This window comes from Anaerobacillus sp. 63XJN7_4_ISO-PGPR-S23-413, from assembly GCF_056173725.1.
The window spans coordinates 2415583-2529515 of the sequence record NZ_CM149688.1; the positions used below are offsets into that span (position 1 = coordinate 2415583).

At 39.5% G+C, this 113933-nt stretch carries 128 protein-coding genes, 7 tRNA genes and 2 riboswitches; of the genes, 19 read left to right on the plus strand and 116 right to left on the minus strand.

The genetic code is table 11. The features are described 5' to 3' along the window. Positions 1 to 66: 66 nt before the first annotated feature. The 9 genes from AC0VYO_RS12725 to AC0VYO_RS12765 all read right to left on the minus strand — a co-directional run bounded on the left by AC0VYO_RS12725 (position 67) and on the right by AC0VYO_RS12765 (position 3360). Complete coding sequence (locus tag AC0VYO_RS12725; protein ID WP_194221872.1) at positions 67 to 912, minus strand: bifunctional 5,10-methylenetetrahydrofolate dehydrogenase/5,10-methenyltetrahydrofolate cyclohydrolase; 846 nt, start codon at positions 910 to 912, stop codon at positions 67 to 69. 41 nt (positions 913 to 953) lie between these two features. Further along, positions 954 to 1036, minus strand: a riboswitch (ZMP/ZTP riboswitch). A gap of 191 nt (positions 1037 to 1227) precedes the next feature. Beyond that, positions 1228 to 2538: an ATP-binding protein gene (locus AC0VYO_RS12730; RefSeq protein WP_475365352.1), complete on the minus strand. Its 1311-nt coding sequence runs from the start codon at positions 2536 to 2538 to the stop codon at positions 1228 to 1230. A gap of 134 nt (positions 2539 to 2672) precedes the next feature. Then, a tRNA-Arg gene (locus AC0VYO_RS12735) sits at positions 2673 to 2746 on the minus strand. A 91-nt stretch (positions 2747 to 2837) separates the two neighbouring features. Beyond that, positions 2838 to 2911: transfer RNA gene (locus tag AC0VYO_RS12740), tRNA-Gly, on the minus strand. Positions 2912 to 2916: 5 nt separating this feature from the next. Next, a tRNA-Gln gene (locus AC0VYO_RS12745) sits at positions 2917 to 2991 on the minus strand. A 4-nt stretch (positions 2992 to 2995) separates the two neighbouring features. Next, positions 2996 to 3080, minus strand: a tRNA-Tyr gene (locus AC0VYO_RS12750). A 17-nt stretch (positions 3081 to 3097) separates the two neighbouring features. After that, a tRNA-Met gene (locus tag AC0VYO_RS12755) sits at positions 3098 to 3174 on the minus strand. A 14-nt stretch (positions 3175 to 3188) separates the two neighbouring features. Beyond that, a tRNA-Arg gene (locus tag AC0VYO_RS12760) sits at positions 3189 to 3265 on the minus strand. 10 nt (positions 3266 to 3275) lie between these two features. After that, positions 3276 to 3360 (minus strand) — tRNA-Leu (locus AC0VYO_RS12765). 162 nt (positions 3361 to 3522) lie between these two features. Here AC0VYO_RS12765 and kynU point away from each other — a divergent pair. The 7 genes from kynU to AC0VYO_RS12800 all read left to right on the plus strand — a co-directional run bounded on the left by kynU (position 3523) and on the right by AC0VYO_RS12800 (position 8779). Beyond that, on the plus strand, positions 3523 to 4800 hold the full coding sequence (kynU, locus tag AC0VYO_RS12770) for a kynureninase (RefSeq protein WP_475365353.1): 1278 nt from the start codon (positions 3523 to 3525) through the stop codon (positions 4798 to 4800). A gap of 58 nt (positions 4801 to 4858) precedes the next feature. After that, on the plus strand, positions 4859 to 5044 hold the full coding sequence (locus AC0VYO_RS12775; RefSeq protein ID WP_475365354.1) for a hypothetical protein: 186 nt from the start codon (positions 4859 to 4861) through the stop codon (positions 5042 to 5044). An 11-nt stretch (positions 5045 to 5055) separates the two neighbouring features. Then, the gene (locus tag AC0VYO_RS12780) at positions 5056 to 5340 is read left to right on the plus strand and encodes a spore coat protein (RefSeq protein WP_475365355.1); all 285 of its coding nucleotides are present in this window, start codon (positions 5056 to 5058) and stop codon (positions 5338 to 5340) included. Between the two features lie 123 nt (positions 5341 to 5463). Further along, positions 5464 to 6846 carry an alanine/glycine:cation symporter family protein gene (locus AC0VYO_RS12785; RefSeq protein ID WP_475365356.1) on the plus strand — a complete coding sequence of 461 codons (1383 nt, stop codon included), beginning with the start codon at positions 5464 to 5466 and terminating at the stop codon, positions 6844 to 6846. A gap of 112 nt (positions 6847 to 6958) precedes the next feature. Continuing rightward, entirely contained in the window at positions 6959 to 7123 is a 165-nt protein-coding gene (locus AC0VYO_RS12790; RefSeq protein ID WP_370314233.1) for a YjcZ family sporulation protein, read from the plus strand. Between the two features lie 197 nt (positions 7124 to 7320). Continuing rightward, positions 7321 to 7854: a 5' nucleotidase, NT5C type gene (locus AC0VYO_RS12795; protein WP_475365357.1), complete on the plus strand. Its 534-nt coding sequence runs from the start codon at positions 7321 to 7323 to the stop codon at positions 7852 to 7854. A gap of 10 nt (positions 7855 to 7864) precedes the next feature. Further along, positions 7865 to 8779: an NAD(P)/FAD-dependent oxidoreductase gene (locus AC0VYO_RS12800; RefSeq protein WP_475365358.1), complete on the plus strand. Its 915-nt coding sequence runs from the start codon at positions 7865 to 7867 to the stop codon at positions 8777 to 8779. Positions 8780 to 8833: 54 nt separating this feature from the next. On the opposite strand, the gene AC0VYO_RS12805 is transcribed toward AC0VYO_RS12800, so the two are convergent. Both AC0VYO_RS12805 and AC0VYO_RS12810 read right to left on the minus strand, forming a co-directional pair. Next, positions 8834 to 10042: a D-alanyl-D-alanine carboxypeptidase family protein gene (locus tag AC0VYO_RS12805; RefSeq protein ID WP_430243027.1), complete on the minus strand. Its 1209-nt coding sequence runs from the start codon at positions 10040 to 10042 to the stop codon at positions 8834 to 8836. A gap of 268 nt (positions 10043 to 10310) precedes the next feature. Continuing rightward, entirely contained in the window at positions 10311 to 10475 is a 165-nt protein-coding gene (locus tag AC0VYO_RS12810; protein WP_194221881.1) for a hypothetical protein, read from the minus strand. Between the two features lie 175 nt (positions 10476 to 10650). Between AC0VYO_RS12810 and AC0VYO_RS12815 the strand changes: the two genes are divergently transcribed. Then, positions 10651 to 10854 carry an alpha/beta-type small acid-soluble spore protein gene (locus AC0VYO_RS12815; RefSeq protein WP_098443926.1) on the plus strand — a complete coding sequence of 68 codons (204 nt, stop codon included), beginning with the start codon at positions 10651 to 10653 and terminating at the stop codon, positions 10852 to 10854. 51 nt (positions 10855 to 10905) lie between these two features. Here the strand turns inward: AC0VYO_RS12815 and AC0VYO_RS12820 are convergent, their stop codons facing one another. The 5 genes from AC0VYO_RS12820 to AC0VYO_RS12840 all read right to left on the minus strand — a co-directional run bounded on the left by AC0VYO_RS12820 (position 10906) and on the right by AC0VYO_RS12840 (position 14075). Beyond that, a complete protein-coding gene (locus AC0VYO_RS12820) occupies positions 10906 to 11403 on the minus strand; it encodes a hypothetical protein (protein WP_475365359.1) in 498 nt (165 codons plus the stop codon). A 54-nt stretch (positions 11404 to 11457) separates the two neighbouring features. Continuing rightward, positions 11458 to 11712, minus strand: coding sequence for a DNA alkylation repair protein (locus AC0VYO_RS12825; protein ID WP_194221883.1), 255 nt, complete (start codon positions 11710 to 11712; stop codon positions 11458 to 11460). 102 nt (positions 11713 to 11814) lie between these two features. After that, positions 11815 to 12177 (minus strand): YppE family protein, encoded by a 363-nt coding sequence (locus AC0VYO_RS12830; protein ID WP_194221884.1) that lies wholly within the window; start codon positions 12175 to 12177, stop codon positions 11815 to 11817. Between the two features lie 107 nt (positions 12178 to 12284). Continuing rightward, the gene (locus AC0VYO_RS12835) at positions 12285 to 12779 is read right to left on the minus strand and encodes a MerR family transcriptional regulator (RefSeq protein ID WP_283154077.1); all 495 of its coding nucleotides are present in this window, start codon (positions 12777 to 12779) and stop codon (positions 12285 to 12287) included. A gap of 333 nt (positions 12780 to 13112) precedes the next feature. Next, complete coding sequence (locus AC0VYO_RS12840; RefSeq protein WP_475367669.1) at positions 13113 to 14075, minus strand: DUF2515 family protein; 963 nt, start codon at positions 14073 to 14075, stop codon at positions 13113 to 13115. Between the two features lie 86 nt (positions 14076 to 14161). Here AC0VYO_RS12840 and recU point away from each other — a divergent pair, with 86 nt between their 5' ends. Both recU and AC0VYO_RS12850 read left to right on the plus strand, forming a co-directional pair. Then, the gene (recU, locus tag AC0VYO_RS12845; RefSeq protein WP_430243033.1) at positions 14162 to 14767 is read left to right on the plus strand and encodes a Holliday junction resolvase RecU; all 606 of its coding nucleotides are present in this window, start codon (positions 14162 to 14164) and stop codon (positions 14765 to 14767) included. 78 nt (positions 14768 to 14845) lie between these two features. Continuing rightward, complete coding sequence (locus AC0VYO_RS12850) at positions 14846 to 17554, plus strand: PBP1A family penicillin-binding protein (protein WP_475367670.1); 2709 nt, start codon at positions 14846 to 14848, stop codon at positions 17552 to 17554. Between the two features lie 103 nt (positions 17555 to 17657). Here AC0VYO_RS12850 and nth read toward each other — a convergent pair whose 3' ends face one another. The 18 genes from nth to AC0VYO_RS12940 form a co-directional block, all read right to left on the minus strand. Then, complete coding sequence (nth, locus tag AC0VYO_RS12855; RefSeq protein WP_475365362.1) at positions 17658 to 18320, minus strand: endonuclease III; 663 nt, start codon at positions 18318 to 18320, stop codon at positions 17658 to 17660. Positions 18321 to 18408: 88 nt separating this feature from the next. After that, entirely contained in the window at positions 18409 to 19125 is a 717-nt protein-coding gene (locus AC0VYO_RS12860; RefSeq protein WP_475365363.1) for a DnaD domain-containing protein, read from the minus strand. A 210-nt stretch (positions 19126 to 19335) separates the two neighbouring features. Continuing rightward, a complete protein-coding gene (gene asnS, locus AC0VYO_RS12865) occupies positions 19336 to 20628 on the minus strand; it encodes an asparagine--tRNA ligase (RefSeq protein WP_194221890.1) in 1293 nt (430 codons plus the stop codon). Positions 20629 to 20774: 146 nt separating this feature from the next. After that, a complete protein-coding gene (locus AC0VYO_RS12870; protein WP_475367671.1) occupies positions 20775 to 21962 on the minus strand; it encodes a pyridoxal phosphate-dependent aminotransferase in 1188 nt (395 codons plus the stop codon). 22 nt (positions 21963 to 21984) lie between these two features. Further along, positions 21985 to 22482 carry a cell wall elongation regulator TseB-like domain-containing protein gene (locus tag AC0VYO_RS12875; RefSeq protein WP_283154073.1) on the minus strand — a complete coding sequence of 166 codons (498 nt, stop codon included), beginning with the start codon at positions 22480 to 22482 and terminating at the stop codon, positions 21985 to 21987. 12 nt (positions 22483 to 22494) lie between these two features. Next, a complete protein-coding gene (locus tag AC0VYO_RS12880) occupies positions 22495 to 22665 on the minus strand; it encodes a YpmA family protein (protein ID WP_098443938.1) in 171 nt (56 codons plus the stop codon). A 324-nt stretch (positions 22666 to 22989) separates the two neighbouring features. Then, positions 22990 to 23814 carry a ComEC/Rec2 family competence protein gene (locus AC0VYO_RS12885; RefSeq protein ID WP_475367672.1) on the minus strand — a complete coding sequence of 275 codons (825 nt, stop codon included), beginning with the start codon at positions 23812 to 23814 and terminating at the stop codon, positions 22990 to 22992. Positions 23815 to 23857: 43 nt separating this feature from the next. After that, positions 23858 to 26653 carry an ATP-dependent DNA helicase DinG gene (dinG, locus tag AC0VYO_RS12890; protein WP_430243044.1) on the minus strand — a complete coding sequence of 932 codons (2796 nt, stop codon included), beginning with the start codon at positions 26651 to 26653 and terminating at the stop codon, positions 23858 to 23860. 210 nt (positions 26654 to 26863) lie between these two features. Further along, entirely contained in the window at positions 26864 to 27247 is a 384-nt protein-coding gene (gene panD, locus AC0VYO_RS12895; RefSeq protein WP_430243045.1) for an aspartate 1-decarboxylase, read from the minus strand. 3 nt (positions 27248 to 27250) lie between these two features. Then, a complete protein-coding gene (panC, locus tag AC0VYO_RS12900) occupies positions 27251 to 28114 on the minus strand; it encodes a pantoate--beta-alanine ligase (protein ID WP_475367673.1) in 864 nt (287 codons plus the stop codon). Further along, positions 28111 to 28950 (minus strand): 3-methyl-2-oxobutanoate hydroxymethyltransferase, encoded by an 840-nt coding sequence (gene panB / locus AC0VYO_RS12905; RefSeq protein ID WP_430243048.1) that lies wholly within the window; start codon positions 28948 to 28950, stop codon positions 28111 to 28113. The genes panC and panB overlap by 4 nt, the downstream gene beginning before the upstream one ends. A 262-nt stretch (positions 28951 to 29212) precedes the next feature. Continuing rightward, entirely contained in the window at positions 29213 to 30190 is a 978-nt protein-coding gene (locus AC0VYO_RS12910) for a biotin--[acetyl-CoA-carboxylase] ligase (RefSeq protein WP_283154068.1), read from the minus strand. After that, on the minus strand, positions 30175 to 31362 hold the full coding sequence (locus AC0VYO_RS12915) for a CCA tRNA nucleotidyltransferase (RefSeq protein ID WP_430243049.1): 1188 nt from the start codon (positions 31360 to 31362) through the stop codon (positions 30175 to 30177). The genes AC0VYO_RS12910 and AC0VYO_RS12915 overlap by 16 nt, the downstream gene beginning before the upstream one ends. Continuing rightward, positions 31359 to 32495, minus strand: coding sequence for an N-acetyl-alpha-D-glucosaminyl L-malate synthase BshA (bshA, locus tag AC0VYO_RS12920; protein WP_475367674.1), 1137 nt, complete (start codon positions 32493 to 32495; stop codon positions 31359 to 31361). Before bshA ends, AC0VYO_RS12915 begins: the two co-directional genes overlap by 4 nt. After that, positions 32492 to 33205, minus strand: coding sequence for a bacillithiol biosynthesis deacetylase BshB1 (gene bshB1, locus AC0VYO_RS12925; RefSeq protein ID WP_430243052.1), 714 nt, complete (start codon positions 33203 to 33205; stop codon positions 32492 to 32494). The genes bshA and bshB1 overlap by 4 nt, the downstream gene beginning before the upstream one ends. After that, the gene (mgsA, locus tag AC0VYO_RS12930) at positions 33186 to 33596 is read right to left on the minus strand and encodes a methylglyoxal synthase (protein WP_194221901.1); all 411 of its coding nucleotides are present in this window, start codon (positions 33594 to 33596) and stop codon (positions 33186 to 33188) included. The genes bshB1 and mgsA overlap by 20 nt, the downstream gene beginning before the upstream one ends. A gap of 11 nt (positions 33597 to 33607) precedes the next feature. Next, a complete protein-coding gene (gene dapB / locus AC0VYO_RS12935; RefSeq protein ID WP_475365370.1) occupies positions 33608 to 34408 on the minus strand; it encodes a 4-hydroxy-tetrahydrodipicolinate reductase in 801 nt (266 codons plus the stop codon). Between the two features lie 2 nt (positions 34409 to 34410). Then, a complete protein-coding gene (locus AC0VYO_RS12940) occupies positions 34411 to 34749 on the minus strand; it encodes a nucleotide pyrophosphohydrolase (protein ID WP_194221903.1) in 339 nt (112 codons plus the stop codon). Positions 34750 to 34992: 243 nt separating this feature from the next. On the opposite strand from AC0VYO_RS12940, the gene AC0VYO_RS12945 reads away from it, so the two are divergent. After that, entirely contained in the window at positions 34993 to 35862 is an 870-nt protein-coding gene (locus tag AC0VYO_RS12945) for a YitT family protein (RefSeq protein WP_475367490.1), read from the plus strand. Between the two features lie 36 nt (positions 35863 to 35898). Here the strand turns inward: AC0VYO_RS12945 and AC0VYO_RS12950 are convergent, their stop codons facing one another. The 23 genes from AC0VYO_RS12950 to aroC all read right to left on the minus strand — a co-directional run bounded on the left by AC0VYO_RS12950 (position 35899) and on the right by aroC (position 57400). Then, a complete protein-coding gene (locus AC0VYO_RS12950) occupies positions 35899 to 36576 on the minus strand; it encodes a zinc metallopeptidase (protein WP_194221905.1) in 678 nt (225 codons plus the stop codon). Between the two features lie 114 nt (positions 36577 to 36690). Further along, positions 36691 to 37452, minus strand: a complete 762-nt coding sequence (locus tag AC0VYO_RS12955) for a sporulation protein YpjB (protein ID WP_430243055.1) — start codon at positions 37450 to 37452, stop codon at positions 36691 to 36693. 59 nt (positions 37453 to 37511) lie between these two features. Continuing rightward, entirely contained in the window at positions 37512 to 38105 is a 594-nt protein-coding gene (lhaT, locus tag AC0VYO_RS12960; protein WP_475365373.1) for a lipoprotein heptaprenylglyceryl N-acetyltransferase LhaT, read from the minus strand. An 89-nt stretch (positions 38106 to 38194) separates the two neighbouring features. Next, positions 38195 to 38962: a menaquinol-cytochrome c reductase cytochrome b/c subunit gene (locus AC0VYO_RS12965; RefSeq protein WP_194221908.1), complete on the minus strand. Its 768-nt coding sequence runs from the start codon at positions 38960 to 38962 to the stop codon at positions 38195 to 38197. 64 nt (positions 38963 to 39026) lie between these two features. Then, the gene (qcrB, locus tag AC0VYO_RS12970; RefSeq protein ID WP_194221909.1) at positions 39027 to 39698 is read right to left on the minus strand and encodes a menaquinol-cytochrome c reductase cytochrome b subunit; all 672 of its coding nucleotides are present in this window, start codon (positions 39696 to 39698) and stop codon (positions 39027 to 39029) included. Positions 39699 to 39710: 12 nt separating this feature from the next. Beyond that, positions 39711 to 40208: a ubiquinol-cytochrome c reductase iron-sulfur subunit gene (locus tag AC0VYO_RS12975; protein ID WP_194221910.1), complete on the minus strand. Its 498-nt coding sequence runs from the start codon at positions 40206 to 40208 to the stop codon at positions 39711 to 39713. A 133-nt stretch (positions 40209 to 40341) separates the two neighbouring features. Further along, positions 40342 to 40812, minus strand: a complete 471-nt coding sequence (locus tag AC0VYO_RS12980) for a YpiF family protein (protein WP_430243061.1) — start codon at positions 40810 to 40812, stop codon at positions 40342 to 40344. Beyond that, positions 40793 to 41629 carry a GNAT family N-acetyltransferase gene (locus AC0VYO_RS12985; RefSeq protein WP_475365374.1) on the minus strand — a complete coding sequence of 279 codons (837 nt, stop codon included), beginning with the start codon at positions 41627 to 41629 and terminating at the stop codon, positions 40793 to 40795. Before AC0VYO_RS12985 ends, AC0VYO_RS12980 begins: the two co-directional genes overlap by 20 nt. 184 nt (positions 41630 to 41813) lie before the next feature. Then, positions 41814 to 42350 (minus strand): ReoY family proteolytic degradation factor, encoded by a 537-nt coding sequence (locus tag AC0VYO_RS12990; RefSeq protein ID WP_194221913.1) that lies wholly within the window; start codon positions 42348 to 42350, stop codon positions 41814 to 41816. A gap of 67 nt (positions 42351 to 42417) precedes the next feature. Further along, positions 42418 to 43692, minus strand: coding sequence for a tetratricopeptide repeat protein (locus tag AC0VYO_RS12995; protein ID WP_303530994.1), 1275 nt, complete (start codon positions 43690 to 43692; stop codon positions 42418 to 42420). Next, positions 43662 to 44621 carry a hypothetical protein gene (locus AC0VYO_RS13000; RefSeq protein ID WP_475365375.1) on the minus strand — a complete coding sequence of 320 codons (960 nt, stop codon included), beginning with the start codon at positions 44619 to 44621 and terminating at the stop codon, positions 43662 to 43664. Before AC0VYO_RS13000 ends, AC0VYO_RS12995 begins: the two co-directional genes overlap by 31 nt. Positions 44622 to 45065: 444 nt before the next feature. Further along, the gene (gene aroA / locus AC0VYO_RS13005; protein ID WP_475367675.1) at positions 45066 to 46352 is read right to left on the minus strand and encodes a 3-phosphoshikimate 1-carboxyvinyltransferase; all 1287 of its coding nucleotides are present in this window, start codon (positions 46350 to 46352) and stop codon (positions 45066 to 45068) included. 13 nt (positions 46353 to 46365) lie between these two features. After that, entirely contained in the window at positions 46366 to 47472 is a 1107-nt protein-coding gene (locus tag AC0VYO_RS13010; protein ID WP_430243068.1) for a prephenate dehydrogenase, read from the minus strand. Continuing rightward, a complete protein-coding gene (gene hisC, locus AC0VYO_RS13015) occupies positions 47469 to 48572 on the minus strand; it encodes a histidinol-phosphate transaminase (RefSeq protein ID WP_430243070.1) in 1104 nt (367 codons plus the stop codon). Before hisC ends, AC0VYO_RS13010 begins: the two co-directional genes overlap by 4 nt. 9 nt (positions 48573 to 48581) lie before the next feature. Further along, complete coding sequence (gene trpA / locus AC0VYO_RS13020) at positions 48582 to 49409, minus strand: tryptophan synthase subunit alpha (protein ID WP_194221919.1); 828 nt, start codon at positions 49407 to 49409, stop codon at positions 48582 to 48584. Next, complete coding sequence (trpB, locus tag AC0VYO_RS13025) at positions 49402 to 50589, minus strand: tryptophan synthase subunit beta (protein WP_194221920.1); 1188 nt, start codon at positions 50587 to 50589, stop codon at positions 49402 to 49404. The genes trpA and trpB overlap by 8 nt, the downstream gene beginning before the upstream one ends. Positions 50590 to 50591: 2 nt before the next feature. Continuing rightward, positions 50592 to 51242, minus strand: coding sequence for a phosphoribosylanthranilate isomerase (locus AC0VYO_RS13030; RefSeq protein ID WP_475369062.1), 651 nt, complete (start codon positions 51240 to 51242; stop codon positions 50592 to 50594). Beyond that, positions 51217 to 51987 carry an indole-3-glycerol phosphate synthase TrpC gene (gene trpC, locus AC0VYO_RS13035; RefSeq protein ID WP_430243074.1) on the minus strand — a complete coding sequence of 257 codons (771 nt, stop codon included), beginning with the start codon at positions 51985 to 51987 and terminating at the stop codon, positions 51217 to 51219. Before trpC ends, AC0VYO_RS13030 begins: the two co-directional genes overlap by 26 nt. Then, the gene (gene trpD / locus AC0VYO_RS13040; protein ID WP_430243076.1) at positions 51980 to 53005 is read right to left on the minus strand and encodes an anthranilate phosphoribosyltransferase; all 1026 of its coding nucleotides are present in this window, start codon (positions 53003 to 53005) and stop codon (positions 51980 to 51982) included. Before trpD ends, trpC begins: the two co-directional genes overlap by 8 nt. Continuing rightward, positions 52998 to 54449: an anthranilate synthase component I gene (trpE, locus tag AC0VYO_RS13045; RefSeq protein WP_242057404.1), complete on the minus strand. Its 1452-nt coding sequence runs from the start codon at positions 54447 to 54449 to the stop codon at positions 52998 to 53000. The genes trpD and trpE overlap by 8 nt, the downstream gene beginning before the upstream one ends. Before the next feature lie 340 nt (positions 54450 to 54789). Continuing rightward, on the minus strand, positions 54790 to 55152 hold the full coding sequence (gene aroH, locus AC0VYO_RS13050) for a chorismate mutase (protein WP_430246211.1): 363 nt from the start codon (positions 55150 to 55152) through the stop codon (positions 54790 to 54792). Further along, positions 55149 to 56225: a 3-dehydroquinate synthase gene (aroB, locus tag AC0VYO_RS13055; RefSeq protein ID WP_475367676.1), complete on the minus strand. Its 1077-nt coding sequence runs from the start codon at positions 56223 to 56225 to the stop codon at positions 55149 to 55151. The genes aroH and aroB overlap by 4 nt, the downstream gene beginning before the upstream one ends. 2 nt (positions 56226 to 56227) lie before the next feature. Continuing rightward, entirely contained in the window at positions 56228 to 57400 is a 1173-nt protein-coding gene (gene aroC / locus AC0VYO_RS13060; protein ID WP_194221926.1) for a chorismate synthase, read from the minus strand. Positions 57401 to 57680: 280 nt separating this feature from the next. Here aroC and AC0VYO_RS13065 point away from each other — a divergent pair, with 280 nt between their 5' ends. Beyond that, positions 57681 to 59099, plus strand: coding sequence for an amidase (locus AC0VYO_RS13065; protein WP_430246207.1), 1419 nt, complete (start codon positions 57681 to 57683; stop codon positions 59097 to 59099). Between the two features lie 80 nt (positions 59100 to 59179). Here AC0VYO_RS13065 and ndk read toward each other — a convergent pair whose 3' ends face one another. The 17 genes from ndk to AC0VYO_RS13150 form a co-directional block, all read right to left on the minus strand. Then, the gene (gene ndk / locus AC0VYO_RS13070) at positions 59180 to 59623 is read right to left on the minus strand and encodes a nucleoside-diphosphate kinase (protein ID WP_194221928.1); all 444 of its coding nucleotides are present in this window, start codon (positions 59621 to 59623) and stop codon (positions 59180 to 59182) included. A 103-nt stretch (positions 59624 to 59726) separates the two neighbouring features. Next, entirely contained in the window at positions 59727 to 60695 is a 969-nt protein-coding gene (gene hepT, locus AC0VYO_RS13075; protein ID WP_430246204.1) for a heptaprenyl diphosphate synthase component II, read from the minus strand. Between the two features lie 41 nt (positions 60696 to 60736). After that, entirely contained in the window at positions 60737 to 61450 is a 714-nt protein-coding gene (locus tag AC0VYO_RS13080; RefSeq protein ID WP_475365380.1) for a demethylmenaquinone methyltransferase, read from the minus strand. A 3-nt stretch (positions 61451 to 61453) separates the two neighbouring features. Further along, on the minus strand, positions 61454 to 62281 hold the full coding sequence (locus AC0VYO_RS13085) for a heptaprenyl diphosphate synthase component 1 (protein ID WP_475367677.1): 828 nt from the start codon (positions 62279 to 62281) through the stop codon (positions 61454 to 61456). A 213-nt stretch (positions 62282 to 62494) separates the two neighbouring features. After that, positions 62495 to 62716, minus strand: a complete 222-nt coding sequence (gene mtrB, locus AC0VYO_RS13090; RefSeq protein WP_098443979.1) for a trp RNA-binding attenuation protein MtrB — start codon at positions 62714 to 62716, stop codon at positions 62495 to 62497. Between the two features lie 23 nt (positions 62717 to 62739). Beyond that, on the minus strand, positions 62740 to 63306 hold the full coding sequence (folE, locus tag AC0VYO_RS13095; RefSeq protein ID WP_194221932.1) for a GTP cyclohydrolase I FolE: 567 nt from the start codon (positions 63304 to 63306) through the stop codon (positions 62740 to 62742). A gap of 118 nt (positions 63307 to 63424) precedes the next feature. Beyond that, entirely contained in the window at positions 63425 to 63697 is a 273-nt protein-coding gene (locus AC0VYO_RS13100; protein ID WP_048309232.1) for an HU family DNA-binding protein, read from the minus strand. A 390-nt stretch (positions 63698 to 64087) separates the two neighbouring features. Continuing rightward, the gene (spoIVA, locus tag AC0VYO_RS13105; protein WP_194221933.1) at positions 64088 to 65566 is read right to left on the minus strand and encodes a stage IV sporulation protein A; all 1479 of its coding nucleotides are present in this window, start codon (positions 65564 to 65566) and stop codon (positions 64088 to 64090) included. Positions 65567 to 65786: 220 nt separating this feature from the next. Then, positions 65787 to 66506: a hypothetical protein gene (locus tag AC0VYO_RS13110; protein ID WP_194221934.1), complete on the minus strand. Its 720-nt coding sequence runs from the start codon at positions 66504 to 66506 to the stop codon at positions 65787 to 65789. 32 nt (positions 66507 to 66538) lie between these two features. Further along, positions 66539 to 66736: a DUF2768 domain-containing protein gene (locus tag AC0VYO_RS13115; protein WP_194221935.1), complete on the minus strand. Its 198-nt coding sequence runs from the start codon at positions 66734 to 66736 to the stop codon at positions 66539 to 66541. Between the two features lie 319 nt (positions 66737 to 67055). Further along, positions 67056 to 67307: a stage VI sporulation protein F gene (locus tag AC0VYO_RS13120; protein WP_194221936.1), complete on the minus strand. Its 252-nt coding sequence runs from the start codon at positions 67305 to 67307 to the stop codon at positions 67056 to 67058. 69 nt (positions 67308 to 67376) lie between these two features. Further along, positions 67377 to 68432, minus strand: a complete 1056-nt coding sequence (locus AC0VYO_RS13125; RefSeq protein WP_475365381.1) for an NAD(P)H-dependent glycerol-3-phosphate dehydrogenase — start codon at positions 68430 to 68432, stop codon at positions 67377 to 67379. A gap of 12 nt (positions 68433 to 68444) precedes the next feature. Then, positions 68445 to 69044: a glycerol-3-phosphate 1-O-acyltransferase PlsY gene (gene plsY / locus AC0VYO_RS13130; RefSeq protein WP_283154049.1), complete on the minus strand. Its 600-nt coding sequence runs from the start codon at positions 69042 to 69044 to the stop codon at positions 68445 to 68447. Between the two features lie 51 nt (positions 69045 to 69095). Further along, positions 69096 to 70409, minus strand: coding sequence for a ribosome biogenesis GTPase Der (der, locus tag AC0VYO_RS13135; RefSeq protein ID WP_430246194.1), 1314 nt, complete (start codon positions 70407 to 70409; stop codon positions 69096 to 69098). 197 nt (positions 70410 to 70606) lie between these two features. Then, positions 70607 to 70792, minus strand: a complete 186-nt coding sequence (locus AC0VYO_RS13140; RefSeq protein WP_226613787.1) for a capping complex subunit for YIEGIA — start codon at positions 70790 to 70792, stop codon at positions 70607 to 70609. Further along, on the minus strand, positions 70789 to 71679 hold the full coding sequence (locus AC0VYO_RS13145; RefSeq protein WP_475365382.1) for a YIEGIA family protein: 891 nt from the start codon (positions 71677 to 71679) through the stop codon (positions 70789 to 70791). Before AC0VYO_RS13145 ends, AC0VYO_RS13140 begins: the two co-directional genes overlap by 4 nt. Next, a complete protein-coding gene (locus AC0VYO_RS13150; RefSeq protein ID WP_430246190.1) occupies positions 71676 to 72275 on the minus strand; it encodes a YphA family membrane protein in 600 nt (199 codons plus the stop codon). Before AC0VYO_RS13150 ends, AC0VYO_RS13145 begins: the two co-directional genes overlap by 4 nt. 130 nt (positions 72276 to 72405) lie before the next feature. On the opposite strand from AC0VYO_RS13150, the gene AC0VYO_RS13155 reads away from it, so the two are divergent. Then, the gene (locus AC0VYO_RS13155; RefSeq protein ID WP_475367678.1) at positions 72406 to 72543 is read left to right on the plus strand and encodes a YpzI family protein; all 138 of its coding nucleotides are present in this window, start codon (positions 72406 to 72408) and stop codon (positions 72541 to 72543) included. 69 nt (positions 72544 to 72612) lie between these two features. Here the strand turns inward: AC0VYO_RS13155 and rpsA are convergent, their stop codons facing one another. From rpsA to prsW, 7 genes are all read right to left on the minus strand, one after another. Further along, entirely contained in the window at positions 72613 to 73758 is a 1146-nt protein-coding gene (gene rpsA, locus AC0VYO_RS13160; RefSeq protein WP_226613796.1) for a 30S ribosomal protein S1, read from the minus strand. Positions 73759 to 73940: 182 nt separating this feature from the next. Next, the gene (locus tag AC0VYO_RS13165; protein ID WP_430246185.1) at positions 73941 to 74525 is read right to left on the minus strand and encodes a lysophospholipid acyltransferase family protein; all 585 of its coding nucleotides are present in this window, start codon (positions 74523 to 74525) and stop codon (positions 73941 to 73943) included. Between the two features lie 4 nt (positions 74526 to 74529). Beyond that, positions 74530 to 75201 (minus strand): (d)CMP kinase, encoded by a 672-nt coding sequence (cmk, locus tag AC0VYO_RS13170; protein WP_194221946.1) that lies wholly within the window; start codon positions 75199 to 75201, stop codon positions 74530 to 74532. Positions 75202 to 75352: 151 nt separating this feature from the next. Beyond that, complete coding sequence (locus AC0VYO_RS13175; protein WP_194221947.1) at positions 75353 to 75520, minus strand: DUF5359 family protein; 168 nt, start codon at positions 75518 to 75520, stop codon at positions 75353 to 75355. A gap of 13 nt (positions 75521 to 75533) precedes the next feature. After that, positions 75534 to 76883, minus strand: coding sequence for a germination protein YpeB (gene ypeB, locus AC0VYO_RS13180; protein WP_475365383.1), 1350 nt, complete (start codon positions 76881 to 76883; stop codon positions 75534 to 75536). Between the two features lie 14 nt (positions 76884 to 76897). Then, positions 76898 to 77629: a spore cortex-lytic enzyme gene (gene sleB, locus AC0VYO_RS13185; RefSeq protein WP_475367491.1), complete on the minus strand. Its 732-nt coding sequence runs from the start codon at positions 77627 to 77629 to the stop codon at positions 76898 to 76900. A gap of 173 nt (positions 77630 to 77802) precedes the next feature. Then, complete coding sequence (gene prsW, locus AC0VYO_RS13190) at positions 77803 to 78489, minus strand: glutamic-type intramembrane protease PrsW (protein WP_475365384.1); 687 nt, start codon at positions 78487 to 78489, stop codon at positions 77803 to 77805. 125 nt (positions 78490 to 78614) lie between these two features. Between prsW and AC0VYO_RS13195 the strand changes: the two genes are divergently transcribed. Then, a complete protein-coding gene (locus tag AC0VYO_RS13195) occupies positions 78615 to 79586 on the plus strand; it encodes an asparaginase (protein WP_226613812.1) in 972 nt (323 codons plus the stop codon). 45 nt (positions 79587 to 79631) lie between these two features. Here AC0VYO_RS13195 and AC0VYO_RS13200 read toward each other — a convergent pair whose 3' ends face one another. The 3 genes from AC0VYO_RS13200 to AC0VYO_RS13210 all read right to left on the minus strand — a co-directional run bounded on the left by AC0VYO_RS13200 (position 79632) and on the right by AC0VYO_RS13210 (position 83227). Continuing rightward, a complete protein-coding gene (locus AC0VYO_RS13200; RefSeq protein ID WP_475365385.1) occupies positions 79632 to 80627 on the minus strand; it encodes a YpdA family putative bacillithiol disulfide reductase in 996 nt (331 codons plus the stop codon). A 119-nt stretch (positions 80628 to 80746) separates the two neighbouring features. Further along, positions 80747 to 82027 carry a Glu/Leu/Phe/Val family dehydrogenase gene (locus AC0VYO_RS13205; protein WP_194221953.1) on the minus strand — a complete coding sequence of 427 codons (1281 nt, stop codon included), beginning with the start codon at positions 82025 to 82027 and terminating at the stop codon, positions 80747 to 80749. 285 nt (positions 82028 to 82312) lie between these two features. After that, entirely contained in the window at positions 82313 to 83227 is a 915-nt protein-coding gene (locus tag AC0VYO_RS13210; RefSeq protein ID WP_475365386.1) for a D-alanine--D-alanine ligase family protein, read from the minus strand. A 204-nt stretch (positions 83228 to 83431) separates the two neighbouring features. On the opposite strand from AC0VYO_RS13210, the gene AC0VYO_RS13215 reads away from it, so the two are divergent. Further along, a complete protein-coding gene (locus tag AC0VYO_RS13215; protein WP_194221955.1) occupies positions 83432 to 84145 on the plus strand; it encodes a PIG-L deacetylase family protein in 714 nt (237 codons plus the stop codon). Positions 84146 to 84248: 103 nt separating this feature from the next. Here the strand turns inward: AC0VYO_RS13215 and AC0VYO_RS13220 are convergent, their stop codons facing one another. The 5 genes from AC0VYO_RS13220 to AC0VYO_RS13240 form a co-directional block, all read right to left on the minus strand. Further along, a complete protein-coding gene (locus AC0VYO_RS13220; protein WP_194221956.1) occupies positions 84249 to 84839 on the minus strand; it encodes a genetic competence negative regulator in 591 nt (196 codons plus the stop codon). Between the two features lie 139 nt (positions 84840 to 84978). Next, a complete protein-coding gene (locus AC0VYO_RS13225) occupies positions 84979 to 85902 on the minus strand; it encodes a MerR family transcriptional regulator (RefSeq protein ID WP_475369063.1) in 924 nt (307 codons plus the stop codon). Between the two features lie 93 nt (positions 85903 to 85995). Beyond that, positions 85996 to 86754, minus strand: a complete 759-nt coding sequence (locus AC0VYO_RS13230; RefSeq protein ID WP_430246174.1) for a metallophosphoesterase — start codon at positions 86752 to 86754, stop codon at positions 85996 to 85998. Then, on the minus strand, positions 86751 to 87125 hold the full coding sequence (locus AC0VYO_RS13235; RefSeq protein ID WP_475367679.1) for a hypothetical protein: 375 nt from the start codon (positions 87123 to 87125) through the stop codon (positions 86751 to 86753). The genes AC0VYO_RS13230 and AC0VYO_RS13235 overlap by 4 nt, the downstream gene beginning before the upstream one ends. Positions 87126 to 87207: 82 nt before the next feature. Then, positions 87208 to 87843, minus strand: a complete 636-nt coding sequence (locus AC0VYO_RS13240) for a CBS domain-containing protein (protein ID WP_430246170.1) — start codon at positions 87841 to 87843, stop codon at positions 87208 to 87210. Positions 87844 to 88053: 210 nt separating this feature from the next. Between AC0VYO_RS13240 and AC0VYO_RS13245 the strand changes: the two genes are divergently transcribed. Continuing rightward, the gene (locus tag AC0VYO_RS13245) at positions 88054 to 88269 is read left to right on the plus strand and encodes a hypothetical protein (RefSeq protein WP_226613832.1); all 216 of its coding nucleotides are present in this window, start codon (positions 88054 to 88056) and stop codon (positions 88267 to 88269) included. A gap of 3 nt (positions 88270 to 88272) precedes the next feature. Here the strand turns inward: AC0VYO_RS13245 and AC0VYO_RS13250 are convergent, their stop codons facing one another. From AC0VYO_RS13250 to AC0VYO_RS13270, 5 genes are all read right to left on the minus strand, one after another. Then, on the minus strand, positions 88273 to 88722 hold the full coding sequence (locus AC0VYO_RS13250) for a DUF2663 family protein (protein WP_194221961.1): 450 nt from the start codon (positions 88720 to 88722) through the stop codon (positions 88273 to 88275). Between the two features lie 82 nt (positions 88723 to 88804). Further along, on the minus strand, positions 88805 to 88990 hold the full coding sequence (locus AC0VYO_RS13255; RefSeq protein ID WP_475365388.1) for a hypothetical protein: 186 nt from the start codon (positions 88988 to 88990) through the stop codon (positions 88805 to 88807). Positions 88991 to 89017: 27 nt separating this feature from the next. After that, a complete protein-coding gene (locus AC0VYO_RS13260; RefSeq protein ID WP_475367680.1) occupies positions 89018 to 89596 on the minus strand; it encodes a CPBP family intramembrane glutamic endopeptidase in 579 nt (192 codons plus the stop codon). After that, positions 89577 to 91115 (minus strand): RecQ family ATP-dependent DNA helicase, encoded by a 1539-nt coding sequence (locus tag AC0VYO_RS13265; RefSeq protein WP_475367681.1) that lies wholly within the window; start codon positions 91113 to 91115, stop codon positions 89577 to 89579. The genes AC0VYO_RS13260 and AC0VYO_RS13265 overlap by 20 nt, the downstream gene beginning before the upstream one ends. Then, a complete protein-coding gene (locus AC0VYO_RS13270; RefSeq protein ID WP_475367682.1) occupies positions 91115 to 92164 on the minus strand; it encodes a YpbB family protein in 1050 nt (349 codons plus the stop codon). The genes AC0VYO_RS13265 and AC0VYO_RS13270 overlap by 1 nt, the downstream gene beginning before the upstream one ends. A gap of 217 nt (positions 92165 to 92381) precedes the next feature. Here AC0VYO_RS13270 and AC0VYO_RS13275 point away from each other — a divergent pair, with 217 nt between their 5' ends. Next, positions 92382 to 92630 (plus strand): ferredoxin, encoded by a 249-nt coding sequence (locus AC0VYO_RS13275; RefSeq protein ID WP_194221965.1) that lies wholly within the window; start codon positions 92382 to 92384, stop codon positions 92628 to 92630. Positions 92631 to 92795: 165 nt separating this feature from the next. Continuing rightward, positions 92796 to 94376: a phosphoglycerate dehydrogenase gene (gene serA / locus AC0VYO_RS13280; RefSeq protein WP_475367683.1), complete on the plus strand. Its 1581-nt coding sequence runs from the start codon at positions 92796 to 92798 to the stop codon at positions 94374 to 94376. Positions 94377 to 94487: 111 nt separating this feature from the next. Here serA and AC0VYO_RS13285 read toward each other — a convergent pair whose 3' ends face one another. The 16 genes from AC0VYO_RS13285 to AC0VYO_RS13360 form a co-directional block, all read right to left on the minus strand. Then, entirely contained in the window at positions 94488 to 95297 is an 810-nt protein-coding gene (locus AC0VYO_RS13285; RefSeq protein WP_194222325.1) for a histidinol-phosphatase, read from the minus strand. A gap of 176 nt (positions 95298 to 95473) precedes the next feature. After that, complete coding sequence (locus AC0VYO_RS13290) at positions 95474 to 97264, minus strand: ATP-binding protein (RefSeq protein ID WP_430246158.1); 1791 nt, start codon at positions 97262 to 97264, stop codon at positions 95474 to 95476. Then, a complete protein-coding gene (locus AC0VYO_RS13295; RefSeq protein WP_194221968.1) occupies positions 97264 to 97980 on the minus strand; it encodes a response regulator transcription factor in 717 nt (238 codons plus the stop codon). The genes AC0VYO_RS13290 and AC0VYO_RS13295 overlap by 1 nt, the downstream gene beginning before the upstream one ends. Positions 97981 to 98111: 131 nt before the next feature. After that, positions 98112 to 99311, minus strand: coding sequence for a c-type cytochrome biogenesis protein CcsB (ccsB, locus tag AC0VYO_RS13300; RefSeq protein WP_475367684.1), 1200 nt, complete (start codon positions 99309 to 99311; stop codon positions 98112 to 98114). 29 nt (positions 99312 to 99340) lie between these two features. Then, on the minus strand, positions 99341 to 100966 hold the full coding sequence (gene resB, locus AC0VYO_RS13305; protein ID WP_430246153.1) for a cytochrome c biogenesis protein ResB: 1626 nt from the start codon (positions 100964 to 100966) through the stop codon (positions 99341 to 99343). Positions 100967 to 100978: 12 nt separating this feature from the next. Then, positions 100979 to 101506, minus strand: coding sequence for a thiol-disulfide oxidoreductase ResA (gene resA, locus AC0VYO_RS13310; RefSeq protein WP_194221971.1), 528 nt, complete (start codon positions 101504 to 101506; stop codon positions 100979 to 100981). Positions 101507 to 101570: 64 nt separating this feature from the next. Next, the gene (locus tag AC0VYO_RS13315; protein ID WP_194221972.1) at positions 101571 to 102308 is read right to left on the minus strand and encodes a pseudouridine synthase; all 738 of its coding nucleotides are present in this window, start codon (positions 102306 to 102308) and stop codon (positions 101571 to 101573) included. Between the two features lie 139 nt (positions 102309 to 102447). Next, positions 102448 to 102966, minus strand: coding sequence for a spore maturation protein (locus AC0VYO_RS13320; protein ID WP_408962613.1), 519 nt, complete (start codon positions 102964 to 102966; stop codon positions 102448 to 102450). Beyond that, positions 102963 to 103556, minus strand: a complete 594-nt coding sequence (locus tag AC0VYO_RS13325) for a nucleoside recognition domain-containing protein (RefSeq protein WP_430246150.1) — start codon at positions 103554 to 103556, stop codon at positions 102963 to 102965. Before AC0VYO_RS13325 ends, AC0VYO_RS13320 begins: the two co-directional genes overlap by 4 nt. Beyond that, positions 103549 to 104709 carry a D-alanyl-D-alanine carboxypeptidase family protein gene (locus AC0VYO_RS13330; protein ID WP_475369064.1) on the minus strand — a complete coding sequence of 387 codons (1161 nt, stop codon included), beginning with the start codon at positions 104707 to 104709 and terminating at the stop codon, positions 103549 to 103551. Before AC0VYO_RS13330 ends, AC0VYO_RS13325 begins: the two co-directional genes overlap by 8 nt. A 69-nt stretch (positions 104710 to 104778) precedes the next feature. Next, positions 104779 to 105327 carry an isoprenylcysteine carboxyl methyltransferase family protein gene (locus tag AC0VYO_RS13335; RefSeq protein ID WP_430246148.1) on the minus strand — a complete coding sequence of 183 codons (549 nt, stop codon included), beginning with the start codon at positions 105325 to 105327 and terminating at the stop codon, positions 104779 to 104781. Positions 105328 to 105330: 3 nt separating this feature from the next. Then, positions 105331 to 106422: a type III polyketide synthase gene (locus AC0VYO_RS13340; RefSeq protein WP_475367685.1), complete on the minus strand. Its 1092-nt coding sequence runs from the start codon at positions 106420 to 106422 to the stop codon at positions 105331 to 105333. Between the two features lie 163 nt (positions 106423 to 106585). Beyond that, a complete protein-coding gene (locus AC0VYO_RS13345) occupies positions 106586 to 106960 on the minus strand; it encodes a hypothetical protein (RefSeq protein ID WP_430246144.1) in 375 nt (124 codons plus the stop codon). A 35-nt stretch (positions 106961 to 106995) separates the two neighbouring features. After that, on the minus strand, positions 106996 to 107574 hold the full coding sequence (scpB, locus tag AC0VYO_RS13350; protein WP_194221978.1) for an SMC-Scp complex subunit ScpB: 579 nt from the start codon (positions 107572 to 107574) through the stop codon (positions 106996 to 106998). Next, the gene (locus tag AC0VYO_RS13355; protein WP_303530902.1) at positions 107571 to 108320 is read right to left on the minus strand and encodes a segregation/condensation protein A; all 750 of its coding nucleotides are present in this window, start codon (positions 108318 to 108320) and stop codon (positions 107571 to 107573) included. Before AC0VYO_RS13355 ends, scpB begins: the two co-directional genes overlap by 4 nt. Before the next feature lie 63 nt (positions 108321 to 108383). Beyond that, a complete protein-coding gene (locus AC0VYO_RS13360) occupies positions 108384 to 108512 on the minus strand; it encodes a hypothetical protein (RefSeq protein ID WP_475365399.1) in 129 nt (42 codons plus the stop codon). 45 nt (positions 108513 to 108557) lie between these two features. Here AC0VYO_RS13360 and AC0VYO_RS13365 point away from each other — a divergent pair, with 45 nt between their 5' ends. Further along, a complete protein-coding gene (locus AC0VYO_RS13365) occupies positions 108558 to 109085 on the plus strand; it encodes a DUF309 domain-containing protein (RefSeq protein ID WP_475365400.1) in 528 nt (175 codons plus the stop codon). A 21-nt stretch (positions 109086 to 109106) separates the two neighbouring features. On the opposite strand, the gene AC0VYO_RS13370 is transcribed toward AC0VYO_RS13365, so the two are convergent. The 6 genes from AC0VYO_RS13370 to AC0VYO_RS13395 form a co-directional block, all read right to left on the minus strand. Further along, positions 109107 to 109469 carry a GNAT family N-acetyltransferase gene (locus tag AC0VYO_RS13370; protein ID WP_194221981.1) on the minus strand — a complete coding sequence of 121 codons (363 nt, stop codon included), beginning with the start codon at positions 109467 to 109469 and terminating at the stop codon, positions 109107 to 109109. A 229-nt stretch (positions 109470 to 109698) separates the two neighbouring features. Then, complete coding sequence (gene ribH / locus AC0VYO_RS13375) at positions 109699 to 110169, minus strand: 6,7-dimethyl-8-ribityllumazine synthase (protein WP_430246138.1); 471 nt, start codon at positions 110167 to 110169, stop codon at positions 109699 to 109701. A gap of 33 nt (positions 110170 to 110202) precedes the next feature. Further along, on the minus strand, positions 110203 to 111396 hold the full coding sequence (locus AC0VYO_RS13380) for a bifunctional 3,4-dihydroxy-2-butanone-4-phosphate synthase/GTP cyclohydrolase II (RefSeq protein WP_475367686.1): 1194 nt from the start codon (positions 111394 to 111396) through the stop codon (positions 110203 to 110205). Positions 111397 to 111422: 26 nt separating this feature from the next. Beyond that, positions 111423 to 112079: a riboflavin synthase gene (gene ribE / locus AC0VYO_RS13385; protein WP_475367687.1), complete on the minus strand. Its 657-nt coding sequence runs from the start codon at positions 112077 to 112079 to the stop codon at positions 111423 to 111425. Then, a complete protein-coding gene (gene ribD / locus AC0VYO_RS13390; protein ID WP_430246135.1) occupies positions 112079 to 113161 on the minus strand; it encodes a bifunctional diaminohydroxyphosphoribosylaminopyrimidine deaminase/5-amino-6-(5-phosphoribosylamino)uracil reductase RibD in 1083 nt (360 codons plus the stop codon). Before ribD ends, ribE begins: the two co-directional genes overlap by 1 nt. A gap of 142 nt (positions 113162 to 113303) precedes the next feature. Next, positions 113304 to 113449, minus strand: a riboswitch (FMN riboswitch). Between the two features lie 22 nt (positions 113450 to 113471). Further along, a complete protein-coding gene (locus tag AC0VYO_RS13395) occupies positions 113472 to 113909 on the minus strand; it encodes a peptidylprolyl isomerase (RefSeq protein WP_194221986.1) in 438 nt (145 codons plus the stop codon). Positions 113910 to 113933 lie beyond the last annotated feature (24 nt).

The following is a 113933-nucleotide window of genomic DNA, read 5'->3' on the forward strand; positions in this document are numbered from 1 at the left end:
TAACTTAAAGGACAAATTAAGTATTTGTCCTCCTACATTAAACTGCTTTTCATATCTTATGTTATTTTAACGAACTGTTTTCTCAGCTGCATCAACCGTATGCTTTAGTAGCATAGCAATTGTGACAGGTCCAACTCCACCTGGGACAGGTGTGATATAGGAGGACTTTCTAGCAGCAGCCTCATATTCAACATCCCCGATGTTGCCTTTGTTGTACCCGGCATCGAGCACAACCGCTCCTTCTTTGACCCAGTCCCCTTTAATAAATTCTGGTTTTCCTACAGCAGCTATCACAATATCTGCTTGACGAACATGAGAAGCAAGATCTGCGGTCCTTGAATGACACGTTGTAACTGTAGCATTCTGATTTAATAAGAGAGCCGATACTGGTTTTCCTAGAATTGGACTACGCCCAACAACAACAGCGTGCTTTCCTTCAGCTTGAATATCATAATCTTCCATAATTTTCATAATAGCTGCTGGAGTACAGGATGGGAAAGTTCCAAACCCAAGAGCAGTTTGGCCATATCCAGCACTTGTTACCCCATCAACGTCCTTCTCAATAGCAATGGTTTCAAAAGCAAGACGCTCATCAACTTGTGATGGCACTGGATGTTGAAGTAAGATACCGTGTACTGATGTATCATTGTTTAATTCTTCAATAGTTTGAACTAACGTTTCTGTTGTCGTGTCTTCAGGGAGATGAATTTTTTTAGACGTAATTCCTACCCGTTCACAAGCGTTGCCCTTCATTCTCACATACGTTTCAGAAGAAGGATCATCTCCAACTAGAATCGTTACAAGACTTGGTGTAACTTCTTTTTCTTTAAGAGAAGCTACTCTTGTTTTCAGATCTTCCTTTATGCGATTTGCAACTGCTTTTCCGTCTAAAATTTTAGTTTCAATTGTCATTTCTATTCCTCCTGAAAATTGGTAAAGAAAGAGGTCACTCACTTCTTCGCCCAGACGACCGGCATTGTACACCGCAGCTCCCTCGTGGTTATTTCCACATTTGTCGTCAGTTACTGCAATGAATCGTTTCTACGGATATAGTAGCACAATTCATAAAAAAACAAAAGAAACACACCTAAAAAACTCATCAAAAGTGAATAAACAACTTCGAATAACAAGTATCGTTCGTCTTTTTCTGATTTTCAGCTATATTCGCTTATCCTATTGATTCTTGATTCGGGCACATTCGAGTAAAATCTTCGTTTCACTCGCCTTTTATTCCAATACGTGCTGATCTATCATAATACGAGGTAACTTCATTTCAAAGGTAGAACCTTGCCCTTCTTCACTCTCTATTAGCAACTCTCCTCCGTGTTGTTCAATAATCTTCAAACAAACTGATAACCCAAGCCCCGTACCACTCTCTTTTGTTGTGAAAAATGGTTCCCCTAGTCGATCAATATCTTCTTTAGAAATACCGGCGCCATTGTCGGTAATCCTTACAGATATAAACATCTCTTGAACATCCATACTCACATGAAGATATTTCGATTTCTCCATTAGACTCATTGCTTCAATAGCGTTTTTCATGAGATTAATAAACACTTGCTTTATTTGATTAGGATCAGCAAAAACAACTGCTTCCTCATTCCCAAAATTCGTTTGTAATGTTACATCGTTCAATAGAGCATTAGACTCAATCAAGGTTGAGACCTGCTTTAATAAACCTTTCATTTCAACATTCGTAAATAATGTACTATGCGGCTTTGCTAGCGTTAGAAGTTCACTTAGCACTAATTCGATACGGGATATTTCTGAAAAGATTATTTCAAAATACGGCATAGTGGATTCCTTCTTCTCAAGCAGTTGAAGAAATCCTTTCACCGATGTTAGAGGATTCCGAACTTCATGAGCAATTCCAGCGGCAAGCTGTGCAGCTGATGCTAGCTTTTCAGATTTAACCGCAAGGGCTTCATTTGTTTTAAGTAACCGCTCTTCTGATTGCTTTCTAAAGGTTTTATCCTTAATCGTTCCTGTCATTCCTTCAAATCTTCCTTTAGAGCTATATTCATATTTAATAAAGACCTCACACCAGACGAACCCCCCGCCTTTTTTCTGAACCCTGAATTCAAATACGTTAGATTTTTCTGCGCCATCTTGGAATCGAGATAATTCTTTATGTATATTCAGCCGATCATCTGGATGTATATAAGATAAGCTGTATGTGCCTATTGATTCCTGAACGTCGTATCCAGTTAACTCACCCCACGCTTCATTCAACCAGATCCAACTACCATCTATTCCAGTTTGAAAAACAACTTCGTTTAAGCTGTTTATGACACTATTATAGTTTTCTGATAGTTTACGATATTTTTCCTCACTATCTTTTAATTTGGACAGAAGTATGACAGAGCGATCATAATAAGAAGAGAACCACCAAACAATCACCATAACTGAGATCGTAAAGAATATGTCCATTAACCAATTGATTTTAATTTCATTCACAGAATAAAGCCAATAATCCCATAATAGAATCGCCATAAAAAACGTTACAACAGATATAATTCTTCCTTTATATCGCTTCATTTCGTCACCATTTCCCAAGTGATTTATTAATTACTAGTTTATTGGAAATGAAGCCTATGTGCAAACACACATGTGCCGTTAATAAAATAAAAAAACTCCTTGAATAAGTAATCTTATTCAAGGAGTTTTGGGTATGCGCCTTAGAGGATTCGAACCTCTGACCCACAGCTTAGAAGGCTGTTGCTCTATCCTACTGAGCTAAAGGCGCACGATATGAATGGTATTCCATCTCAACAAAAGTATACCATGATTAAAATCAGGTTGTGAAGTAGCTTTTAAAACTCTTCTACAATATGTAATGGAGCGGGTGATGGGGATCGAACCCACGACATCAGCTTGGAAGGCTGAGGTTTTACCACTAAACTACACCCGCAAAAATGGCTGGGCTAGCTGGATTCGAACCAACGCATGACGGAATCAAAATCCGTTGCCTTACCGCTTGGCTATAGCCCAATCATGGTGGAGGGGGACGGATTCGAACCGCCGAACCCTGAGGGAGCGGATTTACAGTCCGCCGCGTTTAGCCACTTCGCTACCCCTCCATGATGAAATTGTAATATGGTAGCGGCGGAGGGGATCGAACCCCCGACCTCACGGGTATGAACCGTACGCTCTAGCCAGCTGAGCTACACCGCCACTTAAATTATGTATGGTGCGCCCGAGAGAAGTCGAATCCCTAACCTTCTGATCCGTAGTCAGACGCTCTATCCAATTGAGCTACGGGCGCAAAAAATATATGGTGCGGGTGAAGGGACTTGAACCCCCACGTCGTAAGACACTAGATCCTAAGTCTAGCGCGTCTGCCAATTCCGCCACACCCGCATGTGCTGTGCATCAGCGACGTTTAATAATATACCATTGAATCATTTAAAATGTCAATCATTATTCTAAAAAAATGTAGAAAGTTTCTTTTGCAAAGAGTGAAAGCGTTGACATGCTCTTCTCCCTCTCATACGATAAGTTGTAGAAAAGGAGCTGTTACATATGAGTTTATCACAGTCCATTACAGGCGCAAAAGAATTCGACAAGAAAGACCCTTTAGCCCATTTACGTGATAAGTTTTACTTAAATCCAAATACGCTATATTTGGATGGTAATTCACTTGGTCTTCTATCAAAGAATGCGGAAGCATCCCTTCTTCGATCTCTTGATGACTGGAAGCAACATGGAATTGATGGCTGGTCTGATGGAAAGCAGCCCTGGTTTTATATGGCAGAAAACATCGGTGAGATGACATCAACGCTAATCGGTTCACATGCTTCTGAAACAATTACTACCGGTTCAATTACAACTAACCTTCATCAGATGCTCGCTACTTTTTTTAAACCTTCAGGAAACAAAACAAAAATACTAGCCGATTCTTTAACATTTCCATCTGACATTTATGCTATTCAAAGTCAGCTTGAACTCCATGGGTTATCCCCTAAAACTAATCTAGTACAAGTTCCGAGCCGTGACGGAAGAACAATCCTGGAAGAAGATATCATTGAGGCCATCGATGAGACTATAGCCCTTATTCTCCTCCCTTCCGTACTTTACCGGAGCGGACAATTACTAAATATAGAAAAAATCACAAAAGCAGCCCATTCTAAAGGAGTAATCATTGGCTTTGACTTAGCTCATTCAATCGGAGCCATTCCACATAAACTTCACGACTGGAACGTTGACTTCGCGGTTTGGTGTACATACAAGTACTTAAATAGTGGCCCTGGTGGTGTTGGTGGACTTTTTGTGCACGAAAACCACCTTGGCAGACGACCCGGTCTTGCTGGATGGTTCAGTTCCAAGAAAGAAGTGCAATTCGATATGAGCCATACGCTTACTCATGCTGAAACCGCTGGCGCATTTCAAATAGGCACACCCCACATTTTTAGTATGGCTCCTTTAATAGGAGCTTTGGAATTGATGAACGAAGCTGGCATAGATGCGATTCGAGAAAAATCATTGTCTCTTACCAACTATTTAATGTGTCTTATTAAAGAAAATCTTGCTGAAGATGGTTTTACAATCACTAATCCATCAGAAGATGATCGACGGGGTGGGCATATTTGTCTCGAGCACGATGAAGCTGCTCGAATTTGCAAAGCGCTAAAACAAAAAGGCGTCATTCCAGATTTCCGCTCACCAAACGTCATTCGCCTTGCACCAATTGCTCTCTATTCATCATTTGAAGATGTTTATCATGTTGTCCAAATTCTAAAGAGTATTATGATTGAAAAAACGTATCAGCAGTTTTCTAACGAGCGAAATGTTATCGCTTAAGTGAGTATAATTTGGTTTTTCTCCATTCATACTATGTGAAATGAAGGAGGGAAACAGGATGACTCAGCTGAACGAACTTGAACTTCAAAACCTGCGTCACATGATCGGCGGACATGAAACACTCGCAAACAAACTTGATTCCTATGCCCAATCTTGTACTTGTCCGCAGCTTAAGCAAATGCTTCAAAAGGATGCACAAGACGCACGTAACACACAACAACAATTAATCAGCTTCTTAAATTAAGGAGGGATTTTATGAATGAGAAAGACATGGTAAATGATTATTTATCCGTATTGAACAGCAGCTTAAGTAATTACGGGAGCGTCATTTCTCAAGCTGACAATCAACAACTTCGTCAGGCTCTTCAACAAATTAGAAATACTGATGAGCAGCGACAATATAACCTTTATCAATACGCTAAACAAAAAGGGTATTATCAGCCAGCTGCCAAAGCCCAAACCAATGAAATTCAACAAGTTAAAAACCAACTAACAGCTCCGCAGCAACAACAGAATAATCAGCCTCCCCAGGTCCATTAATCCAGAGCCGGTGAAAACCGGCTCTGTGTCTTTATGCTCATTTTTTCATAATTTTGTAAATAGAGTTTCAGCCTCCCTTTATATGGATAATTAAATGAGTATTACCTATAGGGAGAGATTGATATGGACTATATTCTTAATGCAATAACCGAATTTTCCGCGTTCATCTGGGGTTATCCTATGATGATTTTACTCTTAGGCGGTGGATTATTTTTAACAATCCGCCTCGGCTTCTTTCAAATAATCTTTTTTCCCCACGCTTTAAAACATACCATTGGTAAAATTTTCAAAAAAGAAAAAGGAGATGGCACAATATCACCATTTCAGGCCTTTGCCTCCGCTCTTGCATCTACTGCAGGTGCTACAAACATTGTTGGGGTTCCTGTGGCAATCGCTTTTGGAGGACCTGGCGCTATTTTCTGGATGTGGATTGTCGCTATAATTGGAATGTCTACAAAATTCTCGGAAATTGTTCTTGGGATCAAATACCGAGAGGAAGACAAAAATGGCGTGTATGTTGGTGGCCCAATGTATTACATAAAAAAAGGCTTGGGATGGAAGTTCGCTTCATCTCTATTCGCTTTTGGACTGATGATTGAAATCATTCCAAGTGTCATGGTCCAAACCAACTCCATTTCAACACTCTCAGAAAGTTCTTTTGGATTACCGACTTGGGTAACAGGTGTCTTATTAATTATCCTTATATCAATTGTTGTATTCGGTGGAATACGTAGAATTGGTTCTGTAGCTGAGAAGATTGTTCCATTCATGGTACTTACATATATTGCAGGCGCTATCGGCGTTATGGTGATTAATATAGAAGAGTTTCCAGCTGTTATGAACCTTATTTTCGTACATGCTTTTCAACCGATCTCAGCAGCTGGAGGTTTTGCTGGAGCTGGTTTTGCTGCAGCTGTTAGATGGGGCCTTGCTAGAGGGCTTTATTCAAACGAAGCTGGTATGGGTACGGCGTCTATTGCCCATTCTGCAGCACATACGCCTCATCCATGTAGACAGGGATTATGGGGCATTTTCAGCGTTTTTATCGATACAATCGTTCTCTGCACAGTAACAGCTTTTACAGTGCTTCTTTCAGGAGCTTGGAAAGACGTTAAACCCTCAAATGCAGCTGATATGGTTTCAGATGCTTTCTCTGGACTAATGGGAGCTACATGGGGCCCCATCTTTGTTTCTTCCCTCCTATTGATTTTTGTTATCAGTACGATAGGTGTCCTTGTCTTTTATGGTGAGAAACAAGCTGAATACTTATTTGGCACACCCTTTTCTAGAGTAATGCGATTTGTTTATATTATTTCTATTTTTGTTGGAGCTATTGGAGGACTTCAATTTGTTTGGGAGCTAGTCGACATTACACTCGCCTTGTTTGTTATCCCAAACGTTATTGCGATCTTATTCCTTAGTAAGGAAGTGAAAGAACTAACAGATGACTACAAATTAAATTTCTTAAAGCAAGCCCAAACGAAAGACAAAGGCATTAGTTCATAAGAAATTCACATGGGACATTCACCTAATTTAGGTTCCTCTCCGCTCCTGCCTATATCTTTTCTAGACGGAAACATACAGTGGTAAAGAAAGAGAATTTAAAGGGGGACCTAATATGTATCATGCAAACAATGCACCATACGGAAATGAGCCTTACCAACCAGTAGCTGGAGCTTCTTACGGCATGCCTTGTCACCGACCAGCTGGAAACGGCTTTGCGCTAATTGTTGTACTATTTATCCTGCTTATTATAGTAGGAACAGCTTTTATTAAATGTTAGTTTTTAACAAGCAAGAGCCACTTGGTTCTTGCTTTTTTTAGTTACGCTATGTTAGCTTAATTTTCGATTTATAGTTCATTCATTTTTTGATGAGTCAAAAATCAAGAACGTTCGTTCCATGTCCTTTCCTGAACAATTGTTCCAATTAACTTTGCCTGTTATAGTGATAAAGAATGTATGATGAAAGAAGTGAGACAATGAAAACCTTATTAATCGATATGGACTCGGTTATATGTGACCTTATGTCTGAATGGCACCAGAGATACAATAATGATTACAATGACGACTTGTCTGTTGAGAAACTTGAATGCTGGCGATCTGAAGACTATGTAAAAAATGAGTGTGGAGCTAAAATTTATGAATACCTTGATCAGCCAGGTCTATTTCTTGAACTCAAGCCTCTACCACATGCTATTGAAGTATTGGAACGTCTTTCATCCGTGTATGATGTTATGATTGTCACGAGTAGCCGTACATATGCTTACACTGAAAAAGAACAATGGGTAGAAAAACACCTTCCGTTTATCGGCAAAAGAAATTTGATTTTCTCGCATAGAAAAGAAATGATTCGCGGAGATTTATTATTTGATGATGCTCCACACAACCTCATCGCATTTAAAAATTCAGGGAGAATGGCCATTGCGATGAACTATCGTTATAATCAATATGTCGACGTCCCTCGCGTGAATAACTGGTTGGAATTTGAAGAATGGCTTTCAACATGGAAGTGAGGGTACGGTGGTGACTCAACGAACAGATTTGCTAATAATCGGTGGAGGACCCGCTGGAATTTCTGCTGGAATATGGGCTAAAAGACTAGGCATTAATCATTTATTGCTTGAAGCAAAGGATAGCCTTGGGGGGCAATTAAGTACAATCTATAATCAAATTGTAGACTACCCAGGTATGGTGGTTGCAAACGGTCAGGTTCTACAGGAACAGTTCATAAAACATGCTGAGGAAATCATGTGCGATTATGTTACAAACACTCGCGTAAAGTCGATCGATTGGACTAATCGGATACTTCAAACAGCAGAAGGTAATTCATATATATTTCGCTCTTTGCTTATTGCTTCAGGGTCTTCCCCACGTAGGCTAGATGTTCCTGGTGAACAAGAAATGATCGAGCAAAAAGAAGTATACTCGGCAACTCGAGATAAATTGAAATTCAAAGGCAAACATGTTGCTGTAATCGGGGGCGGAGACCGCGCATTCGAAGGAGCTCTTCTTCTTGCTGAAGCTGGTTCTCAAGTTACACTAATACATCGTTCTGATTGTTTTAAAGCTCGTAAGGAATACAAAGAACCTGTCATGCTCCACCCAAACATCGACATACTAACAAAAACGTTTATTACAAAAATAGATGGAAAAGGAAAGAAGAAACTATTCCTCGCTGACGAAGATCATCACTTTACAATGATGGTTGATGGTCTGTTCATTCGAATTGGTGTTAAACCAAACACTGAACCTTACGAGGATGGCATTGACGTCGATCAGGAAGGATACATTCGATGCAACTCTTATGGTGAAACATCTCTGCCATTCGTCTATGCTGCAGGAGATGTTTGCACTAGACCGCTGTTATCAAGTATTGCCTCCTCAGTTGGACAAGGAATGACCTCTGTCAAACAGCTATCGTTCTTTCTTGAAAATTAAAAAAGGACCCTGAGGTCCTTTTTTAATTTTCAATGTTAGGTTTGAAAGTTGATTTTAAGGAAAAGTTCGATGTCTTTTTTGAGAAGAGTGACTTCTTCCAAAAAATAAAGATAGTAAAATTACCACAAAAACGCCGATCCCAAAATAGAAAATATTTTCACTAGACAGCAATGATGCTGTTTCTTCATCTTTTACTTTTGCTGCTGGTTTTGTTTCACTTTCCACTATTGTCGCACCTTTGTCTTCTTCTAAAGAATTCACTTCAAGAAAATCAGCATCCAGAATGGAAACATATGAAGCCCCTTTACTTTCAAGAATATTGTTATCAGATATGGTAAGATCTAGCTCGTCATCTCCAACTTGATAAAGGGTCATATCCTCAGAAAGACTATATTCCTCATTATTTCCAACTCCTAAATCAGTCCCCTTCTTATACTCAACTGGCGTGAAAGCATTAAACCCATAGTTAAGCATGGATAATGTGTCCTGATAAGCGATTTGATCATCGTTTGCTTTCATCGTAACAGCAATCAATTCTTGACCGTCTTTTGATGCGGTTGTCACTAAAGTGAAGCCAGACTCTGAGACATACCCATTTTTTCCACCTGTAACAAAGTCATAATCGAGTAAGAGTCGATGATGGTTAATAAGCGTCGTTTCCCAATCTTCACCAACCCATTCTAATTTTTTGATTCCTATCAAAGATCGAAACTGCTCATTTTTCATGGCGTACTGTGTTATTCTAGCCATATCTTCTGCAGTCGTTACATGATTCTCATTAAAAAGTCCATTTGGGTTAACAAAATTCGTATTTTTGACACCAATTTCTTCACGTAAAAATTCGTTCATATCTTCAGAAAACGATTCCACGCTTCCACTTAAATGCTCAGCTATAGCGATTGCAGCGTCATTTCCGGAATTAACCATCATTCCTTTAACTAATTTTTCTAACGAAACGATTTCTCCTTCTTTCAAATACACCCTAGTACCATCTGCTTTACGTGCACGCTCGCTTACCGTTACCATATCATCCATCTCTCCGGATTTAACAGCCATAAATGCAGTCACAATTTTCGTAATACTCGCCGGGTACATTTCGTCATTGCCATTCTTATTAAAAAGAATTTGTCCTGTTTTGCCATCGATCAGTATAGCGGTTTCGCTTCTTACATTTGGTAGTTCCTGTGCTTGCGTTACTGATGGAAATAAGCTTACAGTTAAACATATGACCATTATAAGATTCGAATAGTGTTTTAGAATCATGGAAGCTCCTCTTTCTTTTAAATGCTATTTAAACTGTTCGTTCCATATTTTCATACATTGTCTAGTATAAAAGACCTGATCCGTTTTCTATTATAGCTAAGAGTGGTAAAACAGAAAATACTTATTTCTTTATACCCTCTCTAACAACTTTTAATATAAAAGTATTGGAATGAACTAATTTTTCATTTTCTTTTTTATTTGTGAATCCTGAATTTGATAGAAGTAAAAATAAATTCAACCATAATAAAAACCGCTCAGGGCGGTTTAGTTAAGAAGCATACGATCCTTTCCACTGCTCTACCATGGTTTGAGGGGCACTCCAGCAGACCCAGGATACAAGCACTTTATTTTCTTCAGATATCACCAACCAATATTCCAACCTTCTTTTATCGAGGTTTTGATAAAATCCTGTCTTAGTAATAAAGCGATCCATTCTTATATCCCTCCAGTTCATTAGTCTCTAAATAACATATTCGTTACCCAAATACAGAACCCTCTAAATTTTCAGAAAAATGAACGTCTCCGTAACTACCAAAAAGTTCCTATATTAAGATTGTATATCATTCTTTACTCCTGAGCATTATATTAGTCAAGGAGGTGTACACAACATGGCAAACAACAATAGCTCAAACAATCTGGTAGTCCCTGGTGTACAACAGGCTTTAGATCAAATGAAGTACGAAATTGCTAGCGAATTCGGCGTTCAACTTGGCCCAGACTCCACTGCTCGCTCTAACGGTTCTGTTGGAGGAGAAATCACTAAGCGCCTTGTCCAAATGGCTGAACAGCAAATGGGCGGCGGAAGCTACTAATCACCAACTGCATAGTATGGATATAGAGGGCGGAGCAATCCGCCTTCTTCTTTATTCTCCAAGTAATGTTGAAGTTTGTACAGCATGTGCAATTAACTCCGAAAGATCACTTATTTGATCTTCATTAATTCGACGGTTAAATTCTAAAACAATGTGAGTCTTTAATTGTTCCGCATCCTCGTATGGGAAAGATATCGTTTGTCGGATAGCAGGTCGATAACCCCAAATACTTCGGATATCTTCTTCAATCTGTTCACAGTCCTCTGCATCTGATATGGCAACATCAAACAGAATTTTGATTTCACATCCTGCTTGAACATGCTCTAGCTTAAGCTGCTCCGCACTGAAATTAGCTAGATCAGCAAAAAGTTCAATCGTTACATTCACATGTTCATTTTCACTAAACTCTACTTGATACTTTCTTGAAAGACAAGCTAAATCAACCAGATCTTTTCGATTGATGATGGAGATCTCACCATCAAGATCTCGATCATATAGCTCTCCCTCAAGAACTACTTTTACATTCTCATATATAGTTGGATCAAACATCCTGTCCCCCTCCTTACATTCTCACTATATCATGAATAAAGGAGGGAAAAGTCATTAAGAATTAGCACGTGGATGTGATCGAGCAAATTGAATAAAGGTTTCTTCGTCTCCAATTTCGCCACATGCCCCACATTGAACTCGTATGCTTGGTCCTTTATAAACCATATGGAATGGATCAGCTTTTCCCTCTTCTATAATAGACATCACTTCTCCAGATTGAGGATCTAATTTAACTGAAGTCGCTTTTTGCTCAATTTTATTAAATCTCATTCGATTGGTTTTACATCGTGGGCACAAATACGCAGTCATAAACTCACTCCCTTTTTCTTTAGTGTTACTCAAAAAAAGGGAAATTTATTCATTTTAGTATGGTATGTGAAATTATACATTAAATAACGAGCATCAAGCTCGTTATGTTACTTGCTCAATTATTTTTTCAAGTACATATTCAACAGATTGGACACGCTCATTAAATTTCTTAGGTCCAGTATCCTTCTGCCACGCCACAACTGAAACCATTTCTATATTTTCGAATGTGTTTTTAATTTGAATTGGATATAAATATTTAGGCTTGTTTTCCATTACCCATGCTCTTGCTAATGGTTCCCATACCTTCAAAATCTCAAGTGCTCGATCGGCAAAAGGTTTCACTTCTTCATAGAAGTTAACTTTGTACGTATCAAGATGTGTGCGAGTAGTATATTGTACTCTCGCTTCTTCATTTATTGTGATTAGCTGTTTTGTTAGCTTTAATAATTTTTGTGTATCTTCCATTTCATTCACCCCTACTCCCTTATCCTACCATACTCACTGGTCACCAAACACATACAAAAACCTTATATCCATTTAGGACATAAGGTCAGAAGGGAACGTAAAGATCTCTAGAAACTGAATAAACTCATGATCCAGGGACGCTTGCCTTTGCCCGTCGACTGACCTACCGCCTCTTGTATCGAAGTATGATCCTCAAGCTCAGATAATTTTTCTTCTAACGAAGAAACTTTCTTGACTAGCTCTTCCAGTTCAGATCGATGCTGAAGTACTTGAACGGTGATAACCTCATTAGCTTTTTCATCTAACTGTCGCTCAAGCTGTTCTAGCCTTACTGAGAAGCGATCTAACCTTTGCTCAAATCGTTCCGGTGTTACCATTGCAACTTTTGAATTGTTTTTACCAGCTGATTTAATTTTCTCCATTGAGTAACCCCTTCTTAAATCGTTTTTAATCGATTTTAGCTCCTCAAGTGTTTCATTAGAAAATAAAAAGTGGCCAAGTTCATTCTTCTCACATGATAGGTCAAAATACTTAACCCAACGCTGAACAGTAGTAGGGTTTACACCAAGTTCATCCGAAACTTGCTTTGTTTTTAATAACATGCAATCCCATCCCTTCTGTCATTCTCAGGCCTTCGCCTGTTAGTTTGTATACGTAATATTCGCCTTTCTTTTTTATTTGCCTTCTTCGTTGACAAAACTAGTACGGTTTCGGCAAAGGTAGTGGTTTAATGCTAAAGGAAAAGGATTTCGACAATGAATAGGAATGTTTTTGTAACATCTGCTCAAACTAAAGTAAGGAGGTGTCAGTATAATGACCAAAAAGCAAAAACTTGATCAAACAAAACGTAAAGGCAAAACTCAGGAAGAAACTAGAACTGGATATGGAAATAAGAAAATGGAAGGACCAGATCGACCTTCCACTTAAAAGCAGGGCTATTTCCTGCTTTTTTGTATGAGCAGATTTTCCACTTCCATCGCAATTCTGATCTGACTTCTCTTTCTTTCATACCAATCTGAAATGAGAACTTTATCTGGTAATTCCGCTTCAACTTTCATCATTTTTTTTACTAGTAATTGACCTCTAAACCAATCTTTCTTATCCTGTTGATGATGAGGAATAATTGGATAAACCTGTCTTAACATTGGTCCCTCTCTTCTCTTCCCCATGAACCTTTCATAATCGTAGCGTGATCCCGTTGGAGCAACTTTCATTGCAAAATGATAAAATGCACTAAAATAATTAGGATGAAAGAGGAGCTTAGCTAAGCTTTTTCCTAGCTTAATTCGGTTACGGGTATGACGAAAACCACTAACTGATAAACCAAATAGCTCTCCCCTCACTGTCGGAAAAAGAACTGTGCTAAAATGGAACCAATCTTGAATGGTGAATAGCAATGAATGAAATACCTTCTTAGCATATAAATGATGTTCCATAAGCGGTCCTTCAATCACGTGCTGCTCATTAATAATTAACGCCGTCATTAAACGATCCTGATCACCTAACTCAAGAAAAGTTTTCCATTCTTCTAACATAAAGCACGATATTCCAAGATCTCTACCAAAATGGAAGAAGGAAGTGCTTGCTTTCTTACCTAGCTCATAGAGCAATAGCTGTGGGGCTGCGTCTGCAAAGATGATCCAATTAGCTCGTTCATATGTGAGGAATAACTTCATTAGTTGCTCTTCCTTTATTGCCTTAGGAAACCATTCTCCTTGTAAGTCAGTCATACTCCAACCGGCATTCCTAGAAACCATTGCGGCAAGGAACGACCATTTTATTTCTGGATTCCGATTGAAAAAATCTTGATAAAATACGGTACGTGAAATATTGTCAATGTTCCATTTTTCTATCGCTTTTGTGATTGTTTTCGTGACGTTCTCCACAATTTTTTTCACCTGCTTGAAACATTTTTGTCGTACAACTCGTAATAAGTAAAGTAAAATAGATTCAGTGCACCTTTTATATAGAAAGGATGGTTAACGTGCCGATTCGATATCCGAACGGAAAGCCGTACGTCCCTTCGGCTCAGAATCAGCTAGCAAATCAGAAACAAAAAACATACAGCAACCGTGGTATGACATTAGAGGAAGATATTAATCATAGTAATACGTATTATCTCTCAACAGGCAAAGCTGTTATACACAAAAAGCCTACGCCTGTTCAAATTGTTAACGTTGATTATCCCAAACGAAGCGCAGCCGTGATAAAGGAGGCCTACTTTAAGCAGGCATCTACGACTGATTATAATGGCGTTTACAAAGGAAGGTATGTGGATTTTGAAGCGAAGGAAACAAAAAACAAAACAGCTTTTCCATTAAGTAACTTTCATGAACATCAAATTGAACATATGAAACAAGTTCATGAGCACAACGGAATCTGCTTTGTGCTTTTACGTTTTTCAATCACTGACGAAGTGTTCCTTATGGATGCCGCTATGCTCTTTTCCCACTGGGAAACAATGAAAATTGGCGGAAGAAAATCCATTAGAAAAGAGGAGATTGAAAAGCAGGGAACGCATATTCCTTATACCTATCAACCGCGCATTGACTATATCAAGATTATTGATAAAATGTACTTCAGTTATTAAACAACTGGTTTAAATTCATAAAATGAAGGGTTCATTCGAATCCTATTAACAGTACAGGCTTGAAAGGCAGGAATATTCATGAGTGAATATCAATCACGTCAAGAACGACGTAAATCAAATGACAAGAAAAAGAAGTCCCCGAAGAAAGCTGGGAAGAAAGGTATTTTCAAAAAAATCTTTCTAACCCTCGTTGTTTTGTTTTTAGTTGGTTTAGTTGCTGGGGGAATCACCTCAATTGCCTATATCAACAATGCACCAGAGCTAGATCCAGAAAAGCTTACGAATCCACAGTCCTCCATCATACTGGATAAAAAGGATGAAGAAGTTCAAACTCTCGCAGGAACCGATGCAAGAGAAGTCGCTAAAATTGATGAGATTCCGGATATTCTAAAAAATGCTTTTGTCTCTGTTGAAGACACTCGTTTCTATGACCATTTTGGAATTGATCCACGAAGAATTGGCGGAGCTGTTCTTGCAAATATTACGCAAGGGTTTGGCGCTGAGGGTGCTAGTACGATTACACAACAGGTCATCAAGAACTCTCTCTTAACATCTGAAAAATCATTAGAACGAAAAGTTCAAGAAGCTTATCTATCCATTAAGCTTGAACAAGAATATTCAAAAGATCAGATCTTAGAAATGTATTTAAATAAAATTTATTTCGGTAATGGTGCATGGGGAGTTGTGGATGCAGCCGAAACTTATTTTGGCAAAAACATTACTGAAGAAGACTTAACACCTGGCGAAGCAGCACTACTAGCAGGACTTCCGCAGCGCCCTACCTACTATAACCCATATGAATACGCTGATCAGGCAGAACAGCGTAGAAATGTTGTGCTTAGCTTGATGGAAAAACAGGGCGTTATTACAGCTGAAGAAGCTGACAAATATCAAGCAGAAAAAGTTAGTGACATGGTTGTTGCATTAACAGAAGATAAAGAAACAGATCAATATAAAGTCTTCATGGACCAGGTTGTGAAAGAACTACGAGAACGTGATGATATCTCTGAAAAGGATATCTACTCAGGGGGACTTGAAATTTACACAACCCTAGATACGCGCGCTCAAGATATAACAACTGATGTGATTGCAAACTATCCTTATTCGAATGAAGATATGCGATCAGGGCTAGTCCTGATGGATACTAAGACTGGTTCGATTAGAGCCATTGGTGAAACACGTAAAGATGAGAACGTAATTACTTACGCAACGACAGGGAAGTTTCAGCCAGGATCAACCGCTAAACCGATTGTTGCTTATGGCCCTGCAATTGATACCGAGCAGTGGTCAACTGGCCGCTCCATTAAAGACGAGCCTCTAAAAATAGGTGACGCTAATATTCGTAACTGGGACCGCGAGTATCGTGGTCAAGTATCAATGAGACGTGCTCTCGAGATGTCTTATAACGTTCCGGCTGTTAACACCTTCCTTGAGATTGGTGAAAAACCTGCTCAAGAGTTTGCTAACAAGCTTGGTATGGATTTGAAAGATGAAGACATGGTACCTACTGCTGCTATCGGAACATTTAGCACCTCTCCCCTTCAAATGACTGGTGCTTATGCTGCTTTCGGTAACGGTGGAACGTATAATGAGCCTCACACGGTACGAAAAGTGGTCTTTCCTGACGGAAGAGAGATTAACATCGAACCTGAACCAGTAAAGGCAATGAATGATTACACAGCCTACATGGTTAGCGATATGCTTAAATCCGTCGTAAACGAAGGAACTGGAACAGATGCTAAAATTTCCGGTCTACCTGTCGCTGGTAAAACGGGTACGACAAACCATCCTCAAGAAGTCGTTCAATCACAAGGCTTCCCTACATCAGGTATTGTAAGAGATGCCTGGTTTGCTGGATATACTACGGAGTATTCCATGGCAGTATGGACAGGATTTAACGAACCAAATAAGCACTATTTAGATTCTAGCAAAGGCGAAGATGATACTTCCAAGCTCCTTTTCAAAGAAATTATGAGCCAAGTATCTGAAGGTATTAATACTGCCGACTTCCAGAAGCCCGACTCGGTCGTAGAGGTTGGCGTTGAGAAAAGCACTGGTCTATTGCCAAGTGACTACACGCCAAAGGATCAGATCGTCTATGAGCTATTTGTAAAAGGTAGTACGCCAGAAAAGACTTCTGATAAGTACAAACAACCAGACGGCGTCAAAGGACTTTCTGGAAAGTATAATGCTGACTCCAATAGCATTTCACTATCATGGCAGCCTGGTGAAGATAAGAGCTTCACTTATAAAGTGGAAATGGCTGTAAATGGTGGAGGTTATCAAGGGGTGACCGAAACAGGAGATACTGGATTTACGTTAGAAAATGCCCAAAAAGGTAGCGAATATAAATTTAAAGTAACAGCCGTTTCAGACTCAGGAGTATCAACGAAGCCGGCTGAAACATCCGTATCAGTTCCTAAAGAAGAAGAACAGGAACCTGAGGAGCCTACAGAAGAAGATACAAACGAAGATAGTGAAACACCGCCGGACGAAGGTAATGATGAAAATAGCGATGCTGGAGACGGAAACAGTGGTGACAATCAGGGAGAAGAAGAACCTCCAGCTGACGACCAAAGTGGCAACACTGATGAAAGTGGTAACGGAGGCCAGGATCAAGGAAACAATGGTTCTGGAGAAAATCCTGGTAACGGGTCTGGGAACGGTTCTAGTGACGGTTCTGGATCTGGCAATGATTCTGGATCTGAGACTGATAATCCTGGTGACACAGGAAACACAGGTTCAAACGCTCCACCAGCCAGCACACCACCTAATGAGGAAGAATAGCTTTAAAGCCCAATCTGCAATGCAGATTGGGCTTTATTTATACTTATTTGATTTAAAGACTAACTAGTTCTGTTTATTAATTCATTGTAATAATACATAAAATCTATTTGCCTTTCCGAGCACGCTGATTCATTCTCTTCTGTCCTTCTCGGCATAGCTCGAGAAGTGGACAAATTTCACATTGCGGAGATTGAGCTTTACAATGGTACCTTCCAAAGAAAATAAAACGATGGTGAGAAACGGACCACTCCTCTTCTGGAATTTTTCTCATGAGCGTCTTCTCAACTTCTAGAACGGAATCCTTCCATCTGCATATACCGAGCCTCTTGCTCACTCTCTCAACGTGGGTATCCACGGCGATCGCCGGAACATCAAAAGCTACTGAAGCAATGACGTTAGCCGTTTTTCTTCCAACACCTGAGAGCTCCATTAGCTCTTCCCTCGATTCAGGAAGAGAACCGCCATATTGTTCAACAACCGTTCTGGCAAGCTTTTTTATATTTTTTGCTTTATTTCGAAATAAGCCGATCCTTCTTATATCGTTCTCGAGTTCTTCTATGGGTACTTGAAGAAAGTCTTCAGGACCGTTATATTTTTCAAATAAACCAGGAGTAACTTTGTTTACTAATGCATCTGTACATTGAGCTGATAATACAACTGCAATAGCAAGCTCAAATGGAGTAGAATGATTCAATTCACAATGGGCATCTGGAAACATCTCTCCCATCGTATCAAGAACTGTTCTTATCTTGGCTTTCGTTAGCAAAAGTCCGTCTTCCTTTCTTATGTCTAGTATAGGCTTTAATTTGTTCATAAACAAAAAGCGGAAGCAACACTTCCGCTTTACATATGACCTATCTTCCAAGCCAGTTATATATAGGAGCACTCTGACCTGAATCTTTCTTCACATCAGGCTTAGCAGGTGCTTTTTTATCATATTGGTGCTTTCTAAACTTCTCTCCGTAGGAACGTGCCTGCTCTAATGTCTTAATGCCGTTTCGCTTCCATTCAAAGAGTATGCGGTCAATGTAGCGAAAGTTTAGCTTTCCAGCAAGAACAGCTTCTTTTAACGCCCCTTTAATTAACTCAGCATCATGCTTATCACCATCTATCCACATGGCAAGCGTCTCGCATTCAATGGGGGAAAGTGGCCTTGCAAATTCACGCTCAAACAACGTGTAAAGACTTTCTTCATTCTCATCGTTTTTCGCAGCAGCCTTCTCTGCTTCTTCTTGCTCGATCGCCTTAAAAATTCGCTCCCACAACGGGATTAGCGAATAGACTTCAGAATAATAATTCTTCGATTCATTCTGGTGTTCCTCGATCGTTAAAACACCTTTTTGCATAAGCTGCTGTATTTTATCTAGACAAGCTTGTGGTGAATATGTCATTGCTTGGGCAAGTTCCTCCGGTGTTGGAAAAGAATTCCCCCGTTCAATAAAACTGTGTAGTCTAATTAAAAAGAAGGCATCTTCTTCATGTAAACCAACGCTAACATAGTAATTGAGCAAGAGCCTTGGTACTGAAACATGACCTTCATTAATGATTTGAATGATGTGTTCCTTCTTCATCCCATCCACCTCTACCTTTCATTATAGCACGCCGGCATTTTGTGATGGGAGTAGAAAAATCTGGCTATGTACTTTCACGTACATACCATTTTTTCCTCTCATCTTCTAATCTTATCCATCTTCACTTCGTGAAATGCTTTAACCTACGGCTTTTTCATCAGATAAAGACGCTTCTTTCACATTGAAAGAAGCGTCAGCTTTGTTAGTTTATCACGGATATAGTCTATTTAAAAGACGTGGGAACGGAATTGTTTCACGCACATGTTCCACACCAGATAACCATGCCACAGTTCGTTCTAATCCAAGACCAAAACCAGAATGTGGAACAGAACCATAGCGGCGAAGTTCAAGATACCATTTATATGCATCGTCTGTAAGACCATGTTCTTCATATCGCTGCTCCATAAGTGCTAAATCATCAATTCTCTGACTACCTCCAATGATTTCACCATAACCTTCTGGAGCGATTAAATCAGCGCATAGAACAACTTCTTCACGCTCAGGATCAGGCTTCATATAGAACGCCTTAATGTCCTTAGGATAATTAGTAATGAACACTGGTTTCTCAAAGCTTTCAGCGATTGCAGTTTCATGAGGAGCACCGAAATCTTCGCCCCATTCAATATCTGTAAAGCCTTTATCTTTCAATAGCGTAATCGCATCATCATAAGAAATGCGAGGGAATGGCGCTTGAATCGCTTCTAGTTTCGAAACATCACGTTCAAGTGTTTTTAACTCAAGTTGACAATTATCTAATACAGATTTTACAAGGAAGCTAACATACTGCTCTTGAACTTCAAGACTTTCGTCATGATTCATAAATGCCATCTCAGGCTCAATCATCCAAAATTCGATTAAATGACGGCGCGTTTTTGATTTTTCAGCTCGGAATGTTGGACCAAAAGAAAAGACGCGTCCAAAAGCCATAGCTGCTGCTTCCATATAAAGTTGTCCACTCTGTGATAGATAAGCATCTTCTTCAAAATATTTTGTATGGAAAAGATCTGTTGTACCTTCTGCAGAGCTCCCTGTTAGAATAGGCGGATCAATTTTAACGAAGTCATTTTCATTAAAGAATTGATAAGTTGCACGAATAATCTCATTTCGAATGCGAAGAATAGCGTTTTGGCGTCTAGAGCGAATCCAAAGGTGACGATTATCCATTAAGAATTCTGTACCATGCTCTTTTGGCGTAATTGGATAATCCACAGCTTCATGAATTAATTCAATGTTAGTAACAGTTAATTCATATCCTGATTGTGAACGATCATCTTCACGGACAACTCCTGTCACCCATACTGAGGATTCTTGAGTTAAATTCTTAGCAGCTTCCCATGCTTCTTCTGTTACTTCCTTCTTAACCATAACGCCTTGAATGAATCCCGTTCCGTCGCGAAGCTGAAGAAACTGGATCTTTCCGCTTGAACGTTTATTATGTAACCAGGCTCCAATTGTAACGGTTTGTTCAACCTGTTTATTTACGTTAGAAATCGTTGTTTTCACTTCTTATTTCCCTCCAACTAATTAGAAAAAATTGGCGCACATTCTTTATACAATAGGAGAATAGCGCCATGAATTAATTTGTTTAAATAGATGAATCTATTGTTCGGTTCTTATTATACCGATTATTTGGCCATACAACAACTTGCTTAAACTGTCTGTTTCGTTTTAACAAATCGTTCAATTCGATTTATAGCTTCAAGAATCACATCAAGTGATGTTGCATATGAAAGCCTAACATTATCAGGTGAACCAAAGCCGGATCCAGGCACAAGCGCTACTTTCTCTTCTTCAAGAAGGCCTTTTACAAACGCATCAACAGAATCAAAACCTGTCTTCTCTGCCGCTTCTTTAGCATTAGGGAAAAGATAGAATGCTCCTTGTGGCTTCACACATGTAAATCCAGGTATCGCATTTAATTGTTCATAAACGGTGTTTAATCTACCTTCAAATGCTTCTTTCATTTCACTAACAGGCTCCTGTGACCCTTCATATGCTGCTAGAGCTGCATATTGGGAAATGGAAGTTGGATTTGAAGTGGAATGGCTTGCAAGGTTTGTCATTGCTTTAATGATCTCTTTTCTCCCTGCAGCATAACCAATTCTCCAACCTGTCATGGAATGGGATTTGGATACACCATTAATAATAATCGTTTGATCCTTCAATTCAGGTGAAAGCTGTGCGATAGAAGTATGTTCTGCTCCAGCATACACAAGCTTTTCATAAATCTCATCAGAAACAATGAGAATGTCATGCTCTAAACAGAATGCACCTATTTGCTTAAGCTCTTCAGGTGTATAGATCGATCCTGTTGGATTAGAAGGAGAATTAATGATCACAGCTTTTGTATTGGACGTTACCGCTGCTTCAAGTTGAGAAATTGTCACTTTAAATGACTGCTCTTCTTTACCTTCTACATAAACCGGGTTGCCTCCAGCAAGCTTAACTTGTTCAGGATAACTAACCCAGTAAGGTGTAGGAATAATAACCTCATCACCTTCATCTAGTATTACCTGGAACAATGTGTAGAGAGCATGCTTCGCTCCTGTACATACAATAATTTCATCAGCTTTGTACGTTATATTCTGATCTTCTTGGAATTTAGCGATAATGCTTTCTTTTAGAGGAAGAATGCCTCCAGAAGGAGTATATTTTGTTAACCCTTCATCCATTGCTTTCTTCGCTGCTTCAAGAATGTGAGATGGTGTATTAAAATCTGGTTCACCTGCACCTAATGCGATAACGTCATGTCCTTCAGCCTTCAATGCTTTTGCTTTTGCAGTTATTTCAAGTGTAGCAGACGGTGTAAGAGCTGCTACACGTTTAGATAAATTCATTTCTCTTCCTCCCTTAATCACATTAACTTTGTTTTATTGAACGAGATCGCCAATATTCACCATTACTAAAATAATAATATGCAAATGTATAGCGGTTGTCGGTATCAATGAATGTGGCTTCCCATACAAGCACTTGCTTCTCTTCTTGATTGATTTCAATACCTGGTTTAATATTAATGACTTCTTGTGGAGAAAATTCTTCAGAAAGCTTCTTTTTGATGGCTTCTAACGTAACGCCGTCTTCTATTTTCTTTGTGACAAGCGCCCCATCCTTTCGTGGCACGAAAACATAAACCTGATCTCCATCTGCATCGCTACCTTTTAAGACAACATATGCACTATTTGTACCATGATATTGAACCGCTTCATCAACTTTTTCTATCACCGATTCCGATTCAGCTCTCTCAATCGCTTTTTCTTCTAGCCGATCAGGTTGATCGGTTACGGAAGAATAAAATGAAATGCCTTGCCAGATCAAAACTGCTAAAATCACGCCTGCAATTATTCCTATTACTCGCATTCGCTCACCCTATTATGTACGATAGATTGTAAAAATCATCTGGTCCTGATCTTCTTCATCAAGTGCAAGTCCAAACATTAAATCTTTTTCTTTTAAGGTGCGATTTAACGAATCAACAATTTTGTAAATATCGAGGGATTTACTAACCTTCACAGTCGACAATACTTCAATGTTGCTTTCCATTGCTGTCATCTCCCTATAGTATGTGTTTTAAGCTGCCAATCCTTTTATAGAGACGTTTTCTCACTCAGGGATAAATTTACTACTTATAGATGCAAAAAGGTGTGACAAACTATAAGTACCGTCAAAGACGGTGCACTATATCTGCTCCACTTCCAACAGTGCCTGCGCCTTGCGCAGGCTATTTTAGTGGGACGGTTTCATGCGATTCATTGATCCCTCTTGGAGATATGAGACACTTTTTCTATAAGAAAATAGGACGGCTTCTTTTCTATTCCTATTTTTAAATAAGTTACGGGATTTTGCAACAAATACTATGACGAATTTTCATCTAACTTCTTTAGTAGGAAGTGTGATAACGTCATAACGATCATGTTGCATCCTTAGGGTTACGCTTCCGATTCGGTATGGGTAATAGACATCAGTCCAGCTTTCACTTAACCGTTCAAGCACTGATTCACTTACATCAATGTTATTGTGACGAAAAATCACGGCCATTTGTGGATCGATGGCGTTCAATAATTCGGTTGAAGTTCCATTACCTGATCCGAAATTCGCAACTTTCAATACCTCTACTGCTCTCCCGGAAGACGCGATCTCTTCCTCTAGTTCCAGATTCGTTTCTCCCATCAGTAGTAAATCCTGACTTCCTAAGGATAGCACAAATGTTACAGAACCCGCCTTAGATATGTTTATAATTTCGACATCCACGCCATCCATCAGTGTAAGCTTTTGATTTATCTTTAAGTTAGTCTTTTGTAGATGAGTTGGTATCTTCGTAAGAAATGCCTTTTCTGCTTGATCAGATAAAAATACTTCGTCTATATCAAAATATTTGAGCAATGCAGTGAAGTTTCCTGTATAAGCTTCCTCAGCATTCGTAAGCCAAACTTTTCTCAGCTCCTTCACCTGGTACATCTGTAGTCGATTCATTAGCTCTTTTTCGGAAAGGCTACTCCCTGTATTAATCAGAATTGCCTCTCCATCTGATTCTTGTATCAAAACCGCTTCTCCAATTGATAGATCAAGAAAAGTTACGGCTACTTCGTGGTGCTTAAGGTGTAAGTCAACAGATTGGATAGCTGCGTCAGCACCCGGGCAAGCCAAACTAAAAAAAAGGAAGCTCGCACTAAGTAAAAGTAATTTCTTCATCACAAAACCCTCCTGTAGAATTAGTTTGTGATGAAGTGGAGCTTTATAACCAGAGATCTAATTCATTTACTAATTCTTCCGTTGTCCCTTTCATAAGAGGAACGTCAGGGAGTGACTTTACAAATGAACGACCGTATCTTGTAGAAATGATTCTGCGGTCAAATACAAACACAGCTCCTCGATCTCGCTGTGATCGAACAAGCCGACCAAAACCTTGTTTGAATCGAATGATTGCTTCAGGTAGAGAAAGTTCCATAAATGGATTTCCACCTGACTGCTTCAATTGCTCTGATCTAGCCTGAAAAACGGGATTATCTGGTGGTGAAAATGGAAGACGAACAATGATAAGGCAGCTTAAGTCTTCGCCTGGTATATCTACGCCCTCCCAGAAGCTGCTTGTACCAAACAGAATCGCTTCTTCACTTTCCTTGAAATTCTTCGTAAGCCTTACTCTACTTCCACTATCTACGCCCTGACTGATCAAAGTTAACTCATCATGAACAATGAGCTCCTTCATACGGTGGTGAGCTTTTTTGAGCATATCATAAGATGTAAAGAGAACGAGCATTCTCCCTCGAGTGACGCGGGCAATTCGAAGAATCGCTTCTGTAATATGGTCTACAAACTGATTGTCCGATACATCTTTAATCATTGGTAAATCAGTCGGAATCATTAGCCTTGCCTGTTCACTATAATCAAATGGAGAATGATATTGGTGAATAAGTGGCCCAAACTCCTCTAATCCAAGTCTGTTAATAATGAAATCAAACGAATTTCTGACAGTTAGCGTTGCAGAGGTAAGCAAAATACTCTTTTTCTTTCCAAAATAGTCGCTTGATAGTAATGAACCTACCTCAACAGGTCTACTAAACAAAAAGGCTGAATTTAATGAGCCCTTCGGATCAATCTCCACCCACTTCACATCATTTTCGCTTTCGTTTAGTAAGAGGTAATCTACTTTTGAAAGTTCCTCCAAAACAGAAGCATGAATTCCTTTAAAATCAGCTGAAGTGTTCAATTGCTCTCTTGTGAGTTCATCTTCTTTTAAATCAAGTTCTTTTTCTACCTTCTTTAAACCTTTATCCAAATCTTTCAAGTAGAACACTAATCGATGAGCTGCTTCTTGAATAGCTTCCCATGTAGGACCGTTTTCATCAGAAATACGATAGCTTAATCGACCAATTTCATTCGAACGATGAGTGTTTTTCTGAACGTAACGATGAAGCATGCGAAAAAGCTCATCTACATCTCCAAGAATCGTCTTCACATAAGCATCAATTTCCCTTTTGGTTTCATCTATTTCGATTTCAAGGTTTTTGAGGATACTAATTACCTTTCCGTAAATGCCATCACCATCTTTTAATCCCATCCGAACAAACCCTTGTAGGATAGAAAAGTAATCCGTTTTAATACCGAAGAATTCTGTAGCAATATCTTCTAGATGATGGGCTTCATCAATTACTGCCTGTTGATAAGCGGGTAATAATTGATGGTCGTTAATTAAATCACTAAATAATAAAGCGTGATTTGTGATGATTAAATCAGCATTCATCGCAAAGCGCTTTCTTCGATGGTAAAAATCACGGGAGAACCACGGAGAACGGTGGTTTGCAGATACAGCTGCATCGCTTTTCACCTGTTGCCAAAAAAGCTTGCCTCCACTAGAGAGATTTAATTCCTCCACATCCCCATAATCTGTTTCTAACAACCATACGAGAATTTGAGCTTTCGTTAAAATCGTATCATAATTATCTTCTTCTACATGATGAAGCTGCTGTTCAAATCGCGTTAAATCCAAATAATGACTTCTGCCTTTAATAATCGTGGCTCTAAAAGGGAACGGCAAAATATCACGAAGAAACGGTAGGTCTCTTTGTAATAGCTGTTCTTGTAGTTGGATTGTATGCGTACTGACAACAACAGGCTTACCTGTATTTTTGGCATGAACAACCCCAGGTAATAAATACCCTAAAGATTTTCCTATACCCGTCCCAGCTTCAATCAAAATGTGCTGATTTGTTTCAAAAGCTTCTGAAACCTGCTTCATCATGTCACTTTGACCTTCTCGCACTTCAAAACCGGGGATAATCTTAGACATTTTTTCCTCAAATTCATTTTGGGCATCATGGAACGCGATACGCTTCTGAAGTGACTCAACTTCGTCTACTTGCTCTTGTAATTTAATCGCTATATCCCGAAACACTTCAAAATTCCCTTCAGGCTCAATCCGTTTCTGCTTATCTTGAATAAGCTCATGAAGGACTACTTCTATATCACTATAAAGCCGAGTTGAAAGCTCCTCGAGCTGCGTTAACGTTACGAGCGGTAAATCACCCATCTTATCAAATAGATAAAGCAAAAGCTCCGCTGTTACCTCCGCATCACTATCTGCTTGATGCGGATTATCATGCTGGATTTCTAAAAACTCTGCTAGTGAAGATAATTTATAGGCCTCTGCTGTAGGCAAGAGGATTCGTGCAAGTTCTACTGTATCGAGCGTTGGTCCAGTAAAAGCCTCATATCCACTTGAATCAAGCTGTGCATTCATGAAATTAAGATCAAATCGAACATTGTGCGCAACAAAATAAGCACCGTCAAGACGTTTAAGAAGTTCAGGTGCGACTTCTTCAAATAGTGGCGCATCTTTAAGATCTTCATCCGTTATCCCTGTCAGCTGCTGAATAAATAACGGTAGTGGTTTTTCAGGATTAACAAACGAAGCATATCGGTCAACGATCGTGTCATCCTCTACAACAGCAAGTCCAATTTGAATAATGCGATCCCCGTTTTTGGGGGAATTACCAGTTGTTTCAAAATCTATAATTGTATATCGATTCATACGTTTTCACCTCAGTTGCTTAAACCGTTCAAGCGGTCACCTTACTAACTTTATCATTTTTTCTATGGAACGGAAAATAATTTCTTATAACATGAGATAAGAATCCACGAAAATGCGATAGATTCGATTGTGAGGATATGATTTGAAAGGAGTAAAACTAGGATGGCCCTTCAAAAAAAAGCCCTGGACCAAAGTCCAGAGCGTAGGTATTTATAATATAGTCGCCTCAGGCTCTACCCCAATCATATCGATGATCGTATTGTGATCGTCCATAATCGCAACACGAGGCGTAAAGTTTCTGGCTTCTTCTTCACTCATCATCCCATAAGCGACAATGATGACGACATCGCCCTCTTGAACATGACGAGCTGCAGCACCATTCAAACAAACTACACCTGACCCTCTTGCCCCAGGAATAATATACGTTTCCAACCTTGCACCATTATTATTATTAACGATTTGAACTTTCTCATTCGGTAGCATACCAACCGCTTCGATAATATCTTCATCTATTGTGATGCTTCCTACATAGTTCAAATTTGCTTCTGTCACACGTGCTCGATGAATTTTCCCCTTCATCATTGTTAGAAACATGTTCTACACTCCTATCGCTATTTCGCTTTTTAGCGCTACAATATTATCAATTAGCCTTGCAGCAGAGAATTGAACGGCAACCGCTATGATAACGTCTTCTGTTATCACATGTACCTTCTCTAATGCAGGGTAGGCTAACACTTCTACATAATCAATACTTCCAGAAGTTTCGCTTAAGTAAGTTGAAACGATGTCTTTAATTCGTTCCGGATTTATTTCGCCATCACTAAGTGCTTTTGAAGCAGCACTTAAACTTCGTGAAAGTTGAATGGCTTCTTTCCGCTCGGTTGGTGTTAAATACACATTCCTTGAACTTTTGGCAAGCCCATCCTTCTCTCTAATGATAGGACAAGGGATAATCTCAACAGGTACATTAAAGTCATCGACTAGCCCTTTTATCACAGCTACTTGTTGAGCATCCTTCATACCAAAATAAGCTCTATCAGGTAGTGTAATTTGCAACAATTTCAAAACGACTGTAGCTACGCCATCAAAATGACCAGGTCTAGATTCACCACATAATGTATTAACACGTTCTTGAACGGTTAGCTTTGTCGTACGCTCCTTCGGATACATTTCCGTTACATCAGGGTAGAATAAAACATCTACTCCTGCCTGACTTGCTAGTTCTTCATCTCGCTTTAGGTCTCGGGGATAGCGATCAAAGTCTTCATTCGGACCGAATTGAAGTGGATTCACAAACACACTCATGATAACGCAATCATTTTGCTTCACAGCTTCTCCCACAAGGCTCATATGCCCTTCATGAAGATAACCCATGGTTGGTACAAAACCAATCTTCTGTCCTGATCTCATCGCTTGTTTTGAGAATGATTGCATTTCGTTAATAGTCTTTATAATCTTCATAGCCTTGTTCCCCCATACATTCCTGAAAGCTGCTCCTCTTTCATATTAAATGAATGTTTTTGTTCGGGAAAATGACTTCCTTTTACATCAGAAACGTATTGTTCAACAGCTTTATGAATTAAGTTAGACACGTTAACATATTGCTTGACGAACTTAGGTACATGACCAGAACCATATCCGATCAAATCATGATAAACGAGTACCTGGCCATCAGCTTTGACCCCTGCTCCAATCCCTATTACTGGAATAGAAAGCTCGCTAGATACAATTTCAGTCAGCTGTTGCGGCACACATTCAAGTACTAGGGCAAATGCTCCAGCTTCTTCAACAGCTTTCGCTTCTTTTACTAATAATCCGGCACTTTCTGACTCTTTTGCCTGTACTTTATATCCCCCAAGAACACCTACTGATTGCGGAGTTAATCCTAAATGCCCCATCACTGGCACTCCAGCTGAAGTTAACTTTTGAATATGATGGATAACTTCTCCACCACCTTCAAGTTTAACAGCGTGAGCTCCTGCTTCTTGAAGTAATCGACCAGCATGAGAAAGCGTTTCAGAAACGCTGCTATGATAAGTGAGAAACGGTAAATCTGTAACGATAAAAGTATTTGGGGCGCCTCGCTTAACCGCTTTTGTATGAAGGACCATATCATCCATCGTTACTGGAATAGTTGAGTCATAGCCGAGCGCCACCATTCCAAGTGAATCACCGACTAATAACAAATCAATATGAGCTTCTTCTACTAACTTAGCTGAGGGATAATCATATGCCGTAAGCATAGCAATTGGTTCTTGATTTGCTTTCATTTTTCTAAAATCACTCGTTGTTTTCATATCTTTTCCTCCTTTATTCAGAGGAATACCGCACAAAAAAACTCCTGAAATGGAATTGCAGCAGACAGGGGTATCCCATCAGTCTATGACAACATAGACTAGCTGCAACGCTCCATCTTCAGGAGGTTACTGTATCGGTCTCATCCCTCTGTCCCAGTCCATATGGATCAAGGCAGATTATTTTTTTGAAGTTACGATTGGTGCGGCTCCATCCGGATACCACCCTTACATCTGTTAGTATAGCAGAAATCATCAGCTATAGTTAACAAATTTCGATATCTGCTGAATAAATGTAATGCATCTTACCACTTTCATCTTCCAAAAGGAGTACCCCTTCTTCTGTTATTCCTTTCGCAAGACCTTCAATCACACCATTCAGAGTTCTCGCCTTAATTCTTCGACCAAGACTGACGGCATAACTTTCCCAAAGTAGCTTGATCATTCTAAAACCGTTATTTAAGTACTCTTCATAGAGCGTTTCAAGTTCATTTAAGATAGCAGCTAATAACACTGAGCGCTTTATTTCTTTTCCTAATTCAATCCTAAGGGAGGTAGCTGTCGTTAAATCTTCTGGAAAATCTTCTTTTGTGGCATTGACGTTAATACCCATTCCAATAATAATTGATTTAATTTGATCAGCTTCTGCTTGAAGTTCCGTTAGGATTCCAACTACTTTTTTTCCATCTATGAGAATATCATTTGGCCATTTAATTTCTGCTTCAAGCCCTGTTTGTTTACGGATGGCATGGACAACACTAACAGCTGCGATAAGAGTGAATTGAGGGGCCCTTTGAGGCGGTAATTTTGGACGAAGTATAATGCTTGTCCAAATACCACTCCCAGGTGGAGAATGCCACGAACGTCCAAGTCTTCCTTTTCCCGCTGTTTGCTCATCAGCAACAATGATCGTACCGTCTGCTGTCCCTTTATGCGCATAGTCATGCGCAATAAACTGGGTCGATTCGACAGTAGGATAGGTGTAAATGGTTTTGCCAAGAAAATCTGTTGTTAACTTTAAGCTGATTTCTTCTTTACTTAACATATCTGGTCTAGAAACAATTCGATAACCTTTTTTCTGAACAGCCTCAACCTCATATCCGTTTTTACGAAGTTCAGATACATGTTTCCAAATGGCTGTTCTAGATACATTAAGCGTTTCGCTGATCATTTGACCAGAAACATATGATTCTGCATGTTCTTCAAGCATTTGCAGCAGGCGCTGCCTTATTGAGTCTGCCACTGTTCAAGCCACCTTTTAATGCTGAATTTCTCATTCTTTATCTCTTCTGTTATTACAGCATGCTCAATTTGTTTAAGAGCTTCTCCAACCCATGGCCCGGGCTTTGTACCCTTCCATTTAATCAATTCTTCTCCAGTCACAACGAGCATTTCGGCTGATGTTATCACTAGTTCTGAAGCGATTCGATCCACTTCTAAAAGATTTGGTGTGCGCTTTTCAAAAACGGATAAAAGCCGTTCGCATGACCTTACTTCGGGTATAGCTTCGTATATGCGCCACCTGCTCCAGCCCTCTCTTTTAACAAGATCGACATTCCTTAATAGAAATTCGACCTTTTTAACGATCCGATTTGGTAAGCGCCATTCTTTAAGAAATCGAACGGGATCATCTGTAGTCCGCGCAAGAAAAGCCCATCTCTCTTCTTCCGAAGCCAGATAGTGCAGGTACCTTGTCTCTTCAAGCCATTTCTCTAAGTTTTGGAGTCCTGGTAAAATTTGATGCAAACGTGCTTGGACAAGCTGATTGATGGCTGAATGAACAGCCTTTCCGTACAACAATTTGCTTATCTCAATTTGAATTCTTTCAATCGCCACACGCTTAAGGAGAGGCGCGTTCAGTATTAACGCTTCTTCCGTTTCTTTATCCAACGAAAAGTCCAGGACACTTTGAAACCGAAGCGCTCTTACCATACGTAGAGCATCCTCTTGAAAACGCTCAGCGGGATCTCCTACAGTGCGTAAAAGGCGACGCTTCAAATCATCTAGACCATCGTATAAATCAATCACATCCCCCTTTATTGAAAGAGCCATGCTATTTATAGTAAAATCTCGCCGTCCTAGGTCATCTTCAATCGTTCCAAGAAATGATACTGCTGATGGATGTCTAAAATCCCGATAACCTTTTTCAGAGCGGAACGTTGTCACTTCAAAAGATAACTCCTTATAGATGACTGTCACGGTGCCATGATCAATCCCAGTAGGTACAACTTTATTGAATAGCCTCATTACTTCTTCCGGTTTAGCAGACGAAGCAATATCAAAATCAGCAACAGGTATACCTAGTAAAGCATCTCTCACAGCTCCTCCAACAATGTAGGCTTCAAATCCATCTTCAGTTAGGATGTGAAGCACTTCCATACATGTGTTGTAAGCCTCCCCTTTTAGGTCAATCAAGTCAATGCCCCTTGAAGTGTTTTATAATAAATGGCTTCATATTGTTCTAGAATCCGTTGTGAAGCAAATCTCGTTTCAACAGCTTTTACAGCTGCCGTACTCATTCTCTCATGCAGAGCGTCGTCCGATAGCAACTGCTTTGCGTAAGAAGAAATCATATCTATATCACCGACTTCTGCAATAAAACCGTTCACATCATGTTCGATCACTTCTGGGATTCCCCCAATGTTCGTACCAATGGCTGGAACTCCACAAGCCATCGCTTCAAGTGCAACAAGCCCAAAGCTTTCTTTCGAAGAAAGCAATAATTTCAAATCACAAATTGAAAGAATTTCAGCGACATTTTCTTGTTTACCAAGAAATTTCACTTTATCTTTCAAACCAAGTTCATTAACGAGTTTACAGGCAACTTGAATTTCAGGACCGTCTCCTATGAGTAGCAGCTTCGCTGGCATGTCATTTTGAATACGATGGAACACCTTAATGACATCCGGTACACGTTTCACTGCTCTAAAGTTTGAAATATGAACAATCACTTTCTCCTCTTCCGAAATACTGTATGTTTTCCTTAAATCGGCAGGCTCTTTTGGATAATAAATCCTTTCATCAACAAAGTTATACACTGTATCGATCTCTTTATCTGTTTCAAGGAGCCGATGCGTTTGTTCAACGAGATCATCTGACACAGCTGTAACTCGATCAGATTTTTCAATCCCAAATCGAATCAATTGTGTTAAGGAAGGATCATAGCCAAGCACGGTAATATCCGTACCATGGAGCGTTGTCACAATTTTTATGTCTCCTCCCACCATTTCTTTAGCAAGAAAAGCACAGACCGCATGCGGAACAGCATAATGTACATGAAGCAGATCAAGGTTTTCTCTTTGAATAACCTCTGCCATTTTACTTGCAAGGGTTAAATCATACGGAGGATAACGGAAAACCGCGTATTGATTTACTTCAACTTCATGAAAATAAATATTCGGGTGGAACGTATCCAAACGGAAAGGAACGCTACTCGTAATAAAATGGACTTCATGCCCTTTTTCAGCAAGCATTTTACCAAGCTCAGTTGCGATCACTCCAGAACCCCCGACAGTTGGATAACAGGTAATACCAATTTTAAGTGTCATTTGCTTTCTCCTAACGGAAATTCTTCCATACATAACAGATTCTTTGCGATAAACCCTTCCGCATAATCTACTCCAGATTCTTTGCCATATAAGTATTCACGATTGATTACTTTCTCAACGTAGCCATTCGTTAGTGGAGTTGAGACGCTTCCGTTACTTAGAACGAATTGACTTTCATAGGCTTCTAGAGACTGTTTCTTTGCTTCTATTTGATGTGAAATATTAATTGTAAACTGAGGGCGGTGAAATCCATTAATAAAATAATAATAGACCTGACTTACTTTATGAGCAGATCCTAATTCAGGATTGTATTTTCGGATTCCAGCTGAAAAAACCGCTTCTTCAACTAAACGAGCAGCATGCCCATGATCAGGATGGCGGTCTTCTGGATATGGAACAAAAATAGCCTTAGGTTTTGTGCGGCGTATTAATTTAACAAGGGAAGAAACTTTATCATCAGAGATCGTCAATCCACGGTCAGGAAACTTCATATTCACCCTCGTTTTAACAGATAAGATTTCTGCCGCATTCCTTGCTTCATGGTGCCGTATAAACACGGTCCCATTAGATGATAGGTCTGCCTCGGTTAAATCACAAATCCCCGTCTGTTTACCTTCGTCGGCAAGTTTCTTTAATGTTCCAGCCATTCCAATCTCAACGTCATCAGCATGAGCTCCGAACGCAAGTATATCAAGTGTTATTTCTTCCATGTACAATTTCTCTCCAATCCAATTCTCCCCTAGCAAGGGCATGTACAAGAATCTCTGCACTGCCCATATTTGTTGCTAGCGGGATATCGTATACATCACAAAGCCTAATAAGAGCAGTTATATCAGGCTCATGAGGCTGTGCTGTGAGGGGATCTCGAAAGAAAATCACTGCATCCATATCGTTTTCTGCAATCATAGCGCCAATCTGCTGATCTCCACCAAGAGGTCCTGATTGATACCGGTGCACGTCTAATCCCGTTTCATCAATAATTCGCTTACCAGTTGTACCAGTTGCAAAAAGTTCGTGTGGATCTAGAATCATTTTATACGCAAGAGTAAAACGAACAAGATCATCCTTTTTCTTATCGTGCGCGATTAAAGCGATTTTCATAAGGTCATCCCCTACTCCATAATATTTTCAAGACCATAGACAAGCTGATCAATTTTCAAAACCGTTTCAACAGCTAACTGCACACCTGGCATAAAGGAAGCTCGATTCATTGAGTCATGACGAATTTTCAACGTTTGTCCTTCTCCACCAAATAAAACTTCCTGATGAGCAACAAGTCCCGGTAAGCGTACGCTATGAATTCTCATTCCTTCATAATCTGCACCACGCGCACCTTCTAAATCCTCACGCTCATCTTCATGCCCCTGTTTCTTTGCGTCTCTTACTTCTGAGATCATTTTCGCTGTTTTGACAGCAGTTCCTGATGGAGCATCAAGCTTACGATCATGGTGTTGCTCGATAATCTCAACGTCATCAAAATATTTAGCTGCCATAGAAGCAAACTTCATCATAAGAACTGCACCGATAGCGAAGTTTGGAGCAATAATGGCTCCTAATTCTTTTTGTTCAGCTATTTTGGATAATTCTTCAACATCATCATTAGAAAAACCTGTTGTCCCAATGACAGGACGGACGCCATGATTAAAAGCAATCTCCATATGTTTTTTTCCATATTCAGGCGTTGTTAGATCAATTAATACATCACATTCTACTTCTGACAAGCACTTGTCAAGATCCGTATACACAGGAGCATCTAGCGACGGAAGTCCTTCGATATCCGCTACCGTTTGCCCTGTTTGTTTGCTGTCAATAACTGCAGTAAGAGTAAAATGACCTGTACGATCTACCAACTTCACTGCTTCGCTCCCCATGTTTCCTCTTGGTCCTGCGATTACGATTTTCACTTCTTGCATGCCTATTCACTCTCCTCTTCAATTCTCGTCCATCGATCTTTGTCTCTCGTGTTAAATTTAGTCATCACTTTTCCAAATGCTTCATCAAGATCTATATCTAACGAATTTGCAAAGCAGGTTAGTACAAAGAGGAGATCTCCCATTTCATTTTCAATGGTACGCTCTTCCTCTGTATTTTTTTTCGGTTTTTCACCATGGTAATGATTAATTTCACGTGCAAGCTCACCAAGTTCTTCGGTCATTCTTGCTAGCATCGCAAGGGGAGTAAAATACCCCTCTTTAAACTGACTTATGTATTGATCTACCTCTTTTTGCATCTCACTAATCGATCTATTAGCCATCTGTCAAACCACCTTTCACATCATTTCTTATGTTAGCTAAAAGATAGGCATTTGACAAATGTTTCACAAGTTTTTTCTTTATCAAATCTTCACCTCGTCAGATCTTTAACACCAAATTCGTAAAATCTAACAACATATTCTTATCAAACCTAAAGTGAGTATAACAGATTCAAATTGCTGTCTGCTCAGTATTTGATTATAATGAATTCTGTTGGCTCTACTGGAGGGATAGGAGTGGTTATTATGGAAGGCATACGTGGAAAAAATGTATTGTTCATCTTACTTGGGTCTGCAATCTTTGCATTTGGCCTTGTGCATTTCAATATGGAAAATAATTTAGCGGAAGGTGGCTTTACTGGCATTACCCTTTTGCTATACTTTCTATTTCAAATTGATCCTGCGATTAGTAATCTAGTTCTTAACATTCCATTATTTCTAGTTGGATGGAAGTTGCTTGGTCGAAAGGCATTTATTTATACGATTATTGGAACCGTTTCCTTATCTGTGTTTCTATGGATTTTTCAGCGATATTCCGCTCTATCCATCCCACTTCAAGACGATTTAACTCTTGCAGCATTGTTTGCAGGAGTGTTTGTAGGGGTTGGTCTTGGCATTATCTTTCGTTATGGAGGAACAACCGGTGGGGTGGACATCATCGCGCAGCTCGGTTCTAAATACATTGGCTGGAGCATGGGTAGAACGATGTTTATTTTCGACTTTTGCGTTATAGCTTTATCACTTGTTTATTTAAACTATAAAGAAGCGATGTATACATTATTAGCGGTATTTGTAGCTGCTAGAGTCATTGACTTTATCCAACAAGGGGCATATTCTGCGAAAGCGACCATGATCATATCTGAGAATAATAAAGAAATCGCTGACAATATTATGAAGCAGATGGATCGGGGAGCGACCGTATTGAATGGAAAAGGCAGCTTTTCCGGTCTTCAAAAAGAAGTTCTTTATTGCGTTGTTGCTCGAAATGAAATTGTACGTTTGAAAAATATCATTCGACAGGTTGATCCACATGCTTTTGTAGCCGTTAACGATGTTCAAGATGTTTTAGGTGAAGGCTTCACCCTAGATGAAAACAAAAATCCCATCGACCAATAAAAAAATCTCGCCCCATAAAGGGCGAGATTTTTTTATTTAATCTTCGTTCATTCCTATAAAGATGAACACAAAGCGGAGTAATTCTAATAGAGCAACTACTGCTGCTGCAACATATGTTAAAGCCGCTGCATTCAATACTTTTTTCGTTTCTCTTTCTTCATCATTTCGAATAACGCCTGTTGATACAACTTGTTCCATTGCTCGATTTGAAGCATTAAATTCAACTGGAAGTGTTACCAATTGGAACAACACAGCTGCACTCATAAAGACGATCCCAAGTAAAATAAAGTTTTGCGATGCCATCAAAATACCAGCGAGAATGATGAAATAGCTAAAGTTTGAACCAAGATTCGCCACAGGAACAAGCGTATGACGGAAACGAAGCGGTGCATAGTTCTGCTCATCTTGAATCGCGTGTCCTACCTCGTGTGCAGCGATCGCTGCTCCCGCCACTGATTGACCATGAAAATTACCTGATGATAGTCTTACTGTTTTTGAGCGAGGATCATAATGATCCGAAAGGTGCCCGCGCACTTCTTCAACCCCTACAGAATATAACCCATTTTCATCGAGAATTTTTCTTGCCACTTGAGCACCAGTCATCCCAGACGAGTTTGGAACTTTTGAGTATTTTTTGTATGCGCTCTTCACTCTACTCTGAGCCCAGAGTGGAATGATCAACAAAAGCGCAAAATAGACTAGAAAACCAGCCATTTCCATTCCTCCATCATATGTGTAATTGCTTTCTAAACTGTTATTAACGTCAATTTTAGTCAAATCCCACTAGAAAGTCAATCACACTGTTTCAGGTTCACAAGATCTTCAAATTTAATCGGCTTGTTTCCTTTTTAAGCCTTCTTTTTCGCCTCTGTATTTTCGATAGGTCACATAAATCAGTGTCGCGATGATAATACCTCCAATTGAAACAATTAACCATAAAAGGGAAGATTCCTCAGATGAAGAAGGATGGTAAGCTTGTTTGAAATCATCTTTCATGGTTTGCAATTGACCCGATAATTCTGAATTACGATCAGACCCATATCGCTCAATAAATGCAATATGCGAATCAAGTCGTTGCTGAGTTTCAGGCGAGAGATCAATTGCCATCGCTGGGCGTATTACACTGTACGTTCCAATAAAACGATCCTTACTCGCATTGTAGACGTCTACGTCTCCGTGTTCAATAGCGGTGGACATTTCGGTAATAAGCGGGAGAATTTGGTCATCCGTCTGTTTCCACATTGGCTGATCTTCAGCTACTAGCGCATCAACAGCCAGACGAAATTCCGTTAAGGACTGAATTCTTTGATCAACTGCTTTATCCATAGCTGTCACTGCCTTTAGTGCACGGTCATGTGTATTGAGGATCACTCTTAATTCAGTAGTCGAAAGTTCACTAGACTGATCACCTGGAAAAGCATTAGAAAATTCATCAAGCATCGTTTTAGCACGGTCAAACTTCTCTTGTTTGCCAAATTCCAACGCATTTGCTGCTATATCATTCCAGACTTGTTTCGTATCTGTTTCCGAAGCATGTACATTGACGGGAAGCGTCAAAAGCAACACTACAAGGAGCCATCGTCTACCCATTCCCTGTCCCTCCTTCTTCCTACTTCAATGTATGAAGAAATGGACAAGAGTAGACCATCTTAGATAGAAAGCTGATAGCGTCCTTTTCGAACAGATAAGAAATAGACAAGAGCTAGAGAAAAGATCGACAGCCAGAATGTAAAATATCCAATAAGCGGTGTATACTCACTTAATATTGAATAACTTGGCATTTGACCGAAAACATAATCGATCACATCATTATGTAATGTCCATATCGCCACTAGCACGAGATGCCACAACTTAATTCTGTAGAAAGGAGTAAAAAGCAATCCTTCTATCGCCATTCCAAGATGAGATAAGATGAGCATAATTGCGATAGGAGATAGCTGTCCTGTCACAACCATCACTAGAGCATTCATAATGACCGCCCAAATCCCATACTTGAATAAAGTCACGGCAGCTAGACTTTCCATCAGTGGCCAATTTTTACCGAAGAGAAAGGCCAGTAAAACAAAACAGAAAAACAGACTCGCTGTAGGACTATCCGGAACAAATAGTAAAAAGATAGGCTTTGTTTCTGCTAACTGCCATCCATACCAGTAATAGCCGTATATGGTACCCGGAATGTTAATGATCAACAGAAGTAAAAGAAAAGGTCTTGATTTTAGCAGGTATAAAAATTGAGAAATCATAGGCATCTCCTTTTCAATATCTTTCATCGATTGAAGTGCATAAGCAATTTAAATGAGAAAAAGCTGACTGTAACAGTCAGCTTTTCATCTTATTTATTTGCTTCTGCCGTTTCGACAATAAATTCAGCTAGCTTCTCACGTTCTTCATCAGAACCTTTAAAAGCATTCGCTGGCATTCCGCCGATCCCGTTCACAGCAATGTCCATAATCGACTCTTTGGTTTGCTGTGTTTCAAGAAGAGATGGACCTGAACCACCTTGAAGGCTGTCCCCATGACAACCAATACAGGATTGTCCAGAATAAATGGCGTAACCTTCTGATTCTTTGTCAACTTCAGCTTCAACAATTTCCCCTTGCTTTGCTGCTTTTTCCCAGTCATGAGTTACAACTGATTCCCACGTCAAGTATACCGTTGAAATAAGACCAAGTAACATAAGCGCTGTCGCAACAGGACGCTTAGCTGGTCTTCTTTCTGGACCGCGGTCAAGCCATGGAGCAAGAAGAAGTGCACCAAATGCAAGGCCTGGCATAACAACTGTACCTACAAGCGTATAGTCACCGGCGGCAAATTTGTACTTCAAGAGCTGGTATAAGAAGAGAAAGTACCAGTCAGGAAGCGGCGTATAGGTCGCATCTGTCGGATCCGCTACACGCTCGAGTGGAGATGGATGGGCAATTGTTAGTGCTAGATACCCAACTAGAAATACAGCACCTACCATCCACTCTTTTAATAAGAAGTTCGGCCAAAACGCTTCTGTTTTGCCGGGGTACTCTGAATAATCTTTTGGAATGTTAGGCTTTCTCTGCGCAGGAATACGCGAATCGCCAACAAACTTCATTCCTTTTCCGCGATGCATCTGTCCCCCTCCTTCGTATAAAAAATTGTGTCGAAATGATCATTATAAGTTCTGAGATTACATCTTATAGCGGGCCAGAAATACCCTGTTTACGAATCATGATAAAGTGAGCACCTAGCAATCCAAGAAGTGCAGCTGGCAAGAAGAATACATGAATCGCAAAGAAACGAGCGAGCGTTTGAGCTCCGATAATTTCTCCACCTGCAAGAAGAGTTTTTGCCCATTCTCCAACCACTGGTATAGTCACTGCAATTTCAAGACCAACCTTCGTTGCGAATAGCGCTTTCATATCCCATGGTAAAAGATATCCTGTAAACCCTAGACCAAGCATAACGAAGAAAATCAATACACCTACAACCCAGTTTAATTCACGAGGTTTTTTGTAAGAGCCGGTAAAGAACACGCGAAGGGTATGTAGAAACATCATAACGATAACGAGACTGGCTCCCCAATGGTGCATTCCTCTTACAATTTGTCCGAATGCTACTTCGTTTTGAAGATAGTAGACAGACTCCCAGGCATTCACAATGTCAGGTACATAATACATCGTAAGGAACATCCCGGATAGAATTTGAATAACGGTAATAAAAAACGTTAAACCGCCGAAACAATAAACAAACGCCGAAAAGTGATGAGCAGGGTTAACGTGCTCTGGCACTTCGTGATCTGCAATATCGCGCCACATTGGCGTAATATCTAAGCGTTCATCTACCCAATCATAGATTTTATTTAACATAGATTACGCCCCCTAACGTGGTTCAGGTTTTCCGAGGTAAAGTTTTCCATCTTCAACTTTCTTGTTGTAAACATCAAGCGGCGCAAGAGGTGGTGTTCCTTTTACATTCACACCATCTTTTGTGTAACGGCCACCGTGGCACGGACAATAAAACTGATCTGGATATGCTGCGTTTGAAGCCCAGTCCACCGTACACCCTAAGTGTTTACAAACAGGTGAAAGTGCGACGATTTCGTCTTTTTCATCTTTGTAAACCCATGCGGATTGAGTGACCTCAGATTCATACCAACCGTCTACCTGGTCAATTTTGAATTCTTTACGAACAGGTTTGTTCGTAATCTCACTTGTGTCCATTACAGGAACAAAATCCTGCTTGGCACCTTCTTTTAATAATGGATCAATTGCAAAACGAACCATCGGCATTAGCATTCCTGCTGCCATAAAACCGCCGACACCAGTCAGGCTGTAGTTTAGAAATTGGCGTCTTGTTACTTCCTTCTTCTTCGCCATTGGTTTCCCCCCTATCCTATGAAGTCAGTCCAGCCGGACATAAATAGTACATACATATAACTAGGACATTCCTATGATAGCGTAGTCACTCTTGCTCTGTCAATATTCGGATTGGTCTTTAGCATGCCACAAACTAACTATTTATATTACTTTGCCACGTATTTGTTACAAATTGTAAAACTTGTTTCACTTGCGCTGATACCGTTTCCATTTTATATTGTTCATCCATATGCTCTAGAGGGATCGCTGGCATCCATAGCATAGCACTATCTAACTGATCTTCAAGTTGCTTCCATTCAACATCGGCTGTTAGGGTAACAATGTGCTTAATTCCACCTTCGAATAACTCTTGTTCTACTTTTTTTAGACGTTCTACTTTTGATAATGATTCCTCAGAAGTCAAATAAGTAAAGGAAGGTAATAATAATAGACGCCCTTTTAACTGTCTTTCAAGCTCACTTGCTATTATGTTTATATATTCTCCCATCGATACAGTTGTTTTTATGCTACTCGTCATCGATATCGGGACAAGCGGAAGCACAGCAGTATCTACATATTCTTTTTCTTTTTCAAATAGAGCGATATCAGCTTCTGTCCATTTCATTTTGATAACTCCTTTTCTGTCCATATAAGTGCCAAATGGTTTGGTGGGACTTCATTTCTAGCCACTTCGCTTCTTTCATTGGTAAATCAATCCAAATCGTTCTCGCTTCCTCGCTTGCACAGTTGCTTGCAATCTCCCACATTTCTTTACTATAAAGGACCGTTTCATTAAATACTTTCACATGCAAATAAGAAGCTCCCTTCTCCTCCTTCGTCATCATAAAGCTTCCATATTCATTTAGAAAGATCTCAGTGCTATCAATGTAAGAAGACGATAGAGAAGGAACGAAGGGAAGTGGATAATAGATTGAATACGGGAAAAAAGAATGACTATTATTTCCCCATTCTTTTTCTATTAGACCTTTCTTTTCTGTTCCGGTCACTTTTTGAAAAGGTGACGTCACGATGTCACCAGAAACAGAATGAGGACTTATACGCGATGAGACTATAACTGCCTCAAGGTTCATATGTAAGTGAGGTGCTAAGCGATTACCTGCTATATTATACTCTTCTGTCGCATACCCGATCCATTTCACATTTGAATTGTTATGTGCTTCTTTACGTAGGAAGTTCATTAATGCTGAAGCAACACCTTTACCACGATAGTCAATATGAGTTCGCAATCTACCTAGAACGGCAGCTTCATCTTCATAGAGCGTCATCCCCGCTATGCCGATTAATTTCCCTGCTTCAAAATAGCCGACCATCTTCTCTTCTTTAATCAACCTTTTAATAATCCGGACGACATAGTCATCTTCAATTCCAGTCGGCATTTCTTCTACAAGAGCGATATCATTCCACTCTAAACTTCGGATCAACACGTCTTCTCCTCTCTTGACTGTGAGTCGGTTAACTCAAAACGAATTCGACTAGCGACATTCATTTCTTTCTTAGTATACCATCTGTAAGATCATCGATGAAGGGGTATTCTCGAACGCACGTTCCAAGTATATGCTCATAACGATAGCCACCAAAATAAAAAAACCCTTGAAAAATCAAGGGTTATAAATTACTTAATTGCTTGCTTAAATTTTTGAACGCCATTTCATCATTGCGATCCAGTGCTTCATCAATCTGCTTCAAAATCGATTCTTTCTTGAACCGTGTAAACGACTCATCAAGAACCATTTCAGCCATAAATGAATACTTTTTATCCGCTGCCATATTTTCTGGTAAAAATGGATTTTCCTCCAGAACAGCCACATAGTGTGGAGAAACGTTTTTACTCTTGAAATTCAATTGAATGTAGATAGGCTCGTCCTGATTCAGACGAATGTCATGAAATGATTTTTCAGGGTCAGTCGTGATGATGTTGTGCTTATAAAAACGGAATGGAGCATTTTCTACACAATGAGTTGAGATCACAAGCGCCTTTGGACAAAACTCAGCATTCTCAACAAAATGTACGTTACCCATGAGCACTTCATCGCTTATTAAATAATTTAACAGCCAGACACATTCACGTTTCTTCACCTGGTATTTCTTCAAAAACCATTTCAGAAAGTCTTTCTTTTCAACGACAGAAACGGAGCTGCTCATAGCGATTCCTCCCTGAGATTTTCCTAATTTAACAATTCGTCATTGAACATAAATTTCCTTCTTCGCCTTACTCCTCTTTAAATGTTTCTTCTTCAAAGCGCAGTACTTCTTCCTCAAGATGAACGAGCGTTGGGTCCAACTCCAAAGCTAGCTTAAATGCATTAACAGCTTCTTCACGCCGACCCTCTTCAAACAAAAATCCTCCATACTCTTCTAAAAAGATCGGATCGTTTCTGAAATAAGTATATGCGTTTTCATAACGTTTTATGGCATCTTTATACTCTTCTACCTGCGCATAAGCAGTTGCAGCAGACCAATCTAAGTAAGGATCGCTTTGATCTCCTTCTTCAATATTACGTAGTAGATCAAGGATGTCTTCATATCTTTCTTCTGTTCTAAGATACGTTGCAAGCGTCTTCGCTGCTTCAATGTGCGTTGGATTAATAGCTAGTAATTCGCGTAAGTACTGTTCACCGCTTGCGTTATCATGAGTTTTATAACTTAACCTGCTCGCTTGCAAATAGAGCTCTTCGTTAAATTCATCCACCTTTATTCCGTCTGCTAGTACTTGAATTGCTTCACTAGTAGCGCCCTCTTCTTCATAGGCTTTTGCGAGGTATGGATAAAGCGTGCTGTATTGTGGATCAACTTCCTTCAGTTCGTTAAATGCGTTAATGGCTTTACGGTATTCACTTATTTGTAACGCTGTGAAAGCATATCCAAAGAGTGCATTAATTTCGCGAGCATTCTCAAGGCCTTTCTCATAGTAAGTAAGCGCCTCTTCAAATTGTCCGCTTCCACTTAGGGCTTCAGCTAACCTCAGTTCAATGTTCTCATTCGCAAGCTCTCCCTTAGTTCCGAGTACTGATTCATAGTAAGGTACAGCTTTTAAATGATGCCCTTGAGTGAGATAAAACTCACCTAGTCCAAAATCAATGATTGGCTCATCAGGTGAAAGACGCTTTGCTTCCATTAATTTTTGTTCCGCAACCTCTTCCAAGCCTTCTGTTTGATATAGATCCGCAAGCAAGAGAAGCGCCGGCGGATAAGCAGCATCACTTTCATCTATTTTATTTAATGCGGCAATAGCCTCCTGCTCTTGTTCAAGATCAACATAGCATTCAGCTGCCTGTACAAGTAATTCTCCTTCATTTGGATAGTGTATTAACAGTTCCTCTACTACATCTCTAGAATCTTCAATCAGTCCAAGACTATAGTAAATGTTTGACAGATCATATAATGTTTCATGATCTGCATCTTTTCGTACTTCTTTCAATTCTGTTAAACCTTTTTCAAAGTTCCCCGACTCAATTAATGAGACAGCCTGCTTAAGACGCTCCACGTTCCAAAACTCCTTCTAACACTACTTTTTTTATTTCGATGACTCGCAGTAAAAAACGATGGTCTGTGAATTTTCAAATGTTGACCATATCCTGGTTTTAGGAAAACATGATGATTCACTTTCAGTAATTCACCACGAAGTCCTGAAATGATTGGGTCTCTTCCATCATAATCAAGAAATAGTTCATCTTCAACTTGATTGCCTGAATTCGTTCGATAGAGATTAAAATCAAAATCCGTTCCTGTAAGGATTCCACCTTTTTGAGGATAAAAACCAATTCGCATTAATATTGGTTTAGGAAGCTGTCTCCTTCTCAATAATTCAGGATAGTGGAATGCGTCTAGCCCTTTGAGTACCGCTTCATCAAGCAATTGTGGAAGCTTAAGTTCTATAGCATCAGAATTCCACGTTTCGATAAATGAAAACAAAGGCACAAGCATGGCATGATAAGGAAAATTCGCTTGAACGATCCATTCAGATACGAATTCTTTCCATTCTTCCTCACGTTTAAAATCAATTACAATGAACGGAACCTGGTAACGTGCACACTTCCTAATAACATCTGGAGTCACTTTTGTGCTGTCCATTCGTAAACCAAGAGCATAGTCAATAGGAGAATTCACTAGGTATGATAACGAACGACTGATCTCTTCTTCAAATGTATAAGCATGTTTTATTTCGGTTAACGCTAGAATCGAAGTGACGCCTTGTAACATGTATTCTCTCATTAATTCGATAAATCCACTCTCTGGTTCTCTATTGTTTATTTCTGAAAGATAAACTTTCCCAGCCATCATTGAAAAACCGTTCAAGTTGCAACGGACTCCTTTATTAAGCTTTCCAACCTTCGTCTTATAAGATAACAATTCATCCGCAACCAACTTATAATCAGTGCCATCTATAGATGCATTTTCATAAAGACGTTTCAAACAAGCGCCCCCCTGCCATTTTGTTTATGACAGGCTATGTTTTAAAGAACTTGTTTATGTTATAAAAGCACCAATGAAAAAAATTCCCTGTGCCGAAAGCCTTTGTTAGCGCTTTCAAAACACAGGGACAAAATAAATATGGATAGGAGTGGAGAGAAACCATTACTATTCTTAGTATAACAGGGTATTCCAGAAAATCAACAGATTCTTTAGAAAATTTCGGTTTTTATCCAAAAAGCGTAAGCGCCCGTTTAGAGCCGACTAGCGCTGGAAACTTTCACTCTGAACACGCCCTTTGTGTTCAGAGTGAAAGGCGAAGCGTCTCGAGGCTCTGGGCGCTGAAGCTGGACACCGAATAGCGTAAGCGCCCGCTTAGAGCCGACTAGCGCTGGAGACTTTGTGCGCCAAAAGATGGGATGTGTTGTCACATAAAAAAGCAGGTTCCTAGGAACCTGCTCTTAGTTGTTTCAAATGTTCAAAGAAATCAGGATATGAAACTTTGATTGCTTCAGGTAATTCAAGCTGGACAGACCCCTCTGTAATGCAACCTGCGACTGCAAGCATCATTCCAATACGGTGATCACCTAAACTTGAAACCTGTCCACCATGGAGGCTTGTAGGGCCTTCTATAACCATTCCATCTGGTGTTCCTGTTACAGATGCTCCCAACGTTTGTAATGCTTCAACGACTGCATCGATACGGTTTGTTTCTTTTACTTTTAATTCTTCCGCATTTCGAATAACCGTTTTTCCATTAGCCTGCGTAGCAAGTAAAGCAATAACTGGAAGCTCATCAATCAATCTAGGGATCATCTCCCCTTCGATCGTTGTTCCCGAAAGATCGCTAGTACTAATTGTTAAATCAGCCACTTCTTCCTGATTCACAACCCGCTTGTTTTTAATGGACAAAGAAGCTCCCATCTGTTCAAGAACATCTAATATACCTGATCTTGTCTCGTTAATCCCTACGTTTAATAGGGTTAAGGTGCTATTAGGAACGATTGCTCCTGCTACTAGGAAAAATGCAGCTGAGGAGATATCACCTGGTACTTCTACATTTGTAGCGGTTAGATGCTGTCCCCCTTCAACGCTGACAGATAAACCGTCTCTCTTCACTTTGACACCAAAACTTTCTAACATATTTTCAGTGTGGTTTCGTGAACGATGAGTTTCTGTAACCGTTGTAACGCCATCAGCTTGAAGACCCGCAAGAAGAATACCTGATTTCACTTGGGCACTCGCTACAGGTGAATCATATGTAATACCACTAAGATTACCGCCTCTAATCGCTATCGGAGCAAACGTGCCATTCTCTCTCCCATCAATTGCTGCACCCATTTGACTTAATGGAACTGTTACGCGATTCATTGGTCGCTTTGCAATTGACTCATCTCCAGCTAATACAGAATGAAATGGTCTTCCAGCGAGTAAGCCCATCATTAAACGAAAGGTCGTTCCAGAATTCCCTACGTCGAGAAGCTCTGATGGCTCACGAAGACCTTCGATACCTTTCCCTTCTACCACTACTGAAGCTCCGTCTTGTTCAATCTGAACACCCATTTGTTTAAAGCAAGAAATCGTACTTAAACAATCTGCCCCAGAAAGAAAATTTGTAATTCGAGTTGTACCTTTTGCAATGGAACCAAACATAATGGCACGATGAGAAATTGATTTATCTCCAGGAATTGTAACTGTTCCTTTAAGACTTTGTGCTTGCACAATCGTTTCCATAGTCACTTACTCCTTATTTATCATCTACATACGTATCGAAGTCATGATCAAGGACCACTTTTGCATTGTCACGGTCTTTTTCTGAGCGAAAACTCACTCTAAGAACACCCATAATATCTTCTCGTGTCTCGATGATTCGAATATTTGTTATTGAAATTTCTTCAGTTGCAAGTTTTTGTGTAACGCTAGCGATGACACCAGGCTGGTCTTGAACGTCGAGAAACAAATCATAAAAAGCAGGGATAGCTCCTCTAGATCGAACAGGTAACCCATCTCGAAAGTCCTTAGCGTCTGAGAAGTAATCGTAAATACGATCTCCGTCTTCTTTTTTAATATAACCTTGAATTCGATCTAACTCGAGCTTCAAGTCTTCAGTCATCTGCAGTAAGACAGATTTGTTTCTTAGAAGAATATCACGCCACATCACAGGACTAGCTGATGCTATACGGGTAATATCCCGAAACCCTCCTGCCGCAAACCTCGCTACATTATAGCTCTGATTATTATTTCGATCACTAACAAAGTTAACCAGACTTGCTGCTAATATGTGAGGGAAATGACTAATTAATCCTACTAAATAATCGTGCTCTTCAGCGTCTAATTCAACAAATGTAGCATTAGTTGAACTTAGTAATGCTATTAGAGCATCTAATTTTGATTTGTTGACCGATTCATCAGGTGTCAAAATATAAAAAGCATTCTCAAACAAATGTGATTTTGCTGCTGTTACGCCGGTTTTGTGAGAACCAGCCATTGGGTGACCACCGATAAAGGTAACGGAAGGACTTAAGATTTTTTTAGCATGAGTTACAATCGAATGCTTCGTGCTACCCACGTCAGAAATAATCACATTGCTCTTCAAATTGATTTTGGCTAATTGTTCTAAAATTTGTTCTGTTTGAACAACCGGGGCAGCAATCATAATAAAATCAGCGGTTTGAACGGCTTCTTCAAGCGAAGAAGCCGTTTGATCTACAACCCGAAGTGCCATAGCTAGATCCAACTGATTCTGGTTTACATCATACCCCGTAATGACAGCATCGTGATGCCCTGCTTTTATGGCTAGAGCAATTGACCCTCCTATTAATCCAAGGCCAATAACCGCAACATGTTTACTCATGACTGTTCCTTTCTCTTTTCATCAAGAAATTGAGAAAGACAGCTAATGATTTCTTTGTTTTGCTCCTCTGATCCAACTGTTATTCTAGCTGAAGTTGGAAAACCAAGCGCAGAACCAGAACGGACGATGTATCCTTGTTTCATCAAGTATTCAAACACTTCGTCTGCAGGTATACCAAAATCAATTAATACAAAGTTCCCTTGAGAAGGATAAATGGATAAATCGTATTGCTCACAAAAAGCATAATAAAGCTCTCTGCCTTTTTCATTTTCTATTCGACACATATCAATAAACTGCTGATCCTTGAGAGCAGCAATTGCCGCAGCTTGCGCCACACGTGAAGTGTTAAACGGCTCTCGTGAAGGTTCAATTGAGGCGATTACTTCCGGGTTAGCTACTCCATAACCGACGCGAAGAGCAGCAATCCCATATGCTTTAGAAAACGTTCGTAAAACTACAAGGTTTTTATACTCTGAGAGCGCTGATAGCGTATCAGGAAAATTCTTCGCAGTAACATATTCTTTGTAAGCCTCATCCATGACAACTAGAACGTGATCTGGAACCTTTTTCAAAAATGAAAATAGTTCTTCTTCTGGAATATGCTCTCCTGTAGGGTTATTTGGTGAACACACCCAAATGATGCGCGTATTCTCATCAATGGCTTTTAGCATCTCTTCTAGTTGATGCTTTCCTTCAGTCAGTGGAACCTCACGAATTTCTGCATCTTCAATAACTGCGTTATGGCGATATTGCGGAAAAGTTGGTGTAGCCATCACTGTATTAGTTCCTTTTTCAAGATAAGTTCTGCAAAGGATTTGAACGACTTCGTCTGATCCATTACCGAAAACAAGCTGATCTTCATTTACATTAAGATGCTTTGCTACCTCAGTCCGAAGAGAAGCTGCATAGCCATCTGGATAAATGTGTAATTGCGACAGTTCCTTTTCAATGGCTTCTTTCACTGTTTGGGAGGAACCATATGGATTCTCGTTTGAAGCGAGTTTAATTACTTGTTTGAGACCAAGCTCTTTTTTTACTTCCTCAATTGGCTTACCTGGCTTGTAAGGGGTTAACCCTTTCATTTGTCTTTTTGGAATCATGCCTGCACCTCACGAATGGATTTTCACTTTCCCATATGGAGAAATCAAATTTCGTACATATGCCCGAATTTGATCTATCCCTTCTTTCTGGGATGCTTCTTTCTTCAACACTTCCACTTGTTCCTCAACTTGACGAATAATCGCACTACCAACAATAACGCCATCACAGTGCTCTTTTAGCTTTTCAACTTGTTCAGGAGCCGAGACTCCAAAGCCAACCGCAACTGGAATCATACTATGCTCTTTCACTCGATCGAGAAATGTAAAGACTGAGGAATGAAAGTCAGTCCTCGTTCCCGTAACACCGAGTGACGAGACGCAATAAAGAAATCCAGTAGCTTCTTTCGAAATGGCCTGCAGTCTTTTATCTGAAGTTGTTGGCGCAACAAGAGAAATCAGCGCAGTCTCATTAGCATTGCAACTTTCTCTCCACTCTTCACTTTCTTCAAAAGGAAGATCTGGAACTAATAGTCCGTCAATATCATTTTCTCGCACTAAAGCGAAGAAGCGTTCTTCTCCTAATTGTAACAAAAGATTGTAATAAGTAAATATCACAACTGGAATTTCAAGTCCTTTTTCTCGCATTTGTTTCACGAGACCCATCGCTTTCTCAAGGCTCATTCCGTGTTCTAATGCACGTAGTGACGCACGCTGAATCACTGGACCATCTGCTAGAGGATCAGAATATGGAATACCGAGTTCAATTGCATTAGCTCCTTCTTCTTGAAGCATCAATGCTAAATTAATAGTCGTTTCTTCAGTTGGATCACCAGCTACAACAAAAGGTATGAATAGATCGTTTCGTCCATCTACATGTTTCTCAAATCGTTTATTCATTAACGTCACCTCCAAGATGTTCCATTATCGTGTGCACATCCTTATCTCCTCTTCCTGAGAGGCATACAAGAATAACTTCATTTTCGTTCATGTCTGGCGCTTGCTTAATTGCTTCAGATAGCGCATGAGCACTTTCAATCGCCGGAATGATACCTTCCTCTTCAGATAGAACTTTTAATGCATCAAGTGCTTCATTATCAGTAATTCCTGTATATGTCACGCGACCCGTTTCATTTAAATAGGCATGCTCAGGTCCAATTCCAGGATAATCGAGTCCGGCAGAAATTGAATGTGGCTCTTGAATTTGTCCCGTTTCGTTTTGCAATAAGTAAGTAATTGAGCCATGAATAACACCGAGACGACCTTCAGAGAGCGTTGCGGCGTGTTCTCCAGTATGAATTCCCTTACCGGCAGCTTCTACGCCAATCAAGCGAACATCATCTTTAAGAAATGGATAGAACATGCCCATTGCATTACTTCCACCTCCAACACAAGCGATTACCTTATCGGGTAATGCTTCCATTTGTTCGCGTGATTCATCACCGATCACGCGCTGGAAATCCCTTACCATTTTCGGATAAGGATGCGGGCCAACTACAGAACCAATTAAATAGAACGTATCTTCCACATTTGCTACCCAGTACCGAATCGCTTCATTCGTCGCATCTTTTAACGTTTTGCTACCAGAAGAGACTGGGACAACTTCAGCACCGAGAAGCTTCATTCTGAACACATTCAATTCCTGACGTCTAATATCCTCTTCTCCCATAAACACTTTACATTCTAATCCAAATCGAGCGGCTACAGTTGCAGCTGCAACACCATGCTGGCCAGCACCTGTTTCAGCAACAATTTTTTCTTTCCCCATACGAACGGCAAGAAGAGCCTGTCCAATTGCATTATTTAATTTATGTGCCCCTGTATGGTTAAGATCTTCACGCTTCAAATAAATTTGTGCCCCGCCAAGTCTTTTTGACAAGTTTTCTGCATGTGTAATCGGCGTTGGTCGACCTGAATATTTTTTCAGTTCCTCATGATAACTCGTCATAAATTGTTCGTCTGCCATTGCTTCGTTTAGCGATTGTTCTAATTCTTCTAACGCATACATCGCTGTTTCCGGAACATATTTACCGCCGTATCTTCCATATCTACCGCGTTGATCAGGTACAGTTGTTGACATTGTTATCCCAGCCTTTCGATTATGGTGTTCATTTTCGTTTTATCTTTCCTATCATCGGTTTCGATTCCACTTGATACATCTATTCCATCTGGATGGTAGCTTATCAATTCTTGAACATTATCTGGCTTTACTCCACCTGCTACAAATAAAGGCACCCTTTGCTCAGCCGCTTCAGCCTGATATGACGGGATAGAATCCCAATCAAATCGTTTTCCGGTTCCTCCCCATTGTCCAGGTAGTTTGGTGTCAACGATATATCCATCAGCGATACCTTCGTACCGTTTCATTTCATCTAGAGATCTTTTGCCATGATGAATCACTTTCCAAATCGTTTTCCCTGTCATTTGTTTAATCTTGGCCGCGAAAGCTGGTGTTTCATTACCATGGAGTTGGAGAATATCAAGCGGTACTTCACTTACCGTTTGCGCTAACTCTTCTAATTCCGGGTTCACAAACACCCCTACAATTTTCGTATCATTCAGCGGTGGATAATCACTTAACCAACCTTTAACTTGTTCATCCGTAACGCGACGTACGCTATTTGCAAAAATAAATCCTGCATATGGGACACCGCTCACTCTTACGCTCTCCCAATCCTCTAACGAGCGATTACCGCACAGCTTAAGTTCAGGCTTTCTCATGAACTGTTTCACCAAACAAATGCTTAATTCCCTTTTCATAAGTACCATCTCTCATAAGGGCCTCACCTACTAGTACGGCTTTCGCTCCCGCACTTTTCACGTCTTTAATATCCTCGTAAGTTGATATGCCGCTTTCGCTAATCATCAATGTTGACTGAGGAATATACTGGCTGAGTGAGTGTGTTTGTTTAGTAGACGTTTCAAATGTTGCGAGATTCCGATTGTTAATTCCTATGACTTCTGGAGTAAAGTGATCAGTAAGCGCTTCAAGCTCTTCTTTGGAATGTACTTCAACAAGGCATTCTAATCCTAAATTTGAAGCATAATCATAAAATTCCTTGGTCTTTGTTGCGCCAAGCGCTCGCACAATTAATAGAATAGCATCTGCACCAATACGTTTACTCTCTTCAATTTGTCTTTTATCAATAATAAAGTCTTTCCGTAAAACCGGTAAAGACACGTGCTTTTTAACTTCTATTAGGAAGGAATTTGCCCCCATAAAGAATGACTCATCCGTTAAAACAGAAATGGCATCCGCTCCTGCTTTTTCATAAGCTTTAGCTACTTCTACAGGATCAAAGTTGGCGTTGATAATACCTTTTGAAGGAGAGGCTTTTTTCACTTCTGCAATCAATCCTAATTCATGGGTTGGCTTACGCAAACTTCCTACAAATGAAACATTTGTCACTTTTTCATCATCCGGCATAATAAACCGTTCCATCTCTTCGTGCTTCACTTTAATAATTTGATCAAGCATGAACATTCAACTCCTTGTTTGCGCTTAATGCATTTAGTTGCTTTCGACCAGTTCCATTCGTAATGGCTTCTTTAGCCATCTGCACACCTTCTTTAATAGTTGCACACGCTCCTGCAAGGTAGAGAGCTGCTCCAGCATTATAGAGAACAATTCCAGTGCTAGCTTCATTTCCTTCATCGTTAAAAATTCGTTCAATTAAACTCGCACTTTCTTTTGAAGTGTTGACCACTAAATCCTGAGCGTTACCTGTTGATAGACCAACTTCTTCAGGTGTGTGGCGATAAGTCATGATCTCACCATTTCTTAATTCGACAAAATCAGTGTAAGTTGAAATAGAACACTCATCGATTCCTTCCCCACCAGTCACCAGTAAAGCGCGTTTTGTTCCTAGACGCTTTAATGCTTTCGCCATTTTCAATGCTTTGTCATGACTATAAACACCAATTAGCTGTGACTGACTACCGGCTGGATTTGCTAGCGGCCCCAGGCTATTAAAAACCGTTCTAAAACCAATCGCTTTTCGAGCACTTACAGCGTGCTTCATAGCTACATGGTAATTCGGAGCAAATAGGAAACACATGTTTCTTTCCTTCAGAGTTGCAACAGCTTCGCTACGACTTGATTGTGTAGGGATACCGAGCTCATCAAGAACATCTGCGCTACCACTCTTAGAGGAAACAGCTTTATTACCGTGTTTCGCAACTTTGACACCCAGACTAGATACGAGTATGGCTGAAGCAGTTGAAATATTGAAGGTAGAGTGGCCGTCCCCTCCTGTACCACAAGTATCGATTAGCGGCAGTCCGCCATGATCAAGCTGAACAACATGGTTTCGAAGGGAGCGAACAAACCCAGTCAATTCATCAACCGTTTCTCCCCTCATTTGGAGAATGGTTAGGAAGCTAGCAATTTGTGCATCATTCGCTCTTCCTTCCATAATAACATCCATGACCTGTTCTGCTATGGATTCAGCCAGCGTGTGCCCCTCCATCATTCTGCTTAATTGTTCTTTAAACATTTAGCTGCTCCTCCTTTTTGTCGAAAATGGCTTCCGCTACCTGAATCGCTTTAATAAGAGCACTCGCCTTATTTCGCGTCTCTTCCCATTCGCTCTCAGGTACGGAATCAGCTACGATCCCTGCTCCTGCTTGCACGTATGCTGTACCGTCTTTGATCACCATTGTTCGAATGGCGATACATGAATCAACATTGCCATCAAATCCTATATATCCAATAGCTCCTGAATAAATGGATCGCGAAGTTGGTTCAAGCTCGTTCAATATTTGCATCGCCCTTACTTTTGGCGCACCAGAAACTGTACCTGCAGGAAAGGAGGCTACTACCGCATCTAAACTAGTAAATCGAGGTGCCAAAACACCTGTTACTTTAGAAATAATGTGCATCACATGAGAGAAGCGTCCAATGTCCATTAACTGTGGTACTGAAACACTTCCGTATTCCGCTACTCTCCCAACGTCATTTCTTGCAAGATCGACGAGCATATAGTGTTCTGCTCGTTCCTTCTCATCTTCAAGCAACTCTTCAGCGAGCTCATTATCTTCTTGAGCTGTTTTTCCACGTTTTCTCGTCCCTGCTATTGGATCGATCTCAATTTTCCCATCTTGTACCTGAACTAATTTCTCAGGTGAACTACCGATGATTTCTACATCGTTCATTTTTAAATAAAACATATATGGTGATGGGTTAATAACTCGGAGAACTCGATAAAGATCTAATCCTCCAATGGTGACATCTTTTTCAAACCTTTGAGATAATACCGCCTGGAAGACATCCCCTTCTTCAATATAAGATTTTATTTTATTAACATCATTTAAAAATTGCTGCTTTTCATAGTTCGATTTAATTTCAGAGAAATCCACCTCATGTGAAGCATCTTCAGGAAGAAGCATCACTTCACCTTGATTAGGCTTTGATGCAAGAGAGACAAGTTCTTCCATAATCGAAAAAGCATCGGTATAAACTCGTTCAACATCTAAAGCCTCTTTTACCCTGGCGTGATGACAAACTGTTAATCGCTTTAAATGATGATCATAGATTAATAAATTCTCACAAACCATAAAATGAACTAACGGCATATCTTCGTCCCGGTCAGGATGAACTGGAATCTTGTCAAATTGACTAACGGCATCATAGCCAATATAGCCAACAGCTCCACCATAAAAAGGGAAGTCGTGATCTGGTAGCTTAGGATTTAAATATTCAAATAGCGCTTTTACTCCTGACTGGAAATCATTTCGTTGAAGGATTCTATTCCCATCCACATCATTAACAGAGAAAACACCTTTTTGTTCAACCAGGGAATAGACTGGATCTACTCCTATAAATGAATAGCGTGACCAGCTTGACTCTTGATCACTACTCTCTAATAGAAAGCTTGCTCGTTTACCTATATTTTGAAAAATCTGAATGGGTGTTGTCGTATCAAGGAAATACGACTTCATTAATGGGATCATCCCGTAAGTTTCGGAATCCCTTTGAAAAGAAGAATAATTTGAAGTCAACTTTCTCACCTCTCCATTGTTAGTCATGGAGAATGGAAAAGCTGAGTAATCCGAGGATAAAAGTGTGGTATAACAAATAACAGACTGCAATTGTCTGAATGTTACCAATATCGAAAAAGGGTATAATAAAACCCCCTAATAACCTCAGGGGGTGTATAAACGTATCCCTCTAAGCTCTCCTCAACTCAACTATCCTATTCTCTGCTCTCTCAACTCGTAATACCTAATCGTGCCTCTGCTCTAAAACTTATTTCTATCCTAGTATGATGAATCTCATTTGTCAACTCGCAAGATCTGGACGAAGTGACACAGCTTTCCCTAAGTAAATGTGATTAATTTCATCCTGGTCAATTGTTGTATTCACCGTCATTAACAGTCGAATACACATCGGTAACGCTCCTTGAACAGGGATTTCTGATGAGCAAAGCAACGGAACGTTAGACCACCCTTTAAATGCTCGAACTGCTTCTGCAGGGAATACAGCATCTAAATCCCCAGTCATCGTAAACTGAATGGACGCCACCATAGCAGGATCTATTTTATTATGTTCGATTAGTTGTTCTAGTAATGTCGTCGTTGCATGAATAATTTCATCTTTTTCATTAAGGTTAACTGTCGTTGCTCCTCTAATCCCGCGAATCAATGTGCTCCACTCCCTTCCATACTAGATCGAAGCAGTTCAAGGGCAGATTCATCGTCTATCATCACCTTAACAGGCTGACCGATCTTCTTTAATAAAACAAATTGTAATGTTTTGTTTTCCGCTTTTTTGTCTTTCTTCATCCGGCCAACTAATTGGTGAATACTAAGCTCATTCGGAACTACAGTAGGAAGACCGATATCTTGAAACCATTTCGTTATTTCATCCATACGAAACGTTGTTTGAAAATATTCCTCACTTAATTTGAGGGCATAGATCATTCCGATAGCAACCGCTTCTCCGTGTGTCATTTTTCCATATCCAAGCTCTGATTCAATCGCGTGACCTAGTGTATGACCAAAATTCAAGTAAGCTCTGATTCCTTGTTCGCGCTCATCTTCCTTCACAATTGCGCCTTTGACACTAATACCCTTCTTGATAATGAATTGAAGCTCTTCATCTGTGTATTCCTGAACTTTCTTTCCTCTATCCATTAGCCATTGTAAAAACGATTCATCATGTATGAGCGCATGCTTGATCACTTCACTAAATCCTGAACGCCATTCGCGATCTGGAAGGGTTCTTAGACACTCCGTATCAAAAATAACGGCTGACGGCTGATGAAAGGCACCAATTAAATTCTTACCTACTTCATGGTTAATTCCTGTTTTCCCACCAACGCTTGAGTCATGAGCTAGTAACGTAGTTGGAATCTGAATAAATTCAATTCCTCTCATGTATGTAGCGGCAGCAAAGCCGGCTAGATCACCTACTACCCCACCACCAAGAGCGATGATGCAGGCTTTTCGATCCAACTCAGCTTTAAGTAATGCCGTCATTACCTCATGGTACATAGCGAAAGATTTCGATTCTTCTCCAGAAGGAACAACGAAAGTCCGGATATTCTCATGTCCTTGAATTGAAGATAAATATTTTGCTTCAACTGCTTCATCTGTAATAATGAAAAAACTTGAATAAGAAGCGTAATCAATCAGATCTCTCCATTTGTTTCGAATCCCAGTTCCAATATGAACAGAATAACATCCCCCATTTGTATCAATCGTTAAACTGTCCATCCTTAAAACTCCCGGCTATATGTCCTGAAGCGTTCAAGCGCATCTGCAATTTCTTCAATACGATCATGACCAAACTTATCAAGAATTGAACACGCTACTTCCCATGCGACAACATTCTCAGCAACAACGCTTGCGGCTGGAACCGCACAGCTATCAGATCGTTCTATACTCGCTTGGAATGGCTCTTTTGAATCGATATCTACACTTTGCAGTGGTTTGTATAATGTTGGAATAGGTTTCATAACCCCTTTCACAACGATAGGCATACCGGTTGTCATACCACCTTCAAAACCACCAAGGCGATTTGTTTTACGTGTGTATCCCTCTTCCTCAGACCATTGAATTTCATCATGGACTTCACTTCCAGGAATTTTTGCTGCATCAAAACCTATTCCAAATTCAACACCTTTGAATGCATTAATACTCATAACAGCTCCAGCAATTTTCGAATCAAGCTTTCGATCATAGTGAACATGACTTCCAAGACCTACAGGCAATCCTTCTACGATCACTTCGACGATTCCACCAATTGAGTCGCCATTTTTCTTTGCATCATCAATTGCTTCCATCATTTTCTGACCAGCTACTTCATCTAGACTTCGAACAGGCGATTCTTCTGAAACACGCTGAATTTCTTCAAGAGACATACCACCATCGTATTGACTCTCAATTCCTCCAATCATGCGCACGTGCCCAGCCACCTTAATACCAAGTGTCTTAAGTAGTTTTTTAGCTACAGCTCCAGCAGCAACTCTTACTGTTGTTTCTCTAGCAGATGATCGTTCTAACACGTTTCTCATATCTCGATGATTGTATTTAATAGCGCCGTTTAAATCTGCATGACCAGGTCGCGGACGTGAGATTTGACGCTTCATGTTTTCTTCTTGTTCTTTTGTTAATGGTTCAGCACCCATGTAATTTTTCCAATGTGTCCAGTCTTTATTTTCTACGACAAGTGCAACTGGAGCACCAGTTGATTTCGCGTGACGAACACCACTTAGAATTTGAACCTGATCCTTCTCAATTTGCATACGGCGACCTCTCCCGTATCCAAGTTGGCGCCTCGCAAGTTCTGTATTAATATCTTCTGCTACTAGCTCAAGACCAGAAGGAAGTCCTTCAAGTATTGTCGTTAGCTGTGGTCCGTGTGATTCTCCTGCTGTTAAGTATCTCATCTCTATCTCCTCCATTTTGCTTTGGCGCTTTTACGTACTACTATATCACACCATCTAAAATTCGTGTAATTATTTTTAACTTTTTCAATAATGGTTGGGCATATCCTAACATAATTTAACTAAAAAAACACAATTTTTTTATTCTTCCTCTCTGTTAAGACCCCCTATTTACTACTACTGTTAACCACGTTATGTTTATGGTTAAAAGCGATACTTGATTGCCTCATGAGCCATATTTCGTTACAGTTGACGGTATAGTTTAACTTAAGGAAGTGTACAGATGGAAATTACAAACCTAACCGCTCAATCCATGGCCAAAAAAATAATGACAAAAGAACTTTCACCTGTTGAAGTAGTGCAAAGTCATCTTGAACGAATAAAACAATTAAATCCTAAATTCAACTTATTTATCACTATTTTCGAAGAAGAAGCTTTAAAAGAAGCAAAAGGAGCTGAGGAAGAGCTGATGAAAAGTGGTGTGCGTGGTCCTTTACACGGAATCCCAATCGCCCTTAAAGACCTCACCCCCGTAACTGGTCGCCTTACTACCTTTGGCTCTCCAATCTTTAAAGATCACATTGCCCAATCAGAACCAACGATAGTTAAAAGGATTCGTGATGCTGGTGCAATCATCATTGGAAAAACGAACACTCCTGAATTTGGACATAAAGGTACGACAGATAACCTTTTAGCTGGGCCAGCAAAAAATCCGTGGGATTCATCTAGAACGGCCGGTGGCTCTAGTGGTGGATCTGCTGCTGCAGTAGCAAGCAAATGCGTTCCGTTGGCAGAGGGAAGTGACGGTGGCGGATCGATTCGAATTCCTTCGAGTCTTAATGGCATTATCGGCCTCAAACCAACATTTGGCCGCATTCCATTCGATAGTTCACCGATCAATCGCTTCGGAACCACACAGCCTTTTGTACATTATGGTCCAATGGCGAGATCTACCGAAGACGCGGCATTACTTCTATCGGTTATGGAAGGTTACGAACCAAATGACCCTTACTCTGTTCCAGTACCAGAAAGTAACCTACAACAAGAAATGCAGCTGGGAGTGAAAGGAAAGAAATTTGCCTATACAGAGGATTTCGGGTTATACCCGTATGACCCAATGATTCTAGGCCCAATTGAAGAAGCTATTTCCATATTACGTGATCAAGGGGCTATAGTAGAAAAAATTCCCTTCCAATTTGAGATGAAATTAGAAGAATTAATTTCTTTCTTTAATAAAATGTGGTTTGCGGGGTTAGCGTCTGCTTACGGATCCCTTTACGACCGTTTCCCATCTCAATTTAGCTCATCTGTCTCTGACATGATTGAAGCAGGCAGAAAGCTCAGTGCAGTAGAATTGAGAGAAACTGAAATGAAGAGAACACAAGTGTGGAACATCATCCAAAAAGAACTTAATCGTTTTGATGCCATACTCTCTCCTGTAGTTGGGGTAACCGCTTTTTCACACCAGATCGAAGGACCGGATCGTATTAACGGAAAAGCATCCGCCCCTATCTCTGACTGGATGATGACACAGCTTTATAATTGTACCGGGCACCCGGCTATATCAATACCCGTTGGTTTAGCACATTCCGGCTTACCAGTAGGTCTTCAAGCGGCATCTAAGAAATTTAACGATAGTTTATTGCTTCGAATTGCCCATACTATTGAAATCGAAAAAGGTTTCCAATTTCCAAACTTATAACTCAAGATTTCATGTAATAAAAGAATCCGGACTAGTTGTCCGGATTCTTTATATAAGCGCTTTCATTTTGTTGTAAAAAATCAAACCCACTTTGAGATCGTTTTCGCATACTCATTTAGTTCATTTTCATTAAAAAATAAAGCGATTTCTCTTTCAGCACTTTCTGGAGAATCTGAACCGTGAATGACATTCATACTTACTTGCACTCCATGGTCACCACGTATCGTTCCTGGACTTGCATCTTTCGGATTGGTTGCCCCCATCATTGTACGTGCTGTTGAGATGACGTTCTCACCTTCCCAAACCATCGCAAAGACAGGACCTGATGTAATGAAATCTACTAGTTCGCCGAAGAATGGACGCTCTTTATGTTCGCCATAGTGAGTTTCTGCAAGGTCTTTTGAAACCGTCATCAATTTTGCTCCCACTAAATTAAAGCCTTTATTCTCGAAGCGTGATACAATCCCACCAATTAAATTACGTTGAACCCCGTCAGGTTTTACCATTAGAAATGTTTTCTCCACAAAAATCTCCTCACTTTCAACACTTTATATGTATAGGGCAGAAAGCATTTTTCTGCCCTTCAAAATTCTATCAAATATTCGCAAAAATAACAACATTTCCTTTTTAATGTTTCCGTTTGCCTATATATTCTGCGATTTGTCTAAGTGAGGTTCTAGCAGAATGCGAAGGTAATTGATCCAATTCATGAAACGCCTTTTGAAGATAGCGATCACTAATGTCCCGTGCGTGCTCAATACCTCCAGAAGACTTTACAATGCTTATGACTTGATTGACTTGCTCCTGAGAAGCATAGAGTTCTTCTGAGAACACATTCATGATTTCTTCCTTGTTACCTTGATTCATGGCATAAAGCACCGGTAACGTAATATTCCCCTGTAATAAATCGCCACCAGCGGGCTTTCCAAGCTGCTTAACCGTTCCTGTGTAGTCCAAAATATCATCCGTGATTTGATAGGACATTCCTACGTAATAACCGAACTTTTTAAGATGAAGCTGTTCTGCTTTCGAAGCACCTGCTGCTACCGCACCAAGTTCACAAGAGGTAGCAATAAGTAGAGCGGTTTTCCGCTTGATTCTCCGAAAATAATCTCGTACATTTTGATTCCAGTTAAATTGATCACGAATTTGTTCAATTTCACCTATGCTCATCTCAAGAATCGCAGTAGATAAAATGGTATTGGCAGCTGGTTCTTTCAATTCTGTAACGAGCTCAATCGCTCGTGCAAAAATGTAGTCACCAGTATACATCGCCACACGATTATCCCATTTGGCTTTAATCGTTTTAGCCCCTCTTCTCATTTCTGCATCATCGATCACATCGTCATGTACGAGAGAAGCCATATGAATAAGTTCAAGTGCCACTGCCACATTCTTCATAAGTGGCAAATTATAATCCCCGAATTTACCTGAGAGCAAAACGAAAACAGGACGGATTCGTTTCCCTCCAGCTTTTAATAGGTGGTTAGAAGCATCCCGGAGAACAGGATGGTGAGCATCTACCGTTTGCTCCAGTTCGGATTCAATAAAAGATAAATCTTTTTTTAAAGAAGCGTATATCGTTTTTAATTTCATGAGATCCACCTTACTGATTTTCACAAAATATCTGTTCTCTTTTATGGTTTGATTGGCTTAAATCCTCTATGCATCGCTGCAACGCCACCTGAGTATGGCTTTATGTCTACACGGCTAAATCCATTTTGAAAGAAAAGTTGCTTTAATTCATCGCGTCCAGGGAATGTGCTTGCTGATTCCTGTAACCATGAATACTCTTCGTAACTCTTCGCAAAAACTTTACCTAGCACCGGCATTACGTGTTTAAAGTAACCATAATATACCTGTCTGAATACTGGAATCGTTGGTTGACTTGTCTCTAGACAAACCACCTGACCACCCGGTTTTACTACCCGAAACATTTCTTTAATAACTTGATTGTAATCCGGTACATTACGGAGTCCAAAGCCAATTGTCACATAGTCAAAGGAATTATCTTCAAAAGGGAGATTCATCGCATTTCCATGAAGAAGTGTAACATTATCTTTTTTCTTTTCCTTGACTTTCACTTGACCTACTTCAAGCATATTTTCGCTAAAATCAAGTCCAATTGCCGTTCCGCTTTTACCGACGGCATCTGCCATAGCCAGTGTCCAGTCTGCAGTACCACAGCAAACGTCTAAAGCTGTTGTTCCCTTCTGAACGTCCATCAGTCGCATTGTATCTTTACGCCATGCTTTATGACGTTGAAAACTAATCACAGAATTCATGACATCATATCGCTTTGATATGGTTTGAAATACGTCGTGAACGCGTTCTTCTTTAGATGAAGCCATTCTTTATCCCTCTTCCGCCATTTTCTTTTCCTGTATGCCCAGTAAACCCCAATTATATTCAAATCGCTTCTGAAACAGATGATGAAGCTCTGAATGGTTATGAAGTAGCTGATCCATCTCTTTCTTCGCATGTGAAATATAAGAGTCCAGTACAATTGTCACTTTAGAAACTTGATTGGTTGTAAGCTTCGCATCTTTAACCGATAGAAGCGTAGCAGCAATCTTATAAAGGACATCGGACCCAGATTGAATGAGCCCCTTCTTACGTTCAACAAGAAGACGGTTCATATAAAAATAGTGAGTTCCAAAATTGCTCCAGTTATTTAAACCATAATGTTCAGCAACTTTCCGAACTAATATAGACTCAATCGTCTTTATGTTATCAAAGACAGATTCAATTGATGTATAGTCCGTTTGATAAAAAGCCATCTTTGCCTCATTTATTTCCTGAATGGCCTCTGAAAGAGTACGAATCAGACCATTATCTCCCCACTTAGAAAGAATATGATAATACATGCTACTAAAATAGTCACCAGCAAGCACCGTTAGCTGACGATTTTTTCGTTCACTTTCGTTCTCAATATTATCGAGTGAGATTAATTCATGCGTATCAAGTGCAATCTGCACAAGCATGATGGACAGGAGCGTATCCTGCTTTCTTTTATGTTCGAGCTTCGCTTGTTCTAATATGCCATAGAACACATATAGCTTCTCTTCATCAATAACTGGAAAATCAATAAATCGAAGCAAATATGAATGGGATAGGCGAGACTGAAGCATGTCTCGAACTCCTGCTATTTTTTTATGTGTACTTTCTTTCGGATTTGTCATATCCCATACCCCTTACATGTCTTCCAATTAGAAAAGTGAGCCAGCCGCGTCTTTTTGCGAAAGCTTACGTTTTCCATATACTTTATTTTGTCGGTTTTTTCATTGTTAAAGTATAAATTATGTATTCATTCCTAGTATAGCACAATAACCCTCTAGCTAAAACGAACGGCTAAGGTTTTGAAATGAAAGAAAAGCAGGTTATAATGTCCTGCTTTACTCTTCCGTACTTATTTCACCATGTTCTGTTTGAATGACAGCTTTTCCTCTCACCTTAACCGCAGATGTATGCTCCGTGAATTGGGCAATCATAACTTCGCCTTTATCTAGTTTCTCTGAATGATGAAATCTTGTATCAGATCCACGCGTCAACCCAATAACGTTCACACCATTTTCAAGTGCTTTAATTACAAAAAAATCGTTGCTATCACTCTTCATATCGATCACTCCGCTTAAAAGGATTAGCCCTTGATCAAACCAAGTACTTCAGATCGTGCAGCAGCGTCATTTTCAAACACGCCTCTTACTGCTGATGTAACGGTTGATGAACCAGGCTTCTTAACGCCTCTCATAGTCATACACATGTGTTCTGCCTCAACTACGACCATAACACCATGTGGATCTAATGTATCTACCATCGAATTTGCTATCGTAGATGTAATTCGCTCTTGAAGCTGTGGACGTTTCGTTACAGATTCAACAGCTCTTGCTAGCTTACTAAGTCCTGTTACCTTCCCGCCTTTTGGAATATAGGCAACATGCGCTTTTCCGAAGAAAGGAACAAGATGGTGCTCGCAAGTTGAGTAAAAAGGTATATCTTTAACTAGAACAAGCTCCTCGTGGTCTTCTCCAAAAATAGTCTGAAAATGCTCTTTTGGATCTTGATGCAGCCCCTGAAAGATTTCTTCGTACATTCTTGCTACACGTTTTGGAGTATCCAACAATCCTTCACGCTCAGGATCTTCACCGATCGCTTCAAGGATCATTTTCACTGCTTCTTGTATTTTTTCATGATTAACTTCGTACATTGTTCTTACTCCTCCATTCAGGGCCTTTATTACCTATCAAGATTCTAGCACATGGAGAAAAAGTTAGCAAAAAAGAAGAGCCGCAGAATGTGCGACTCTTCTTGGCCCTATGTATTTCTTACTTCACTGCATCCTTAAGGGCTTTACCAGGTTTAAATGCAGGAACCTTACTTGCAGCGATTTCGATTTCTTCGCCAGTTTGAGGGTTACGCCCTTTACGAGCAGAACGCTCACGGACTTCAAAGTTACCAAAACCAATTAGTTGAACTTTGTCACCCTCTTGCAAGGATTGCATAATGTTATCAAAAACTGAGTCAACAGCTTTTGTCGCTTCTTTTTTAGAAAGCTCTGCAGATTCTGCAACAGCATTGATTAGATCTGTCTTGTTCATTCTGTTCACCTCCTCTCAAGAGAGATGGATAAATACATTCATTTACTTAATGACCAATATTTATACGTTGCAATGCACGTTTAGTACGTTTGCAAGCCCTATATTATACGAAGATGCGAAAGAATTCAATACGTTTAGCTCGATTTCAACGATTTTTCAATGTTTTTTACCTATTATCTGCTAAATGAGCGTTTTGTAAACGCTCTAAAGGTGACTTTTCTATTGTCTGTTAATTCAAGCAATTCAACACTTTAGATGGACAAATGTTAGATATACTCAAGAGTTGCTAACTCAGCATAACAACTCACTAAAATAGATAATACCCCTATTCTCGGTTTTTCTAAACCACTTAACGTAAAAAACCGACTCCAGGTATTGGAGTCGGTTTTGTTATAATATAATCGCAATTAAACCGCCGGATCCTTCGTTAATAATGCGTTCGAGCGTTTCTTTTAATTTATAACGAGCATTTTCAGGCATTAAACCAAGTTTTGCCTGAATCCCCTCTCTCACGATAGAATTCAGGGAACGACCGAAAATATCTGAATTCCATATTGAAAGCGGATCTTCTTCAAAATCTTGCATTAAATAACGAACAAGCTCTTCGCTCTGCTTTTCCGTTCCAATGATAGGTGCGAACTCCGATTCTACGTCTACTTTAATCATATGAATAGATGGGGCAACTGCTTTCAACCTGACACCAAACCTTGACCCTTGACGAATGATTTCAGGCTCATCGAGGCTCATATCTTCAATCGCTGGCGCTGCAATACCATAGCCAGTTTGTTTAACCATCCGAAGAGCGTCTGAGACGTGATCATACTCAGCTTTTGCAAATGCAAACTCCTGCATAAGTTGGAGGAGATGATCCTTTCCTCGAATTTCAACACCAACAACCTCTTTTAGAATTTGATCGTATAAATCTTCTGGAGCATAAAGATCAATTTCCGCTATTCCTTGCCCCATTTCAATTCCTGCTAAACGAGCATCCTGAATAAATTCAAATTCCTCAAACTGACCTACGACACGATCAACATCCCTTAGACGCTTAATATCTTTCACAGTCTCTCTAACGGATTCTTCATAACTCTGTCGCAACCAATGATCTTGGTGGAGAACCATTACCCAACTTGGTAAGTTCACATTAACTTCTAGAACTGGAAATTCGTAAAGCACTTCTCTCATGACATTGTTAATATCATGCTCCGTCATAGTCTCTACGCTAAGAGAAATAACAGGAATATCATATTTATTACAAAGGTCTCCTCTTAATGCCTCCGTTTGTGGATGGTGTGGGTGGGCAGAATTGACAATCATAATAAATGGCTTACCTACTTCTTTTAATTCCTCCACGACTCTTTCCTCAGATTCAAGGTAGTCGTGTCTTGGGATCTCCCCAATGGATCCATCAGTCGTTATCACGACGCCAAGCGTGGAATGTTCTTGAATTACTTTTCTTGTACCAATTTCAGCTGCTTCTTGAAACGGTATCGGCTCTTCATACCATGGTGTATTGATCATTCTTGGCCCATCTTCATCTTCGTATCCCTTAGCACCAGGCACTGCATATCCGACGCAATCGACAAGTCTAACATTAACATCAAGACCATCTTCCACATGAATTTGAACGGCGTGATTTGGTACAAATTTAGGCTCAGTCGTCATAATGGTACGGCCAGCAGAACTTTGGGGTAGTTCATCCAGTGCCCTCGTTCGATCAGAATCACTTTCCATATTGGGCAGGACGATTAGTTCCATGAACTTTTTAATAAATGTTGATTTCCCTGTTCGAACAGAACCTACGACTCCAAGGTATATATCTCCCCCTGTACGCTCTGCGATATCTTTGAAGATATCTACTCTCTCCACGTGATCGCCTCCTGAATTCCGCCTCATTGGACGAAATGATTCACTCCAGACCGCAGACTTTCTTGAACACTACCATTCTATGATGTTGTCCAATAAATATGACAGTTCACAGTAAAAGGATTTGATGCTTTAAGTAAACTTTTCGTCCTCTATTGAATAAGCCCATAAAAAAGTCCCTCCTCTTTTTAATAGTTGTATTGCTAAAGAGGAGGGAAAATACCTATTTCACTAAAAAAACAGCTTTATCATTTTCAATTGTATACGCAACAGAAGCAACAGGAACATAAAACGAATTGTCTGCTAACAAATCTCGGATATCATCGCCCTTTTCATAGCTGTGATCTGGATTACTTTCGATTGCCTTCGTAAGGTCGCTAGAGTAATTAATATGTACATCACCTTTTTCATCTAAGAAAAATGGAAGTTGCTCATTTGTAAATGGACTTTTAACAGTCGGCTCTTCATCCATCCCCATCGCATCATAATCGATGGAATACCGGTCTTTTGCAAGAACATCTTTGAATGGTGGATAGTTCTTTTTCCTTCTATAATCATTAATACGTAGCTGAAGATCTTTTACTTTTTCAATAGTGACTAAATCAATTAATCTTACTGTAGGCTCTTCTTCTACATGGATAAGTACATATTGAAATACCCCACCACTTTCAAATGAATTCCCAGGTGCTTGCTGTAAGAAAGCGGGCACTAATTTCTTGAAGTCAACTGGATACTTCTGATAGATTGGTGTTTCCTGATCTCTTGTTTTGATAGGAAGAATGGACTTATTTTCTTGGAATTGCTCTACTGCTGTTTGAACAGATTGAATTTGGTCTGTATAAGGAATTTGATTCTCGTTTTTTTGACTCTCTGGATACAGGCATCCTGACAGTAGAGTAACAAGGCATGTCCATAATACAGCTTTAGTAGCTAAACGTTTCATTACACTCATTCCTTAGTTAGAAATTTACTCATTTAGTTAGTAGGTCCAGTAAACACGACGAGAAGCATGAGCACCCCCGCAACGAACATACACATATATGCAAAGGTTGACACAAGCACTCGGAAAATACCTTTAAGCTTCGTGCGACTTAACATGATCGCCATAACCGCTATAAACATTAGTCCTAGTGCCGAAAGTGCTACCCACATCTTAATTAACGCTGGTGACATTTTAATCCCCCTAATATGACAAATCTAGTTTGCACTGCCCACCATTATATCAAATCTTTACTCCATTTACCTCTAAAGGTTTCAACAATTTAATGGTTCTACTTAATTAAAGCTCTTCAAAACATTCCAGCGTACTTCATTTAAAAGGTAACGCTTCCATAAATGACAAATAAAAAGCTGAAGAAAGGGGCTTTTCTTCAGCTTTGACTATTCTAATTTCTTAAAGAAGTATGCTTCTGCACATTGATGGTTCATTATTAGTATATGGTCTTACATCGAAGGCGGTATCGTTGATTAGCCTAAGTTTCTACTAATTTCTTTATTTTTGACTGAAAATTTTTGCAATAGCAGACAAATCGAACGGCATATTCTTATTTACGATTGCCTTTACGATTCGATCTTCTTTTTCTTTTGTGACATTTACGTTAGCAACGCGTGCAACATTCGCAATTAATTTACGCACTGTTTTCTCATCAGTAAAATCTGCTCCCTGAACGGAATTAGCTAACTTAAAAATGTCTTCCTTTTTCACATTGGTTTTCTTTTCTATGTTATCGAACAGATCGCTCACGCAGTTTCCTCCTTACCATTAACGTTCAACATAGTGTATGCAAGGAGGAATACTTCGTGCTTCGCCTATTTAGAGTTCTTTTGGATTCAATTCAAAACGGTCCGCAAGCAATGACGTTAGATCTTCTGTTTCATGAGTTCGAAGCCTACCCATCAGTTGATCTACACCATCTTTCGCATCTTTGTTATTAAATAGCACTTCAAATAACACAGATGTTATAGGCATTTCTACGTTCTGTTTTTGTGCAAGATAATAAGCAGCCTTCGTAGTCCGAACACCTTCTACTACCATCCCCATATTTTCGAGAACCTCATCTAGATTATTTCCTTTTCCGAGAAGATTTCCGGCTCTCCAGTTACGACTATGTACACTTGTACACGTAACTACAAGGTCACCTATACCTGTCAATCCCATAAAGGTAAGTGGATTTGCACCCATAGCTGCACCAAGGCGAGCAATTTCAGCTAAGCCTCTTGTGATGAGGGCAGCTTTCGCATTATCACCATAGCCGAGGCCATCAGATAAACCTGCCCCTAGAGCAATGATATTCTTTAATGCACCACCAAGCTCAACACCAATGATGTCATGATTAGTATATACTCTAAAATTCGAGTTAATGAAAAGATCCTGAACATACTCAGCTTGAGTCATTGATTTAGAAGAGGCCGTTACTGTCGTCGGGTGACGAAGACTCACTTCTTCTGCATGACTCGGCCCAGATAAAACGACAACCGATTTTCTTAAATCCTCTGGGATTTCTTCTTCAATCACCTCTGAAATACGCTTGGATGTTTCTGGTTCAATTCCCTTACTAGCATGAATGAGCGTAACCGGTGTTGATAGGTATGTCTTAAGTTCAGGAAGAACCTCTCTAAGCGCTTTAGTTGGTGTAACCAGTAAGATAGCTTCAGCCTCTTTCACGCTCTCTTCAAGGGAACTGGTAGCCCTAATCCCCTCAGGTAATTCTATACCAGGAAGGTACTTCTCATTGGTATGCTTCTCATTCACTTCATTTGCAAGATCTGTTCTTCTTGCCCATAATGTCACATCATGTTGATTATCTGCTAGTACAATTGCAAGGGCTGTCCCCCAGCTCCCTGCACCTACAACTGATATTTTCGCCATTGAACTTCCTCCTTACTGCTCGACCTTTTGACCGAGCTTGCTTTCAGTACCAGAGAACAGTCGCTTTACATTTGTTCGATGTCTCCAGACAGAAAGAATCGCTAGAATCGTCCCTAACAAAATATATGAAGCTGGATTCCCTCCAAGTAAGAAAATAAACGCTGGAGTTAATACTACAAAAATCAATGAACCAAGAGAAACAAATCTCGTTACTACAATAGCAATAATAGCGATGATACCAGCATAAAGTGCTGGAAAAAACGCAATTGTTGCGAATACTCCTATCGTAGTAGCAACGCCTTTCCCTCCGCGGAATCCAAAAAAGATTGGCCAGTTATGACCTAAGATAGCACAAATTCCCGCAAGGAAAGGAACGATTGGTTCACTAGTGAACCAATACCCTAACCAGACGGCAAGTATGCCTTTTATTACATCAAGTGCAAGAACAGCAATCGCTGGGCCAGTCCCTAGCACTCGAAGTGTATTTGTCGCTCCTGCATTGCCACTTCCGTGATCTCTAATATCTATTTTCTTCACGACTTTTGCAATTAAATAACTAAAACTAATTGATCCTAGCAAGTAAGCAGCAATGCAAATCAGGATCGCGATCATCTCATTTCCCCCTTTGTATTAGCAAGGTTCCCCCGAATGAAACAAGCTTAATTATTCGCTTTTTCTACGTGCAAGAATTCGTAAAGGAGTCCCCTGGAAACCAAATGTTTCACGAATACGATTCTCTAAAAAGCGTTTGTAAGAGAAATGAAGCAGTTCCGGATCATTAACAAATAATACGATGGTAGGCGGCTTAACAGCCACTTGCGTCGCATAGTTAATTTTCAAGCGCTTCCCATTGTCTGTTGGTGTTGGATTCATTGCAACGGAATCCATAATTAATTCATTCAAAACATTCGTTTTCACACGAAGGGCATGGTTATCAGCTACAGTGTTAACAACTGGTAACAATGTATGAAGACGTTGCTTTGTTTTGGCAGATAAGAACACAATCGGTGCATAGCTAAGGAATAAGAAATGATCACGAATTTTTTGTTCAAATTCTCTCATCGTCTTATCGTTTTTCTCAACTGCGTCCCATTTGTTTACGACAATAACAATGGCTTTACCAGCTTCATGAGCATACCCCGCCACTTTTTTGTCTTGCTCGATAATGCCTTCTTCTCCATCAATCACAACTAAAACGACGTCAGATCGTTCAATCCCACGCATTGCACGAAGAACGCTGTACTTCTCAGTCGTTTCATAAATTTTTCCACGCTTTCTCATGCCAGCAGTATCAATAATGACATAATCCTGTTCATCACGAGTAAACATGGAGTCAATAGCATCGCGAGTTGTACCAGCAATATCACTTACAATCACTCGCTCTTCTCCTAAAATCGTATTAACAAGCGATGATTTTCCAACATTCGGACGACCAATTAATGAGAATTTAATCGTTCCTTCGTCATATTCTTCTTCTGCTACTTCAGGGAATGATTTAAAGACTTCATCTAAAAGATCACCTAATCCAAGACCATGTGAACCTGAAATACCAAATGGAGTTCCAAATCCTAAAGCATAGAAATCATAAATCAACGTTTGCTGTTCAGGATTATCTACTTTATTTACAGCTAATACAACAGGTTTATTGGAACGATAAAGAATTTTTGCAACCTCTTCATCCGCATTCGAGATGCCATCTCTTCCGTTAACCATGAAAATAATAACGTCCGCTTCGTCTATTGCAATTTCTGCCTGATAACGAATTTGAGAAAGAAATGGTTCGTCACCTATTTCAATACCACCTGTATCTATGATATTAAATTCACGATTCAGCCATTCACCTTTGCTATAAATACGATCTCTTGTTACTCCTGGAGTATCTTCTACAATCGATACTCTTTCTCCTACTATACGATTAAAAATGGTCGATTTCCCAACATTCGGTCGACCTACTATTGCGACAACTGGTTTTGTCATTTTATGCACGCCCTTTCTAAAAGACTATCTAAGCTTGAAACCAGAAAGTCGTGGACAAACTTTCCAGGAGTTCATTGTAAAAAACCCTCCTCTATAAGAAGGGCATAGTCTTCGATAGCTTTTATATCTTATCAAAAAAGCAACCAATGAACAACAGACGATCAAATGAAACTTGGTAACTTCTCTTCGAAAACTTGCTAATGCTTCACAATAATATAAACACCATTGCTCAATTTATGAGCAATTCCATCTAGTATAGCTTCAAGATCAGCGGCTACGCCGTCCATTTCATCTTGAGATTCACATACAAACACATTCGCTCCTACGGGGGCCTGAGCTAATGATAGTGTAACAGTTGCAAGTATCGCTTTCTCAATAGTCATGATGAGTCACTTCCTTTTTTCTTTGTTTCCGTAGGCATCCTTATCGCATTTTCAAGAGTTGGTACTTGTGAAATGACTTTCATGGCAAGATCCACGCTTTTATTTTGAGGTAGAATAAAAACTCCAATTCGACCATCGTCCAAATCTCGTTTAATTAATGGTACTAATGCAGGCGTTCCTGAATCCCGGTATACTCCAAGAGATATAGCAAGGTCATGAAGGATGGCTTGTCTTTGTCCGAGGTTACCAATCGTCATTCGCGCATCAAAATTCTTTGGAGAAATCGTAAATCCAAGTCCATGTTCTAAAATTTCTTTTTGTCTCGCTGGTATGCCAATATTCATAATATAGATGTTATCAACGTATAGCCCTGCACCTTCAAATTTAACTTCTTTTTGTTCAATATTCGCAATTTTTCCGAGTTTACTTCCAGTCATGTATTTTTTGGCTACTAAAAAAGCAAGAAATGCAGCAACTAAGCCAGCCCAAACATTTATTGCAAGATAAGCAAATGACGTGACAAATGAAATGAAAATGACTAAATAATTTCTCCCTTCAAAGGTTACAGCTATTCCTTCTATATAGGACGCTCCACGAGGGACAAGCTCTAGTGAATCCATTTCAGTTAATGTTTTTCTTTCCATATTGCGTACTTCCCGAAATTGCGATGCAGCTAGGGTTAGGAATGTCACCGCTGTAAATTCTTGCTCCATAATTGATGGAACGACGAGCGCCCCGAGTGAAGCTGCAATAAAACCAAGCGCGAGATGTATAATCATACCATGTGGATAAGTAGGGTATTGCCTATAATCTGTTCTAAACATATAAATTCTCGCAAGCGTACCAGCTATCACGCCAAATACAATTGGTATTGTATACTCATTCATGAATATCCCCGTCTTTCTTGATGTTTTTTGACAGTTTTCTCTAGAAGAACTGTTAATTTCACAAAGGAGGACCAGATCCATGTTGCCATAATCGAAATGGCCATTACATCGAAGGAAGCTAACTCGCCAGCAGTTCGCTCAAAACCCATTCCTCGAAAAATCATTGTTAAGATAACCTCACCATGAACGATACTAAGAATTAATAACGAACATCTCTCTGCAAAACCATTCAGTGTTAGATGAATAATAATAAAAAGAATTGCGGCAACCGACCACTTCGTATACAAGTAAGTAAAAACAGGATCATATATGGCAAATAACTGAATCGAAGTATAAGCTGCTGTTAACATAATGAGTAATATCATGGCGTATACCGTTCTTACACCGTTCTTTATCCAGAGGAGATATCCACAAACATAGGCAAGCAATAGTAAAACAGCTACAGAAAAACCCATCAGGATGACGGTTTTATTCACGACACATATTGCCACTAACATTAAGAACGCTGACCCAGTCCTTTCTAAAGATGGCTTTTGAAAAAAGACTGTGATGACAACTCCCATCCATACAAACCAAATAAAAATCGCCCCATCCACTCCGTTACCTCCTCTCATTATGATCAGTATGGGACGTTTTCATGAGAGATAGACTTAAAAAATGTAAATGAATAACTTTCGAAGCTTTTTTTCATGATAAGAAAAGGTTCAGTTGAAGGGAGGCTAAATGATGGGAAAAGATCGACAGGAAAGAAAACTTAAGAAATCGAAACGAGTTGAGTCTGATCATGATCAGTCGCTTTCGCATAATGGAGCAGCAATGCTTGAAGGACCAGACCAAGCTCGAAAACGAAATGGACAGGATTAATACGTTTCCTTCTATCTAAAAAATCAAAAAAAATCCTCTCTGCATGAATGCAGAGAGGATTTCATTTACTTATTTGTACTTTTTAAGCTGATCACCGATCATATCTCCAAGAGAGAATGGCGAGTTGCCGTCACTTTCTTTTTGATATTCTTCAACTTCATTTGATACTTGTTCAGTTTCGAGGACTTTGATGCTTAATGAGATTCTCTTTTCATCAAGATTAACATCCAAAATCTTCACTCGAACTGTTTCTCCCTCTGAAAGAACTTCTTGAGGAGTTCCTATATGCTTGTTCGAGATTTCTGAAATATGAACAAGCCCTTCTACACCCGGAGCAACTTCTACGAATGCACCGAAGCTAACTAAACGCTTCACTGTGCCTTCGATTTCATCTCCAGTACTAAGTTTTCCTTTTACTTCTTCCCACGGTCCCGGGAGTGTTTCTTTAATGGATAGTGAAATACGTTCGTTGTCACGATCAACAGAAAGAATTTTAACATTCACTTGTTGACCTTCTGTTACAACTTCAGATGGGGTTTCAACACGATGATGAGCCATCTGTGAAATATGAACGAGGCCATCCACTCCACCGATATCTACAAAAGCACCGAAATCGGTTAAACGTTGAACTGTCCCTTCGACAACTTGTCCTGCTTGAAGAGATGCTAGCGTTTCTTGTTTCTTATGATCCGCCTCTTGCTCAAGAACAGCACGATGTGACAGGATCACTTTTGCTTTCTCTGGATCAAATTCCACAATCTTAACGCTCAGGTTTTTGCCTTTGTAATCTGAGAAATCTTCAACATAATGTCTTTCTACAAGAGAAGCCGGGATAAATCCGCGAACACCAAGGTCAACCACAAGGCCGCCCTTAACTACGTCTGCAATTTCAACATCAAATGCAACGGAGTTTTCATACTTCTCCTGTAGAGCATCCCAGGCTTGATCAGCTTCGACTGCTTTCTTAGAAAGCACTAGCTCATCTTCAGAAACTTTGATTACTTTAACTTCTATTTCATCACCTTCTGAGAGCACGTCGCTAACCTTTTCGACGTGAAGGCTTGACAGTTCGCTGATTGGCAGCACTCCATCAACTTTAAAACCTACATCTACTGATGCATGTTTTTCTTCAACCTTGGAGATCTTACCTGTCACCACTTCTCCGATTTCGAATGATTTGAACTCAGTCATTTCCTGATTCATCTCTTCACCCATTGACAAACTCCTCCTTCAATCCAAAAGAAATAAAACTTTTCGATATGATTTATAAAAGTCTTCCACTTATAGCGAAAGAAATTTATTGAAAAGTTAAGCACCCTTTCCTCTAACTTTCACTAAAAATGACGGATTTGTCAAGTATCCTGACACATTTATTTAAATTTTTTAACAATATCGAATTATTTATGATGAATTTCAATAAGATCTTGAATTTCTTTCATGATAGCTTGAGTGGCTTTTTTAGCTGCTCCCTGTTCTTCACGAAGCGGCGATAAGTCAACTGGTTTTCCGTACACGATTTTCAAGCGGCCAAACGGTTTATAAGATCCTTTAATTGCGCACGGTACGACCATCACTTCTGGACGTAATGCAAAAAAACCTGCTCCAGAAAGCCCCTCGCCTAATTCGCCATCTTTGCTTCTCGTACCTTCCGGAAACAAGCCGACAACACCGCCATCTTTCAAAAATTTCATTCCACTTCTTAGAGCTTGTTTATCACTCATTCCTCGTTTTACCGGAAAAGCCCCAACCTTATGAATCAATTTACCTAGTACCGGAATGGTAAACAATTCTGATTTAGCCATAAAATGAACATCTCTAGGAAACATGGCACCTACTAGCGGCGGATCAAGGTTATTAATATGATTTGAGCAAAGAAGAATCCCTTTGTCTTTGGGTATATTCTCACGACCAACAACTGTTACACGATTGAATACCTTGAAATAAAAATGAAATAAGCCTTTTCCTACTCCGTATAAGCTCACTTGATCATGCCCTTTCTTTTGCTAATTGTAAAATTTGGTCCACTACTTCAGAAATTGTCATCTTCGTAGTATCAATTTCTATGGCATCGTCCGCTTTTACAAGAGGGGCTACTTCTCGCTCAGTGTCACGCTTATCTCTTAAAGCAATCTCATCCTTGATACGGTCATAATCCGCTTCAGTCCCGTTTCCAATAAGTTCATTATATCGTCGCGTGGCTCTTTCTTCTACAGAAGCACTTAAGAATACTTTAAGCTCTGACTCAGGAAGAACATGTGTACCGATATCACGTCCATCCATTACAACGCCTCCACGATCAGCTAACATCTTTTGTCTCTTTACCATTTCTAATCTTACTTCACTTTGTCTTGCTACAAAGGAAACATTGTTCGTGACAGCATAAGAACGTATATCTGTTGTTACGTCCATGTTATCAACCAAGACAAGCTGTTCACTTTCACCAACTTGTAGGTCGATCACTGTATCATCTAGAAGGGCTTTAAGAAGAGGACCATTCTCTAAATCAATGTCCTTCTCAATAGCTTTATACGTTAATGCACGATACATTGCGCCTGTATCAATATAAAGGAAAGATAGGTTATCTGCTACTTTTCTTGCAACTGTACTCTTACCGGCCCCTGCTGGACCGTCAATTGCTATATTTATTCGCTTGTTCATATTATTATTGCCTCCAAATTCCATTCATCCATCCGAATTAGATCATATAAATGACAATTTAACGTACAAAAAAAGCAGGAGAACCTGCTTTCCTCAGTACGACCAAAATGTCATATTTATCATAACACAAGACATTTTATCGGTCTATTCACTATTGGCGTCTAATCAGGGGAGGCATATCCTTTAGCACACCTTCATAATAAATCGCTTTGCTTAGATAGATACGAAACTCTTCTTGAGTTAGAAGAACTTGAGAAATAATAAGAAAAACAAATTGAATGACGATGAGTTTTATTAATAATTGTTCCATTCTCGCCATACATTCGCTCCTCTCATAGGGTATCGTAATTCATTTCGGTACCGTCCATTTTTTCAACTCTTTCTTCTCTTTCGTTAGATGCGTTAATAAAAATGCGATACGTTTCATTATCAATCGTACCCATAAACTCATAGCATAATACTTCTTCTCCAAGATCGTTTTGAATGACACCTAATCCTTCTTCCATTATTTGAACATTTGGATTCACTTGTTCTAACGCTTGATCCCTGGAAATAGTTGGGGAGTCCAAAGTTCTTTCATGGTGATTTGTTAAATACTCTAAGGATTCATAGCCGGAAATATCACCATTATCAAGCGCAACTTTAATATGAACAGCATCTGGATAAATTAAAACGTCTTCCTGATTGTATACAAAAGTAAATACACCTACTCGATCATATTGACTACTTTCTGAAATGCTCATATTTGTTATATCATGCTCTTTTAGAAATGCTCTTGCTCGATCAGCGGCTTCATTTAGACTAAGCTTCTGATCTCCTATTTTTCTATCCATCAAAATCCAGATTGGTTTTGCCCCTTTTTTTGTAACATCTAGATTGATACTAGATTTCGAATCTGGCTCTTCAATTGATAAACTATAGGCTTTGTATTTTGACTTCTCCCCAGTAGTCGTTATATCAATGCTTGCTTTAGGATCAAGATCCAGAAAGTCAATTACATGTTCCTTTGCTTCTTTTTCAGTCAGTTTTTTCCCGACTATATTTTTGTCCAGGTTTTCTTTCTTTTCATTTAATTGAGTAATCTCAGGTCCCCAGTTTACTTCACTATACCCTTCCACTTGTTTATCAACTGTTTTAAATCCATCAATAATCGTGTTATCTTCAGCCTGTGTTTCTGAAGCTAGAGCAAGCTCCACATCCATCCAACGTAAGTTATGATCAATGACCATCGCCTGCACTTTTCTCAGTTCATTTTTAATATCTGTAGAATGACTATGCAATTCCTTCAATGTTTTATATTCTTCATCTGACAGAGGGTTTTCATCAAGATCACGTACAGCTACACGATAACTAAATGAACCTATGTTTGTTAAAAATTCTTCCGTTTTATTAAAAGGCATTAGCGTTAGCGGGAGTTGTCCAACATCATTTTGAGCTTCAGACGTTAAACGCCATACCTCTGCAAGGGCAGGTGATAGACTGCCACGGGAGTTCATCGCCAATGTCGACCCTATCTTCTCCTCTAGTGCATCCATATGAAAGTTTAAGTCATGGAAAGCACGCTGATACGTGTTTTCCGCATTAATTAACACGGCATTTTTTTCTTGATGTTCCTTGTACCCCCAGTAGCTAGTTCCAGCAACGCCTACTGCGAGCGCACCAATTAAAATCGAACGAATCATTTTAACCACCTCCACTATTCACAGAATATATGCTTACCAATTTGTTTGATTTGCGGCCTTGTCCAAATCCATCCAGAAGTTGCCGTGTTTGGATTGAAATAATACAATGCTTCCCCAGTTGGGTCCCATCCGTTTATTGCATCAATCACAGCTTCTTTCGCTCTTTCATTTGGAGTAAGCCATATTTGTCCATCTGAGACGGCCGTAAAAGCTCTCGGTTCAAAAATCACTCCTGAAACTGTGTTTGGAAATGAAGCACTTTGAACACGGTTTAGTATGACCGCGGCTACCGCAACCTGACCTTCGTAAGGTTCCCCCCTTGACTCACCATAGACTGCGTTTGCAAGCAGCTTAATGTCGTTCTGGGAATAACCGGACGGCACGTTTTTCGCCTGAGTAGTTGAGTCTTTTGGCTTATTCGTTTGATTATTTTGATTTGATTGTGAAACATTAGGACTTTTGCCACTATTCACCTGCTGTTGAATGGAAGGATCATACTTCGTAGACTTGTTTAACTTTGCTTTCATTTCAGGACCAACTAGTCCATCAACATCCATTCCAAATTCATACTGAAAGTTTCTAACCGCCCAATAAGTCCCCCATCCAAATACGCCGTCAATTGAGCCTGTATAGAACCCTATATGCTTTAAGCGTGCTTGAAGTTCAATGACATCATTGCCTGTTGCACCCTTCTGGATGATTTGGTTAGAAAATGCATCTGCTCGATTCTCCATATCAAATACCATGACAAGCGGTGCACAGACCAGACCAATTATTAGAGGGATTTTTAGAATAAGAACTGTCTTTCTCATGATGTGGACCTCCCTGATCATTCTGTTTTCATAGGTGTAGTTTTTGTATCAGAAGGTATTTTATACAAAACAAAAAAGATGCCTTTTCGGCATCTTTCAAACTGTTATCATATTGGCATGTTTTCTTTCGTTTCCATTAATTCTGCTTGATTAAGGTTTGCAGCCTTGATTTTCCTTACACCTATAAACCATAGAACAAGCACAAATGGAATCATTAAATAGATGGTATTGCTGTTCACCTGAAGAACTAAATAATTATATGTTCCGTGAAACAAAAATGGAACGAAAAGAGATAGAGAAATCCACTTTCCAATCTTATTTTGCAATGAGAATTTTCCCCTTCCAAGATAAGAACCCATAATTAAGCCAAATAAAGCGTGGCTTGAAACAGGAAGAAGCGCTCTCCACCATGCTTCTTGAATGCCATATGCAAAAAGATAAAAGACATTTTCAACAGATGCAAATCCTAGTGAGATAGCAACACCATAAACAATCCCATCATAAAACTCATGAAACTCTATATGGATGTATACAGTAAAATAGAAAATAAACCATTTTAGAAATTCTTCAAGCAGTCCAGACATCAAGTACGCTTGACTGAATGGTGATTGCAAGAAGTTTTCGACCTCAAAACCATGCTGAATCACCATTACTGGAAATACTAGCATAGCACCAAACACAAAACTTCGTACAACCGGGCCTATTGGCTCAGATTCATACTGATGTTGTTTCAAATAAAAAAAACAAAGAAGCGCAATGCCTGGTGCTATTCCAGCAGTTATTGCTGCTAACATAGGCTTTCCCCATTTCTATCCTGAACCTCATTTTTAAGCAGGATCAGTCATACCTATACTTTTATAATCGTATCATGTTACTTTATGTAAGGAAACAATTATTAGGAAAACAATGAGGTGACGCAATGAGCAAGCTATTGATCATTCATACCGGAGGAACTATCGCTATGGAGGAAAATAAGAACTCTGGTGCTGTTAGCCCAGGTAAAGAAAATCCTCTAAATGCAACACTGAGCGAATTACTAATTGGAAATGACGTTATTATTGATGATTACATTAACATTCCCTCCCCCCATATGACACCTGAGGTCATGTTTACAATTGCGGAAAGGATTGAAACTAGAATCAAACAAGAACACATCAGCGGAGTGGTCATAACGCATGGAACCGACACACTAGAAGAGACGGCTTACCTTCTAGATCTTGTTCTGCAAACAGATCTGCCTGTCGTCGTAACAGGTGCGATGCGCTCAAGCAATGAGCTTGGCTCTGATGGACCTTATAATCTTCTCTCATCCATAAAAGTAGCTTCTTGCCATGAAGCAAAAGGAAAAGGCGTGCTTGTTGTGTTGAACGATGAAATACATACGGCAAAAAATGTGACAAAAACGCATACGAGTAATGTTTCAACTTTTCAAAGTCCTCAATATGGCCCTATCGGGATCGTAACAAAACAACGTGTCTTCTTTCACCATACTTTAACGATGAGAGACCGCTATCATATTTCTGGACTAACGAAAAATGTCATGCTTCTAAAGGCTTATGCAGGGATGGATTCACAGCTACTATTTGCTGCTGGAGAAATTGGCATTAATGGCATCGTAATAGAAGCGCTTGGACAGGGGAATTTACCACCGGATATGATGGAGGGAATCAAACATCTAAGAGAAAAAGGAATCGCCATCGTCATGGTTTCTAGGTGTTTTAATGGCATTGTACAAGATGTTTATGGTTATAAAGGCGGTGGCAAGCATTTAAAAGAACATGGAGTAATTTTCTCTAACGGATTAAATGGACAAAAAGCGCGTTTGAAATTACTCGTTGCACTCGAAGCAACAGAAGACCCCAAGGAATTACACAATTTCTTTTTACGATGATGAAACAGAGACCTTCCTTGATTGTTAAAAGCACAAAAACCTACCTTAATTGGTAGGTTTTTGTGCTTTTCCTATAATTGACTGAGCTATTAATGCACCGTGTAGCCTGCCATTCTCAATAAAGATCTCATTGGCGTTATTTCCAGCGGCAATCACGCCAGCAATATAACAATTCTCTACATTTGTCTCCATCGTATCTTGATCAAAAGCAGGTCGCCCGCTTTGTTGATCGATTTCTATACCGATTTTTGTCAAAAATGAATGATCAGGATGATAACCGGTCATTGCGAATACAAAATCATTCGGTATGCTCTTCTGTTCACCCTTCACTTCATATACGACTTCTTTTTCTTTCACTTCCACTAATGAAGCATTAAACTCCATTGTCACTTTCTTATTTCTAACGAGAGCTTCAAATTCCGGTAAAATCCATGGTTTTACACTTTTTGAATATTCCGCTCCTCTATAAAGAATCGTAACCCTTGCCCCAGCTTTTTCAAGCTCTAATGCTGCGTCAACTGCTGAGTTTTTACCGCCTATCACTACAATATCCTGGTCAAAATAAGGGTGCGGCTCTTTAAAGTAGTGCAAAACCTTATCGAGGTCTTCTCCTTTAACACCCATAAAGTTAGGACTATCATAATATCCTGTTGCAATGATTAAATGCTGTGCGCGGTATGTTATTTTTTTGGATTCGTGCACTTTCTCCGTTTCAATAATAAATGCACCATTCTCCTTTGTTATCAAATTTGCTTTTTCAAAGGAATGAATACGAAGATCTTTTCTTTTAGCAACGTCCCGATAATAAGCAAGGGCCTGATTTCGTTTTGGCTTCCGCTCTTCAATTATGAAAGGTACTTCACCAATTTCAAGCTTTTCACTTGAACTAAAAAATGTTTGATGCGTTGGATAATGATAAATAGCATTCACGATATTTCCTTTTTCGATAATTAGAGGATCGTATCCCTCATTCATTAATTCAATTGCCGCAGACATTCCACAAGGACCTGCGCCAATGACAACCACTTGTTCTTCTCTCATCTCACTCACTCCCGAACCTATCCATAAGAAATGGAACATTTCTTTTTAGTATTCTACTCTTTGCAATAGAAAAATTCCCTACCTGAATGATAGGGAATTTTCATCGGATTGGCAACTATTTATATCCATCCTCTAAATCTAGAGGCTTCAGCCATTTTACGCACGCCGACCATATATGCTGATAGTCTCATATCAACGCGACGCGTTTCAGAAGTTCGGTAAATTGAATTAAAAGCGTTTACCATTACTTTTTCAAGCTTCGCTTCTACCTCTTCTTCTGTCCAGTAGTAACCCTGGTTGTTTTGTACCCACTCAAAATAAGATACCGTTACACCACCAGAACTTGCAAGAACATCTGGTACGAGTAAAATACCACGATCCGTTAAAATTTTTGTAGCTTCAATCGTTGTAGGACCGTTCGCTGCTTCCACAACAATACTTGCTTTAATTTGATGTGCGTTGTCTTCCGTAATTTGATTCTCAATAGCAGCTGGAACAAGAATATCACAGTCAAGTTCAAGAAGCTCCTTGTTGCTAATTGTTTCTTTAAAGAGCTTTGTAACTGTTCCAAAACTATCACGTCGGTCTAATAAGTAGTCAATGTCAAGACCTTCAGGATCATGAAGAGCTCCATATGCATCTGATATTCCTACAATCTTAGCACCCGCATCGTGCATGAATTTCGCTAGAAAACTACCCGCATTTCCAAAACCTTGAATAACGACACGTGCACCTTCTATTTTGATATCCTTTTTCTTAGCAGCTTCGCGAATACAAATGGTAACGCCTTTCGCGGTGGCGGATTCACGACCATGAGAACCACCTAATACGAGAGGTTTACCAGTAATAAATCCAGGAGAATCAAATTCTCTAATTCGACTATACTCATCCATCATCCAGGCCATAATTTGAGAGTTAGTAAATACATCTGGTGCAGGTATATCTTTTGTTGGACCTACAATTTGACTAATTGCTCTTACATACCCTCGACTCAATCGTTCTAGTTCTCTAAAAGACATCTCACGCGGATCACAAATAATTCCACCTTTACCTCCTCCATAAGGAAGATCTACAATCCCTGCTTTAAGGCTCATCCAAACAGATAGCGCTTTAACTTCTGTTTCTGTCACATCTGGATGGAAGCGAACCCCACCTTTAGTGGGTCCAACAGAATCATTGTGCTGCGCACGATACCCAGTGAATATTTTTATAGAACCATCATCCATTCGAATTGGAATCCGAACTGTCATTAATCTCATTGGTTCCTTTAATAGTTCATAAACTTCGCTCGGATAGCCTAATTTGTCCAGCGCTTCGTGAATGACTGATTGCGTCGACTCTAATACGTTCCGTTTCTTCTTATTTCCTTGTCCATTATCTGTTTCGTTTTTGTCGACCATTGCTTTACCTCCCATTACTGTGCACTTACTCTGCTGTTTTTGTACTTTTTAGGCTAAATGAAGCATAGCCTATTCGATTTTAATTGTTAAAGTTCATATGTTGTTTATAGAATGTTCCATTGCTCTGCTTTCAAAACATAGTATACACGTTTAGGTAAGCTATGAGAAGGCATTCATGCTACATTTATGCAAATTGTTCCATAGTAATGAAAACGCTTACCAAGTAAGGGCGTAGTCATGTCAATTAAAAAGAAGACCTCACAATTTGTGAGGTCTCTCCTTTTACTATTTTTTTAATCCTAATTGAATAAGGTTTTCAATCATCTGTTCATAGGAATATCCAATCTCTTTAGCCGCGTCAGGAAACAAGCTTGTCGGTGTCATACCTGGCAATGTATTTACTTCGAGAAAAACAGGATTCGATCCATCATTCGGCACAATATAGTCTACTCGAGAATACGTCTCACAACCAAGCAGTTCATGTGCCACTATCGACTGCTCTTGGATAAGTGTCGTATAATCAGACGATATACGTGCAGGGACAATATGCTCGCTTCCCCCTTCAGAATACTTCGATTCATAATCATAGTATTCATTTTTCGGAACAATCTCTACGACTGGAAGTGGCTTAACATCACCTTTAGCTCCCATTACGGCAACAGTCACTTCTGTGCCAGAAATAAATTCCTCAAGGATTACAGTATCATCAAATCGAAATGCCTCTTCAATCCCCTGCTGAAGCTCTGCTTCGTTCTTAGCAATTGTTAAGCCTATCGTTGAGCCCTCACTGTTTGGTTTTACAACAACTGGATATCCAAAAGGTAATTCCAAAGAACGGTGGTCATGCGATTTATGAAGAACGAAATCTTGAGCAAGGCGAATGCCTGAATCTCTTAGTACTTTCTTACTTTTTGCTTTGTCCATCGCAACGGCAGATCCAAGTACTCCGGATCCTACATAAGGAATTTGTAGCATATCGAGTAAACCTTGAATTCTACCATCTTCCCCATACTTACCATGAAGACCAATAAAAACAATGTCTACATCAAGTTCCATTACTTCAGCTAAGCGATCTGGATGGAAGTCAATTCCAACTACTTCATGACCGTTATTTTTTAGAGCTCTCATAATTCCTTTTCCGCTAGATAAAGAAACTTCTCTTTCTGCAGAGGTTCCTCCATAAAGTACTCCAACTTTCATTCTTTATACCTCCTGGGCTACATTTATGTATGTCATTATATTCGATAGTTAATCGAGTGGAACTAATCAAAACTTCTCTCATCATACCATGTTTTTCGAACACTATGTTATCCCTAATGACCATCGATAAATAATATTATTGGAAAAAAGTCTTTTACTTTTTGTATACTGGCAGTAATCTTATTTATGAAAGGAAATGCCCTTATGTCTCAAACATTTATGTTTGTCTTCGCTCACCCTGATGATGAGAGCTTTACTTGCGGAGGAACATTATTAGAGTTAGCGAACAAAAAAGATATTAAAACCGTTTTATATAGTGCAACACCTGGTGACGCTGGTAAATGCGGCGAACCAGCTATTTGTCGCCCCGAAGAACTCGCATCCGTTCGACGGAAAGAACTTGAAAAAGCTTCTAAGCTACTTGGCATCGATGAATTATATATCGGTGAATATCAGGACGGGAAGTTAAATTCTTTGCCTCCAAATGTGCTTAAAAATGATGTAATCAACCGAATCAAAGAAGTTAAACCTGACGTTGTCATCACCTTTCCACCCCATGGATTATCAGGGCATCCTGACCACAAAGCGATTCAAGCTGCAACGCTCCAGGCAGTACAAGAAACAAACATTGTGAAGGAATTATACTACACTACCTTCCCACAGTCATTAGCTGATGAAACAGGCCATCCTGCTTTTTCTGACCCTGATGATTCGATTACATTGATGAAATCATTCTCAAGTGACCATATAAATCCCGTAAGAGAAGCTCTTCTTGCGCATCGAACGCAACACCTCTCCGTTGAAAGAGCTTTTCCAACCATATATAATCAAGAGGGTTTCATGAAATACAACAATAAAGAATATTTCATTAAAGCGTGGGAAAACGCCGAATCTTCATCTAAATCCCTGCTCACCTAAAAAAACCTCCTTTGGGAGGTTTTTTCGTGTTCAAGAAAGCAATAACTGAATCATTTCGAATGTTAAGAATCAAATTGGAATGATACAGATAGCCTCCAGAACCTTATTTGAAATAATGATTTAACTGCTCGATTGCAGTTGTCTTCATAATCTGTTTGCCGTATTCCATCACCCGGTAGCTTGTAATTGTGGAAGGATTCCCAAATTCAGCCAGTAAAGCGACTAGAGAATCTAATTCATACTCTGCAAATTCCTCTTCATCAAACTTAAGATAAAAATGGTTTTGATAGGAATAAAGTGTTCCTCCTTGTATACCCACATTGATCAATCTTTTCGAAAGACCAATCACATCTTCAAAAGAACGAAACTCATAGAAAACTTCATCGCTTTCATCAAGGGTCACTTGCATTTCAATATACTCATCGTTGTAGTCCTCTTCAAATTCACTCTCACCGGAACCTTTTGTGACAATGACTACCATTCCCTGAGCAGGAAGTGAAAATACTTCTACAGCGATAGGACCATCGACTTTAAATCCAAGTTCATCATCAGCTTCCATGATCATCTCACGAAAAAGCCTATGAACTTTCGGTACGTCCTGCCAGAGCTCTTCTTTCGTAATTCCACGCTCATTTAAATCGTCATAAGTTAGAAATATTTTTATTTTATCATATGCTAAACGTTCAAGACGCATCTAATTCCCCCCTACCGTCTGTCACCCGCAAATCCTTTATTCATACTATATGTGATAATACAAAGATGGTTCTTGGTTGACGATATTCTTCTAGTTTACACTGTCAAAGGAAGCTTAGACAAGTCATGTCCACTTTCAACTAAGTAGTAAGCTTTTGAATTTTATCTTTGATCCAGGCATCCCATTCTTCTTTATTATTTCCAACTAAAAACGGTTCGTAAGCCTGTCTCTTTTCATCACGTAAATGTCCAATAGCTGAACCACCAACTCCAATGGTTAATTCAGAGAAACGTTGGTTCAATCGATCAATCATACCTAGACACCTTGGTAAATTCGTTATCAACGTGCATGATAGAAACAGAATTTTGGGGTCAGTATCTTCTACGACGATCTCAATATCCTCTTCTGGTATGCTCGATCCGAGGTAAATGACTTCGAACCCTTTCCGTCTAAGATACAGAGTGAAAATTAATAATCCAAGCTCATGGTATTCACCAGTTGAGCAAACAGCCATTACTTTTGGGAGGTACCCATCGACAGGAAGCGTATGGAAAATCATACCGATTCTAGAACGAAGGAAAGCGGTAGTAAAATGCTCATGCGCTATTGTTATTTTGTCATTTTCCCATAGGTCTCCAACCCTCACAAGTAGTTTAGCCAATATATCATGAACAACTTTATCTATACTGAAGACAGAGAAAGCCTGGTTCAACAAATCTTGCGCTTTATTCTCATCAAAAGCTAAAAGGGCTTCAAGGATTTCATCAGCTAAGATTTGAGCCCTATCCTGAACCATATCAGTGCCCATACTATCTGTATCTGATGAATCATTTCCATTCTCAAGCAATTCAACGGCCTGACTAATTGTAAAGCCTTGCGTTGTTTTTTGGACCAGCCATTTTAATATTGACATATGCTCTTCCGAATAAAGACGATGACCAGCTTCATTTCTTATTGGAGAAATAATATTATAACGCCTTTCCCATGCCCTCAAGGTCCCGGGTTGAATACCTAATTTTTTCGAGACCGCTTTAATATTATACTTACCTGCAGACATAGTCATCTTCCCCTCTAATACAGCCATTATCACACCTAGTATAAAGGGTGAATGATGTTTGTGTAAACTTTGTATAAGCGTCGCTTTGTTTTTTTGTATTTATTTCCTTTTTAATATAAAAATATGTGACTCAGCTGGCGCCATCAATCTTAACGGTAAAGTTGTAGTGCCATATCCATTGCTGATTACTACGGTTGTCCCATTAATATTCTTAATTCCACCTTTTTCTCTTATCCCCCATCCAAACAGTCGAATCTGACCTCCATGAGTATGTCCGGATAAAATCAATTGAATCCCACTCTCTTCTGGCCAACCTTGTTTAATGTCCGGGTTATGACTAACCAGGATCTTAAGGTCTTCTGACGCTCCATTAAGCGCTTCCTGAAGTGAAGCGTTTTCTGTTGAAAGGTCATCAATTCCTAATAAACTTATTCCATCATTATTTTTCATTACCGTTTCTGCCTGGTTTTTTAAGATGTGGATTCCGTGATCAACTAGAATTTTTTGTAGCTTTGCAGGATTTTCTTCATAATCGTTATTCCCCCAAACGAAATAACAAGGGGCGAGAGCGCTAAGATTCCTCATGTTTTTAGCAACCTTATCAAAAGATACCCCTTTTTCCATAACGTCTCCACCTATTATTACAATATCAACCTGATCTCTCACCTTTTCTAAAATTTTCTCAGAAACCAATCGATTGTGTAAATCTGAAATGAAAAAAATCCGAAATGATTCAAAGCTTTTTGGTAGTTGTTTAATGTAAAGTTCCTTCGTGTGGACTCGATTTAGATGAGCTTCAACCCACATATAAATTAATAACAGTACACCTGCCAAAAAGATCCCAATGATATAGTTCATGTTTCATTGCTCCTCTGAAAGCGTTTCACTTCTCTTGCAGCCCTTATATTAGCAGACAAACCACCATATATAAATGCCATCACGAGGGAAGCTAGAGATAACCACTTATTATTTTGAAACAATACCCAGTATACGCCAATTAACAAACTAGCTTCAATGCAGAACGTTATAAGGTGAGCTTTGTTTTTGATTCCGAATGCAAGAAAGCTCTCTACATGCTCCCTGATTACTCTTGCCACGACTAAAAATCCAAATAAAAAACAAATCGCCCCAAAACCATAGCGCGCACTGTTTAACATTAAATCAGTGAAGGTCATACTTTTTAAATTCAAGTTACTTTCAGCTAAATACAGTAAACAAAATATTGTCATAACCCTTATCAAGAGAAGCGGCATAGTAAAACCCCCCACTCTAACGTATGTAAGAGTAGGAGGCTTTATGGGTACTAATCTCTCATACTTCTTTAATATCGAGTACTTTAAATCCATTCTGTTCAAGTTTTGCAATAAATTGATCGATATTTTCTTTTTTCTCGATCTTCATTACAATCCTTCGTACATTTTGGTTTGACTCGTCAAAAGTAGAGAGGGAAATAATATTTTCATGAAAACTCTTTGCTATTTTAGCTAGTCTTGCAATTCTTCCCTCTGTTTCAGAAGATGCAAAGGCAATTCGAATTCCCGGCTTTCTCATACCAAAAGCACTTTGGAATTGATCAAGTATATCTGATCTAGTAATGATTCCAATGAAATCTTCCTTTTGATCAACCACGGCTACAAGTGGTGCATTTTTTGCTAAAAGGAGCGTATTCTCAAACACTTCCTCCTGATCAACCGTAACATTTTTTTGGAAAGCAATATCCCCTGCATTGGTTTCCTTAAGAAACATTTCTTTATCTGTTGCATCACTTTTGAAAAACGCTTTGTAAATGCGATTAAAAGTAACGATACCAACATATTTCGTTCCCTGGATAACGGGGACACCATCAATTTCACGTTCCTTCAATAATTTCAGGGTTTCATCCAACTTTGTGTCATGATTCACATAAACAGTTTCTCTAATTGGTTTCATTGCACTACGTACATACACTGCTATCACCTCTTTGTAAGATCATTACTCTTAATTAATACCACATTTCAAAGATAATATCCTTCTAATTGAGAAATTCATGTGATATTGAGGCGATTTCTTCCGTAAATTGGGCTTTTTAATTGCTTGAAGATTCAGTCTTTTTGAGGTAAGATTAAAGCATAACCAGACCAATTGGGACGGAAACAATAAAACGGAGATGATGGATCTATGATAAACAAACTTAAAACCAAATCATTGTTACGTAATGAAGATTTGGATTTCAACCGTCGTTTAGGTATGCCCGTAGAAGTTTTCTGCCCAAAACTTAAAGATACTGTTGCCTTCGGAAAAATTGAAATGTTTGCAGAAGATGCGCTTTCTATTAACGGAAATCATTTCCAAATTGAACAATATTTATTTTTCGGTTGTCCTGAACAAAGATAAAGTTCACTTGTAATAAAGGTTAATTCCATGTTGATCTTTCAAATACTTAAAAACAGCATGACGATTTTGCCACTGTAATTGTCCTTCAAACAGTTCATCACTTCGGTCTAATATCTCCAATCTTAAAGATTCAAATTCTTCCTCGGCCTTTTTGCATTTTTTTGCAATCTTTCTTAATTGAAAATATGCTACTATACTCAAACTAACCATCAACATAAAAAATGGCATCAATGACGGGGAGAACCCATTTACAAATAAAGATGAGTTCTTTTCTAGCTCGTACCAGAATAGGCCGCCTATACCTAAAAGTAAACATGAAAGAACATACCCATAAAATTGAGATTTTCCATTAAACTGTATTTCAGCATTTTTTCTTTCCACTAACTCTTCTAACAAAACGTTTGTCATTTTAGATTGTGGCTGTGGAAGATTCCATTGTTTGAACGCATCCACTCTAGTCCCCCCTTTTATAGAAACTAGTTTATGCAACATATACGCCAGATAATACAGGGGGGCATTGAATAAGGAAAACATATTAAGAAAAATAAGAATATAAAAGAAATATGGCAACCATGCTTATAAATAGCAGCGCGAGCACTCGGATTAGCGCAAGAGATGGAAGTTCATTCTCTTCACTACCTTTGCTTCGTGACTGCTTTTTTTGTTTTTCCTTTTTCCGATGGAATTCCTTCCTAGAGGGTAGCGGACGATCGTTTTTCATAAGACTCACCTTTCATGATGTAGTTACTCACAGACGTGTTTTCCTTTTTATCAAACAACCCATAATAAAATCAATAAAAAAATGAGCTGACATCGTGACAAGAACATTACCTGTCACCTCATATGAAATGCCTAGCAAAAAACTGATTCCTACAACAGATGTGAATAATACTGGCTTAGCAAGATACCTAACATGTATCATTGCAAATAATACACTTGAAAGTATTAGTCCGAAGTGTGTTTGAATGACTCCTCGAAACATCAGTTCCTCACTAAAAGATATAAGAAATGACAAAAAGAAAATATGATGCACAGAAAGCTTGGAAAATATCCGTTCGTTAATCCCTCCATCATCTAATTTCTCATCCGGAAGAGATTTCATCAAAAGAAGATCAGCTAGAACAACGAGTAAGCCTGCACCACCTCCTAGGTAGACTATGTCACTCCAATTAAATTCTACAATTTTAGGAAGAAACCATACCTCCCCAAATAGAAAAGCTCCCAGTACAAAGGCTAGAATAAGCATGATCGCCTGTGTTAAGTAAACATTTAATACCAGCTCACGATCAGTTAATTGTTTTACTATTTCAGCCTGTCGGTTTCTCACTGGTATCCTCCCCGCCCACTGTCAGCATCCGTTTCAGTTCAGCATCCCAGTCAAATTCTTCTTGTGGTGAGGAATCACTGTGATCATGACTAGCCGCATAATCTTCAAGGTTTAAACCACAATAATCACAACATGGGTTAATAATATGATTCGTTTCACCGAACCTAGCTAATAAACCTTTTCTTCGACACTGCTCTTCTTCTAACCAGCTTTTGAATCCAAACCACTTAACAAGTTTTTCTTTACGCCGGATTTCTGTTTCATCTATTATTTTCATTAAAGTAGAATCGACCTCAAAAGAGCGAATAACTTTATCCTCTATCACTCCTTCAACTTCTAGACGGTGGAACAAATAACGCCACGCCGTTTCATTCAACCCAAACTTCGCGCCTTCATTTTCTATTTGGCTACTTGAATATGTTTCACCTGATCGGCTAGATAAGTCTCTCATAACTTCTTTAATTTGCACCTCTTTAGGCAGTTCTCCATCAATAAATGAAAGGGGTAGAAATTCATCTTCTTCTGTATACAAGTGAATAGCTATCGCTTGATTTTGATCCCTTCCCGCTCGACCAATTTCTTGCAAATAGCTTTCGATTGTAGCTGGGGGATGAAAATGAATCACAAATCGAATGTTGCTCTTGTTAATGCCCATTCCAAAAGCATTTGTCGAGCAAACAATGGATAGCTCATCATTTAGAAACTGCTGCTGTATTAATAACCGATCTTCCTGCTCCATTCCTGCGTGATAAGATGCTACGGTTTTCACGTCATCATTTAATTCTTTTGCAATTCTATCTGCCCAGTTCCTGCTTGAGAAATAGATGATTCCAGGCCCTTCTAACTCATTAGCATACCGCTTTAACGCTTGGATTTTCGTTTCAAGTGAAGGCAATTTATCTAGCTTAATAGCAATGTTAGGTCGATCGACGCTGTGTATATGAATAGCGGGTATCTTCATGTGCAATTGATCCATAACATCATTCCGCACTTCATCTGTAGCTGTAGCTGTTAACGCAAGAACCGGAGGTTTACCAAGCTTGTCTCTAATCACACCAAGTTTTAAATAGTCTGTTCGAAAATCATGGCCCCATTGAGAAATACAATGTGCTTCATCCACGACCATTAACCCTAAATCCAATTGAGTTAAAGCATCTTGCACAAACTTATTTTGAAGAATTTCTGGTGATACGTAAATAAAGGTGTAACGCGATAAGTTTTTTAGAATCGAGATTCGTTTCTCAAAGGGAAGAAAACCATTTAACGCAACGACTCGCTTTTCTCCTTGTGCTTTTAATTGCTGTACTTGATCTTCCATTAACGATATGAGAGGCGAAACAATAAGAATATGTGCCAGGCCTGCATATGCTGGAAGTTGATAACATAGCGATTTACCTGCACCTGTAGGAAGCATTGCAAAAACGTCTTTTCCTTCTAGCACATCCAAGATGATTTCCTGCTGTCCTTGACGAAATTCGCGGTATCCAAAATGCTTGTATAACAAGTCTGTTAAAGCCATTAAATCCCTTCCTTACAAAGTGTTAATCGGATTTCAAAGTATGAATAATTATCATCTAAATACTGTTTGATTGTTTTTAAACGCTGACTGTTTAATTTCTCGCTCGCTAATCGTATTTCCCTCTGTGCATCTTGAGATACAAAAGGATCAATTGAGAAGCCAGGTACATTTATTGCAATTTCTACGAGGTGATCCTCGATCGTGCTTCTCTTTAATCGACGCCTTTGAGCTATTTGTTCAAGTGACACTCCCGATTGAAGAAAGGTATACGTCTGCCTCGTTGAAGACGTCAACGGCCACTCGCCCTCATACCCTTTCGCCACTGTTCCCAATATAGGGAATTTAAGAGGATTATTTTGAATATACGTTAGAAAAGCATGAATTACATTCTGAAATTGTACTGTAGCTTCTTCCACACTAATCTTGTTCGATGTACTCATTTGAGCAAAAGTAAGTCCTGTCCTTCCTTTACCACTTAGCCGATTGACAAATAATGCCGCATGATGTGATGGGAGTTGGAGTAAAATAGCTGATATTTCTTTGTACAAATCATTTGCTAAAATGGCTCGCTGTTCTTTCACGCTTGGAAAGTGAAGCCTGACCCAGTTTTGAATATTCTCTTCTTTGCTTATAGGATAAAAATTCATGTTTCCATGGATTGAATAAGATAGCGTTTGAACGTATAAACTAAGCCGCTGCCAGAATAAATCACTAATAGAATGATACTTCCATCCTTCTAAGTATGTGGGAATAGGATTATCTACCAGGAAAGCGCCCAATTTTTCTTTGCCTTTTAATGTGACCTTAAAACCATTATGTTGGTTAGGCTCAATCAATTTAACTTTTTGAAGCTTAGCGGAATGATCTACGAGTTGAGATCGTTTGATTTGATTCAAAACACCAAAAAAATTTGAAACGTTAAATAGTTTTGCATCCTGAATCGTTTGTGAAGATTTTTTCCCAGTAAGGAGATGGAAAACGGCTGATAGTGAACGCTCTCCTCTAAAACGGTCAAAAATATATAATAGCACACCATCTAAATATTGCATGTATCAATCACCCAATTCCTTCTTCTTTATATTGTATCAAATTTTTTCATCTGTTTACTTATTTTAAAACCGGGTAACATTCAATTAGGCGGTAATAAAAGGATTAAACTATTGAAAAGTCAAGGCGCGACCTTTACAATAAGGTTATTAAATACTTTCATTTACGCATAAAATGACGATGAAAGGCATATAGAAGTATTGAATAGGAGGTTAAATCATGGCTAAGTATACTATTGTAGATAAAGACACATGTATTGCTTGTGGTGCCTGCGGCGCCGCTGCACCTGATATTTATGATTACGACGACGAAGGTATCGCATTTGTAACCCTCGATGACAACGAAGGTATCGTTGAAATTCCAGATGTACTTCATGAAGATATGATGGATGCGTTTGAAGGCTGTCCTACTGATTCTATTAAGATTGCTGATGAGTCATTTGACGGAGACGCTACAAAATTCGAATAATAAAGAATGGAATCCCCGGTTTAAATACCGGGGATTTTTTATTTTCGCATCTTTTTCACTAAAAAATGTTCCTAATGAAATTGACACTTTAGTGCTTTCATGATAAAAAGTAAGTTATTAAGTTTTCTAAAAAATGAGAAGAGAGAGACAAAGGGAGTGGAGAAGTTGGCTTACGTTTTAGTAACTGATGGTATTAAAGAAGATGGCTTACAGCCGCTTTTAAATGAAAGCACGATAACATGTGACATTGGATCATTAAATGACTTCAATGATCGTCTGGATCGGTATGAAGCCCTGCTTGTAAGAAGCGCGACAAAAGTAACAGCAGAAGTGCTCGATCTAATGCCTTCGCTTAAGATTGTTGCAAGAGCAGGTGTCGGTGTTGATAACATCGATATTGATGCCGCAACGAAACGAGGCGTCATTGTAGTTAATGCACCTGATGGCAATACTATCTCAACAACAGAACATACTTTTGCTATGATGGCTTCACTCGTTCGAAATATACCTCAGGGAACATCGTCATTGAAAAATGGACAATGGATGAGAAAACAGTATGTCGGAACAGAGTTAAGTGGAAAAACCCTTGGTATTGTAGGAATGGGACGTATCGGTACAGAGCTTTCTAGACGCTCTAGAGCGTTTGGTATGGATGTCGTCGTATTTGATCCATTCCTAACAAATGATCGAGCGGAAAAACTCGATGTAGAGTCCGTTGATTTGGATCAGCTGCTTCAAACGGCAGATATTATCACTGTTCATACTCCTTTAACTGATAAAACACGTGGACTCTTAAATAAAGAAACGCTAGCAAAAACTAAAAAAGGTGTTTTCTTAATTAACTGTGCTCGTGGAGGAATTATTGATGAAGAATCACTCATTCCTTACCTCGAATCAGGTCACATTGGCGGCGTAGCACTTGATGTGTTTGTGGCAGAACCACCAGAGGCTGACCACCCTCTCTTAAGCTTTGATCAAGTTATTGCAACTCCACACCTTGGGGCTTCTACAAAAGAAGCTCAACTTAATGTTGCTGCACAGGTAGCAGACGAAGTACTACACTTCCTGAAAGAGAAACCAATTCGAAATGCGATCAACCTCCCTGGTTTTTCAAAAGAAGAATACGAAAAAATCAAACCATATTACGAACTAACTCGTAAGATGGGAAGTATACTCTCACAATGTATGAAATCAGCAGTAAATCTCGTAGAAGTCACTTATGCCGGAAAGCTAACTGAATTAGATACAGCAATCTTGACAAGGAATTTAATGGCTTCCTTCCTTAAATCAAGACTGGACACTACCGTTAATGAAGTAAACGCCCCTTCTATCGCAAGAGAAAGAGGGATCACTTACGGTGAGAAACATAGTTCTGAAACACAGGGATACTCAAATCTTATTTCTGTAACAGTAAAAGGGGATAAAGAGGCCTTCTCACTTCAAGGAACATATATTAAAGAATATGGAGATCGCATTACTCAGTTAAATGGATTTGATATTGACTTCCATCCTCAAGGTCACCTGCTCTATATTCAGCACAATGACCGTCCTGGTGTCATTGGAAACGTAGGAAAGGTTCTAGGGGAACATAAGATTAACATCGCCACCATGCAAGTTGGAAGAAAGACAGCAGGTGGGGAAGCGATTATGATGTTATCTTTTGATAATGCATTACCAAAAAATATTGAAGAAACTCTCGAAGAAGTGCAAGATATCGTAAAAGTAGAACAAATCGGCGGAGTTTAATTCATCTAAAAAGGAACGGGAGCAATTAGCTCCCGTTCTTTTTTTGTTGCATTTTTATCCCTCTGATTTGTGCGCCCATTTGAGCAACAACTTATCTTCACTCACCTATATTTATAACGATATCGACTTCCGCTCTCCTTTTTCGAACGTCATTAATTTAGAATATCCAACTGATTTAGCAAGCTCAACTGCCTTATCATAGTCTGCACCAACGTCTCCCGGAACGTGCGCATCTGATGAGAGGACAATTGGAATATCTTTTTCGTAACACATTTTAAGAAGTTCAGGATCAGGATACAATTCTCCTACTGGCTTACGCAACCCCGCTGTACTAATTTCCACGCATGTTTTGGAATGAGATAAAGCATTTGTCGCTCGGTCATATTGTTCAAGTAGAAAATCACGGCTTTCAGGTTTGTATTTAAATATCTTTACAAGGTCGAGATGACCTACGATATCAAACAAATTTGATTCTGCCAGTGTGACAACTTGATCAAAATATTTGCGGTAAACCGTATTAATATCACGTTCATCCCAAAGATGACGATATTCTGCTAGATCAATCCCAAAGTCTTCAACCCAATGAATGGATCCAATGACATAATCAAATCGATAGCTAGAAATAAAATCTTTCATTTCTTGATGTTTACCTGGGGTATAATCCATTTCAATGGACATCTTAACGTCCATCCCCTGTTTTTCCGCTTCCTGAAAAAGACGAACGTAATCATCCATGTTGTACCATCTTCTTTCGTTAACCCACGGATTGCTTAAAATATTTTCTGTTTCATAAAAATGATAAGCATGTTCGGAAATCCCAAAATGGCTTACATTTTTGCGCTTTGCTTCTTCAACAAACTGAGATAAATAATCAAGAGTTAATGTACCTTTTTCTAAGTGATTGTGATAGTCAGTATACATAGCTTCAGCTCCTTTTATCGAACTAGTTTGACTCTTCCACTTGTTATTGTAACGCATTAACGGGAAACAAGGATACCTATTCGTTACTCTTTTTCTTCGGTATAAAATGTCACAAATCAAAACAAAGAGCTTCCGGTTAATTCGGAAACTCTTTGAGTATATCGACGGAGTGCCTGTCACTCTTTCCCTTTATCAGGTATATAGAAAGAAAACGTTGTTCCTTCTCCGCTCTTGCTGTGAACGGAAATGTGGCCATGGTGAGATTCCACAATGTTACGAGCAATGGCAAGCCCTAGACCCGTACCTGACCTTCCTCTTGTACGAGCTTTGTCGGCTTTGTAGAAACGCTCAAACACGAATGGAAGATCATCTTCAGGAATGCCAGAACCAGTATCTTTCACATCGAACTGAACGCCTTTCTCAAGGGAAGTAATTAATAATCTTACTTCCCCTCCTCCTGGTGTATGTCTCACAGCGTTGTCTATTAAATTCGTTAATACCTGTTCAATTCTATCAGGATCAATCTTTAACATTCTTTCATCATTTGAAACATGGAAATTTAATTCCACTTGTCGATCTCGAGCAAGTCCGGAAAATTTCCTTACTATTCTTTGTCCAAAATCTTGCATATGAATACTGCTATAATGCAATTCGTTGTGACCGGCTTCCATTCTAGCTAAATCGAGCAGTTCATTCACTAGCCTTCCCATCCGCAAGGATTCATCGTAAATGATTTGAGCGACCTCTTTCTTTTCCTCGTCACTACTTGCGATATCATCTACGATCGCTTCACTATATCCTTGGAGCATCGCAATTGGGGTTCTAAGCTCATGAGACACATTCGCGATAAAATCCTTCCTAAGCTTATCCAAACGACGTTCTTCTGTCATATCCCTAAAGACAGCAACCGCTCCCCGAATAGCAGATTGGTTATAAAGTGGCGTCATTACAACAACCCAGCTCCGCCCCTGTAGTTCAACTTCTGTTAACTGTTCCCGCTCAAGTGTTACAACAAGACTAAACAATTCATTGATATCCTCAGGTACTTCATTACCAGGCTTTTCTTCCATTCCCTGCTCGTAATACCAGGCTTTCAAAAAACGTTCAGCAGGGGGATTCGTGCTTAATATGGCACCAGTTTTATCAAAGGTAATAACGCCATCCGCCATACTGCTTAAAATACTAGAAAGCTGTTCCTTCTCTTGATTCAACGCTGTAACATAGTTATTGAGTTGGCGCCCCATACGGTTAAACGCAACAGAAAGTTCGCCAATTTCATCGTGGGTCACCATCGGAACTTTTGTATCGAACTTCCCTTTTGCAACCTCTGTAGCTGCTTCTCTCATTTTCAGAAGTGGAGCGGTAATACGAGTAGATAAGAAGAAGGCAAAGATTGTCGTTAAAACAATGGCAATCCCGGCAGCTATGTAAATTAAATTTCTAGCCTGACTCGTTGTCTTTGCTATAACGTCAAGGGATTGGTAAAGAAATACCTCTCCGTTATCTTCTCCATCAAGTTCCATGGGCACACCGACGATTAGAAGTTCATTATGCGATGCGGCCGCTTCATCTGTAACGAAATCTCCCTTTTTAACAACCGTTTCCCGATCAGTAAATACCCCTTTTAAGATGGGGTCTTTTTTAAACACATCCAATGACAGCTCTGGTAACCCATGGGCATTGGGCGAATACCTACTATCCCCCTGGCTGTCATTTTCAACGATCATAACCCTAGTAGGATAAAAATCTGTGATTTCCCAGGCTGTGTCAAGCGCCTGCTCTCGATCATCATATCGTTCAATAACAGAAGCCACTTTATTAGCGAGTCGCTCCATTTGCTCTGCTTCTTTTTCAACATGAAAGTCTTCAAAAAATTGAAGCAATAGAATTGTTAAGATGGATAGCACAAATGCTACAAGTAAGATGATTGTAAGCCACAGCTTACCAACAACGCTTCTCCAAATCATTATTCTTTAACTGCCTCGAATTTATAACCCACTCCCCATACTGTTGAAATCATTGCAGCAGCATTTGGTGATACTTTATTTAGCTTCTCTCTTAGTCTCTTCACGTGCGTATCAACTGTTCGGAGATCTCCAAAAAATTCATAATTCCAGACATCTTTTAACAGCTCTTCTCTCGAAAACACTTTATCTGGAGCTTTTGCAAGATAATACAATAGCTCATATTCTTTCGGTGTTAAATTAATAATTTGTTCCTCCGCTAACACCCTATGAGCGTCATGATCGATTGTTAAATACGGAAATACAATTACGTTTTTAGTTGTGGTTTCGGTTTGTAAAAATTTCGTCGTCGATGATCTTCTTAAAAGTGCTTTAACGCGAAGAACGACTTCTCTTGGACTAAATGGTTTTGTAATATAGTCATCAGCCCCTACTTCAAACCCCTGTACGCGATTAGCTTCTTCCCCTTTTGCTGTAAGCATGATCACAGGAGTGGCTTTTTGTTCACGCATTTGCTGACAAACTTCTGTACCATCCATTCCCGGAAGCATTAAATCAAGTAAAATAAGATCGAAATCATCCTCAATTGCCATTTCCAGGGCTTGTTCTCCATTTTCAGCTTCTTCTATTTCATAATTCTCTCTCTCAAGGTACATGCGCAATAGCTTTCTAATACGCTCTTCATCATCTACTACTAATATTCGTGCATCTTTTTCCAAGAAGATTCCCTCCTACATGAGCTCATGTGTTCTATTCTACCATGCCTATAGCAATCCAGACCAGTGATGAGAAACCGCATTCACCTCTCACCTTATAAGAAAACCTTCACAAATCGTGAAGGTTTTCGAAGTTATGCATAAGAATGAAGTCCAGAAATAACAAGGTTGACGACAACAAGGTTGAGCATAATGATGACAAAACCTACTACAGCAAGCCAGGCTGATTTCTCACCTTGCCATCCTCTTGAAAGACGAAGGTGAAGATATGCAGCATAAAAAAGGAATGTAACAAGAGCCCATACCTCTTTTGGATCCCAACCCCAGAAGCGTGTCCAAGCAGCCTGCGCCCAGATCATGGCGAAAATAAGTGCTCCTAATGTAAACACTGGGAAACCAATCGCTACTGCACGGTACTGTATTTCATCTACCAATTCTTCATTCACATTTTTAAGTGCTGGTTGAATGGCAGCTCCAATTCGTTTCCTTAAAATTAATCGGACCAGACCATACAAGATCAGACCACCAAATATCGACCAGATTAACGTATTTAACTTATGTGCAGCTTTTTCCCCTTTCATCCATCCGGGTGCTTCAAAAAGAGGTCCAAATTCATTTCCACTAACATATTGGCCGCCTGTCGGCCCTGCTATGGCTGGCAATGTATAATCCACTGTTATCTGCTGCTCATTTTGATCAACAAATTGATAAGTAGAAGAATACCCAGCAGCTTCAAATCCAAGTGATAGGACAACAAATGCAATCGTGCTAATGAGAGAGTACATGACAAACTCAAGCCAGAAAGTTGATTTGCTCGCTTTAGATTGATTGACTGTTTTAACTAGATAAACAAGTCCTGCTGCAAAGCTAATGGATAGAATCCCCTCCCCAAGAGCAGCTGTTGTAACATGAATTTTGAGCCAGTTACTTTGTAAAGCTGGAATAAGTGGCTGAATATCTGATGGGAATACACTTGCATAAGCAATCACAATAATTGCAACAGGCATTGCAAATACTCCGATAACATTGCTCTTATATATCAGATAAATGATTAAGAAAGCGAATACCATCGCCATCCCAAAGAATGTTGTAAATTCAAACAAGTTACTAACTGGTGCATGCCCTGCAGCAATCCACCTTGTAATAAAATAGCTCAGCTGAAAAAGAAATCCCACTGTGGAAAGAGCAAATCCCCACAACCCCCATTTTTTTGAATGGGTCACTTCATCCGACTTTCTCCACTTCTTACCAAACAAAGAAATAGCGAATACAATACTTGCTGCAAAGTAGATAAAGAAAGCAACATAAAGCAAGTTACTGCTTAATTGAGCCATCTTATCTTGCCTCCTTTCGTGCTAAACATCTATTTCTTTTCTTCCGACTGATCAAGTGGCATATCCAGACCAGTCTCTTTTGTAATGCTTTCTAGCTCTCGTTTCAAACCATACCAGTTTTTATTCGTGTGACAGGATAACCACATTTCGTCATTCCCTTTTCGAATCCAAATTCTTCGATGGTTCCAATACATCCCTTGAATAACACCAATCATGAAGATTGCGCCGCCGATCGCTAAAATCCATAATGTATTGTCTTTCCTTACGACTAAACCGGAAACATTTTTTGTATCTACATTTTGAAACGACATTTTGTAATCATTTTCTCCAAGAGGCTCTAAGTTCTGCTTAATCGCAACAAAAGCTACTTCTCCGTCAGGATGTTCTGGAGAAACCATATTAAGTATAAATGCAGGATTATTCGGAACTTTAGATTTAGTTGTTGGCTCACCCTTGTCATTAAATTCAAAATCTGGGAAGTAGTCCATTACTTCAACGCTGTAGCCGTTTTCAAGGTTGTATTCTTTCTCAGGATTATAAAGATCAATAGTAAGGTCACCTATAGACTCTCCGGACTCTTTATTGTCCATAGTAAATGACATCTTCTGAAGTTCATTCAATTTATAATCTACCTGGTAAATGGCATACCCTTCAAACTTAAGCGGTTTATTAACTTGAATCGGATGTTCTTTCACTTTCTCAAGTTCTGGATCCGTCCCAGCTACTCTTTCACCAACCTGCTTGTATAAAATAGCATCCGTTTGATAGTTCTTTGCCACGACTGCTTGTCCAGACTCTTCAATCGCATCTTTAAATTTCTCATCTTCATTATCATAAGTTTCTAGAATAAAACCATCACTTTTTAAATAATAGGCTTCTTCCGTCCCTTTGATCTTCTCTGTTTCACCTTCTCTTAACCAGAGCACCTCATCGACATACATTCCAGGGAAAAAGCGGAGCATTCCGCCGATGAGAAAGAGAATGAGTCCGATATGATTTACGTAAGGTCCCCATCTGGAGAAGCGATTTTTCTCAGCAAATAAATGACCATTTTCTTCTTTAACATTGTACCTTTTATTTTCTAATGCTTGTTTAATGCCGTTTAAGTCAGGCGAATCATGGCTGATTTCCGTCTTACCAAAATACTTCTGGCGCTTCATGAAACTTTCATGGCGAATGACTCGCTGCTTCTTTAATGAGCGATAAAGCGGGACAAACCGATCGAGACTGGCTACAATGAGCGAAAGTCCCAATGCGGCAATTAATAACATATACCACCATGAGCCGTATAAGTTATGAAAACCCAGGTCATAATACAATTGACCAAGTACGCCGTATTGTTCCTTGTAATAAACTGTCGGGTCTGACAGCGGTGGTATGTACATTTCTTGAGGGAAAATAGTGCCTATCGCTGAAGCTACTAGCAACAAGACGATGATCCAGATTCCGACCTTAACAGATGAGAAGAAATTCCAGATCTTATCGATGATCGTCGTTTTGTACGTTTGAGACCTCCGTGCACTTCCCTCGTATCTCATATTAAGCAGTTTCTTAGATTCTAAATCTCCTTGAAGCGGTTTACCACATACTTCGCATATCTCAGTTCCATAAGGGTTCACATGTCCGCATTCACAGGTGATGTTATTGTTGCTCATTGGAACACCCCATTACGGTTGGATTTGCTTCATATAGCTATCAATTACTTCCTCTGAAAGGCTGGCTTCCGTTTTTTGAACGACCTTGCCATTCTTGTCAATTAAAAAGGTTACTGGAATTGGCCCAACTCCATAGTGATTAGTTACATCATTGCTTTTATCAAGCAACACCGGAAAACTAAGGTTATACCGATCAGCAAAGCTTTCGGCAGTCAATTTAGGTTCCGAAACATTTACTGCAAGTATTTCGACGCCTTTTTCTTTGTATTCTTTATACTTCTTGTCCATCGCTGGCATCTCATCTTTACAAGGCTCGCAATAGGTTGCCCAAAAATTCAGAAAGACGCCTTTCCCTCTGTAGTCCTCAAGCTCTACTTCATTTCCGTCTAAATCCGTTAAAATAAAGTTTGGCGCTTGATCTCCGGCCTGTACGATTCCGCTTTCATTTGCAAAAAAGTTTGTATAGAACGTATAGCCGACTGCTATAAAGACGATAGTCAATATAACAGTCCGCACGATCAGCCGGTTTTTCTTTTTCATTCAACCAACTCCAATCAAACAAAGCAATACTACTCTCACTATAACGTGTCGATAAGGGGTCACCTTATCGTTTTTTTGAATTTTGTGTGACAGCTTGGTTACGAAGCTGCTTCACTTCGTAAGGTTTTAGCTCACGATAATCTCCAGGATTCATTCCAGTCAACTCAAGAAAACCATATCGTTCTCTCTTTAACTTTTGCACAGGGTAACCTAATGTTTCGAACATACGGCGTACCTGGCGATTCTTACCTTCATGAATGGTCAATTCTACAATTGATTTTCCTTTTTGTTTATCAACGGATAGAATTCTAGCTCGTGCTTTCGAAGTCTTTCCGTCTTCTAGCTGCACACCTCGCTCAAGCTTTTGAATGGTCTCTTTATTCATTAAGCCTTTCACTTTAGCAACGTACACTTTGTCTACATGATAACTTGGGTGCATCAGCTTATTCGCAAAATCACCATCATTCGTTAAGAGCAAAACACCTGACGTATCGTAATCAAGTCGTCCAACAGGAAAAACCCGTTCTTCGATTTCATGGAAATAATCGGTGACAGCCTTTCTTCCTTTATCATCTTCTACTGTTGAAATGACGCCTGTTGGTTTATAAAACAAAAAATAAACCGGCTCTTCACGTTCTACCGGAATCCCGTTTACTTCAATTTTACAGCGCTCAGACACCTTTGTACCGAGTTCAGTTACGACTTTGCCGTTAACTTTCACTCTACCTTCTTCAATCAATGTTTCTGCTTTTCGTCTGGACGTTACTCCAGCTTGAGCAATTACTTTTTGCAAACGTTCCATCAAATTCACCTCACTAAAACATCATACTCTTGTCACAGTCAAACCTCAAGCACAGATTCATTCTATCATTTATTATGCTCAAACAGGAATGTTCCAAACATTCCGTTACAATAAAAAAAGCCATCGAATAAGATGGCTTCTATCCAAATACGAGAGTGACAAATATAATCGCTGCTGCCATCCCGACTAAATCTGCTAACAATCCAACTTTAAGAGCATTTCCCATTCGTTTGATGCCAATCGCCCCAAAGTAAACCGTAATGACATAAAGCGTCGTATCTGTACTTCCTTGCATGGTAGAGGCTAGCCTCCCAATAAAGGAATCTGGCCCATATGTGCTAATAATATCCGTTGTCATCGCAAGCGCACCGGTACCAGAAATCGGGCGAATGAGAGCCAAAGGAACGATTTCTGTAGGTACCCCAATCGCTTCTAGTGGTACTCTTAATAATCCACTAAGAAAGGCCATTGCACCAGATGCTCGAAAAACAGAAATCGCTACCATCATGCCTACCAAATAAGGAACGATCGAAACTGCAATAGAAAGCCCTTCTTTACCTCCTTCTACAAAGGTTTCATAAGTTGGTACTCTTTTCCACGTTCCGTACGCAAGAATAAACCCGATCAATAAAGGGATAATCCAGATCGATGCATTCACAGAGATCCTCCCCTTTTGCTTCTTCGATAGAAAAACCGATCAATGAAGAGAGCTCCAATAGTAGAACATGCTGTAGCAGCAATTGTTGTACCAACAATTTCCGTTGGTGAAACTGATCCATATTTCATCCGAATAGCTATAACACTAGTTGGGATGAGAGTTAAACTTGATGTATTGAGCGCTAGGAGGGTAATCATTGACCTTGTTGCATTATCTTTCATATCATTGAGCTTTTTTAACTCTTCCATTGCCTTTATCCCCATTGGCGTAGCTGCATTTCCAAGGCCGAACATATTCGCCATCATGTTCGAGAGAATATATCCCATTGCAGGATGATCAGGGGGAACTTCCGGAAACAGCTTCCGAGCTATCGGTTTAAATCCTCTTCCCAAAAGGTCTAACAGTCCTGCTTTCTGAGCAATCTTCATCAATCCAAGCCAGAAAATAAGAACACTTAACAACCCTATACAAACAGCTATCGCTTCTTCAGCCCCAGTAAATATTGCTTTATTGACCTCTTCCATCGTTCCATTAATTAGAGCAAATAGAATACCAATGAGAAATAAGCCAGCCCAGATGAGATTAACCATTCGGCTCACGTCCGATATCTAATGAAAATAACCCTTTAAAAAATCCCCATAATCCTTTTTCCTTTTTTTCAACGGAGTCAAAAGTAATTGGTGCTTTCACAATTGTCTTGTTATTTAGTTTTACAACATACATTCCAACAGGATCATCTGTTGACCCCATTTCATCCCACTTACTTTCATCTGGAGGTTCTACAAGTTGGATGGTGGAATCAATTTGATCTCGTTCTTCTGAGGTTAAAGGATAGTAAAGATCTCGATTCAATCTCACATTGCCTTTGTAAGGTTCATCCTTCACATCTTTAATAATCCCTTTAGGCTCAAGTAGAGTCAGCTCATAGTTACTATAACCCCAATTAAACATCGAAATATGATCATTCCAATCATCAGGCGCATCTAAGGTAACAGCAATAAGAATCATACCATCACGTTCAGCAGTAGAAACGAGTGTACGCTTAGCTCGCTTTGTGTATCCCGTTTTCCCACCAGTGGAATCAGAGTATAAACTAGTTAACAGCTTATTTTTATTACGCCATACATAATCCCAATCCTCTGTCGCATTGGGTGCCTTATGTACTTTAGTACTTGAAATAATACGGTAAGTGTCATTATCCATGGCGTACTGTGTTAGGATAGCCATGTCATAAGCTGTCGATAGATGATTCTCATGATCATCAAGTCCATGAGGATTCATAAATATTGTGTGCGACATCCCAATTTCTTCTGCTTTCTGGTTCATCAATGTAACAAAGCCTTCTAAACTGCCTCCAACTTCTTCAGCAATTGCCACAGCAGCATCATTACCAGAACGAAGCATTAAACCGTATACCAAATTTTCAAGTGTTATTTTCTCTCCTTCTTTTAAATAGAGAGAGGAACCTTCTGTCCCAGCAGCGTTTCCACTAATTTTTACTGTTTCATTCATTTTACCTGACTCAATCGCAATGATCGCAGTCATAATTTTTGTGATACTCGCTATTCGTCTTTGTGTATAGGCATCTTTTTCGTAAAGGACTCTTCCTGTTTCTTGTTCAATTAGTATGGCACTTCTCGCTGAGACGCCTACTCCCTCTGCTACTACTCCTCTTGGAATCATGAGAAACAGCAGAGCAGCAATTAAAATAAAGACGCCAATTTTTGTCTTAAGTGATTTCATCATGACATCCACGTCCCTTAAGCTCTATATTTGTACAAGTCTATGAGCAAGAGACGCAGTATATGTCTTTCATTCCTTTTCGGCATTCGGAAACATCACGGGATAATTGGTCGACTCTTTTAACGCTTTCTCTTCAGCGGGAATACGAACTCTCAGAAGTAATACTGCATTTAGCACGGTAAAAACAATCGCAGTGAAGTAAGAGGAGAAAATAAGTGGCAAAGAGAGAATTTCTAGTGCCACAATTAAATAGTTAGGGTGTTTCAAAAATCGGTAAGGACCCTTTTTTACAACATCTGCATCTTGTAGGACGATTATTTTTGTATTCCAAAAGCGGCCCAGACTTCTAATTGTCCAGACTCGAAGGCATTGAGCCAAAAGAAACACAAACAGCATAACAGACCAGACGAAGGAGAGAGTGAAACCTCGTAAAATCGCTTCAATCGCTACTGCGAAAAGAAAGAAAATGTGTAGCAGCACAATGTATTTATAATGATTTTTTCCAACTTCTCTTGCTCCCTGCTCTTTCATCCACTTTTCATTTTTTTTAGCTATATATAGTTCAATTAATCTTTGAAACACAAGAAGGATAAAAACCCCAGTAAATATTAGCCCCATTTTTTATGCTCCTTTTTTCCATTCTAGCAGCAGCAGTTCTGAACAAAAACCAGGTCCGAGAGCTGCCATTAATCCAAGATGTCCATGTTTACACCCATTTCTCAAAAACTGGTCTAGTACGTAAATAACGGTAACTGAACTCATATTTCCATATTCTTTTAATACATTTCTCGATACTGCAGTCATCGACTTATCGAATCCGAGAGCTTCTTCATATGCTGTTAATACTTTTGTTCCTCCTGGGTGGGCAATAAAATAATCTATTTCTTGCGTGGTCTTCTCTTGAATAGAGAGGAATTCCAGAACATTAGGTTCAAGCCAACTTGACACAATCGCGGGAATAGACTTAGAGAACACTACGTGCAAGCCTTCGTTGCTAACTTCCCATCCCATCACATCTTCTGAATCTCTCATTAATGTGGAGCGTGTGGCGACGATGCCTGGAATGCTCGGCAAGGTTGAACGCCTAAGAAGAGATGAAGTCTCACCTGTCAAAAGTACAGCTGATATCCCATCAGCAAAAAGTGCTGTTCCAATAAGGTTGCTCTTGGAAAAGTCACCATGTTGAAAAGTAAGACTACACAGCTCAACATTCACTACTAGAACAGCTTGATCAGGATGGGCAAGACAATAATCATTCGCTCTTGCAATACCTGCAGCACCACCTGCACAACCAAGTCCCCAGATGGGGATCCGTTTTGTATGTGGAGAGAATGGTAGGACATTCATAATTCTAGCCTCTATACTCGGTGTAGAAATACCTGTTGTTGACACAAAAAATATTGCATCGATATCTCTACAATCAATCATTTCATTTAAGTAAAAGGGATTGTTCAGACAGTCCAATATTGCTTCTTTAGCGTATTCAACAGAAAGAGAAACGTATTTTTCGTTTTTTTCTTCAAATGTTGGGCCACTACTATACCATTCTAGTGGCATAGCGAAATATCTTTTATCTATTTCAGCACTTTGAAAAACAGGTAGCAGACGATCTATATTTTTAAAATGTGGACCAAATTGCCTTTTAGCAAAAGTCGCAGCTTCTGTTTGTAGAAGACAATGAGGGGGTAAAGATTTTCCGATCGATAGTATCATTGATCTGAGCTCCTATTCCTACTCTTTTCAATTAGTGTTCGAAGTTTATTTCATTTTTATTCTAGAACCGTTAATAACTAGAAAAGAATGGAAGATTCACTCATTTGAGCCAAAAATGATACATCAATATATGCGAACATAGTCAAAGCATAAAAAAGATGCCTCAGTATGGAGGCATCTTTTCTTTGTTTGAATGTAAATACGTACCTGTTGTTTTTATCTCATGGATGATCGCGAGAAGCTCTTGTAAATCCGCCTTCTTAAGCGGATCAACAAACTCATTTTCACTACTAATATACAAACGTTTTCGATTCGGATAAGATGAAAGGAGATTCAGTGCGATTGCTTCGTGAATGGGGGTCTCATAATCCCAAAATTCTTTAATGGCAGTTTCTGCAAAAACACCAGGATATAAAACATGAAATCGCTTTACCTTTCCATTCTCCTCATACGTTATTGTAGAACGAACGAATGAATCTTCAGGGGAGTTTGCACGATCTTTTTGAAGCTCCTCGAAAGCAACATGAGTTAACCGCATCGATTGTCCTCCTTCATCATGATCGAACTTAGCATCTACTCAGAGATTTCCTGAAACTTCTCAAAAAACAAGTCTGCTTCCTCATCTTCCTTATCTTCTGTCCCATCAGGTAAAGGGGGTAGATCCTTGATTGAGCTTAAACCAAAATGAAATAGAAACTCTCTAGTTGTTCCATATAAAATCGCTCTTCCAGCTTTTTCGGCTCTGCCCGCTTCTTTAATGAGCAATTTACTCATTAAAGTTTGTAAAGGCTTATCCGTTTTAACACCGCGAATTTCTTCTATTTCTACCCTTGTTATTGGTTGCTTGTAGGCGACGATCGCAAGTGTTTCAAGAGCTGCCTGCGATAAAGTATGATTACCTGGTGTCGCTACTAGTTTTTCGATATAGGGAGCATTTTTAGCATTTGTAGTGAGCTGATAGCCACCACCAATAAAACTAATTTTAAAACCGCGATCTTTTTCATTGTATTCATCCTGCAAATCACTTATTGCACTTAGAAGGGTGTCTTCTTCCAATGAGATGGTTTCACAAAGATCTTTCACTGTGATCCCTTCATCACCAACTACAAATAGAAGACTTTCGATAATGCTTTTTATTTCTTCGTTTGTCACACTGATGCCTTCCCTTCTCGTTCAAAAATCATAATTTCGCCAAAGTTTTTATCTTGTTCACAAGCCACATCTCTCGTTTTCATTAACTCAAGGACTGCAAGAAACGTCACAATCATATGCCCACGATCCTCTTCACTAAAAAGATCACTAAAACGCGTCTTTCCACTTCCTCGTAGCTGGTTCCGAATAGCGTTCATTCGATCTTCAATAGGAACATCTTCACTTTGAATCCGTGTACGCTTTGGTTTCTTTTCCTTTACACGTCTGGACATTTTTTGAAATGCCGCAAGCATATCATACAATGTAACGTCGCCAATGGAGGTTTGACTATCCTCATGACTAAATTCACTAGTATCCACAGGTGGCCGAGCATAAATAAGGCTTCGACTACTTTCTTTTTCCTTTAAATCATTCGCAGCCTCTTTAAACCTTCGATACTCAACAAGACGTTGAACGAGTTCATCACGGGGATCATCTTCAAACTCAGGGTCCTGTTCGAAAATTTCTTCTTCTTTTTGAGGAAGAAGCATTTTGCTTTTTATCGCAAGCAACGTCGCAGCCATAACAAGATATTCACTTGCCACATCAAGTTCTAACTCTTGCATTGTATGGACAAACGTTAAGTATTGATCTGTAATTTGCGAGACTGGAATATCATAAATATCCACTTCGTACTTATTTATAAGGTGGAGCAAAAGATCCAATGGACCTTCAAATGCATCAACCTTTACACTGTATTGCTTCATTTTCCATCTTCCTTTATCCAAGTCCATCTAGTATTCCGATTATATCACATTTACAATAGGGGCTTACAGCAATGCAAGAAAACCATCCGGTTCATTTTTAACGTAAATTGATTTCCATTGATCGTTAACAGTTTGATAGCATCCTGACGACTGATCGCTATTTTGATCCATAAGAGCACTCGCTTTATCCATTTAACACACATGTGCTACACTACTAAAAGAAATGGAGGAATCAGCATGTATTCAAAAGCCTATATTGATTATTTGGCTCATTTCCATGGACTTCGTGATTATTTTGAATGCCATGAAATCCTCGAAGAACATTGGAAAGAGGATCCGCGTGGAAGTCGTAAACTTCATTGGGTAGGTCTTATCCAAATTGCTGTTGGCCTCTACCACCATCGACGCGGTAATTTCACAGGGGCAAAGAGAATGATTGCTAATGCCATACGCATTTCCAAAAGCGAAAGTGAAGAACTCGATAAATTAGCGATAAATATTGATCAACTTTCTAAAAACCTATCAAAAGAGTTACAACTCATCAACACTCACTCTCCATACCAGGGATTTGATATTCCTCTCACAAGCTCCACCCTTCAAACGGCTTGTGAAGAAAGATGTCGTGAACTTGAATGTACTTATGGTAGTAAAAGCGATCTTTCGAATATAGAACTTATCCATCGTCATACGAGACGTGATCGATCAGATGTAATTGAAGAAAGAAAACAACAATTTGAAATAAAACAACAGAAAAGGAACGGCTAAGCCGTTCCTTTTCTTTGCATCTTACTTCATATTTTCTTCCAAGTGACACCTTTCAAAAAATGTCCCCGTATATTCATTACCCTTAATAGATATTTCATCACTTAGCATTTCTCGAAGTGCTTCAACCATTTGTTTTCCAATTCCTTGATGGCGATGGGAAGGATTAACGCTAATATCCTTTAACTCTACTTCGTTGTCGTTTACCCATTCAATTCCGAGCAATCCAATAATATCTTCTTCTTTCCAAAGAAAAAGCTGCAAAGAATCCATATCCTCATAGTCTTTAATCGATTGTTGCAGTTTCTTAATATCTTTTTCGTTCGGCATGAAGCTTAATAGCCCCATGGCTATTTTCTCATGAGCTTTCTTATAACGAATTAGCATGATTATCCCTCATTAAAGTAATTCTTGGCTTTCCGTTTAATAACTTATTCTAAAATCAATTAGAATGTTAAAATGATTCGACGAACAAGCTCAGCTAGCATGATAATGACAATGATCACACAGACCTAAGAATCAACCATTTTCTTTCTCTCTTCTTGGCTTTACGATTCCAAACTCTTTTGCCCTTCATCGCATACCATACTCATCATAGCCAAAAATGAACTGATAATCAACCTTCAAATGATTTTGATAAATTAGCCATTTCAATTGCTGCCGTTGCAGCATCCCAGCCCTTGTTACCAGCCTTAGTACCTGCACGTTCAACAGCTTGTTCAATGGTATTTGTGGTTAATACTCCAAAAATAACAGGTACACCCGTCTGCATCGTTAAATTCGCCACGCCTTTAGAAACTTCTCCACACACATAATCAAAGTGTGGTGTCGCCCCGCGAATAACCGTACCAAGCGTAACAATTGCATCATATTTTCCCGTTTCAACCATTTTCTTTGCGGCAAAGGGAATTTCAAATGCTCCAGGAACCCATGCTACATCAATGTTTTCTACGGACAAGCCATGACGCTTCAATGCGTCTTCAGCACCTCCAAGTAACTTACTTGTAATAAATTCATTAAATCTTCCTACTACTATACCCACTTTTAACCCAGATCCAACCAAGTTTCCTTCAAATGTTTGTCCCATTATTAATATCCTCCTATTTTCATACGTAAATTTTTAGAAATGAAGCATGTGTCCTAGCTTGCTATGTTTTGTTTTTAGGTACTTTTCATTCTCTTTTCGAGAAGCCATCTGAAGAGGTAGCCTAGATGCTACTTCAAGACCATAACCTGTTAACCCAGCTATTTTACGAGGATTGTTTGTCAGAAGGTTCATTTTAGAAACACCAAGGTCTCTCAAAATCTGTGCCCCTATTCCATAATCCCTTAAATCAGGCTTAAATCCAAGCTTCTCATTCGCTTCAACTGTGTCGTAGCCCTGTTCTTGCAGTTTATAGGCTTTCATTTTATTAAGAAGCCCGATACCTCTTCCTTCCTGGCGCATATACAAAAGCACTCCATGACCTTCCTCTTCAATTTGTGCCAATGCAGCATGTAGTTGTGGACCACAGTCACATCGAAAAGATCCAAACACATCACCAGTTAAGCATTCAGAGTGAACTCGCACAAGAGTTGGTTGATCTGGTAAGATTTCTCCTTTAATCAAAGCTACGTGCTCTTTCTGATCAAGAATGTTCGAATACCCTACCGCTCTAAAAGAACCAAACTCAGTCGGAAGTTCTATTTCTACTTCTTTTCGAACAAGAACATCTTTACGGTTACGATATTGGATCAGATCTTTAATCGTAATCATTTTCAAATCATACTCTTCAGCAATTTCCTTTAGATCAGGAACGCGCGCCATTTCACCGTCTTCTTTCATAATTTCACAAATAACACCAGCCGGGGCAGAGCCAGAGAGTCGTGCCAAATCGACTGCCGCTTCCGTATGACCTGCTCTTCTAAGGACCCCTCCATCCTTAGCAATCAATGGGAAAATATGACCTGGTCGATTAAAGTCTGAAGGTTTAGCATCCGGGTTAATTAAGTATTGAATTGTAGATGCTCTTTCAGCTGCCGAAATTCCTGTAGTTGTACTTTTGTGGTCGACACTCACTGTAAACGCTGTACCATGAGAATCTGTGTTATGATCTACCATTGGACTCAACTTCAGTTCATTTGCACGCTCTTCCGTAATCGGCGTGCAAACAAGGCCTCTTCCTTTTGTAATCATGAAATTGATTGTTTCAGGTGTGACTTTATCGGCTAAAGCGATAAAATCCCCTTCATTCTCCCTGTCTTCATCATCACAAACGATCACCACCCGGCCTTGCATTAAATCATAAATCGCTTCTTCTATTGTATGGAACATATACGATGACCCTCCTGATAGTACCATTATTTAAATCCATGATCTTCAAAAAACTGACTCCCAAGTGAAGCAGTAGGTTCGGGTTTTGAACCGCTTCTTTGCTCCAAGTACTTCATAATGTATTTACCAAGCATATCGCATTCTATATTCACTGTATCTCCCACTCTTTTTCTCCCAAGCACCGTTTCCTCTACGGTATGGGGAATAAGAGATATAGTAAGAGAGTGCTCCCCTATTCCAAAGACCGTAAGACTAGTACCATCAACAGAAACTGAGCCTTTTTCAATAAAGTAAATTAAAAGGTTTCGCGGAATCGAGATGTCATAATAAACAGCATTATCGATTTGTTCTACACGAGTAATTTTCCCCACACCATCAACATGTCCAGAAACAAAATGACCACCAAAGCGTCCATTTGCGGACATAGCTCTCTCAAGATTCACCGATGAGTTTGGCCCTAGCTGACGAAGACTGCTTGCACGAAATGTTTCAGGCATAATATCTACGGTAAAAGAAGAGTCTGTATACGTCGTAACAGTTAAGCACACGCCGTTTATCGAAATGCTATCTCCTAAATGAACGTCTTTTAAAATAGTCGACGCCGCAATTTGCATTGCAATGGATTCTCCTGATTGTTGAACACTTTCAACTCTTCCGATTTCTTCCACAATACCTGTAAACATTAAGAAAGCCTCCTTGATGAAATAATTCGAATATCATTTCCAATTTGTTCTACGCTATCCACTTGTAAATCGATCGCTTCATTCATCGTTTTAAAACCTGCACCTCCGAAAGCCGTAGGAGATTGACTCCCACCAATTAGCTTCGGCGCAATGTATGTAATAACTTGTTGAAAAGAGCGTGATTCAAGAAAGCTACCGTGTATTTCTGAACCACCTTCAACAAATACTGATGTAATTTCTCGTTCCCCTAAAAGGTCAAGAACTTTATCCATTGGGAGCAGTGGATCTGTGACAGCGATGATTTGGACATGTTTTGGGAAAGATCGCTTATTTTTTAGCGCAGCTCGTTTTGTTGTAATGATCCATGTTTCTGCATTCTCATCACTTATTACTTTAGCGTCAGAAGGCATCCTCAATTGACGATCTAACACGATTCTAATCGGCGATAGCCCTTCACCGAAACGAGTCGTTAGTGATGGGTCATCAGAGAGGACGGTTCCAATACCTACAAGAATGGCATCATGTTGATGACGATAGGCATGAACATCTTTTCTCGAGTCTTCCCCCGTAATCCATTTACTATCACCTGAATGAGTTGCTATTTTGCCATCAAGCGTTGTAGCAGCTTTCAACGTTACAAATGGTCTTTTTTGTGTAATGTAATGGAAAAACATCCGGTTTAGCTGTAAGGCTTCTTCTTCCATAAGCCCAATATGGACAGCTATGCCTGCTTTCTTTAGTTTAGTCACACCATTTCCTGCGACCAGGGGATTCGGATCTTGACTTGCAATAAATACCTCTTTGACTCCTGCTTGAATTAAAGCATCAGCACAAGGAGGCGTCTTTCCATGATGACTACATGGCTCTAGTGTCACATAGGCAGTACTCCCACTTGCTCGATTGCCCGCCATCTTGAGTGCTTGAATTTCGGCATGGCCTTCTCCAGCCTTTAAATGAGCTCCCATCCCTACGATACGCCCACTATTAACAATGACAGCTCCTACGGAGGGATTCGGACGCGTTTGACCTATCGTACTTCTAGCTAAATCGATCGCTGTTTTCATAAAATCCGTATGATTCATCGTATTTACTCCTGTTCCACTCTCCATTATTGGTTGAGAAGGAGAACAAAAAAAGCCTCCCAAAACACAGCTGTCCCGGGAGGCAAAAGTATATGCCAAATAAGCCTTTTGAATCTATGATTCAAAAGGAAATTGGTCACTTTTATTCCTTCTCCCATCCAGACTATACTGTCGGTTCTGGTTTCTCACCAGATCCACCGTTTGCTTACGCAACCGGGTCACGGACTTAGCTAGCATAAGCTAGTCATCACCGCCGGTTGGGATTTTCACCCGACCCCGAAGGAAAGTATTAAGTTTTTAAGAGTCTGATCTATTCTTCGTCCCAGACTTTTACTTCTTTCATTACGTCACCCTGTTTAACGCGAAGGACCGTATCCATTCCTTCTGTTACTTGACCAAAAACGGTATGAACGCCGTCTAGATGAGGCTGAGGTTCATGAACTAGGAAAAACTGACTGCCGCCCGTGTTTTTACCAGCATGTGCCATAGACAATGAGCCTGCTACGTGCTTATGAGGGTTACCTTCTGTTTCACAGTCAATTGTATATCCTGGTCCACCCATTCCAGAACCTGTAGGATCTCCACCTTGAGCAACAAAACCAGGGATTACACGGTGAAAATTCACACCGTTGTAGAAACCTTCATTTGCAAGCTTCTCAAAGTTAGCAACAGTGTTAGGTGCTGCTTCTGGATAAAATTCAATTTCAATAACTTCTCCATTTTCAAATGCAATTGTTCCTTTTTTCATAAATAAATCCTCCTGCACTAACAA

Bases quoted from the DNA above. Each gene is read 5' to 3' on its own strand.
- AC0VYO_RS12725 (WP_194221872.1), bottom strand. From the start codon at position 912: ATGACAATTGAAACTAAAATTTTAGACGGAAAAGCAGTTGCAAATCGC.
- AC0VYO_RS12730 (WP_475365352.1), bottom strand. From the start codon at position 2,538: ATGAAGCGATATAAAGGAAGAATTATATCTGTTGTAACGTTTTTTATG.
- kynU (WP_475365353.1), top strand. From the start codon at position 3,523: ATGAGTTTATCACAGTCCATTACAGGCGCAAAAGAATTCGACAAGAAA.
- AC0VYO_RS12775 (WP_475365354.1), top strand. From the start codon at position 4,859: ATGACTCAGCTGAACGAACTTGAACTTCAAAACCTGCGTCACATGATC.
- AC0VYO_RS12780 (WP_475365355.1), top strand. From the start codon at position 5,056: ATGAATGAGAAAGACATGGTAAATGATTATTTATCCGTATTGAACAGC.
- AC0VYO_RS12785 (WP_475365356.1), top strand. From the start codon at position 5,464: ATGGACTATATTCTTAATGCAATAACCGAATTTTCCGCGTTCATCTGG.
- AC0VYO_RS12790 (WP_370314233.1), top strand. From the start codon at position 6,959: ATGTATCATGCAAACAATGCACCATACGGAAATGAGCCTTACCAACCA.
- AC0VYO_RS12795 (WP_475365357.1), top strand. From the start codon at position 7,321: ATGAAAACCTTATTAATCGATATGGACTCGGTTATATGTGACCTTATG.
- AC0VYO_RS12805 (WP_430243027.1), bottom strand. From the start codon at position 10,042: ATGATTCTAAAACACTATTCGAATCTTATAATGGTCATATGTTTAACT.
- AC0VYO_RS12810 (WP_194221881.1), bottom strand. From the start codon at position 10,475: ATGGATCGCTTTATTACTAAGACAGGATTTTATCAAAACCTCGATAAA.
- AC0VYO_RS12815 (WP_098443926.1), top strand. From the start codon at position 10,651: ATGGCAAACAACAATAGCTCAAACAATCTGGTAGTCCCTGGTGTACAA.
- AC0VYO_RS12820 (WP_475365359.1), bottom strand. From the start codon at position 11,403: ATGTTTGATCCAACTATATATGAGAATGTAAAAGTAGTTCTTGAGGGA.
- AC0VYO_RS12825 (WP_194221883.1), bottom strand. From the start codon at position 11,712: ATGACTGCGTATTTGTGCCCACGATGTAAAACCAATCGAATGAGATTT.
- AC0VYO_RS12830 (WP_194221884.1), bottom strand. From the start codon at position 12,177: ATGGAAGATACACAAAAATTATTAAAGCTAACAAAACAGCTAATCACA.
- AC0VYO_RS12835 (WP_283154077.1), bottom strand. From the start codon at position 12,779: ATGTTATTAAAAACAAAGCAAGTTTCGGATGAACTTGGTGTAAACCCT.
- AC0VYO_RS12850 (WP_475367670.1), top strand. From the start codon at position 14,846: ATGAGTGAATATCAATCACGTCAAGAACGACGTAAATCAAATGACAAG.
- AC0VYO_RS12860 (WP_475365363.1), bottom strand. From the start codon at position 19,125: ATGAAGAAGGAACACATCATTCAAATCATTAATGAAGGTCATGTTTCA.
- AC0VYO_RS12870 (WP_475367671.1), bottom strand. From the start codon at position 21,962: ATGAATTTATCTAAACGTGTAGCAGCTCTTACACCGTCTGCTACACTT.
- AC0VYO_RS12875 (WP_283154073.1), bottom strand. From the start codon at position 22,482: ATGCGAGTAATAGGAATAATTGCAGGCGTGATTTTAGCAGTTTTGATC.
- AC0VYO_RS12880 (WP_098443938.1), bottom strand. From the start codon at position 22,665: ATGGAAAGCAACATTGAAGTATTGTCGACTGTGAAGGTTAGTAAATCC.
- AC0VYO_RS12885 (WP_475367672.1), bottom strand. From the start codon at position 23,814: ATGAAGAAATTACTTTTACTTAGTGCGAGCTTCCTTTTTTTTAGTTTG.
- dinG (WP_430243044.1), bottom strand. From the start codon at position 26,653: ATGAATCGATATACAATTATAGATTTTGAAACAACTGGTAATTCCCCC.
- panD (WP_430243045.1), bottom strand. From the start codon at position 27,247: ATGTTTCTAACAATGATGAAGGGGAAAATTCATCGAGCACGTGTGACA.
- panC (WP_475367673.1), bottom strand. From the start codon at position 28,114: ATGAAGATTATAAAGACTATTAACGAAATGCAATCATTCTCAAAACAA.
- panB (WP_430243048.1), bottom strand. From the start codon at position 28,950: ATGAAAACAACGAGTGATTTTAGAAAAATGAAAGCAAATCAAGAACCA.
- bshA (WP_475367674.1), bottom strand. From the start codon at position 32,495: ATGACACTTAAAATTGGTATTACCTGTTATCCAACTGTCGGGGGTTCT.
- bshB1 (WP_430243052.1), bottom strand. From the start codon at position 33,205: ATGGAAGAAATAACACTTGATATACTTGCGTTCGGAGCTCATGCTGAT.
- mgsA (WP_194221901.1), bottom strand. From the start codon at position 33,596: ATGAAAATCGCTTTAATCGCGCACGATAAGAAAAAGGATGATCTTGTT.
- dapB (WP_475365370.1), bottom strand. From the start codon at position 34,408: ATGCAAGAAGTGAAAATCGTAATCGCAGGACCAAGAGGAAACATGGGG.
- AC0VYO_RS12940 (WP_194221903.1), bottom strand. From the start codon at position 34,749: ATGGCTAATAGATCGATTAGTGAGATGCAAAAAGAGGTAGATCAATAC.
- AC0VYO_RS12945 (WP_475367490.1), top strand. From the start codon at position 34,993: ATGGAAGGCATACGTGGAAAAAATGTATTGTTCATCTTACTTGGGTCT.
- AC0VYO_RS12950 (WP_194221905.1), bottom strand. From the start codon at position 36,576: ATGGCTGGTTTTCTAGTCTATTTTGCGCTTTTGTTGATCATTCCACTC.
- AC0VYO_RS12955 (WP_430243055.1), bottom strand. From the start codon at position 37,452: ATGGGTAGACGATGGCTCCTTGTAGTGTTGCTTTTGACGCTTCCCGTC.
- lhaT (WP_475365373.1), bottom strand. From the start codon at position 38,105: ATGATTTCTCAATTTTTATACCTGCTAAAATCAAGACCTTTTCTTTTA.
- AC0VYO_RS12965 (WP_194221908.1), bottom strand. From the start codon at position 38,962: ATGCATCGCGGAAAAGGAATGAAGTTTGTTGGCGATTCGCGTATTCCT.
- qcrB (WP_194221909.1), bottom strand. From the start codon at position 39,698: ATGTTAAATAAAATCTATGATTGGGTAGATGAACGCTTAGATATTACG.
- AC0VYO_RS12975 (WP_194221910.1), bottom strand. From the start codon at position 40,208: ATGGCGAAGAAGAAGGAAGTAACAAGACGCCAATTTCTAAACTACAGC.
- AC0VYO_RS12980 (WP_430243061.1), bottom strand. From the start codon at position 40,812: ATGAAATGGACAGAAGCTGATATCGCTCTATTTGAAAAAGAAAAAGAA.
- AC0VYO_RS12990 (WP_194221913.1), bottom strand. From the start codon at position 42,350: ATGAGCAGCTCCGTTTCTGTCGTTGAAAAGAAAGACTTTCTGAAATGG.
- aroA (WP_475367675.1), bottom strand. From the start codon at position 46,352: ATGGAAACGATTGTGCAAGCACAAAGTCTTAAAGGAACAGTTACAATT.
- AC0VYO_RS13010 (WP_430243068.1), bottom strand. From the start codon at position 47,472: ATGAGTAAACATGTTGCGGTTATTGGCCTTGGATTAATAGGAGGGTCA.
- hisC (WP_430243070.1), bottom strand. From the start codon at position 48,572: ATGATTCCAAAAAGACAAATGAAAGGGTTAACCCCTTACAAGCCAGGT.
- trpA (WP_194221919.1), bottom strand. From the start codon at position 49,409: ATGAATAAACGATTTGAGAAACATGTAGATGGACGAAACGATCTATTC.
- trpB (WP_194221920.1), bottom strand. From the start codon at position 50,589: ATGTCAACAACTGTACCTGATCAACGCGGTAGATATGGAAGATACGGC.
- trpC (WP_430243074.1), bottom strand. From the start codon at position 51,987: ATGCTTGATCAAATTATTAAAGTGAAGCACGAAGAGATGGAACGGTTT.
- trpD (WP_430243076.1), bottom strand. From the start codon at position 53,005: ATGTTTAAAGAACAATTAAGCAGAATGATGGAGGGGCACACGCTGGCT.
- trpE (WP_242057404.1), bottom strand. From the start codon at position 54,449: ATGAAGTCGTATTTCCTTGATACGACAACACCCATTCAGATTTTTCAA.
- aroB (WP_475367676.1), bottom strand. From the start codon at position 56,225: ATGGACAGTTTAACGATTGATACAAATGGGGGATGTTATTCTGTTCAT.
- aroC (WP_194221926.1), bottom strand. From the start codon at position 57,400: ATGAGATACTTAACAGCAGGAGAATCACACGGACCACAGCTAACGACA.
- AC0VYO_RS13065 (WP_430246207.1), top strand. From the start codon at position 57,681: ATGGAAATTACAAACCTAACCGCTCAATCCATGGCCAAAAAAATAATG.
- hepT (WP_430246204.1), bottom strand. From the start codon at position 60,695: ATGAAATTAAAAACGATATACGCTTCTTTAAAAAAAGATTTATCTTTT.
- AC0VYO_RS13080 (WP_475365380.1), bottom strand. From the start codon at position 61,450: ATGGCTTCATCTAAAGAAGAACGCGTTCACGACGTATTTCAAACCATA.
- AC0VYO_RS13085 (WP_475367677.1), bottom strand. From the start codon at position 62,281: ATGACAAATCCGAAAGAAAGTACACATAAAAAAATAGCAGGAGTTCGA.
- mtrB (WP_098443979.1), bottom strand. From the start codon at position 62,716: ATGAAGAGTGATAGCAACGATTTTTTTGTAATTAAAGCACTTGAAAAT.
- folE (WP_194221932.1), bottom strand. From the start codon at position 63,306: ATGTACGAAGTTAATCATGAAAAAATACAAGAAGCAGTGAAAATGATC.
- AC0VYO_RS13100 (WP_048309232.1), bottom strand. From the start codon at position 63,697: ATGAACAAGACAGATCTAATCAATGCTGTTGCAGAATCTGCAGAGCTT.
- AC0VYO_RS13110 (WP_194221934.1), bottom strand. From the start codon at position 66,506: ATGAAACGTTTAGCTACTAAAGCTGTATTATGGACATGCCTTGTTACT.
- AC0VYO_RS13115 (WP_194221935.1), bottom strand. From the start codon at position 66,736: ATGTCACCAGCGTTAATTAAGATGTGGGTAGCACTTTCGGCACTAGGA.
- AC0VYO_RS13125 (WP_475365381.1), bottom strand. From the start codon at position 68,432: ATGGCGAAAATATCAGTTGTAGGTGCAGGGAGCTGGGGGACAGCCCTT.
- plsY (WP_283154049.1), bottom strand. From the start codon at position 69,044: ATGATCGCGATCCTGATTTGCATTGCTGCTTACTTGCTAGGATCAATT.
- der (WP_430246194.1), bottom strand. From the start codon at position 70,409: ATGACAAAACCAGTTGTCGCAATAGTAGGTCGACCGAATGTTGGGAAA.
- AC0VYO_RS13140 (WP_226613787.1), bottom strand. From the start codon at position 70,792: ATGACTATTGAGAAAGCGATACTTGCAACTGTTACACTATCATTAGCT.
- AC0VYO_RS13145 (WP_475365382.1), bottom strand. From the start codon at position 71,679: ATGAATGAGTATACAATACCAATTGTATTTGGCGTGATAGCTGGTACG.
- AC0VYO_RS13155 (WP_475367678.1), top strand. From the start codon at position 72,406: ATGGGAAAAGATCGACAGGAAAGAAAACTTAAGAAATCGAAACGAGTT.
- rpsA (WP_226613796.1), bottom strand. From the start codon at position 73,758: ATGGGTGAAGAGATGAATCAGGAAATGACTGAGTTCAAATCATTCGAA.
- cmk (WP_194221946.1), bottom strand. From the start codon at position 75,201: ATGAACAAGCGAATAAATATAGCAATTGACGGTCCAGCAGGGGCCGGT.
- AC0VYO_RS13175 (WP_194221947.1), bottom strand. From the start codon at position 75,520: ATGGCGAGAATGGAACAATTATTAATAAAACTCATCGTCATTCAATTT.
- ypeB (WP_475365383.1), bottom strand. From the start codon at position 76,883: ATGATTCGTTCGATTTTAATTGGTGCGCTCGCAGTAGGCGTTGCTGGA.
- sleB (WP_475367491.1), bottom strand. From the start codon at position 77,629: ATGGTATTTGATATGGAGAATCGAGCAGATGCATTTTCTAACCAAATC.
- prsW (WP_475365384.1), bottom strand. From the start codon at position 78,489: ATGTTAGCAGCAATAACTGCTGGAATAGCACCAGGCATTGCGCTTCTT.
- AC0VYO_RS13195 (WP_226613812.1), top strand. From the start codon at position 78,615: ATGAGCAAGCTATTGATCATTCATACCGGAGGAACTATCGCTATGGAG.
- AC0VYO_RS13200 (WP_475365385.1), bottom strand. From the start codon at position 80,627: ATGAGAGAAGAACAAGTGGTTGTCATTGGCGCAGGTCCTTGTGGAATG.
- AC0VYO_RS13205 (WP_194221953.1), bottom strand. From the start codon at position 82,027: ATGGTCGACAAAAACGAAACAGATAATGGACAAGGAAATAAGAAGAAA.
- AC0VYO_RS13210 (WP_475365386.1), bottom strand. From the start codon at position 83,227: ATGAAAGTTGGAGTACTTTATGGAGGAACCTCTGCAGAAAGAGAAGTT.
- AC0VYO_RS13215 (WP_194221955.1), top strand. From the start codon at position 83,432: ATGTCTCAAACATTTATGTTTGTCTTCGCTCACCCTGATGATGAGAGC.
- AC0VYO_RS13220 (WP_194221956.1), bottom strand. From the start codon at position 84,839: ATGCGTCTTGAACGTTTAGCATATGATAAAATAAAAATATTTCTAACT.
- AC0VYO_RS13225 (WP_475369063.1), bottom strand. From the start codon at position 85,902: ATGACTATGTCTGCAGGTAAGTATAATATTAAAGCGGTCTCGAAAAAA.
- AC0VYO_RS13230 (WP_430246174.1), bottom strand. From the start codon at position 86,754: ATGAACTATATCATTGGGATCTTTTTGGCAGGTGTACTGTTATTAATT.
- AC0VYO_RS13235 (WP_475367679.1), bottom strand. From the start codon at position 87,125: ATGACAATATTTTGTTTACTGTATTTAGCTGAAAGTAACTTGAATTTA.
- AC0VYO_RS13245 (WP_226613832.1), top strand. From the start codon at position 88,054: ATGATAAACAAACTTAAAACCAAATCATTGTTACGTAATGAAGATTTG.
- AC0VYO_RS13255 (WP_475365388.1), bottom strand. From the start codon at position 88,990: ATGAAAAACGATCGTCCGCTACCCTCTAGGAAGGAATTCCATCGGAAA.
- AC0VYO_RS13265 (WP_475367681.1), bottom strand. From the start codon at position 91,115: ATGGCTTTAACAGACTTGTTATACAAGCATTTTGGATACCGCGAATTT.
- AC0VYO_RS13270 (WP_475367682.1), bottom strand. From the start codon at position 92,164: ATGCAATATTTAGATGGTGTGCTATTATATATTTTTGACCGTTTTAGA.
- AC0VYO_RS13275 (WP_194221965.1), top strand. From the start codon at position 92,382: ATGGCTAAGTATACTATTGTAGATAAAGACACATGTATTGCTTGTGGT.
- AC0VYO_RS13285 (WP_194222325.1), bottom strand. From the start codon at position 95,297: ATGTATACTGACTATCACAATCACTTAGAAAAAGGTACATTAACTCTT.
- AC0VYO_RS13290 (WP_430246158.1), bottom strand. From the start codon at position 97,264: ATGATTTGGAGAAGCGTTGTTGGTAAGCTGTGGCTTACAATCATCTTA.
- ccsB (WP_475367684.1), bottom strand. From the start codon at position 99,311: ATGGCTCAATTAAGCAGTAACTTGCTTTATGTTGCTTTCTTTATCTAC.
- resB (WP_430246153.1), bottom strand. From the start codon at position 100,966: ATGAGCAACAATAACATCACCTGTGAATGCGGACATGTGAACCCTTAT.
- resA (WP_194221971.1), bottom strand. From the start codon at position 101,506: ATGAAAAAGAAAAACCGGCTGATCGTGCGGACTGTTATATTGACTATC.
- AC0VYO_RS13315 (WP_194221972.1), bottom strand. From the start codon at position 102,308: ATGGAACGTTTGCAAAAAGTAATTGCTCAAGCTGGAGTAACGTCCAGA.
- AC0VYO_RS13325 (WP_430246150.1), bottom strand. From the start codon at position 103,556: ATGGTTAATCTCATCTGGGCTGGCTTATTTCTCATTGGTATTCTATTT.
- AC0VYO_RS13330 (WP_475369064.1), bottom strand. From the start codon at position 104,709: ATGAAATCACTTAAGACAAAAATTGGCGTCTTTATTTTAATTGCTGCT.
- AC0VYO_RS13335 (WP_430246148.1), bottom strand. From the start codon at position 105,327: ATGGGGCTAATATTTACTGGGGTTTTTATCCTTCTTGTGTTTCAAAGA.
- AC0VYO_RS13340 (WP_475367685.1), bottom strand. From the start codon at position 106,422: ATGATACTATCGATCGGAAAATCTTTACCCCCTCATTGTCTTCTACAA.
- AC0VYO_RS13345 (WP_430246144.1), bottom strand. From the start codon at position 106,960: ATGCGGTTAACTCATGTTGCTTTCGAGGAGCTTCAAAAAGATCGTGCA.
- AC0VYO_RS13355 (WP_303530902.1), bottom strand. From the start codon at position 108,320: ATGAAGCAATACAGTGTAAAGGTTGATGCATTTGAAGGTCCATTGGAT.
- AC0VYO_RS13360 (WP_475365399.1), bottom strand. From the start codon at position 108,512: ATGGATAAAGCGAGTGCTCTTATGGATCAAAATAGCGATCAGTCGTCA.
- AC0VYO_RS13365 (WP_475365400.1), top strand. From the start codon at position 108,558: ATGTATTCAAAAGCCTATATTGATTATTTGGCTCATTTCCATGGACTT.
- AC0VYO_RS13370 (WP_194221981.1), bottom strand. From the start codon at position 109,469: ATGCTAATTCGTTATAAGAAAGCTCATGAGAAAATAGCCATGGGGCTA.
- ribH (WP_430246138.1), bottom strand. From the start codon at position 110,169: ATGGGACAAACATTTGAAGGAAACTTGGTTGGATCTGGGTTAAAAGTG.
- AC0VYO_RS13380 (WP_475367686.1), bottom strand. From the start codon at position 111,396: ATGTTCCATACAATAGAAGAAGCGATTTATGATTTAATGCAAGGCCGG.
- ribE (WP_475367687.1), bottom strand. From the start codon at position 112,079: ATGTTTACAGGTATTGTGGAAGAAATCGGAAGAGTTGAAAGTGTTCAA.
- ribD (WP_430246135.1), bottom strand. From the start codon at position 113,161: ATGAATCATACGGATTTTATGAAAACAGCGATCGATTTAGCTAGAAGT.
- AC0VYO_RS13395 (WP_194221986.1), bottom strand. From the start codon at position 113,909: ATGAAAAAAGGAACAATTGCATTTGAAAATGGAGAAGTTATTGAAATT.